We start from the raw sequence: 111323 nt of genomic DNA on the forward strand, positions 1-111323 counted from the left end.
GCCAGTCCGAAGCCGAGAGGGGAGGGGAGCAAACGGTCTTCTGATGGACTGGCGGGTCCGTTTCGATTGTCTGGAAAAACGTGCTGCTTTGCAACAATCCGGTTACTCGGCCGTGGTCGGCGTCTCGCTGCGCTTGCGGCTGGCGCGCTTGGGCGCGGTTGCGCGCTGGGCGGGCGCGACCTTGGCGACCACCGGGCCGGCGCGGCGGCGCGCCGGTGCCGCGCGCTTGGCCGTGGCGGCGCGCGGCGCGGCGGTCTTCTTGGCGGCCTTCTTCGCCGCCGGCGCCTTGCCAGACGCCTGCGACGCCCGGCCGCCGCGCAGATGGCGCAGTTCGCCATTGAGCGCGTCCACGCGCTCGATCAGCGCGCCCAGGTCCTCGCGGCTGGGAACTTCCAGGCGGCGCAGGGCGCGCTGCACGCGGTCCTCGAACACCTTCTCCAGGCGGTCCCAGGTGTCGGCGGCGCGCTCGCGGGCCTGGCCGACCCGGTTCTCCACCGCATCGCGCACTGCGTCGACCCCGCCGCCGGCCAGTTTGCGCGTGCTCTGCTCCAGGCTCAGGCCTTCCTTCACCAGGGTCTCGAACAGCTTGCCGCCCTCGGCCTGCGCACGGCCGAACGCGCCGACCCCGGCCAGCCAGACCTGCTGCGCCGATTCGCCCAGGCGCTTGGACAGCTTTTCCGCCTGCGCCTGCAGGGTGTCGTCGGCAGCGGCGGTGCTGCGCTTCTTGCGGGCGGACTTCTTCAGAGTGGCCATGACGGTGCGGTTCCTTCGGCGGGTGAGTGGCGGGGTTCGAGACTCGGGACTGTCACTAGAGTAATCACACCAGCGTGCGCGGGAAGTGCGCCGGGTGCGATGGCGCCGTCGGCCGGGGCGGCACGCGCTACGCCTCCGGCGAACGGCGGGTGCGGCGCGTGGCACGGCGGCCGGCAATGACCTGATCGACGTCGTCCAGCGCACGCCGCAGCCGCGCGGTGGTCTCGGTCATGCGCCGCGGCTGCACGTCCACGCCATCGAGGAAGGTGCGCTTGCGGTCGTTGAGGATATCGTGGCGCAGCGCGATGCCGTGCGCGGCCAGCAGCGGCTCCAGCGTCTGCGCGTTGCGGCGCAGGTCGGACAGGGTGTTGCGGTAGGCGAGCTGGCACACGCGGTGGCGCGCGGCGTAGCTGAAGAGATTGGTGAAGAACAGCTCGCCGTTGTCGGCGTTGGGCTCGAACACCAACTGGTCCACCTGCGGGTACTGCCGCGCATACTTTTCCAGCCCCACCTGCATGCGCGATTGCAACAGGGTGCGGAAGGTCTGCGACAGCACCGCCGGCAGGCCGCCGGCGAGCAGCCGCGCGCGGTCGACGTGGCCGTTGCGGCGCGGCGCGTGGGTGGCGTCGTAGGGCACCAGCGGGTTGATCCCGATCATCAGGTCGATGCCGCGCTCCAGCAGGGTGGAGGCGTGCATGGTGCGGCGCAGCGCGCCGTCCACGTAATGGCGGCCGTCGATCTGCACCGGCGGATACAGCCCCGGCAGCGCCGCGCTGGCCTGGATCGCCAGCGAGATCGGGACGTGGTCCATGCCCGGCTCGCCGAAGCGCACCGCGCCGCCGCTGTCCAGGTCCACCGCGACCACGAACAGATTGGCGTCGAGGTCGCGGAAATCGTTGCTGCGGCCGCGGCGGCTGAACACGTCCTGCAGGAAACGCTCGACCCCGGCGTTGTCGAACAGGCCGCTGGGCACCAGTCCGCCGAAGCGGGTGATCAGGTCCGACCAGCGGGTCTTGCGCGGTTCGGTGAGCAGGTCGTGCCACCAGCCGTAGGCCAGCCCCGGCAGGGTCGCCGCACGGCGCAGGTATTCGTAGACGTTGGGCCGCAGGAAGTCTTCCGGGCGGAACCGCGCATCGTCGCTGTTGCCGGTGACGAAGATCCGGCAGATCTCGGCACTGCTGATGCGGTTGGCCAGCCCGGCGGTCAGGAACGCACCGGAGCTGACGCCCACGTAGCAATCCAGGCGGGTCAGATCCAGTCCGTCCAGGGCCTCGTCCAGGGCACGCAGCGCACCGAGGCCGTACATGCCGCCGATCGGGCCGCCGCCGGCGATGGCCAGGCCGATGCGGCCGTTGGAATGGGGACGGGGCGAGGCGCTGTGGAGGGAAAGCATGCGCGGTCCGCAGGAGACAGTGGCGCGAGTGTAGCCGAGCGCCGTGACGCTTGCGGTCGTGCCGGGCTGCGACCATCATCGGCGCCCATGGCGCGCAGCACTCCCGTCCTGGAACGACTCGGCCGCCGTCTGGCATGGCACCAGGCGCTGCACGACCCCGCGCGCGAACCGCGCAACGCGCTGCGCTGGCTGCAGGAACTGCGGCGCTGGCAGTCGCAGCGGCTGGAGCACAGCTTCGAGCATTTCCTGGAGGACCCGCAGCGGCGTCCGGCGGCGATGTTCTTTCTCACCGACGTCTATGGCGACCGCGACTTCAGCCGTCGCGACGCCGACATCGTCAAGGTGTTGCCGATGATGCAGCGGCTGATGCCGGCGTCGTTGCTGGACACGGTCGCCGACGGCATCGAGCTGGGCGCGCTGACCCACGCCCTGGACCTGCGCATGGCCGAGGCGCTGCAGGCCCTGGCGCCGCGGCGCAAGCGCCTGGACGAAGCGCTGTATGCCGAGGCCTATCGGCAGACCGGCTTGCCGCGGCTGCGCCAACGCCAGATCGATCTGATCGCCCGCGTCGGCCTGGGCCTGGCCAAGGCGGTGCATACACCGGGTGTGCGCATGCTGCTGCGCTTCGCCCGCGGCCCGGCCAAGGCGGCGGGGCTGTCGGAACTGCAGGGGTTTCTGGAACGCGGCTTCGACGCGTTTTCCACCCTGGGCGATGCCGAGGGGTTCATTGGCGATATCGAGAGCACCGAACGTGCCGTGTCGCGGCGGTTGTTTGCGGGCGATCCGGATCCGTTTGCGTTGGAGTGAGTCAGCGGCCGGACCCTCACCCCAACCCCTCTCCCGATGGGAGAGGGGCTTTGCTTCTCCCTTCTCCCCTCGGGAGAAGGTGCCCCGAAGGGGCGGATGAGGGTCCGGGCGAAGCCTCGTGCAGTCGATTGCGCTAGCGCTTGATGCCGCACCCTCGCCCCAACCCCTCTCCCAGCGGGAGGGGGCTAGATCCACTTACGCCAGCTTCTCCGCCAGCACGCGACGGATCTCGCTTTCCACCGTGCCCTTCATCGCCGAGAGCAGGAAGCCCAGTTCGGCGGTGACGTGCACCTGCTTTGGCAGCAGTTCGATGCGTCCGTCCACGCCCGAGCGCGAGAACAGCAGGGAATCGCCATCCCAGTGCGATTCCAGGTCGAAGCGCTCGGACAGTTTCTTGGCGGCGGTTTCGATGGCCTTGCGGGCCTGCGCTGGGGTCTTGGTGTGGTCGTGGCGGATGTCGATGCTGGACATGCTGGCTCCTGTGCGGGCGGGTGCCCGCGTGAACGATCAGGCATTGTGCGTATGCGCGGTGCATTGTCCAGCACGCGCGCTTCTGCACGCGCAGGCAACCTGCTAGGCTGCCCGCCGTGCACGATCTGCAAGTCCATTTCAGCAACCGCCAACATCCCGACCGGCCCCTGCGCACGGGCGTGCATCGCATCGTGCGGCTGGCCTCCGGCCAGGTCAGCGTGGTCGACGACACCCAGGGCGCGTTGCTGCTGGCGCAGTTCTGCCTGGACCGGCGCGGCCTGTGGCTGCAGGTCGCCAACGGCAGTCGCGGCATCCACGTCAACGGCCGTCCGGTGCGGCGCATGGCCCTGCTGCGCGCCGGCGACGCGGTCTACGCCGACGGCGTGGAGATGGTGGTGCAGGGCAAGTGCGAGCCGCTGCAGCGCCTGCCCGAGGTCAGCGAGGCCGAGCACGACGATCCGCGCCTGGTCCTGCGCGGCGTCGGCGGTCCGCACCATGGCCGTAGTTTCACCGTGGACCGCGTACGCAGCATCGGCCGCCTGCGCGAGTGCGACATCCGCATCGACGATCCGGCCTGCGCCGAGCAGCATGCGCGCCTGGAACGGCATGGCGAGCGGGTGTTGCTGCGCGGCTTCGGCGATGCGCAGACCCAGGTCAACGGCGTCGCCGTACGCAGCTGCTGGCTGCAACCCGGCGACCAGCTGGTGTTCGATGCCCAGCACCGGTTCGTGCTGGAAGTCCCGCAGGTCGTCGGTGCCGAGCCGTTGCGCGACGACCCCGCCTTGGCCGCGTTGGCGTTGACCCCGGCGGTGGCGCCGCGTCCGGCCACCGCGCGGCGCTGGCCGTGGCTGTTGCTCAGCGCCTTGCTGCTGGCCGCCGCGCTCAGCGGCCTGCTGTGGTTCGGCGCGCGCTGAGCGCCCGCCAGCCGCGCCAGCCCAGCAGCACCGCCAGGATCGCCGCGTACAGCAGCGGTTCGCGGATGTCCGATTTCACCAGCCACCAGAAGTGCAGCACGGCGAGCACGCCGATCGCGTAGATCGCCTTGTGCAGCTTGCCCCAGTTGCGCTTGAGCCGGCGCATCCAGCCCTGGGTGGAGGTGATCGCCAGCGGCACTAGTAGCAGCCAGGCGAGGAAACCGACGGTGATGTACGGGCGTTTGACGATCTCCTCGAAGATCTGCGTCCAGTAGCCGCGCAGGTCCAGCCCCAGGTAGGCCGCCAGATGCACGGTCGCGTAGAAGAACGCGTACAGCCCGAGCATGCGCCGGAAACGCAGCAGCACCGATTGCCCGGTCAACTGCCGCAGCGGCGTGATCGCCAGGGTCAGCAGCACCAGTCGCAGCGCCCACAGCCCGGTGCGGTGCTCGACCTCGGCCACCGGATCGGCACCGAGCGCATCGCTGCCGGTCTGCCACACCTGCCAGAACTGCCAGCCCAGGTACGCCATCGGCGCCAGCGCCAGCGCATGCACCACCGCCTTGGCAGCGATCAACGAAGTGGAGGTCTTAGCCATGCAGTCTCAAATCAATGCGCACCAACGATGCCAGGGAGGACACGCAAACCCGCCGCGCGCAGCGACCGCTCCGCGAATCGCCACTCCCGAATCCCCAATCCCGGCTCAATACCATTTCTTCAGATCCATCCCCGCATACAGCGACGCCACCTGGTCGGCATAGCCGTTGAACGGGCGGGTGGGAATGCGCTCGGCGAACAGCTTGCTGGCCTTGCCGGCGATGCGGCGCTCGGTCTTCTGGCTCCAGCGCGGGTGGTCCACGGCCGGATTGACGTTGGAGAAGAACCCGTACTCGGAGGGTTGCAGCTCGTGCCAGGCGGTTTCCGGCATGCGCTCGACGAAGCGGATCTCGACGATCGACTTGATGCTCTTGAAGCCGTACTTCCACGGCACCACCAGCCGCAGCGGCGCGCCGTTCTGCTGCGGCAGCGGCTTGCCGTACAGGCCGGTGGCGAGCAGGGTCAGCGGGTGCATGGCCTCGTCGATGCGTAGGCCCTCCTTGTACGGCCAGTCGATCGAGCTGTAGCGGACGCCGGGCATCTGCTGCGGATCGGCCAGGGTGGTGAAGGCGACGTACTTGGCCTTGGAGGTCGGGGCGAAGCGCTTGAGCACGTCGCCCAGCGGCACGCCCAGCCACGGGATCACCATCGACCAGCCTTCCACGCAGCGCAGCCGGTAGATCCGCTCCTCGGGCGTATGGCCCTTGAGCAGGTCGTCCAGGGACAGCGTGCCGGGCTTCTCGCATTCGCCGGAGACCTTCACCGACCACGGCGAGGTGCGCAGGGTCTTGGCCGCCTTGGACGGATCGGTCTTGTCGGTGCCGAACTCGTAGAAGTTGTTGTAGCTGGTCACGTCCTCGTAGCGGGTCAGCTCCTCGTTGGTGCGGAACCCGCTGCGTGCCTGCTCCGGCGTCACCACGGTCTTCGGCGGGGCCGGCGGCTCGGCGTCGGCGCAGCCGACCAGGCCGGACAGCGGGGTCAGCGCCAGGGCCTGCAGCAGGCGCCGCCGGTCGCGGTAGACCGCCTCGTCGGTGATCTCGCGGCTGGGGACGGTGAGGGCATCGCGCAACGACATGGCGGACTCCTGGAGCGAAGGGGGCGAGCAGTGGCGGGGACTTCACCACAGACTACGCATGCGCAGGGCGAATGGATGCAAATGCAACCTAAATTGCCCGGGCCGCAAGCTGTTGCGCTGCGGCATACTAGGGGTCCTGTCCGATAGGTGCCCCATGACGCGCGCGTTCAATTTCAGTGCCGGCCCCGCTGCCTTGCCGGAATCGGTCCTGCGCCAGGCGCAGGCGGAGATGTTGGAGTGGAACGGCGTGGGCGCCTCGATCGTGGAGCTGAGCCACCGCGGCGCCGAGTTCATGGAAGTGGCGGCGCAGGCCGACGCCGACCTGCGCCGGCTGATCGGCATTCCCGACGACTACGCCGTGCTGTTCCTGGCCGGTGGCGCCACCACCCAGCAGGCGCTGCTGGCGCTGAACTTCGCCGCGCCCGGGCAGACCGTGGACTACGTGGTGACCGGGCACTGGGGCAAGACCGCGATCAAGCAGGTCGGGCCGTACGTCGACGTGCACGTGGCCGCCAGCAGCGAGGCCGACGGCTTCCGCGACATCCCGCCGCGCGCCGCCTGGCAGTTGCGCGACGATGCCGCCTACGTGCACATCACCGCCAACGAGACCATCCACGGCGTGGAGTTCCGCGACACGCCCGACGTCGGCGACGTGCCGCTGTTCGCCGACTTCAGCTCCAGCATCGCCTCCGAGCCGATCGATGTGTCCAGGTACGCGCTGATCTATGCCGGCGCGCAGAAGAACCTCGGCCCGGTCGGCGTCACGGTGGTGATCATCCGCCGCGACTTGCTCGAACGCGCCGGCCAACCGCGCGCGGACATCTTCGACTACCGCTCGCACGTGGCGCGCGATTCCATGCTCAACACCCCGCCGACCTGGAACTGGTACCTGGCCGGGCTGGTGTTCAAGTGGATGCTGGCCGAGGGCGGCGTGGAGGCGTTCGCCGCGCGCAACCAGGCCAAGTCGGCGCTGGTGTACGCGGCGATCGACGCCTCCGGTGGCTTCTACCGCAACGACGTCGCGGCGGCGGTACGCTCGCGGATGAACATCCCGTTCTTCCTGCCGGACGAGACGCTGACCACGCGTTTCGTCGCCGAGTCCAAGGCGGCCGGCCTGCTGGCGCTGAAGGGCCACAAGGCGGTCGGCGGCATCCGCGCGTCGCTGTACAACGCCATGCCCCTGGCCGGCGCGCAGGCGCTGGTCGCGTTCATGCACGACTTCCAGCAGCGCCACGGCTGAGTCGCCGATTTTTGTAGGAGCGGCTTCAGCCGCGACCGGATCGCGCCGGCGATCCGGACCACCGAGGAACCCCCGATCCATGGCCGCAAAGCCGAAGAAATCCCCCGCCGCCGACCCTAAATCGTCCAAGCCGGCCAAACCCGCCGCCACGCCGGCCCTGGCCGATGTGCGCGCCAAGATCGACGAGATCGACCGCACCATCCAGGCGTTGATCGCTGAGCGCGCGCAGTTCGCGCACCAGGTCGGCAAGGCCAAGGGCAAGCTCGCCGCGGCGGTGGACTACTACCGGCCCGAGCGCGAGGCGCAGGTACTGCGCATGGTGGTGGACCGCAACCAGGGCCCGCTCAGCGACGAAGTGCTGGTGCACGTGTTCCGCGAAATCATGTCCGCGTGCCTGGCGCAGCAGGAGCCGCTGAAGATCGGCTACCTGGGGCCGGAGGGCACCTTCAGCCAGCAGGCGGTGCTCAAGCACTTCGGCCGCTCGGCGGTGGGCCTGCCGATGGCCACCATCGAGGAAGTGTTCCAGGAAGTGGAAAGTGGCAACGCCGACTTCGGCGTGGTGCCGGTGGAGAACTCCGGGCAGGGCACGATCCAGGTCACCCTGGACATGTTTCTCACGTCCAACCTGAAGATCTGCGGCGAGACCGAGTTGCGCGTGCACCAGTTCCTGCTCTCGCGCAGCGGGCGGCTGGACGCGATCGAGCGGATCTACGCGCATCCGCAGTCGTTCGCGCAGACCGCCGGCTGGCTGCGCGCGAACCTGCCCAAGGTGGAGAAGATTCCGGTCTCCAGCAACGCCGAGGGCGCGCGCCGTGCGCGCAATGCCGACGATGCGGCGGCGATCGGCGGGGAGAGCGCGGCGCATGTGTATGCGCTGAAGAAGGTGATCATGAAGTCGATCGAGGACGACGCGGACAATACGACGCGCTTCCTGGTGATCGGGCGGCAGATCTTCCCGCCGTCGGGGCACGATCGCACGTCGGTGCTGGTGTTCATCCACGACAAGCCGGGTGCGTTGTTCGATGTGCTGAGTCCGTTCGCGCGGCATGGGATCAGCATGAATCGGATCGAGTCGCGGCCGTCGCATCAGGCGAAGTGGGAGTACGGGTTCTTCATCGATCTGGCGGGGCATGTGGAGGATGAGGCGATGAAGTTGGCGTTGGCGGAGTTGAAGGCGCATTCGGCGCAGATCAAGGTGTTGGGGTCGTATCCGGTGGCGGTGCCTTGAGGTGGTTGCGCGGTTGTTTCGGCTCTGACCGTGGCGGGGCGCTTTGGCCACGAGGAGATGTGCATCTGTTGTAGGAGCGGCTTCAGCCGCGACGGGACGTTCCTCGGGAATGAATCCCTTCAATAGCAACAGCTTCGACGGCAATAGCAAAAGCAACGGCTTTCGCGCTTTGCGCGAGTCACTTTTCTTTGCTTGTGCAAAGAAAAGTAACCAAAAGAAACACACCCCCGGGCGGGCTGCCCCGCGCTGCGCGCGGGGTCCGCGGACACGACGGGAATTTTCGGAAGGCACATCCATGTGCCTGCCGAAAACGACGCGCATCCTGCGCGCCGCCCCTCGCGGGGTTTTACCCGCCGTGTCCGCCAGCCCTCACGGGGGATTGAGAGCAACAGCGAAAGCAAGAACAACGGCAACAGCAGGAACAACAGCAACAGCAACAGCAACAGCAACGGCAACGGCAACGGCGGTGGCTGACTTGGTGTAAGCGTCGTGGCAGCAGCGCAAGCGCGCTGTAGCGGCGCCGATGTCGCCGGGTGGTAGTGGATCTTCGGGTGGTTGGACTTTCAGGAACGATGATGAGCAACGAGCAAGGCTGGATCGCAACGCGCGGCACTGCGCTGCAGGGCACGCTGACGGTGCCGGGGGACAAGTCGGTGTCGCACCGGGCGGTGATGTTCGCGGCGTTGGCCGATGGCACGTCGCGGATCGAGGGGTTTCTCGAGGGCGAGGACACGCGTTCGACGGCGGCGATCTTCGCGCGGCTCGGGGTGCGGATCGAGACGCCGTCGCCGTCGCAGCGTGTCGTGCATGGCGTGGGCGTGGATGGGTTGCAGGCGCCGCAGGGCGAGCTGGATTGCGGTAACGCCGGCACCGGCATGCGTCTGCTCGCCGGGCTGCTCGCGGCGCAGCCGTTCGACAGCGTGCTGGTCGGCGACGCGTCGCTGTCCAAGCGGCCGATGCGGCGGGTGACCGAGCCGCTGGCGCTGATGGGCGCGCGCATCGACACCGAGGCCAATGGCGTGCCGCCGCTGCGCATCCATGGCGGCCAGCCGCTGCGCGGCATCGACTTCGTCTCGCCGGTGGCCAGTGCCCAGGTCAAGTCGGCGGTGCTGCTGGCCGGTCTGTATGCCGACGGTGTCACCACGGTGCAGGAGCCGCATCCCACCCGCGACTACACCGAGCGCATGCTGTCCGCGTTTGGCGTGGAGATCGAGTTCGCGCCCGGCCAGGCGCGTCTGCGCGGCGGCCAGCGTCTGCGCGCTACCGATATCGCGGTGCCGGCGGACTTCTCCTCGGCGGCGTTCTTCATCGTCGCTGCCAGCATCATTCCCGGCTCGGACATCACCTTGAAGGCGGTCGGGCTCAATCCGCGCCGCACCGGTCTGCTGGCTGCGCTGCGCTTGATGGGTGCGGACATCGTCGAGCACAACCACAGCGAGCACGGCGGCGAGCCGGTCGCCGACCTGCGGGTGCGCTACGCGCCGCTGCGCGGCGCGACGATTCCCGAGAGCGTGGTGCCGGACATGATCGACGAGTTCCCGGCGCTGTTCGTCGCTGCCGCCGCGGCCGAAGGGCAGACCGTGGTCAGTGGCGCGGCGGAGCTGCGGGTCAAGGAGTCGGACCGCCTGGCGGCGATGGCCACCGGGCTGCGCAGCCTCGGCATCGTCGTCGATGAGACCCCGGACGGCGCCACCATCCACGGCGGCACGCTGGGTGCCGGGACCATCGAGAGCCACGGCGACCATCGCATCGCCATGGCCTTCGCCATCGCCGGACAGTTGGCGCAGGGCGAGGTGCGGATCCAGGACGTGGCGAACGTGGCGACGTCGTTTCCGGGTTTCGACACGCTGGCACGCGGCGCCGGCTTCGCGTTGCGCACCGCCTGACCGCCTGCGCAGCACCGGCCGCGTGCAAGCGCGGCCGGAGGAAGCGGCAAGTCTGGTTTCGGAACGTCAGTGCGTCGGCTGCGGACGCGGCGGGTCGTTGGCGGGTGTCGACGGTGTCGACTGGGTAGCACGGGAGCCGCTGCCGTCGTCGTCGCGGTCCACCGCCAGCCACCAGCCGGCCACCGCCAGAGCCAGTGCGATCACGATCGTCCAGGCCCACGGCGACCCGCGATCGGCCCGCGCATGCGTTTCCCCGCGCGCAGACGACGGGCGGGCGGGGCGCTTCCACGCGTCCAGCGGCTGTGTCGACTTGTACGGGGTGGGCATGGCGGCAACTCCGGTGCCGTGGGACGGGTCCAGTGTCACCCAGGACCCGCCTCAGGGGTGTCACCCCCATGTGAACGCCGCCCGCGCGTCCGGGCGGCGGTTCAGTTATGGACCAGGCTTGAAGTCGAACGGAATCTCGATGCTGGCTGGCACCGCACGGCCGTTCTGCTGCGCCGGGCGGAACTTCCAGCGGCGCACGGTTTCCATCGCCGCGCGGTCCAGATCGCGCGAGCCGCTGCGGCGGAGCAGGGCCACGCCGGCGGGCGCACCGCTGGCATCGACCTCGACCCGCACCACCACCGTGCCGGCATCGCCACGGCGCAGCGCCGCCGGCGGATAGCGCGGCGGCGGGGTCTGCCCTTCCAGCGGCACCGGGCGGTTGCCCGGTGCCAGCGCGGTGGCCGTGTTGCCGGCGGCATCGCCGCCTGCGGCCGGCGCCGGCGCTTCCGTGGTCGGCGGCGGCGCCGGTGCGGTTTCCACCAGCTTCGGCGCGTCGCCGGCGGGCGCGGGCTTGGCCTGCGGCATGCTGCTGGCGGCGCTGCCGGCGGGCAGCGGCTCGGGCAGCGGCTTCACCTGTTCGGTCTCCTGCTGCACCTGCGCCGGCTGCGGCTTGTAGAAATCGTTGTCCTTGCGTCCGACCAGCCACACCACCAGGAACAGCAGCAGGCCGGCGGCGAAGGCGATGCCGACGATCGCGAGCAGGCGCCGCGGCAGATGCAGCACGATGCCGGACTTGGAGGACGAGGGCGACGTGGACATGGGACTCACCGTAGGGAACCGTTCGATTCTGGCATAGCCGCAGTGAATCGCGCGCCGCGGCGGGCGCGAGTCGGCAAAACCGCGACGGACAGGCGATAATCCCGGGTTCGTTCCCCTGGCACCCCGCGCCCATGCTCGATCCCGCTCTGCTTCGCCAACAGCCCGCCGACCTCGCCGAGCGCCTGCGCACCAGCCGCGGCTATGCGCTGGACGTGGCCGCCCTGGAGGCCCTGGAGGCCGACCGCAAGCGCATCCAGGTGCGGACCCAGGAACTGCAGAGCCTGCGCAACAGCCGTTCCAAGGCGATCGGCCAGGCCAAGGCCAAGGGCGAGGACGCGAGTGCGCTGATGGCCGAAGTGGCCGGCTTCGGCGACGAGCTGAAGGCCTCCGAGCAGCGCCTGGACGAGATCCGCGCGCAGCTGGAGACCCTGGCGCTGGAGATTCCCAACCTGCCGCAGGCCGACGTGCCCGCCGGCAAGGACGAGGCCGACAACGTCGAACTGCAGCGCTGGGGCAGCCCGCGCAGCTTCGATTTCGAGGTCAAGGACCACGTCGAACTCGGCGCGCGCCACGGCTGGCTGGACGGCGAGTCGGCGGCCAAGCTGTCGGGCGCGCGCTTCACCGTGCTGCGCGGGCCGATCGCGCGTCTGCACCGCGCCCTGGCGCAGTTCATGCTGGACCTGCACACCGGCCCGCATGCCTACCAGGAAACCAACGTGCCGGTGATCGTCAACGCCGACAGCCTGTACGGCACCGGCCAGTTGCCGAAGTTCGAGGAAGACATGTTCGCCACCGCGCTGGGCGAACAGAAGCGCTACCTGATCTCCACCTCGGAAATCTCGCTGACCAACCTGGTGCGCGACGAGATCGTCGAGGCCGAGCGCCTGCCGTTGCGCATGACCGCGCACTCGCTGTGCTTCCGTTCCGAGGCCGGCAGCGGCGGCCGCGACACCCGCGGCATGATCCGCCAGCACCAGTTCGAGAAGGTGGAACTGGTCAGCGTGTGCCGCCCGGAAGACAGTGCCGCCGAACACGAGCGCATGACCCGTTGCGCCGAAGTGGTGCTGGAGACGCTCGGCCTGCCGTACCGCAAGATGCTGCTGTGCACTGGCGACATGGGCTTCTCCGCCAGCAAGACCTATGACCTGGAAGTCTGGCTGCCGTCGCAGCAGGCCTATCGCGAGATCTCCTCCTGCTCCAACTGCGGCGATTTCCAGGCGCGGCGCATGCAGGCGCGCTGGCGCAACCCGGCCACCGGCAAGCCCGAACTGCTGCACACGCTCAACGGCTCCGGCACCGCGGTCGGCCGCGCCATGATCGCGGTGATGGAGAACTACCAGAACGCCGACGGCTCGATCACCGTGCCCGACGCGCTGCGCCCGTACATGGGCGGGGCCGAGCGGATCGGCTGATCGCCGCCCAGCCCGGGGCATCCGCCCCGGGCGCACCTCGCGTCGCCGTTGCTGCGGCGACGCCCTCCTGCCGTCCCTGCGCTCAGGCAAATTGTCCTGATGCGGGCAATGCCCCGCCTTGAGCCACAAGTGGGGCTTCGGCCCGGACGCGGCAGGGCGTTCGCATGCGTGCCCACTGCAGCACGCGCTGCAGCGGCGTTCCGCGTGCGCCGAACTCCCGTCCCCGTCACTTCGCGCTAGCCCGGCCGGGGTTACCCTGCGCGCGTCTACATCCGTGCCTGAGCCACCGCGCGAGCGCGACCGGCGTCCCTGCAGCGCAAATCGTTGTAGGAGTAGAATGAACCGGATCCGATTGTCCCCATCGTTCTAAATATCGAAAGAACATGCACGACCTCAACGATCTGTACTACTTCGCCATGGTGGTCGACCACGGCGGGTTCGCCGCCGCCGAGCGCGCCCTGGGCATCCCCAAGTCGCGCCTGAGCCGCCGCATCAGCCAGCTGGAGAGCGACCTGGGCGTGCGCCTGCTGCAGCGCTCCACCCGCCGTTTCGCCGTCACCGACCTGGGCATGAGCGTGCACCGCCACGCCCAGACCATGCTGGCCGAGGCACAGGCCGCGCGCGAAGTGGTCGACCGGCTCAGCGCCGAGCCGCGCGGACTGGTGCGGGTGAGCGTGCCGGTGTCGCTGGCGCAGATGCAGCTGCCCAAGCTGCTGCCGATGTTCCTCGACCAGTACCCCAAGGTGCGGCTGCAACTGAACATCAGCAACCGCCGCGTCGACATCATCAACGAAGGCTACGACGTCGCCTTGCGCGTGCGTTCGCGCCTGGACGACGACGGCAGCCTGGTGATGCGCAGCTTCGGCCAGGTGCAGGAACTGCTGGTCGCCAGCCCCAAGTACCTGGACCGCGCCGGCCGCCCCAAGGACCCCGAGGAACTGACTTCGCACGTCACCCTCAGCATCAGCGAGGACGAAGCCCGGCAGCGCTGGGAACTGCACGGCCCGGCCGGCGAAGTGCGTCGCGTCGACCTGCAGCCGCGCGTGGCCGGCTTCGACTTCCCGCTGCTGCAGTCCATGGTCAAGGACGGCTTCGGCATCACTCTGCTGCCCGAGACCGTCTGCGCCGAAGCCGTGCGCAACGGCGAACTGGAAGTGGTGCTGCCGGAATGGTCGCTGCCCCAGGGCATCTGCCACGCCGTGTTCGCCTCGCGCCGCGGCCTGCTGCCGGCGGTGCGCGTGTTCATCGACTTCCTCGCCGAACACCTGCCGCGCCAGATCGAGGCCTCGCGCCTGGACTGCGGTGGCAACTGCCCCGAACGCACCAAGGCCCGCCACTCGACGTTGGGTGCGATGGCGGTCGAGGCGGGTTGATCCAGACGCCGGCCGCGCACGTCGGCCGAGCAAAACCGCCGCGGGCGTGCGAAAATGCACGCCCGTGCCGGTGGTCCTGGGTTCGGGGTGCATGTGGTGCCATCAGCGGCACCGGCCGCGTCGAGCGGGACAGGCACTGCAGCGTCGCGCTTCCGCGGCGTTGTGCTTCAAGCGGCTGCGACGCTCTTCCGCAGCACCGCCGCGTTCGCAAACGGAGAGATGGCCGAGCGGTTTAAGGCACCGGTCTTGAAAACCGGCGAAGGGTCAAACCTTCCGTGGGTTCGAATCCCACTCTCTCCGCCAATTTTTTGAAATAACCATTGATTTTCAAGGAATTTATAGATTTTTTTGCCAACTTGGCGACGAAAATCTAATTCGCATGAGTGGTTGTTCGGCGCGCAGGTCGCAGCATTAAGTCTGCGTCAGGTTTTTCTTTTTTTAAGCTTGCAACGGCATTCTAAAAAGGGGGAGCATGAACAAGCAAGGCGATTATGGCCTCGGCAAAGACATTAATGGCTATCTTAATCATTACGTCCTTGTTGCTGATGGCAAAGCAGCGGCGCTCACCGCGGGTTCGCTAGTGCTTGTGGGCTTAGCCCTAAGTTCCGAAGCGAGCAAAGCTGAACCTGTTTTGCGGCTTATAGGAACGGTGCTTGCCGGGCTTTCTGCAGTGTTGGCGGGAACTGTGCTATATCCGCGTACTCCGCACTCGGGAAATGGACATATTTTCTGGGCAGATATCCGCTCATTCGATTCAGTAGAATCGTATTGGAAGTCACTTCGCCAACTTGACGATGACGCAATTGGGCGTGAGTACGCAAGACAAAACTACTTCGTTAGCGAAGTTCTACTGAAGAAGAATGCAATCGTTAGACGGGCAATAGTCGTGTTTGGGCTTGCATGCTTGTCTATGTCCATTGCTTTCGGGGTTCGATGATGGTTGCTCCATTTGGTCGATTTATTGCTGCCGCATATCGAACTGAAATTCAGAACAAGGTTCCCCAGCTATTGCGTCGCTTAGACGCGGTGGCTGATGGGCGTGTCGCACCTGCAGTCGATGACATTGTTATTGGTTCCGGGCGGAAGGTCACGGCTTGCGTGATCTTCTTTGATATGCGGAACTTCACGCAACTTACTTCATCGGATGATGTTAATGCTCTGAAAAGAACACTGTTCCTGCTGAATTGTGTAATACCCGCAATGATGCGCGTTCTTTATCGCTATGGCGCTTACGTTGAAAAGAACACTGGCGATGGCTTGATGGCCGTTCTCGGAGTCGATACAAACGCGCAAGTTACGGCGAAGAATGCATTGGATGCTGCTGTTGAAATGTTCTACGTCTTACATTACCTGGTCAATCCAATACTCGTTGCGCAGGGAATTCAGCCCATCGATGCTCGTATTGGCATGGATATGGGACCACTGCTCTTGGCAAGAATTGGGCTTCCAACCGGAAGTTCGGCTCACGAGCGTAGTTCATTGACTGCTGTTGGGCCTGCTGCGAATCGTGCTTGTAAGCTTCAAGGGTTCGCTGGTACGAATGAAATTTGGTGCGGTGATGCGATTCAAAGGGCTGCATCCATGGATAGGCTACATCTGTTAGCCGATGTAACTCCTGGCAATTGGAATTGGCATTACACCGGAAGCAATGCACTTTATCGCTGCTGGAGGTACGATGGGGTCGCTGAGGATCCGTTCGCAACTATACTTGGTAGCGCGTTACTCAGGTAAAAGGCTCGATCGAATCCGAGCAAATGAGATCAGTTGCTCAGGCGTTCGCGATTGCTGCTGCCCCGGCGGCTTTAAATGAGTTGGTCAGAAGCAAGCAACTACACAATCTTAGGTTGAAACTGCACGCAACCCGGTGCTACCGTCCGGCCGAGCTTCCAGAAGGGTCACCCGGTTTGGCGAGCAAAGCGTCTTTAGGACAGTGGCGGACACGGATGCTGGCCGGGATCGGTGGCATTGCCGCGATCGTGGTGGGGTGGGGCATCGGCTTGTTCGAGGCCAAGGAGGTGCCGGTGCCGCCCGCGCTGCAGGCCGGGAAGGACGTCGCCGCAGGCGAATGGTCGCTGCGCTTCGATCACGTAGAGAGCAGCGACCGGTTACCGGATGGCGAGTTGGTGTCGCGCGACGGTCGCAAGGCGATCATGCTGTATCTGCAGGCGACCAATCGCACCACGCAGACCAGCGGATCGCTGGTGCAGGCAGTGGCGTTGAAGGCACCGCCGCGCGGGGCCGATGCGCGGCCGACGGCCTATCTGTTGCGCGATCGCGCGGCGACCATCGAGTTGCAACCTGGCCTGCCGGAACAGGTCGCCCTGGTTTGGACGTATCCGGCGACGGAGCAGACGGCTGCGCGCCTGCGCTTCGACATCACTGCCAGGACTTTCAAGGCCTTCGACAATCTCTACGCGCAGCCGCTGTGGACCGATCCGCATCCGGTCGGGGTCGTGGAACTGCCGCTTGGCGCAGCGCGTGCCGGCGCACAAGCGGGTGAACCGTGAAGCGGCTGGCTGCCATCGCGATCCTGCTGCTCGGCTTCGTGCTGCTTGCCGGGATGCGCTTGACGATGCCGCGCTACGAGCGCATTACTGGCCCGATCGCAGTGTCCGGTGCCCCGGGCAATTGGGTGCAGGCCGACAATCTGGCCGTGAATGCCGGCACGCCGCAGCTCGCGCACACGATCCGTTTCAAGGCAGCGGGCGCGCTGCAGCAGCGCGACAGCGGCGGCGTGTGGCTGGTGGTGCCGGTGCGGTCGAAGGTCGCGCGCGCGACCGCGCGCGTGTACGGCCGGGTCTGGGCAACGCCCGATGGGCGTCGTTATCGCGCCAGCGCCCGCGCGGAGATGGGCGATGCGGTGTTGTCGTCGATCAAGACGCTGCAACCTGGGCTGGAGCGCAAGGACGTGCTGGTGTTCGAACTGCCGACCGCGCTCGCCAGGGCGGGCGGCACGCTGGTGCTGTCGGAAGACCGTGATCCGCAGCTGACGGCCGAGGCGCAGGTGCGCTATCCGCCGCTCCCGCCCGCGGCGGCGGTCACCGATGTGCTCGATCTGGATGCGCTGCATGCACGCCTCTGACCGCGACGTGCCCGCGGCCGTTTCCGAGCGGCGCATGCGCTGGCTCGCGCTGGCGGCATTGGTGGTGCTGGTGCCGTGCACGATGGCCGCGACCGGCTGGCGCGACGTGCGGGAACTGTTGCATGCGCGCGAATGGCGGCCGGTGGATGTGGCGACGGCGCAGACCGTGGACTACGACGGCGCCGCCGTTCGCCTCGCGTCGGTCGACGTGCTGCCGTTCGAGGCGGGGCTGCCCGCCGATCGTACGTTCGTGCGCACGCGCCTGGCGCTGGTGCCGGGCGCCGCCGGTGCGCAGTGGAGCGATTGCACGCTCAAACTGATCGACAGCACTGGCCGATCCTGGTCCGCGATCAACACCGTGCCGGACCTGTTGCAGCGTGCCCTGGCCAAGCCGGGCGAGTCGCCCGGCGTGGCCTGCGATGGACTGGCCGTGTCCGCGGCCAAGCCGGGCGTGCCGTTGGCGATCGACGGCTACTACCTGGTGCCGCGTGCGGTGGCTGCGCAGCTGCACCTCACCGTGAGCACGCGCGGCGGTCGCCCGCACTATCTGCGTTTCGCGCGGGGGCAAGGCCATGACTGAGTTGGCGCTGCGCGGCGGGCCGCTGGGACTGATCGGCGACACGCTGCGGCTGTGGTTGCGCTACTTGCCGCAATTGCTCGCCGTGGCGCTGGCCGGCGTGTTGCTCAACGAACTGCTGCTGCAGGCCGCGGTGTGGATCGGCTACCAGAACCGGCTCGCCGGCTTGCTGTCGCTGACCCTGGTGGTGCTGGTCAAGCTGGTGATCTTCGTGCTGCTGTTCGAAACGCTGCGCCCGGCCTTGCCGGGGATCGCCAGTGCGGCGCTGGCCGACCAGACCGACGCGACGACAGCACAGGACGAGGGCAGGGCGCGCTGGCGTCGCCTGTCGGCGATCGTGTCGCAGGCGCTGGTGCCGTTCTTCGCCTATTACGCCGCCTGGGGGTTTCTCGGCGAGACCATCCGCGCCTACGGACGCGAGGGCTTGGGACAGTTCAATCCGTTCGACCCGACCTACCGCGGGTCGCTGTTCGAGGTGTCCGGCGGCTGGTGGCTGGCGGCGTCGGTGGCGTTGCTGTGGCTGATCCGGCGCGGCGCGAAAAAACAGAAGCAGCGCAGCGCGCATCCGGCGTGGAACGTGCTGATCGTGCTGTGCGAGGCCGGCTGGACCTTCGTCGGCATGTACGTGCTCACCGAATGGAAGGGCGGCGTGTTCCGCTGGCTGGCGCATCTGCGCATCGCCGATCTCGGCCAGCAACTGTGGCAGGGCATCAGCCATCCGATCGGCGTCGCGCATGCCGCGTTGCCGGGCGCGGTGGAACAGGCGCCGCCAGGTGTGGCTGACACGCTGGTGGTGATCTTCTTCTCGGCCTTGTTGCCGGTGGTCTGGCTGGCCTTGGCCGCGCTGATCTACCGCTACGACGTGCACAACGCCGAATGGAATGCGCCCGGCAAGTGGTCTAGCAAGGTCGACGGCACGCTGGGGCTGTGGCGGAAGCTGCCAACGTGGTTGCGCGACTTCATCGGCCATTTCTGGGCGGGCACCGTTTCGCGCTATCGCGCTGCGGCCAACAGCGTGCAGTTGGCCGGCGCCACCGGGCTAGCGGCCCTGGTCACCTTGATCGTGCTGTATCGCGCCCTGGACTGGGCCTCGGCCTGGGCCTGGATGGGACTGACCCGGTTGATCGGCCCGCACCCGCAGGTGGTGTGGCAGACGATCGCCAATCAGCTGTCGGTGGTGCTGGGCACGCCCAGCGATCCGGGCGATGGCATCCTGCCGCAGACGCTGAAGATCTGCCTGCTCGCGGCGACGCTCGAGCGCGCCTTCCGTGCGGGGCGGAGCTGGCGGGCGTTGAAGTAGTTCGGAGCATCGCGTCGTTACGTGACGACGCAGCCCTGGCGGATGCCCTGGCATCGGCGCGACGCGGCGATGGTGGGACAGTAGGTGCACCCAGGCGGTCAATGCACGGTCGGGCCGGTGCATCACGCTGGCGGACGCGCTTGGCGCGCGTCACCCTCTCCCTGTGCGGCGTGAAACAGTATCGAAACGCAGCGGTCAGTGCAGTGCTCGCATGCCCCTGACGACTGGAGACAGTCGTGGCAGCGCGCGTAGGACGATGACATCCATGCTGCCAGGCTCTGCACGGGTAAGACGCGCTGCACCAGCGCCAACAAAAGCGCCGCGATGGCGAACCATCGCGGCGCTGCAGAACAGGGAAGAAATCAGAGTGGCGTGCCCCTGATTTCCCCGTCGGGAGATACTGACTCAGCCGGCAGGCGGTGCCTTGGTGTCGCCCGCCTTGATGTCGCCCGGCTGGCACTCGCCCAGGCGCTTGCCGTCCATCTTCATGTGCGTCTTCATCGACATGCCGCCCGGCAGGCCGGTGATCTCGGAATGCGATTCGGAGGCCATCTCGGTGGCGCTGAAGGTGCCGGTGCTGGTGCCGGCGACCTTGATGTCGCCCATCGTGCAATGCATCTTCGCGTCGATCTTTCCGTCCTTCATGCTGAAGGAGTCGTACACGCAGTTCTTCTGCATCGGCGAGGCGCTGCCGAAGAGGCTGGTGGGATCGTTGATCTGCTCGGCGGTGAGGCAGACCTTGGCGGTGCTCGGCGGCACCTTCGGCATCTGCGGCATGTTGCCGGAGCCGCCGCTGGTCTCGCTGCTCACTTGCTCGACCCGCATCTCCCATTGGCCGGGCTGCAGCTTGGCCGCCTGCACCTTGGCCACGTCGGCGACCGAGGCGTTGGACATCGCGACGTTGTCGCCGTTCTTGTCGCCACCCTTGCTGCAGGCGGCGAGCAGCACACACACAGCAACCGTTGCCGGCATGGTCAGACGCATGAACTTCTCCCTAAGTTATGTGAGGTGCGCGGAGCATAGCCGGGGGCCTAATTAAGATGACGTCGACGCCGGGCACTGCCGTTGGCGCGTGCCTGATCACGCAGGAGGCATCGGAGAGGCTGGATCCGACCGCTGCAGGCAGGCGCGTCGGCGGCAGAAGAAGGGGGGAAACCCTGCGCAATTGCACACCACCACCGCGCTTGCATGTGGGGTGTGGCCGCGCGATCCCAGTGACCATCACTGCGTATGTTGCCCAGACGCCTCCGTGCACGGGCCATTCCGTTCGGCTCTGCTAGCGTCGGCGCCGCCGCGCGTGACCCCCACGCCATCCGCTCCAGGTCCGATTTTCGATGCCCAGCCTCGCCGAACGCCCCGTCATCCTCGAACGCAAACGCACGTTGAAGATGGCCCGCTCCGCCCACGCCTATGTCCGCGGCAACACGCTCAAGTTCTACGAATGGCTGGCGGCGTCGCCGGCGGCGCGGCGCGTGCCGATGGGGCCGGCGATCTGGATCTGCGGCGACTGCCATCTCGGCAACCTGGGCCCGGTCGCCGACGGCGAGGGGCACGTCGAGATCCAGATCCGCGACCTCGACCAGGGCGTGATCGGCAATCCCGCGCACGATCTGATCCGCCTGGGCCTGTCGCTGGCCACCGCGGCACGCGGCTCGGACCTGCCCGGCGTCACCACGGCGCGGATGATGGAGGCGATGATCGACGGCTATGGCGCCGCCATCGAGGATCCGACCCGCGATCACCCCGGTGCCGAACCCGAGACCGTGCGCAGCATCCGCCGCGAGGCCTTCGGCCGGCGCTGGCGGCATCTGGCCAAGGAGCGTCTGCAGGCGGTGGAGCCGCGCATTCCGCTGGGCGAGAAGTTCTGGGCATTGGCGCCGGAAGAGCGCGAGGCGCTGGAGCGGCTGTTCGCCGATCCGGCGGTCGCGCAGATGGTGCTGTCGCTGAAGGGAAAGCCCAAGGACCGCGAGGTGCGCCTGGTCGATGCGGCGTACTGGATGAAGGGCTGCAGTTCGCTCGGCCTGCTGCGCTACGCGGCGATCGTCGGCCTGAAGACCGGCAAGGGCCACTGGTCCTATGCGCTGGTCGATCTGAAGGAGGCGATCGCACCGATCGCGCCGGCAGCGCCCGATGCGCGGATGCCGGAGGACAACGCCGAACGCGTGACCGCCGCGGCGCGAGCGCTGTCGCCGTACCTGGGCAGCAGAATGTTGCCGGTACATCTGCTGGGCCGCTCGCTGTTCATTCGCGAACTCTCGCCGCGCGACCTGAAACTGGAAGTCGACCAGTTCAATCACGTCGAGGCGGTGCGCTCGGCGCGCTACCTCGCCTTCGTCGTCGGCAAGGCGCATGCGCGGCAGATGAAGCCCAGGACGCGGGCCGCGTGGCTGCAACAGTTGGATGCCGACCGGCGCAAGGCCATCGACACGCCGTCGTGGCTGTGGGAAAGCGTGGTCGCGCTCGCCGGGCATCACGAAGCCGGTTATCTGGAGCACTGCCGCCGCTATGCACTGGCCGCCTGACGGCAACTCCGTGGCGCGCGATCCGTTTCAGTCGCGCGCGCGATCCAGGTCCAGCGCCATGTCCCAACGGTCCAGCCCTGGGCCGTAGCCGTTCACGACCACGCGTTCGACCGTGAAGCCGAAGCGTGCGTAGAACGCCTGGGTGTGCTGGCTGGTGTCCAGTTCGATCCGCGTCACGCCGGCACTGCGCGGCAGGCGTCGATCCGCGCCTCCGTCAGTGCGCGGCCCAGGCCATGGCGATGCAGGCGGCGGTCGACCATGCCCCAGCCGAAGCTGGCGACGCGGCCGTCGGCACGCAGCGCGTGGCCGCCGCAGGCCACGACCGCGCCGGCGCGGGCGATGACCAAGTAGTGCCAGGCGCCGGTGTCGCGCTGCAGGAAGCCGTCGAAACCGGCGCGTTCGCTGCGATCGAAGAACTGCGGGACGTTGCTGTCGAACAGCGCCAGGCAGGCGGCGTGGTCCTGCATGACGTAGGGGCGGATCGTGTTCACCCGGGCAGTGTGCCGCAGGCGGCCAAGCATGTCGTGGCTGCGCCGCGTGCGGGAGGTCGCATCGGCCATTTCCGACGCGAGTGTCGGAAAATTTCGCCGGGCCTGTCCGGGATCCGCAGCGGGGTGGTGTCCGGAAGCGGGAAGGGGGAGGGTCAGATAATTCTGACGTGAGATCAGGATTGTCCTGATAACGCTTTTCCCGCCGCACCAGCATACTGGCCTCGGCCTGACGCAGGGACCGTCGCGCGCCTTACGGGGAGAGCGCTGGCAGGTCACTCGACCCTGCGTGCCGAGCCTTGAGTAAGCTCGGCAGGGTTTTGATGACGACACGATGACGTTTCGCGAAGTGCAGATGAGCACTCCGTGAAGCGTCGTCGTTTGTCTACGAATTCGTATTGCCCTGAATAATTCACGCAGATAGTCTGGATGGTGCGGTATCCGCTGCGTTGGGGTTATACGAGATGGCCATCAGGGTTTTTCTGGTCGATGATCACGCTCTTGTCCGTACGGGCATGAAGCTGATCCTGTCGAATCAAACGGATATCGAGATCGTCGGCGAGGCCGACAGCGGCGAAAACGCGCTTCCGCAGATCCGGCAGTTGAAGCCGGACATCGTCCTGTGCGATCTGCACATGCCCGGCGTCAGCGGGCTGGAAGTCACCGAGCGCATCGTCAAGGGCGATCACGGCACCAAGGTCATCATCGTTTCGGTGCTGGAAGACGGCCCGCTGCCCAAGCGCCTGCTGGAAGCCGGTGCGTCCGGCTATGTCGGCAAGGCCGGCGACGCGCAGGAGCTGCTGCGCGCGGTCCGCGACGTGGCGATGGGCAAGCGCTACCTCGGCGCCAACATCGCGCAGAACCTGGCGCTGGCCAATCTGGAAGGCGGCGGTTCGCCATTCGACGCGCTGTCGCCGCGCGAACTGGAAGTGGCCCTGCTGCTGACCCGCGGCCTGCGCCAGGAAGACATCGCCAAGCGTCTGAGCCTCAGCGCCAAGACCGTCAACACGCACAAGGCGCGCCTGTTCGAGAAGGTCGGCATCCAGGACAACATCGCCCTGGCGCGCCTGGCCACGCAATACGGCTTGCTGGATCCGACGCATCCGCTGTAGTCGGCGGTGCCTGTCGAGCTGACACGAGAGCGGCCTTCGGGCCGCTTTTGCGTTGTGCTTGCGCCAACGCACGGACTGTTCGCAGAGGATCGATTGCGAACGCGCGTCCGCGGGTATCCCGACGCAGCGGCATTGGCGCGTGCCGCCATATGAGTGGCTGGGCGCCGCCGCGGCATCACTTGGTGAAAGTGGTGGACTAGGGACTGCGTGCTCTGCGCGATGCATCACTAGCGACTGCAGCGAGCGCACAACGACGCGGACGTGCATGTGGTGGCGTGCCTTCAAGACACTTCTGTCGCCGCCTTGCGCGCAGCACGTACTCCACGCATCGCGTCTTTTCGTAGGAGCGGCTTCAGCCGCGACCGGCGCATCGGGAAAGCCCCGTCGCGGCTGAAGCCGCTCCTACGAGGTGATGGTGTATCTCGTTGAGCCACGGCAAAGCGAGTTTTGCCGTGGCTTTGGAGGGGAAACCCCTGCCGCTGCGCCGAACGGGACGCGCGAAAGACAGTGCGGGTGTAGACGATCGTCTTGAGCCGTAGCGATGAATGCGCTTGATGGGCGCCCACAAAAAAAGCGGCCCGAAGGCCGCTTCTTTCATGCTGCAACGGCAGGGGCGGGATCAGCCGCGATCCTTGTGCTCGTCGCTGTCCGCCTTGTCCGCGGCATGCGGCGCAGGCGCTGCGGACGGTGCCGCGGCAGCAGCACGTTCCTTCCGCGCCGCCTCGTCCACAGCCGCGATCTCCGCCTGCGCCGGCGTCGCCGGAGCAGCGACGGACGTTGTGCTGTCGTCGCGTGCCGGCGTGACCGATGCGGCCTCGGTCGACGCTTTGGCCACTGCCTCACCACTGTGCGGAACCGCCGCCGGTGCCTCGGCGAAGGCGTCGAGCAGGGTGGTCTGCACCGGTGCGTAGGCCGGCTTGGCCGGGGCAGCGTCTTCCGCACGCGGTTCCGCGGGAGCGGTGGGCGTGGCGGCCGGCGCTGCGCTCGGCGCGACGGTGGTTGCCGCCGGCGTGGTCACGCCCGCCGGATCCTCGACGGTGGCCGTGGCATCCGCCGCGTCCGGCTCGGCGACCGGCGCGGTGGCGGTCGGCTGCTCGACGGCGGTGGTGACCGCCTGCGGCTGCGGCGCGACGGCCGGCGTTGCGGGTTCGGCCGGTGCCGCGGCGCGCTCGATGGCGACAGTTTCCTGCGCGACCGGCTTGGTCTCGGCGACTGCGGCCGCTACCGGTGCGGCAGCGACCACGGTGTCGGCGTGGGCCACGGCGGCGTCGCTGACGCCCTGGGCTGCAGCGGCCAGCGCGGTCGGCGCAGGCGATGCGGTCGCGGCCTCGGCAGGGGCGGCCGGCTGCATCGGTGCGGTGGCCGGCGCAGGCACGGGGTCGGCGGCGATCGGCGCGGGGGCCTGGGCAGCGTCGTCGGCCGGTGCCGGTGCACCGACAGCAGCCGGACGCTCGCGACGCGGCTCGCGCTTCTCCTGCGGCTCGCGCTTTTCCTGCACGGGCGGCTGCGACTTGGCCGGAGCGGCATCGGTGGTGCCGTCGTCGTCGAAGTCGAACTCCGGCTGGCTGCGGCTCGGCGCGGGCGCGCTTTCGCCGTCGCTGTCGCCGGCATCCAGGTCGGCATCGTCCAGGCCGGCGGCATCGCCGGCAGCACCGGCTTCGCCATTGCCACGGCGACGGCGGCGGCCACCGCGACGGCCACGACGGCGGCGGCCACCGGCATCGCCGGTACCGTCCTCGCCCTCGGCGCCTTCGCCGGCGGGCACGGCCTGCGCGGTTTCGGCGGCGCTTTCGCGTTCATCGATGCTCGCTGCTGCCGCGGTCTGCGCCGGCTGTACCGGTGCGGCGGCTGCAGCGTCGACGGCTGCTGCCGGTTCCTGCGACGCGGCGATCGCGCCACCGGCGACCGCGGCGGCGGCCAGGGTGGTGGCGTCCTGCACCGGGGTCACCGGTGCGGTGGCGGCGGGCGCGGCCTGCTGCCTGGCGACGGCCTCCTCGGCGCGCGGCTGACGCGGCGGCTTGTCGCCCTGCACGGCGGCCTGTGCCGGATCCTGCTGCGGCTTCGGCTGGCGCGGCGGGTTCTGCGGCTGCTGCTGCTTCGGCGGCTTGGGCTGTTGCGGCTGCTGCTGCGGCTTGGGCTGCTGCGTGGCCTGTTCGTTGCGCGGCGCCTTGGGCTGCTGGTTCTGCTGCCCGCCCGGCGCGGCGGCGCCGTTGCCGGCGCGGCGCTCGTCGCGGCGCGCGTTGCCGCCGCCGTTGTTGCCGTTGCCACGCGCGGCATTGCCGCCCTGGCCGCCGTTGCGGTTGCCGTCGCGGCGCGCATTGCGGTCGCTGCGATCGCCACGGTCGTTGCGGTTGCGGTTGCCGTCCTGCGGGCGCTGGCGCTGTGCCGGCTCGGCGGCGGCCGGGGCCGGGGCCGGGCTCTCGCCGGCGCCGAAGATGCGCTTCAGCCAGCCGACCACGCCGGTGGCCGGCGGTGCGACCGGGGCCGGCGCAACCACTGGCGCCGGTGCCGGCGCGGCCACCGGTTCTTCGACCACTTCGCGCACCGGGGCCGGCTGCGAGTGCTTCACATTGGTCACCGCAGGCGCCGGGATGTTCAACTGCGCCTTGGTCAGCGCGTGCACCGGCAGCTTGCGCGGTGTGCCGCGTTGGTAGCTGGGCTTGGTGCTTTCCTCGCCCAGCTCGTTCTCGCGCAGGCGGGTCACTTCGTAGTGCGGGGTGTGCAGCTGCTCATCGGCGACGATCACGATCGGCGCGTCGTGGCGCTTCTCGATCTCGCTGAGCGCACGGCGCTTCTCGTTGAGCAGGTAGTTGGCGATCTCCACCGGGGCCTGGACCAGCACCTGCCCGGTGTTCTCCTTCATCGCGTGCTCTTCGGCGACGCGAATGATCGACAGCGACAGCGACTCGACGCTGCGCATGCGGCCGTGGCCGTCGCAGCGCGGGCAGACGATCTGGCTGGATTCGCCCAGCGAAGGACGCAGGCGCTGGCGGCTCATCTCCAGCAGGCCGAAGCGCGAGATGCGGCCGATCTGCACCCGCGCGCGGTCGTACTTGAGCGCGTTCTGCAGGCGGTTCTCGACCTCGCGCTGGTGCTTGTTGGAGGCCATGTCGATGAAGTCGATGACCACCAGGCCGCCGAGGTCGCGCAGGCGCAGCTGGCGCGCGACCTCTTCGGCCGCCTCCAGGTTGGTCTGGAACGCGGTGTCCTCGATGTCGCTGCCCTTGGTGGCGCGCGAGGAGTTGACGTCCACCGCGGTCAGCGCCTCGGTCTGGTCGACCACGATCGAGCCGCCGGACGGCAGGCGCACGCTGCGCTCGTAGGCGGCCTCGATCTGCGACTCGATCTGGAAGCGGTTGAACAGCGGGATGTCGTCGGTGTAGTGCTTGAGCTTGCGCAGGCTCTGCGGCATCACCTGCTGCATGAACTCCTGGGCGTCGCCGTACATCTCGGCGGTGTCGACCAGGATCTCGCCGATGTCGGCGCGCAGGTAGTCGCGCAGGGCGCGGATGATCAGCCGCGACTCCTGGTAGATCAGGAACGGCGCCGGCTTGGCCAGGGCGGCCTCGGCGATCGACTTCCACACCTGCAGCAGGTAGTCCAGGTCCCACTGCAGCTCTTCGGCATCGCGGCCGACGCCGGCGGTGCGGATGATCACGCCCATGTCGTCGGGGATGTTCAGCTTGTCCAGCGCTTCCTTCAGCGCGGCACGGTCCTCGCCCTCGATCCGGCGCGAGACGCCGCCGGCGCTGGGCGAGTTCGGCATCAGCACCATGTAGCGGCCGGCCAGGGAGATGAACGTGGTCAGGGCCGCGCCCTTGTTGCCGCGCTCTTCCTTGTCCACCTGGACCACGACTTCCTGGCCCTCGCGCAGCAGTTCGCGGATCGTCGCCTTGTTGTGGTCGACGCCGGCCTGGAAGTAATCGCGGGAGATTTCCTTCAGCGGCAGGAAGCCGTGGCGCTCGCCGCCGTATTCGACGAAGGCCGCTTCCAGCGAGGGTTCGAGCCGGGTGATGCGGCCCTTGTAGATGTTGGACTTCTTCTGTTCCTTGGACGGCTGCTCGATGTCGATGTCGTACAGGGTCTGGCCGTCCACGATGGCCACACGCAGTTCTTCTGCCTGCGTGGCGTTGATCAGCATTCGCTTCATTGTTGCGTTCCTCGCGCTGCTACCGCGCGGAACGCCATGGGGTTTCGCTTCTGGTCACGCTTCGTCGCCCATCGCGCAGGCGCGGGGTGGGCGTCTTGGGTTTCCAGCGCTACGACACCACGGCGAGCCGCGGGAGCGCTTCTTGCTTTTAGGTGGTTCAGGACCGGCGGCGACTCCAGCCAGGCTGGGCGCCGCACGGGGCATGTTCAGCGCGGACGCTTGCGGCATCCGGCGATGGCCGGGCAGGCCGGTGAGCCGCTAACATGGCCGCCCCGGGGGCGGTGGTCGCGCACTGTGCCGGAATCGTCGTAAGCCGGGCTTCTGGCCCTCAACTAACTTCCAACGAAATCAAACCCTTATCTCGCCCCCCGAGTGTAACAGAATAAACTGCCTGATGACTTCCCCCCCGATCCCTCCAAAGCCGCGCGATGTCGCGACCAGCGCGGTGCGCATTCTCAAGGTCCCGGAAGACAGGGCCGGACAGCGCGTAGACAATTTCCTGCTCGGCCAGCTCAAGGGCGCGCCGCGCAGCCTGATCTACAAGCTGATGCGCAGCGGCCAGGTGCGGGTCAACGGCGGCCGCACCAAGGCCGAGCGCAAGCTCGAGGCCGGCGACGAGGTGCGCATCCCGCCGGTGCGGCTGAGCGAGGAGGGCGAGAAGAGCGCGCCGCCGGATGCGTTCATGGCCCGGCTGGAGGCGGCGATCGTCTACGAGGACGCGCGGCTGCTGGCGCTGAACAAACCCTCGGGCGTCGCCAGCCATGGCGGCAGCGGGATCAGTTTCGGCGCCATCGAGACGCTGCGTGCGCTGCGTCCCAATCAGTCGCTGGAACTGGTGCACCGGCTCGACCGCGACACCTCAGGGCTGCTGATCGTGGCCAAGAAGCGCTCGGCGCTGACCGAGTTGCAGGCGCTGATGCGCGAGGACGACCGGGTCCAGGGCCGTGGCATCAGCAAGCGCTACCTGACCCTGCTGGTCGGGCGCATGCCCGATGGCACCATGAGCGTGGACGCGCCGCTGCACATCGGCCTGCGCCAGGGCGGCGAGCGCCACGTGCAAGTGAACGCGGCGGGCAAGCCGTCGCTGAGCCACTTCCGGGTGCTGGAGCGGCGCGGCGGACATTCCTATTGCGAGGTGCGGATCGAGACCGGCCGCACCCACCAGATCCGCGTGCATGCCCAGCACCTGGGGCATCCGGTCGCCGGCGACGACAAGTACGGCGATCCGGCGGTCAACAAGCGCCTGCGCGAGCAGATCGGACTCAAGCGCCTGTTCCTGCATGCCGCCTCGCTGGAGTTCAGCCTGGACGACGGCAAGACGCCTTATCTATTGAATGCCCCGCTGGCCGACGAATTGGCCGACGCGCTGAACCGCCTCGGCTGAGGCGAGGCTCCTGAACCCGGGAGCGGCATCGCGGCCGCCCCCGGATCGTGCTCAGCTTTCGTGGTGGTCGTGGTCGTGATGCCCGTCGTGGTGGGCGGGGGCCTGCCGTTGCTGTGCCGGATGCGACTCGACCGGCCGCGGCTCGGGCATGCGCGGCGGCGGGGAGAAGCGGGCCACGCGCTGCTCCTTGCGTTGTTCCTGACGCTGCTCCTGGCGCGGTTCCGGCATCGGCGCACGCATCGCCTCGCGCTCGGGCGCCGGCGCATGCCAGGCCTGCGCGCGCGGTGCTTCGCTCGGCATCGCCTGGCGCGGCGGCTGCGTGCGTGCCATCTCGCGGGCGAAGCCGGACGGCTGCATGCCGGGGTCGCCGCGCCGCGGCGGTTCGGCAAAGCGCGCTTCCGGCATGCCGCCGCGATTGGCGATGGCCTCGCGCGGCGCCTGGCTGGGCGTCAGCGCCTGCGGCACCGGGCTGCCATGGAACTGCGGGATCGGCATCGCCGGAGCCGCGCGCGGCGCGTTCGGCTGGGCCATCGCCACGGTGCGTTGCGGAGCCGCGGCATGCTGGACGAAGTCGGGCAGCAGGCGCGGATCGCGCGCGGCCGCCATGGCCGCCGGCGTGCCTGGGGCCGGCAGGCGTTGCACCGGCGGCGGCATCGCCGCGACCGGACGGCCGGCCTGCAGCATCTGGTTGGTGAAGTGCGGCATGGTCTGCGGCATCGCCGGCGGCTGCGCGCGGGCCGGCCCGAACGCGGCTGCCGGGGTGCGCGCCGCCATCGCCGCGGCGGCCATCGCGGCCCCCGGCGCACGCGCGGCAGCGAAGGCCTGCTGCCCACCCGGACCGCCCATCGGCGCGACCGGCGGCGGCGCACCGCGGTAGTCGTTGTGCACGTAGCTGCGGTTGTCGTAATGGTTGTTGATGATGGTGGTGCGCGGCGCGTACACGCTGTTGCGGTAGACCACGTAGTTCGGCGCCGACGGCGGCGCGTTCCAGTTCACCCCCCAATTGTTCCAGCCCCAGCTGTGCCACGGCGGCGCCGGTTCCAGCCAGCCGAACACGCTGTGGTGGTGGTGTTCGAGCGCGTCGCCGACCAGCACGCCGACGCCGAAGGAGATGATGCCGGCGGTGACCAGGTCGCCGGTGTCGTAGTAGGGGCGCGGCGGGCGATAGCGGTACTCGCGGTAGACGTTGACCGGTGCGCCGTAGACCACGTCGGGGTCGTAGCGCGGCACGTAGACCACGTCCGGCTGCGCCGGTTCGATGACGATGGTGCGGGTCGGCGGCGGCACCGCGTCGGCATAGGCCGGCGCCGGCTCCACCACGGTGCGCTGCACCACCTGCACACGCTGCTGCGGGGTGCTGCGCAGGTGGCCCTGCGCCTGCGCGCGCTGGCGCATCACCTGCACCGCGTCCAGCACCTGGTTGGGATCGTGGGCGTAGGCGTCGCCGAGCGCGCGGGTCCAGTCGCCGTTGCCGGCCAGCTGGTCGACCACGTCGGGGAAGGCGGTCAGTGCCTTGACGCTGGGGTCCCAGGGCTGCGCCGCGGCCGCCTGCAGGCGGTCGGTGGCGGACAGGGTACGGTTGTTGCGCAGCCAGTCCTGCGCGGACACCACCTGGTCCGGGTACACCGAGGCGGCCAGGGTCTGCGCCAGCAGCTTGTCCGGGAACAGCGCGATCGGCGCGACCAGTTGATAGAGCTGGTCGGCGGTCGGCGCCACGTAGGGGGCAGGTGCGGGCGCCGCGGCCGGGGCGGGCGCATCGGCCTGGGCCGCGGGGGCGGGCGCGTCCTGTCGCTGGCAGGCGCCCAGCGCCACCACGCTCAGTGCGGTGAACAGGGCCAGCCTGGCCGGGGGCAGGGGACGGAGATCCATGCGACACCTCATCGAGCGGGGCGAAGGTGGCCGCAGCATGCGCCGCCTTGGGTGTCTGCGACCTTTCTGCGCGGCGTGCTCGTGCAGGCCAGCGAGCGCGCGTTCAGCCGGCGTCGGCCGCTGCCATCAGACCGGTGCGGACAGGCGGAACAGCACCAGGCTGAGCGCCAGCGCGGCCATGCCTGCGACCAGGCCGTACACCGTCTCATGCCCCTGCGCGTAGCGCTTGGCCGCCGGCAGCAGTTCGTCCAGGGCCAGGAACACCATCACCCCGGCGATCAGCCCGAACACCGCGCCGAACACCGCATCGGACAAAAAGCGCGCCAGCGCGACGTAGCCGATCAGCGCACCGATCGGCTCTGCCAGGCCGGACAGCAGGCTGGCGGCGAAGGCATAGGACTTGCGCCCGGTGGCGTAATGCACCGGCACCGCGATGGCGATGCCCTCGGGGATGTTGTGCACGGCGATGGCGAAGGCCAGCGGCATGCCGACCACCGGGCTCTCCAGCGTCGCGAAGAAGGTGGCCAGGCCCTCCGGGAAGTTGTGCGCAGTGATCGCCACCGCGGTGAGCAGGCCGACGCGCTTGACGTAGGCGCGGTTGTCGTCACGGAACAGCGGATCGCGGCTGTTGAGGCTTTCGTGCGGATTGGGCACCAATCGGTCGATGGCCACGATCAGCACCATGCCGGCCAGGAACGCCAGGGTGGCATAAGCCTGGCCCAGCCGCGGATCGAAGGCGTCGCTGAAGGCGGCGATCGACTTGCCGAGGATCTCGGTCAGCGACACATACACCATCGCGCCGGCGGAGAACGCCAGGCCGAAGGCGAGCAGGCGCGGATTGGGTCCCTTGCTGAACAACACCAGCACGCTGCCCAGGCCGGTGGCCAGGCCGGCGCCGAGGGTCACGGCGAGCGCGACCAGGACATTGTGCAGCGGGATCTCCAGCATGCGCCGGCGGCTCCGAGGAAGAGGCGTCGATCAAACCCGGCGCGGTGCGGGTGTCGCGTGAAGGCGCGCGATGCGCGCCCGTGGCTCAGCCGGCCTTGTGCGCCTGCGCGTCCAGCGCGAAGCAACGGTCCGGGCGCGGCTGCGGCGGATTGAAGTTGACCGGCACCTGGATGGTCCACGGCACCGCCTGGCCGTTGCGGGTGGCGGGATTGAAGGTCCAGCCGCGCACGGCCTCCTGCGCCGAGGCGTCGAGCTTGGCCTGGCCGCTGCCGGTGACCACGTCCACTTCGGTGGGCCTGCCCTGCACGCCGACCACCACCTTCAGCACCACGGTGCCGCCGATGCCGGCGCAGGCCACGTCGATCGGGTAGTCCGGCGGCGGCGTCTTCACCGCGGCGACCTCGGTCGGGGGCTGGGTCACGGTGTGTTGCTGGGATTGCTGGGATTGGCCGCAGGCGCTGAGCAGCACGGCGCTCAGGCAGGCCAGGGGGAGCAGACGGCGGGCGGCAGCGGTCATGTGGGTCATTCCGGAAGAGCGGAGGCCTTGGCGGCGCAGATGAAGTCGTTCTCGCTGAGACCACCGACGTCGTGGGTGGAATAGCGCACCACCACGCGGTCGTAGTGCACGCCCAGGTCGGGGTGGTGGTCCTCGCGGTGCGCGATCCAGGCCAGTGCGTTGACGAAGGCCAGGGTGCGGTAATAGTCGGGGAAGCGGAAGGTGCGGCTGATCGCGTTGCCGTTCTCGACCACTTCCCAGCCGGGCACCTGCGGCAGCAGTTCGGCCAGGCGCGCCTGGGTCAGTCTGTATTCGCTGCCCTTGCAGGGCGAGCAATGGGCCTGGGCGAGCGGGATCAGGTCGTTCATGGAAGGTCTCTGCGGTGGAACGGACAGGGCCGGTCAAGATACCGCCCGCGATGAGCGCAGGGCGTGGAAGGGTCTAGAATACCCGCATGATCCAGATCTCAGACAACGCACAGGCCCATTTCCGCAAGTTGCTCGAACGCGAGGCCGTGCCCGGCATGGGCGTGCGCCTGAGCGCGATCGATGCCGGCACCCCGCGCGCCGATGCGCGGCTGGAGTTCGCCGAGCCGGCGGACCTGGCCGGCGACGAATGGGCGATCGACTGCGACGGCTTCACCCTGTACGTGGCGGCCGACAGCGTCGGGTGGCTCGACGGCGCCGAAATCGACTACGTCACCCAGGGCACCGGCCAGCAGCTCACCATCAAGGCGCCGAAGATCAAGGGCGAAGCCCCGGGCGAGGCGGCCTCGCTGGTGGAGCGGGTGCGCTGGGTGGTGGAGAACGAGGTCAATCCGCAGCTGGCCCAGCACGGCGGCCGCGTGGCGGTGCAGGAAGTGTCCGCCGACGGCGTGGTGCTGCTGCGCTTCGGCGGCGGCTGCCACGGCTGCGGCATGGCCGACGTGACCTTGAAACAGGGCATCGAGAAGACGCTGATGGGCCGCGTGCCGGGGGTGACCGCGGTGCGCGACGCCACCGACCACGACAGCGGCAGCGCTCCCTACATCCCGCGCGATTCGGCCGCCTGACGTTCCGCTGCCGGTGACGCGCGCCGCCGACATCCTCGATGTGTTGTTGGCGCGCACGCCGCGCAAGCTGCTGCGCGATCGCCGCACCGGCCTGCCGTATGCATGGGCGCACTGGATCGCGGCGCAGCCTGCGCTGCCGCGGCCGTTCGCGGCCCCCGAACTGATCGCGGCGATGCCGCCGGCACAGCCGCCGGCGACCCTGCGCCTGCCGGCCTTGCCGCTGTGGCAGGCGTTCCGCCGCCTGTGGTGGCAGCACTGGGATCCGGCGCCGTACGACCAGCGCTGGTGGCGGCGCATCGCCGTGCTGCTCAGCCTGCTGCTGCATCTGCTGTTCGCGGTTTTCCTGCTGTGGGTGGCGTTCGTGCGCTGGCTGCCGCCGCGCGCCGATGCCGATGCCGCCGGACGCGTGCAGGTGGAATTCGTCGGCCGCGGCACCCCTGCCGAGAGCGGTGGCGGTGCGCCGGCCGAAGCGGCCGCGTCCACGGAGGCGACGTCGCTGACGCCACCGCGTGCCCAGCGCGCCTTGTCGCGTGCGCGCCCGACGCCGCCGGCCGCTGCAGCGCCCGCGCCTGCACCGGCCGCGGAGCCGGCTCCGACCCCGCCGGTGCCCGCGCCGACCACGGCCAGTGCGCCGCCACCGCCGCCGGCGGAGCAGCCGCTGCAGGTGACCGAAACGCCGACGCCCACGCGCGACTTCGTGCTGCCGCCGCCACCGAGCGTGCGTGTCCCGGTGCCGACACCGCGCGCGGTGGTGCCGCCCGACGTGCAGGTGCCGGTGCGCGAGGTCGAAGTGGTCACCGACGTGCCGACCGTGGCGCAACTGCGGCCGCGCGACATCGCGGTGCCGCGCCCAGTCGCACCGCAGGTACAGGTGCGCGAACGCGAGGTGCCGGCACCGCTGCCGCAGGTGGAGGTTCCCGCACCACAGCTGCGCACGCCGACGCCCACGCCGGTGTTGCGCAGTGCGGACGTGCCGCAGGTGCGTCAGATCGAAGTGCCGACGCCGAGCACCGCCACCGCGAGCGCACCCACGCCGGCACCGGCGGCTGCCCCGGCCGCAAGCCCAGACACGACGCCGACGAGCGTGCCGACTCCACAGCCGGCACCGGCCGCCGCCGCCGGCGCTGCGGCCAACGCGGCCGCCAAGCCGACCGCGCCCGCGGCCGGCACTGCGCCGCCCGGCAGCCAGGCCGTGAGTCCGGGCAGCGGTCCGGCGCCGATCGCACGTGATGGCGGCTGGGCCACGCCGCAGCGCGGCGACGACTGGGGCGCGGCCGCACGCAACCGCCCCGGCGATGCCGGTGCCGGCGCCAGCAAGGGCGGCGGCCTGTTCAATGCCGACGGCAGCGTGCGCCTGGCCGATGGCCGCGGCAACGACCAGGCGCCGGCGCGCAGCGCGCCCGGCTCCGAGACCGACACCTGGACGCGCGAGCGCATCGAAAAGGCCGGGGAATGGCTCAAGCGGCCGCCGTACGACTACACGCCGACCTCGTTCGACAAGTACTGGCTGCCGAACGCGACGCTGCTGGAAGAGTGGGTGCGGCGCGGCATCAAGTCGGTGAAGATCCCGATCCCGGGCACCACCAGCAGCATCTCCTGCGTGGTCTCGATCCTGCAGGTGGGCGGCGGCTGCAGCATCACCGACCCCAATCTCAACGAGCAGCCGGCTGGCGCGCGGCCGCCGCCGAACGTGCCATTCAAGCGCGAGCTGCAGGAAGACAACGGCAGTCGCTGAGTGGCGGTGTACCCGCCCGCTCCGACATGCGGGCGTCGCACATCACCAGCTGCGGCACACGTGGACCGGGCGTGGTTTGGTCCGAGTGGGCGGCTTCAGCCTGCACGGCGTTGCCTGCGAGGGCTCATCGCGACTGAAAGGCAGCACCAAACAACCCGTGGCGCACGAGGTGCTGTTTCGTAGGAGCGGCTTCAGCAGCGAAGGGCATTACCGGTAACGCCCATCGCGGCCGAACCCGCTCCTACGTGTGTGCCTTGCGTCGTTGGATAGGGTCGGAGCGATACCGGATTGCGCACCACGCGAAAGTGGCGGCGAGGTGGTCACGCGTCGACGGCGGCGCATCCGGAGCAAGCGCTGTGCGCAGTCCCGTCGGCGCTGCTCAGCGCAGCGTGGTGCAGGCGACCGCGCGCGTCATGCGGCGTGCGAGGTCCCCTGCGCGTCGTCCGCTCAATTCACGCCGTGCAAATCGCGCAACTGGCTGCTGCGCGAGCCGAAGTAGGCCGCCAGGTCGGCGATGTCCTGGTCGCTCAGCTGCGCCGCCTGCGGGCTCATCAGCGGATGCGTGCGGGTGCCGCCGCGGTAGGCCTGCAGCGCGTGCGCGAGGTAGTCGCCGTACTGGCCGCCGAGCTTGGGATAGGTCGGGTCGATCGGCGCGTTGCCGTCGGCACCGTGGCAGTCGATGCAGCTCTGCCCGGTGGCCTTGCCCTTGGCGTGAGCCAGCTTGTCGCCGGCGTCGATGCGTCCGCCGGGCAGGCCGGCGGAGGAGCCGGAACCGTGCTCGCCGCTGGCGTGGCCGGGGTCGCCGGCGGATTTGCTGGTGGATTCCACCTGCGATTGCGAACAGGCCCCCAGGCACAGGGCGGCAAGCAGGACGAGGGCGGGACGCAAGGCGTGCGCGGCGTTCGGCATGGGAGGCCTACTTGAGGGTGGACAGGAAAGCGGCGATGTCGGCGATCTCCTGGTCGGAGAAGCTTTCCGCCTGGGCCTGCATGGTCGGATGCTTGCGCTTGCCGAGCCGGTATTCGGTCAGCGCCTGGGTCAGGTACTGCGCCGACTGCCCGCCGATCTTGGGGATGCGGTAACTGGGGTAGGCGTTCTTGTAGCCGGTGACGCCGTGGCAGCCCTGGCAGGTGTAGGTGAGCACCCGGCCGTTGGCCGCGTTGCCCTGAACAGGCGCGGGTGCCGCGGCTGCGGCGGCGGGAGCGGCGGGCGCCGGCGCGGTCTGCGCCATGGCCGGGGCGGCCCCAACAGAAACGAGTACGGCCAGAGCAAAACAAGCGGCTAGCGGCTGCGTGCGCATGGTTTCGTGGTCCGGAGGACGGATTGGGGTTCCGGCGTGGGGGAACACGGAACGGCCCGAGTATAGCCTCACCTTTCGCGGCTTCGAAACTGGCGGTGGTGGGCGACCCGTGACCTTTGGGGCATTCGGCACGACGTCGATTGGTGATCTACTTATCTACAACACCATTCACGCCATCCACCAAGGACACGACGATGACGCGACCGCTCACGCGCCGCACTGCCACCTACGCTGCCGCGCTGTTGGTCACCACCACGCTGCTGCTGAGCGCCTGCAAGCCGGCCGCGGAGGCCAAGGCCAAGGCCGCCGACAGCGAGAAGGCGCCGGAGGCGGTGCCGGTGGAGGTGGCAGCGGCCAGCCGCCGTGCGGTGGCCGCCAGCTACAGCGGCACCGCGGCGCTGGAGGCGCGCGCCGAATCGCAGGTGGTGGCCAAGACCTCCGGCGTGGCCCTGGCGGTGCTGGCCGAGGAAGGCCAGCAGGTGCGCGCCGGGCAGCCGCTGGTGCGGCTGGACCCGGATCGCGCGCGGCTGGCGCTGGCGCAGAGCGAGGCGCAACTGCGCAAGCTGGAGAACAACTACCGCCGCTCGCAGCAGCTGGTGGGCCAGCAACTGGTCAGCGCCGCCGACGTCGACCAGATCAAGTACGACCTGGCCAACGTGCGCGCGCAACACCAGTTGGCGGCGCTGGAACTGTCCTATGCCACGGTGGTGGCGCCGATCTCCGGGGTGATCGCCTCGCGCTCGATCAAGACCGGCAACTTCGTGCAGATCAATACGCCGATCTTCCGCATCGTCGACGATTCGCGGCTGGAAGCCACGCTCAACGTGCCCGAGCGCGAACTGGCCACGCTCAAGACCGGGCAGCCGGTGACCCTGCTGGCCGACGCGCTGCCGGGCAAGCAGTTCCGCGGCCGGGTCGACCGCATCGCGCCGGTGGTGGATGCCGGCAGCGGCACCTTTCGCGTGGTCTGCGCCTTCGACGAAGGGGCGGAAGCGCTGCAGCCGGGCATGTTCGGCCGCATCCGCATCGATTACGACCAGCGCGCCGATGCGCTGGTGGTGCCGCGGCTGGCGCTGCTCGACGATGGCGAGCCGGCGGTGTTCCGCGTGGTCGCCGGCAAGGTCGCGCGGGTGCCGGTGACCCTGGGGTATGCCGAAGGGCCGTGGGTGGAGATTCGCCAGGGCCTGCAGGCCGGCGACCAGGTGGTCACCGCCGGCAAGGTCGCGCTGCGCGACGGCAGCCGCGTGCAGGTGATCGCGCCGCAGCGCGAGGTGGCCGACGCCGCCCCGGCCAGCACCGCCGGAGCGCGCTGATGCACGGCGCCGATTCTGACGCGCACGCACCGCCTGCGCCCGCCGCCGCGCACGGCGGCGGCCTGGTCGAATTCGCCACCCGCCGCCGCGTGACCATCGCGATGATCACGCTGACCATGCTGCTGTTCGGCGCGATCGCGCTGCACGGGCTCAAGGTCAACCTGCTGCCGGACCTGAGCTATCCGACCCTGACCGTGCGCACCGAGTACGCCGGCGCCGCGCCGTCGGAGATCGAGACGCTGGTGACCGAGCCGGTCGAAGAAGCGGTCGGCGTGGTCAAGAACCTGCGCAAGCTCAAGTCGGTCTCGCGCACCGGGCAGAGCGACGTGGTGCTGGAGTTCGCCTGGGGCACCAACATGGACCAGGCCAGCCTGGAGGTGCGCGACAAGATGGAGGCGCTGTCGCTGCCGCTGGAGGCCAAGGCGCCGGTGCTGCTGCGCTTCAATCCGTCCACCCAACCGATCATGCGCCTGGTGCTGTCCAGCAAGACCGCCGCGCACAGCGACGCCGAGGCGGTGCGCGCGCTGACCCAGTTGCGCCGCTATGCCGACGAGGACCTGAAGAAGAAGCTGGAGCCGGTCGCGGGTGTGGCCGCGGTCAAGGTCGGCGGCGGCCTGGAGGACGAGATCCAGGTGGATATCGACCAGCAGCGGCTGGCGCAGCTCAACATGCCGATCGACACGGTGATCGCGCGGCTCAAGGACGAGAACGTCAATCTCTCCGGCGGACGCCTGGAGCAGGGCACGCAGCGCTACCTGGTGCGCACCGTCAACCAGTTCGCCGACCTGGACGAGATCCGCAATCTGTTGCTGACCACGCAGGGCGCCGGCGGCAACGCGGCCGACGCGGCCCTGCAGCAGATGTACGCGATCGCCGCCTCCACCGGCTCGGAAGCCGCGATCGCGGCGGCCTCGGCGGCGCAGAGCGCGACGTCCAGCACGACCACCACCGTCGCCGGCGGCATGCCGATCCGGCTCAAGGACGTGGCGCAGGTGCGGCAGGGCTACAAGGAGCGCGAGGCGATCATCCGCCTGGGCGGCAAGGAGGCGGTGGAACTGGCCATCTACAAGGAAGGCGACGCCAACACCGTGGCCACCGCGGCGGCGCTGCGCAAGCGCCTGGAACAACTGCAGGCGCAGATTCCGGCCGATGCCGAGCTGACCACGCTGGAAGACCAGTCGCGCTTCATCGAGCACGCCATCGGCGACGTCAAGAAGGATGCGGTGATCGGCGGCCTGCTGGCGATCCTGATCATCTTCCTGTTCCTGCGCGACGGCTGGAGCACCTTCGTGATCGGGCTGTCGCTGCCGGTGTCGATCGTGACCACGTTCTTCTTCATGGACCGGCTCGGGCTGAGCCTCAACGTGATGTCGCTGGGCGGACTGGCGCTGGCCACCGGCCTGGTGGTGGACGACTCGATCGTGGTGCTGGAAAGCATCGCCAAGGCGCGCGAGCGCGGCCTGAGCGTGCTGGATGCGGCGATCGTCGGTACCCGCGAGGTCGGCATGGCGGTGGTCGCCTCGACCCTGACCACGATCGCGGTGTTCCTGCCGCTGGTGTTCGTGGAGGGCGTGGCCGGGCAACTGTTCCGCGATCAGGCGCTGACCGTGGCGATCGCCATCGCGATCTCGCTGGTGGTGTCGATGACCCTGATCCCGATGCTCAGCTCGCTGAAGGGCCGTGCGCCGCTGGCGTTCCCGGTGGAACCGGCGCCGCCGCACTGGCAGCCGCGGCGCGGCTGGCTGAAGCCGCTGGCCTGGAGCCGGCGCGGCGCAGGTGCGGCGGTGCGTGGGGTGTTCTTCGGCGTGGCCTGGTTGGTCGTGCGGCTGTGGCGCGGTGCGGTGGCGGTGGTCGCGCCGGTGATGCGCAAGGCCAGCGACGTGGCGATGGCGCCGTATGCGCTGGCCGAGCGCGGCTATCTGCGGCTGCTGCCGGGCGCGTTGGCGCGTCCGGGCTGGGTGCTGGGGCTGGCGGCGCTGGCCTTCGCCGCGACCCTGGCGGTAGCGCCGCTGCTGGGCGCCGACCTGATCCCGCAGTTGGCGCAGGACCGCTTCGAGATGACCGTGAAACTGCCGGCCGGCACACCGCTGCGGCAGACCGACGCGCTGGTGCGCGAACTGCAGGAAGTGCATGGCAAGGACGCGGGGGTGCAGGCGCTGTACGGCGTCAGCGGCAGCGGCACCCGGCTCGACGCCAACCCCACCGAGAGCGGCGAGAACATCGGCAAGCTGACCATCGCCATGGCCGGCGGCGGCAGCGCGCAGTTCGAGGCGCAGCAGAGCGAGCGCATGCGCGCGACGATGCGCAACCACCCGGGCGTGCAGGTCGGTTTCAGCCGGCCGGAGCTGTTCAGTTTCTCCACGCCGCTGGAGATCGAACTGCGCGGCCAGGATCTGCAGACCATCCAGCATGCGGGGCAGAAGCTGGCGGCGCTGCTGCGCGGCAACGGCCACTTCGCCGACGTAAAATCCACGGTGGAGGAGGGCTTCCCGGAGATCCAGATCCGCTTCGACCAGGAGCGCGCCGGCGCGCTGGGGCTGACCACCCGGCAGATCGCCGACGTGGTGGTGAAGAAGGTGCGCGGCGACGTCGCCACCCGCTACAGCTTCCGCGACCGCAAGATCGACGTGCTGGTGCGCGCGCAGCAGAGCGACCGCGCCAGCGTCGACAGCATCCGCCGGCTGATCGTCAATCCGGGCAGCAGCCGGCCGGTGACCCTGGACGCGGTCGCCGACGTGGTCGCCACCACCGGTCCCAGCGAGATCCACCGCGCCGACCAGATCCGCGTGGCGATCGTCTCGGCCAATCTGCGCGACATCGACCTGGGCACGGCGGTGCGCGAGGTCGGCGAGATGGTGGCGCGCGATCCGCTCGGCGCCGGCGTCGGCATGCACATCGGCGGGCAGGGCGAGGAACTGGCGCAATCGGCGCGCTCGCTGCTGTTCGCGTTCGGCCTGGCGGTGTTCCTGGTGTACCTGGTGATGGCCTCGCAGTTCGAGTCGTTGCTGCACCCGTTCGTCATCCTGTTCACCATCCCGCTGGCGCTGGTCGGCGCGGTGCTGGCGCTGCTGCTGACCGGCAAGCCGGTGTCGGTGGTGGTGTTCATCGGCCTGATCCTGCTGGTGGGCCTGGTGACCAAGAACGCGATCATCCTGATCGACAAGGTCAATCAGTTGCGCGAGGAGGGCGTGGCCAAGCGCGCGGCGCTGATCGAAGGCGCGCGCTCGCGGTTGCGGCCGATCGTGATGACCACGCTGTGCACGCTGTTCGGCTTCCTGCCGCTGGCGATCGCCAGTGGCGAGGGCGCCGAGGTGCGCGCGCCGATGGCGATCACCGTGATCGGCGGGCTGCTGGTGTCCACGCTGCTGACCCTGCTGGTGATCCCGGTGGTCTACGACCGCCTGGACCGCCGCGCCGACGCGTACTACGCCGAGCGTGGGCGCCGCGCGCGGCAACGCGAAAACGGCGAGCAGCGCCTGCAGGACGGCGAGGGCGCACCGGCATGAGCGTCGCCGAGTTCAGCATCCGTCGTCCGGTCACCACCATCATGTGCTTCGTGTCGTTGGTGGTGGTCGGGCTGATCGCCGCCTTCCGCCTGCCGCTGGAGGCCTTGCCGGACATCTCCGCGCCGTTCCTGTTCGTGCAGTTGCCGTACACCGGCTCGACCCCGGACGAGGTCGAGCGCAACCTGGTGCGGCCGACCGAGGAAGCGCTGGCGACGATGACCGGGATCAAGCGCATGCGCTCGACCGCCACCGCCGACGGCGCCAACATCTTCATCGAGTTCTCCGACTGGGATCGCGACATCGCCATCGCCGCCTCCGACGCACGCGAGCGCATCGATGCGATCCGTGCCGACCTGCCGGCCGACCTGCGGCGCTACAACGTGTTCAAGTGGTCCAGCAGCGACCAGCCGGTGCTGAAGGTGCGGCTGGCCGGTGCGGCCGACCTGACCGGCGCGTACGACATGCTCGACCGCGAGTTCAAGCGCCGCCTGGAGCGCATTCCCGGGGTGGCCAAGGTGTCGGTGTCCGGGGCGCCGCCGAACGAGGTCGAGATCGCCATCGCCCCGGACCGGCTCAGCGCGCACAACCTCAGCCTCAACCAGCTCAGCGAGCGCCTGGGCAAGCTCAACTTCTCGCTGTCGGCCGGGCAGATCGACGACAACGGCCAGCGCCTGCGGGTGCAGCCGGTCGGCGAACTGCGCGACCTGCAGGAGCTGCGCGACCTGGTCATCGACGCCAAGGGCCTGCGCCTGGGCGACATCGCCGAGGTGCGGCTGAAGCCGACCCGGATGAGCTACGGCCGTCGCCTGGACGGGCGCCCGGCAGTGGGCCTGGACGTGTTCAAGGAGCGCAGCGCCAATCTGGTCGAGGTCTCGCGCGCGGTGCTGGCCGAGGTCGAGCAGATCCGAAAGCAGCCGGCGCTGAGCGACGTGCAGATCAAGGTCATCGACAACCAGGGCAAGGCGGTGACCTCGTCGCTGGCGGAACTGGCCGAAGCCGGCGCGGTCGGCCTGCTGCTGTCGGTGACGGTGCTGTTCTTCTTCCTGCGGCATTGGCCGTCGACGCTGATGGTGACCCTGGCGATCCCGATCTGTTTCGCCATCACCCTGGGCTTCATGTACTTCGCCGGCGTCACCCTCAACATCCTGACCATGATGGGCCTGCTGCTGGCGGTGGGCATGCTGGTGGACAACGCGGTGGTGGTGGTGGAGAGCATCTACCAGGAGCGCGAGCGCATGCCGGACCAGCCGCAGCGCGCTTCCATCCTCGGCACCCGCAATGTCGCCATCGCGCTGTCGGCCGGCACCCTGTGCCACTGCATCGTGTTCCTGCCGAACCTGTTCGGCGAGACCAACAACATCAGCATCTTCATGTCGCAGATCGCCATCACCATCTCGGTGTCGCTGCTGGCGTCGTGGCTGGTGGCGGTGAGTCTGATCCCGATGCTGTCGGCGCGCATGCGCACCCCGGCGCTGGTGCATTCCCCGCACGGGCTGATCCCGCGCCTGCAGCGCCGCTACGCGCGGGTGCTGGCCTGGTCGCTGGCGCACCGTGGCTGGAGCGTGTGCGCGATCGTGCTGATCAGCGCGCTGAGCGTGATCCCGATGCTGCAGACCAAGAAGGACATGTTCGGCGGCGACGGCGGCGAGCAGGTCTTCATCGGCTACCAGTGGAAGGGCGCCTACACCCGCGAGCAGATGGCCGAGGAAGTGACCCGGCTGGAACGCTTCATCGACGCGCGCCGCGCGCAATACCACGTGACCCAGGTGTATTCCTGGTTCAGCGAGGAGGAGGGCAGCAGCACCACGCTCACCGTCGATCTGAAGCAGGTCCGCGACCTGCCGGCACTGATGGAACGCATCCGCAAGGAACTGCCGCGCTCGGCGCGGGTGGATTTCCACGTCGGCAACAGCAACGGCGGCGATGGCGGCAACGGCGGCGGGCAGACCGTGCAGGTGCAACTGGTCGGCGATTCCACCGAGGCGCTGCGCGCGCTCGCCGACGACGTGGTGCCGGTGCTGGCGCGGCGCAAGGAACTGCGCGACGTGCGCGTGGACAGCGGCGATCGCAGCGCCGAACTGGCGGTGCGGGTGGACCGCGAGCGCGCCGCCGCGTTCGGCTTCAGCGCCGAGCAGGTCGCCAGCTTCGTCGGCCTGGCGCTGCGCGGCGCGTCGCTGCGCGAGTTCCGCCATGGCGACAACGAGGTGCCGGTGTGGGTGCGCTTCGCCGGTGCCGAGCAGACCTCGCCGGAGGACCTGGACAGCTTCAACGTGCGCACCCAGGACGGGCGCAGCGTGCCGCTGCTGAGCCTGGTCGAGACGCAGCCGCGCGCGGCCGCGACCCAGATCGCCCGCACCAACCGGCAGACCACGCTGACCATCACCGCCAACCTCGGCGCCAAGGTCACCGCGCCGGAGGCCAAGCAGGCGATCGAGGACACCCTCAACGCAGTCAGCTTCCCGGTCGGCTACCGCTACAGTTTCGACGGCGCGGACGGCCAGGACGACGACCAGGCCAGCAAGCAGATGCTGTTCAACCTGCTGATCGCGCTGGTGATGATCTACGTGGTCATGGCCGCGATGTTCGAATCGCTGCTGTTCCCGGTGGCGATCATGAGCGGTGTGCTGTTCTCGGTGTTCGGCGTGTTCTGGCTGTTCTGGATCACCGGCACCAGCTTCGGGATCATGGCCTTCATCGGCATCCTGGTGCTGATGGGCGTGGTGGTGAACAACGGCATCGTGATGATCGAGCACATCAACAATCTGCGCCGGCGCGGCCTGGGCCGCACCGAGGCGCTGATCGAAGGCTCGCGCGAGCGCCTGCGGCCGATCATGATGACCATGGGCACGGCGATCCTGGCGATGGTGCCGATCTCGCTGACCACCACGCAGATGTTCGGCGACGGCCCGGCCTACTACCCGATGGCGCGTGCCATCGCCGGCGGCCTGGCGTTCTCGACCGTGGTCAGCCTGCTGTTCCTGCCGACCATCTACGCGATCCTGGACGATCTGAGTAACGGCGTGGCCAACCTGGTGCGTCGCGCGCGTGAGCGTCGCGGCGTGGCCGCGCAGATGGTGTCCTGATCCGGAGGCTTCAGACGACCTGTGGGAGGGGCTTCAGCCCCGACGCCGTACCGCTGAGGCGTCGGGACTGAAGTCCCTCCCACAAAGGCGAAATCCGCGCGGTGACAGTTGCCGCCGCCGCGCGGCGGGTAGTCAACCCGCCAGCTTGCCGAAGATGCGGAAGCCGGCCAGCCACACGCCGAGCATGCTGCCCAGGTTGGTCAGCAGGAAGGTCAGCACCACCCGCGAGACGCGGTTGCGGTACCAGCCGCGCAGGTTCTGCGCATCGTCGCGCAACGCCAGGAAATCGCCATAGGCCGGCTTGCGCATGTGCACTTCGACCAGGGCGCTGAACGCCCCGGCCGGCACGCCCGGGCGGAACGGCTTCAGCGGCGCGGCGATGGCGCCGGCGATCACGCTCAGCGGATGCCCGCCGGCCAGGATGCAGCCCAGCCCGGCCAGGCCGCCGGTGAACAGCACCCACTGCAGCAGCAGGTCGGTGCCCAGGGCGAAGCCGCCGTGCCAGTAGCCCCAGGCCACGCCGCCCAGCACCAGCGCGGTCAGGGTCAGGGTGATCCACGGCACCTTCTTCTTGGTCTGCACCTCTTCCAGCGCCTTGCGCAGCGTCGCCGGGTCGTCCTGGTCGCCCTGCAGGTGCCGCGCCAGGCCGGCCAGGTGACCCGCACCGACCACCGCCAGCACCTCGCGCACGCCTGTCGACGGCGCGCCATCCAGCGGTTCGGCGTTGCCGGTCAGCGGCAGCGCGCGCTGTTGCGCCTGTTCCTCGCGCAGGCGCGTGGCCATGTAGCGGTCTCGCTCGGCGATGATGGTGTCGTACAGCGCCGGGCTTTCGCTGGCGAAGTCGCCGAAGCTGGCTTCGAGCATATCGCCCTGCTTGAGCTTCTCGATCTCGGCCTCGCCGACCTCGTCGGAGGCGAACAGGCCGCCGAGCAGGCCGCTGGCCAGTTTCAGCTTGCCGAAGAAGCCGAGCCGGCTGGAGGCGCGCTTGAAGGTCAGGCCGACTTCGCGATCGATCAGGTACACCGGCAACTGCCGTTCGCGCGCCAGCAACACCGCGCGCTTGAGTTCGGCGCCGGGCTCGATGCCCAGTTGCTCGGCCAGGCGCCGCTGGTAGGCGGCCAGCGCCAGGTTGGCGGCGAACAGGGCCACGCGGCCCTTGCGGATCACCTGCACCAGGTCCAGCTTGGTCAGCGCGTCCGGGTCGGTCAGCGCCTGCAGGCGTTGCGGATCCAGTTCCACCGCCACCGCATCGAAACGGCCGCTGCCGATCGCCCGTTCCACCGCGGCGACGCTGGCCAGGGACACGTGCGCGGTGCCGAGCAGGGTGTAGCGGATGCCATCGCGTTCGACGATGCGGTAAGGCTGGCCGTCGAACAGCGCGTCGTCGCCGTCGGCCTGGGAAAGTTCGTTCATTCCATCACTCATCGGAGGGCGCCTCGGCAGCGCCGGGGCTCAGCGGGCATGGGGGTGTGAGGGCATCGGCCGCGATCGGCATGGGCGCCTGCGGCCGGGTCGCGCCGCGCCGCAGTCAACGGCGCTGCACTAGCAAAGACCCGGCACGGCGCTGCGGGTCAGTCGATGTAGCGCTTCAGCAGGTCGCCGTAGGCATCGATGCGGCGATCGCGCAGGAACGGCCAGATCCGCCGCACGTGCTCGCTGCGCTGCAGGTCGACGTCGCAGACCAGCACGGTCGGCTCGCCACCGGCCTCGGCGATGAACTCGCCCTGCGGACCGAGCACGTGGCTGTTGCCCCAGAACTGGATGCCCGACGCGCCCAGCGGCGACGGCTCGTGGCCGACCCGGTTGCAGCTCAGCACCGGCACGCCGTTGGCCACGGCATGGCCGCGATGGCTGAGGATCCAGGCATCGCGCTGGCGTTCCTGCTCGGCCTGTTCGTCGCTGGGGTCCCAGCCGATCGCGGTGGGATACAGCAGCAGTTCGGCGCCGGCCAGGGCCATCAGTCGCGCCGCTTCCGGGTACCACTGGTCCCAGCACACCAGCACGCCGAGGCGGCCGACCGAGGTCTGGATCGGGGTGAAGCCGAGATCGCCCGGGGTGAAGTAGAACTTCTCGTAGAAGCCCGGATCGTCGGGGATGTGCATCTTGCGGTACTTGCCCAGCAGGCTGCCGTCCTTTTCGAACACCACCGCAGTGTTGTGGTACAGCCCGGCGGCGCGACGCTCGAACAGCGAGCCGACCAAGACCACGCCATGGCGCTTGGCCAGCGCACCCAGGCGCTCGGTGCTCGGGCCGGGAATCGGCTCGGCCAGGTCGAATTCGTCCACCGACTCGTGCTGGCAGAAGTACGCGCCGTTGTGCAGTTCCTGCAGCAGCACCAGCTGCGCGCCCTGCGCGGCGGCCTCGGCCACACGCGACTCGATCGCTGCCAGGTTCGCCGCGGCGTCGCCGTGGTTGCGCTCCTGGATCAGCGCGACGGAAAGAGTGGTTCGGGTCATTGCGGAATCAAGGTTCGCGGTAAACCGGCATGGTAGCGCGGATGGCCGCGCGGCAGGTTCCGGGGAGATGAATCCCGCGCCACGCGTGGCGGCGGCGCGGGTGCTCGGTGCTGCGCCGGCGTGCGGCGCAGGCGCGACGGCTCAGTCCGCCAGCAGTCCGGCCGGCAGCTGCATGGTGATGCAGTGCAGGCTGCCGTTCTGCCAGATCAGCGCGCGGCAGGGGATCGGCACGATCTCGTGCTGCGGGAAGGCCTGCGCCATCACCGCCTGCGCCTGCGCATCGGCCGCGTCGCCGTAGGCCGGCATCAGCACCGCGCCGTTGACGATCAGGAAGTTGGCGTAGGACGCGGCCAGGCGCCGGCCCTGATCGATCACCGGCTGCGCCCACGGCAGCGGGAACAGGCGATAGGGCGCGCCGTCTGCGGTACGCAACGCGGCCAGTTCGGCGCCCATCGCCTGCAGCTCGGCGTAGTGCGAATCGCCGGCGTCGTCGCAGGCCTGGTAGACGATGGCGTCGGTCCCGGCGAAGCGGGCGAGAGTGTCGATGTGCGCGTCGGTGTCGTCGCCTTCCAGGTAGCCGTGGTCCAGCCACAGCACGCGCTGCTGCGCCAGCCAGTCGGCCAGGTCGTGGCTGAGCGATTCGCGGCTGCGCTGCGGGTGGCGCTCGTGCAGGCACTGCCAGGTGGTCAGCAAGGTGCCGGCGCCATCGCAGTCGATAGCGCCGCCTTCCAGGGCGAAGTCGATGCGGCGCACGTCGCTGTCGGCGAACAGGCCCTGCTCGGCCAGCACGCTCACCAACTGGTCGTCACGACTGGCCTGGAACTTGCCGCCCCAGCCGGTGAAGCGGAAGTCCAGCAGCTGGAAGCCGCCGCCGGCTCGCGCCAGGGTGATCGGGCCGGAATCGCGCAGCCAGGTGTCGTCGTACTCGGCCTCGACGAAGCGCACCCGCTGCATGTCCACCCGCGCCGAGCGCAAGCGCGCCTCTGCGTAGATTTGCAGGTCGGCGTCGGCCACGCAGATCAGCACCCGCTGGAAGCGCACGATCGCCGCGACCAGGGCGATGTAGGTTTCCTCGACCTCGGCCAGGCGCTCGGCCCAGTCGGTGCCGGCATGCGGCCAGGCGATCAGGATGGCGGACTGGGGTTCCCATTCCGCGGGAAGGCGAAGGCGATCAGTCATTGCGACCACTACTCAGGTTGTGCCCGGCATCGCGCCAGGGTGTGTGTCGTTCCTATCCCGCACCGGCGAGGCGCGGGAGCTTTGCGCCGCGCCGCGGCTGGGCGGCCGCGACGCGGCAGTGCTGGGGTGCTCGGCCAGGCGCAGGCGCGACCGGGCGCAGGATCGGCGTCAGCGGATCGCGGGTTTCGGGCCGATCTCGTTGGCGTCGGCCTTGTTGGCGACCACGTCCACCACCTTCTGCTTCTCGAAGTACACGGTGAAGGCCGGATAGACCCAGCGGTTGATGGTCGGCCATTGCCGCTTCTGGCCGCCGCGCGGCTCCAGCTTCTGCTGCGGTGCGCCGTAGCGCGCCTGCACCTGGGCCATGCTCAGGCCGCGGGTGGGCAGCGCCGCGGCGGGTTCTTCCTTGACCCGGTCGACCAGCAGGGTCTCGGCGTGGGCGCCGCCGGCCAGGCCCAACACGGCCAGCAGCGGCAGGACGGACAGACGATGCTTCATCACGTGTACTCCCCAGAGGACGAACGCCGATTACAGCAAACTTCGATAACAAAAAACCGCCCGAAGGCGGCTTTCGTCGACGACCGGCCACCGCTGCGCGCGGCGCGGCAGGGCAGGCCGGGTCGGATCAGCGCTGACGCGCCTTGAAACGGGGGTTGGACTTGCAGATCACGAAGACCTTACCGCGGCGGCGGACCACCTTGCAGTCGCGGTGACGGGCCTTCGCCGACTTCAGGGAGGACAGGACTTTCATGGCACACCTCGGCGTAAACTTGTGGATTCGAAGGAGGGCGGCACGGCCGAAGCCATGGCGCGGGATCAGTAAGCCGGCGATTGTAGCCTGGTTTTCTTCATGGTTTCAACTGCTTGCGCCAGCCCGGCCGGCGTCGGCGCTACAATGCGCCGCCCCCCGTCCGAGGAACCGCATGAACGAGCCCGCTCCCGTCCTGACCATCGATGGCCCTTCCGGGGCCGGCAAAGGCACCGTCAGCCGCATCGTCGCCGCCCGCCTGGGCTGGCATTACCTGGATTCGGGGGCGCTGTACCGGGCGGTCGGGGTGGCGGCCAGCTGGGCCAATCTGGACATTTCCGACGCCGCAGCGCTGATGCGCTGCACGTTCGACACCCGGGTGGAGTTCGACGAGGTCGCCGATGGCGGCCTGCGGGTGCGGATCAACGGCGCCGATGCCACCGACGAGCTGCGCCTGGAGACCACCGGTGCGGTGGCCTCGGCGATCGCCGCCATCCCCGAGGTGCGCGCGGCGCTGAAACAGCGCCAGCGCGCCTTCCGCACCCCGCCGGGGCTGGTCGCCGACGGCCGCGACATGGGCACGGTGATTTTTCCGGACGCCCCCTACAAGGTGTTCCTGACCGCCAGCGCCGAGGAGCGCGCCCAGCGCCGGCATAAGCAGTTGAAGGAAAAAGGGGTTTCGGTTATATTCGACGACCTGCTGCGCGAGATCATGGCCCGCGACGCACGCGATGCCCAACGCGCGGTGGCCCCGCTGAGGCCGGCAGACGATGCCGTCCTCCTCGATACCACCGGCATGGATATCGACCAGGTGGTGGGCCGCGTCCTGCAGTTGCTGCCGGTCTGAGCGGCACGCAGGGCAGGGCAGCAGTTTGGTGGCGTCATGCGCGCCACCGGTTCCTCGTTACACCCGCAACATCCATGTTCCATCGATAGCGTCAAAGGCTCCGCTGCGCAATTCCGCGCTGCGGTTTTTCCATTCCACACCCGGCCGCCGTTCGGGCCGACTAACAGGTGGACAGTCGCTGTTTTCCAGAAGAAAACGCCCTGTCCGTGTGTCCACTAGAGTAATTTCAAATGACCGAATCTTTTGCCGAACTGTTCGAAGCCAGCCAAGCCAACCTGGCCAAGCTGAAGCCCGGCGCCATCGTCACCGGTACCGTCGTGGAAGTCCGCGGCGACGTGGTGGTGATCAACGCCGGCCTGAAGTCCGAAGGCATCGTGCCGATCGAGCAGTTCCGTAACGACGCTGGCGAAATCGACGTCGCCGAAGGCGACCTGGTCAAGGTCGCGCTCGACTCGCTCGAGAACGGCTTCGGCGAGACCGTGCTGTCGCGCGAGAAGGCCAAGCGCGCCATGGTGTGGGACGAGCTGGAAGAAGCGTTGGAGAAGAACGAGACCATCACCGGCCGCATCAGCGGCAAGGTCAAGGGTGGTTTCACCGTGGACATCAAGGATGTCCGCGCGTTCCTGCCCGGTTCGCTGGTGGATGTGCGCCCGGTGCGCGACCCGGCCTACCTGGAAGGCAAGGAACTGGAGTTCAAGCTGATCAAGCTGGACCGCAAGCGCAACAACGTGGTGGTCTCGCGTCGTGCGGTGGTCGAAAGCGAGCACTCGGAAGAGCGCGAGCAGCTGATGGACAAGCTGCAGGAAGGCGCGATCCTGAAGGGCGTGGTCAAGAACCTGACCGACTACGGCGCGTTCGTGGACCTGGGCGGCATCGACGGCCTGCTGCACATCACCGACATGGCCTGGAAGCGCGTGCGCCATCCGTCCGAAGTGGTCAACGTCGGCGACGAGCTGGACGTGCGCGTGCTGAAGTTCGATCGCGAGCGCAACCGCGTCAGCCTCGGCCTGAAGCAGCTGGGCGAGGATCCGTGGGACAACATCGCGCGTCGTTACCCGGCCAACAGCCGTGTGTTCGGCAAGGTCTCCAACGTCACCGATTACGGCGCGTTCGTCGAGATCGAGCCGGGCGTGGAAGGCCTGGTGCACGTGTCCGAGATGGACTGGACCAACAAGAACGTCAACCCGTCCAAGGTCGTGCAGGTCGGCGACGAAGTCGAAGTGATGGTGCTGGACGTGGACGAAGAGCGTCGCCGCATCTCGCTGGGCATGAAGCAGGTCGCCGCCAATCCGTGGGAAACCTTCGCCGCCACCCACAAGAAGAACGACAAGGTGTCCGGCCAGATCAAGTCGATCACCGATTTCGGCATCTTCATCGGCCTGGACGGCGGCATCGACGGCCTGGTGCACCTGTCCGACATCAGCTGGAACACCACCGGCGAAGACATCGTGCGCAACTTCAAGAAGGGCGACACGCTGGAAGCAGTGGTGCTGGCGGTGGACCCGGAGCGCGAGCGCATCAGCCTGGGCGTCAAGCAGCTGGAGCAGGATCCGTTCGGCCAGTACATGGCTGCCAACCCGAAGGGCTCGAAGGTCGAGGGCGTGGTGCGTGAAGTGGACGCCAAGGGCGCCACCATCGACCTGGCCGACGGCATCGAAGGCTACGTCGCCGCGCGCGACATCGCCAACGAGCGCGTCGACGACGCCAGCCAGCACCTGAAGGTCGGCGACAAGATCGAAGCCAAGTTCGTGGGCATGGACCGCAAGGGCCGCACCCTGCAGCTGTCGATCAAGGCCAAGGACGATGCCGAAATGCGCGAAGTGCTGGAGGAATACCAGTCCGCGTCGGGCGGCACCACCCAGCTGGGCGCGCTGCTGCGTGCGCAGCTGAACGGCAACAAGTCCGAGTAATCCGCCACACGCAGCGTTACTGGCACGGCCCGGTGTTCCCGGGCCGTGCCAGGTTGCGACCCCACTGCACGAATCCGTAATGACCAAATCCGAACTGATCGAAATCCTGGCGCGCAAGCAGGCGCATCTGAAGTCGGACGACGTCGATCTGGCGGTGAAGTCGTTGTTGGAAATGATGGGCGGCGCCCTTTCCGGCGGCGATCGTATCGAGATCCGTGGCTTCGGCAGCTTTTCCCTGCATTACCGGCCGCCGCGCCTGGGACGCAATCCCAAGACCGGCGAGTCCGTCGCGCTTCCCGGCAAGCACGTGCCGCATTTCAAGCCCGGCAAGGAGCTGCGCGAGCGCGTGAGCGGCGTCGTCCCGGTCGAATCCGACACGCCCTGAGCCCGGCGTCCGGCGCTTGCCGGAATCCACGCCTGTTCGGCTAATCTAGTGTCTCCCGACGCTGGAGTTGCTCATGAAGATTGCACGACTGCTGATCCTGCTGGTGTTGCTGTTGGCCGGCTTGGTCATCGGGTCGCTCAATTCGCAGCCGATCCAGATCAACTTCGTGTTCTCCAGCATCGCCACCACCTCCGGCATCGCCATCATCGTCTCGCTGTTCGCCGGCGTGCTGATCGGCGCCTCGCTGGTCCTGGCGGCCCTGGTGATCCCCCTGTATGCCAAGCTGCGTCGCGCCAACAAGGCCGCGAACGCCGCTGCCCCGGCCGTCGCGCCGGTTTCCACCCATGCCCACCAGCCCTTGGACGGACGCTGATCTTCGATGGACTTTCTGACCGAGTGGTTCTGGTTCTTCCTGTTCCTGCCGCTGGCGGCATTGAGCGGCTGGGTGATCGGCCGCCGTGGCGGCCAGCGCCATGGCGATACCCAGGTCAGCCGGCTGTCCAGCACCTATTTCCGCGGCCTCAACTATCTGCTCAACGAGCAGCCGGACAAGGCGATCGAGCTGTTCCTGCACATCGCCGAACTGGACAAGGAAACCTTCGAGACCCAGGTCGCGCTGGGCCACCTGTTCCGCCGCCGCGGTGAGGTCGACCGCGCCATCCGCCTGCACCAGGGCCTGGTCCAGCGCGGCGACCTGAGCGACGCGCAGCGCGTGCAGGCCTTGCTGGCCCTGGGCGAGGACTACATGAAGTCGGGGCTGCTGGACCGCGCCGAAACCGTGTTCACCGAACTGGCGCAGATCGACCAGCGTGCGCCGCAGGCGCTCAAGCACCTGATCGGCATCTACCAGGCCGAACGCGACTGGGAAAAGGCCATCGACAACGCCACCCGCTACGAAGAGGTGACCGGCGAGCCGATGGGCAAGCTGATCGCCCAGTTCGAATGCGAACTGGCCGACCGCTATCGCGCCTCGGGCAAGAATGACTTGGCGCGGGAGGCGATCGCGCGCGCCTACCAGGCCGATGCCAAGTCGGTGCGTGCCGGCATCCTGGAAGGGCGCATCGATGTCGACGACGGCAACGACGAGGCCGCCATCCGCGCCTTCGAGCGCGCCGCGCGCCACGACCCCGACTACCTGCCGGAGATCATGCCGGCGCTGATGGAGTGCTACCGCCGCGGCGACGATCTCAGCGGCGCGCGCGCGTTTCTGTCGGAGATGACCGAGCACTACCGCGGCATCGCCCCGGTGCTGGCGCTGACCCGCCTGATGGAGTCGCAGGAAGGCATTTCCGCCGCACGTTCCTACCTCGGCCGGCAGCTCAAGGACCGGCCGTCGGTGCGCGGCGAGTCCGCGCTGATCGACCTGACCCTGGCCGAGGGCGCCGATTCCACCGCGACCCTGCAGGATCTCAAGCACATCACCGACCAGTTGCTGGTGCGCAATCCCAGCTACCGCTGCACCCGCTGCGGCTTCGGCGCGCGCACCCACCACTGGCAATGCCCCAGTTGCAAGGAGTGGGGCACGGTCAAGCCCCTGCTCAACTACGCGGTGGTGTAGTGCCCATCGCAGGAGCCGCGCTGCTCTTGGCGCTCGGGGTGTTCAGCGCGGCTGGCACCTGGCTGTCGCGCCAGTACGCACTCAAACGCAAGCTGATGGACGCGCCGGGCGAGCGGCGCAGCCACACCGTGGCCACGCCGCGCGGCGGTGGCGTGGCGATCGTGGCGGCGGTGTTGCTGGCCTGCGCCTGGGCGGCGCTGCAGTGGCCGCAGCACGGCGCCGGCATCGCCACCGTCGCGGCCGGCCTGCTGCTGGTGGCCGGCATCGGCTGGTGGGACGACCACCGGTCGCTATCGGCGGCGCTGCGCTTGCTGGTGCATGCGGTCGCCGCGACCCTGCTGGCTGCACTTGTCTACAAGGCGAGCCAACCGCTGTGGATGGTCGCGCTGGTGTGGTTGGCGACGGTTTCGCTGATCAATATCTGGAATTTCATGGACGGCATCAATGGCCTGGCCAGCAGCCAGGCAATGATCGCGGCCCTGGGATTCGCTTGCCTGCTGCCGGCTTCGTTGCGCTGGCCGTGCTGGGTGCTGCTAGTGGCCTGCGTGGGATTTTTGCCGTTCAACTACCCCCGGGCGCGCATTTTCCTCGGCGATGTCGGCAGCGGCGCGCTTGGCTACCTGATTGCCGCGCTGTTCGCCTGGTGCCTCGTCGCCGGCGAACAGGCGCCCTGGCTGCCGGCATTGCCGCTGTCGGCCTTTGCCATCGACGCAGGCTTCACGCTCGTCTCGCGCATGCTCGCCGGCGAACGCTGGTGGCAGCCGCACGCGCAACATTTTTATCAGCGTTGGGTACACACCGGCAGTAGCCATACTGTCGTCACGCTCGCCTACGGTCTGTTCAGCATTGTCGCGATTACAATTGCGCGGCTGGGCAGGCCCCTGGATACGGGCATGCAGGCCGGTCTGACGATCGCCTGGTTCTGTTCGGCAGGTGTGCTTTGGCTGGCCTTGCGCAACTGGATGCGCCGAACTCTCACGGATCACTGATGCTTTCCACGCGCGACCGAGTCACCGAACTGTTTCCCAAGGCCTCCGTGGTTGTCCACGATCTGGCCATCGTCTGGGTCTGTTGGCAGCTGCTGCACGCGGCGCGCTACACCATGCTCCCCGGCGAGCACCCGCTGCCGCTGTGGAACCTCAACACCGCCATCGTGCTGTTGGCGCAAGGTCTCGTGTTCTGGAAGGTCGGCCTGTATCGCGGCCTGTGGCGCTTTGCCAGCGTCCCGGACCTGCTCAATATCTTCAAGGCCAGCTTCTATGGCCTGGTGGCGATCGTGCTGGGGCTGGCCTACAGCCGCTTCGACGCGATTCCGCTCTCTGTGCTGATGGTGTATCCGTTCGCGCTGTCGGCGCTGCTGGGCGCGCCGCGCCTGCTGTACCGCGCCTGGAAGGATTATCAGATCGCGCATTCGGACGATACCGCGCGGCGGGTATTGATCGTCGGCGCAGGCCGTGCGGCCGAGGCGCTGGTACGCGACCTGCGCCGTTCCGGCGCCTATCATCCGGTCGGCTTCGTCGACGACGCTGGTCACCTGCACGGCGCCAAGCTGCAGGGTCTGCCGATCCTGGGCAGCATCGACGAAGCCGGTGCGATCGCCAAGGAAACCGCCGCCAAGCTGCTGGTGATCGCGATTCCGTCGCTGGACGCGGCCGGCATGCAACGGGTGGTGGCCATCTGCGAAAGCACCGGCCTGCCGTTTCGCACCGTGCCGCGCCTGCTCGACGTGCTCGAGGGCCATTACCTGCCGGGCGAACTCAAGGAGGTCGCGATCGAGGACCTGCTCGGCCGCAAGCCGGTGACCCCGGACTGGAAACTGATCAAAGGTTGGTTGTCCGGGCGCACCGTGCTGGTGACTGGCGCCGGCGGCTCGATCGGCTCGGAACTGTGCCGTCAGTGCGCGCGTCACGGCGCGCGCAAGATCGTGCTGCTGGAGATCAACGAACTGGCGCTGATCACCATCCATGCCGACCTGCACCGTACGTTTCCCGATCTGGAGATCGACTGCGTGCTCGGCGACTGCGGCGATCCGGCAGTGATCCGCCACGCCATGCAGGTAGCCGAGCCGGACGCGGTGTTCCATGCCGCCGCCTACAAGCAGGTGCCGCTGCTGGAGCGGCAGTGCCGCGAGGCGGTGCGCAACAACGTGCTGGCCACCGAGAACGTGGCACGCGCCTGTGTCGCGGCCAAGGTCTCGACCTTCGTGTTCATTTCCACCGACAAGGCGGTCAATCCGGTCAACCTGCTCGGTGCGTCCAAGCGCTATGCCGAAATGGTGTGCCAGTCGCTGGACGACCAGGCGGTGAGCACGCGCTTCGTCACCGTGCGCTTCGGCAACGTGCTGGACTCGGCCGGCAGCGTGGTGCCGCTGTTCCGCGAGCAGATCCGCCAGGGCGGTCCGGTGACGGTCACCGATCCGCAGGTGACGCGCTACTTCATGACCATTCCCGAAGCCAGCCAGCTGATCGTGCAGGCGGCGGCCTCGGCATCGCATGGCGCCATCTATACGCTGGACATGGGCGAGCCGGTGCCGATCCGCCTGCTTGCCGAGCAGATGATCCGCCTGGCGGGCAAGCAGCCCGGGCGCGACATCGCCATCGTCTACACCGGCCTGCGGCCGGGCGAGAAGCTGCACGAGACGCTGTTCTACGCCGACGAGAACTACCGGCCCACCTCGCATCCGAAGATCCTCGAGGCCGGCGTGCGCAGCTTCTCGCGCGAGGACGTGCTGCGCGGCGTGCAGCAGTTGCGCGCCGCCGTGGCCGACTACGACAGCGACACCATCGAGAAGGTGTTGCGCATGACCATGCCGGAGTTCGCGCCCTTGCGTCAGCAAGACGGTCACGACGGCTCCGCTACCATCGTTCCATTCCCCGCACGCGAGGCCAGAAGGCTCTGATGAGCAAGAGAATCCGCAAGGCAGTATTCCCGGTGGCAGGTTTGGGTACCCGCTTCCTTCCCGCTACCAAGACGGTTCCCAAGGAAATGTTGCCGATCATCGATCGGCCGCTGATCCAGTACGCCGTGGACGAGGCGATCGAAGCCGGGTGCGACACCCTGATCTTCGTCACCAACCGCTACAAGCACGCGGTCGCGGATTATTTCGACAAGGCCTACGAACTGGAGCAGAAGCTGGAGCGTGCCGGCAAGCACGAACAGCTGGAAATGATCCGTCACGTGCTGCCGGACGGCGTGCGCGCGATCTTCGTGACCCAGGCCGAAGCGCTGGGCCTGGGCCACGCCGTCCTGTGCGCCAAGTCGGTCATCGGCGACGAGCCGTTCGCGGTGTTGCTCCCGGACGACCTGATCTGGAACCGCGGCGACGGCGCGCTGAAGCAGATGGCCGATCTCAACGAGCGCAGCGGCGCCAGTGTGATCGCGGTGGAAGACGTGCCGCACGAGAACACCGCCAGCTACGGCATCGTCGCCACCGAGGCCTTCGACGGCCGCAAGGGCCGCATCGCGCAGATCGTCGAGAAGCCCAAGCCGGAAGACGCGCCGAGCGATCTGGCGGTGGTCGGGCGCTACGTGCTCAGTTCGAAGATCTTCGAACTGCTGGAAAGCACCGGCACCGGTGCCGGCGGCGAGATCCAGCTGACCGACGCCATCGCCGCGCTGCTGAAGAGCGAAGAAGTCGATGCGTATCGCTTCGAGGGCACCCGTTTCGACTGCGGGACCCACCTGGGCCTGGTCGAGGCGACCATCCGGTTTGCGCTGGAGAACAAGAAGCTGGCCAAGCCGGCGCGCGAGAAGCTGACCCAGATGCTCGCCGAGGAGTGAGCCTGGTGCCGCGCGCCGCTGCAGGCGGCGCGCTGGCCAAGAGCTTCAGGCACTGAGTCGATCCAGATAGGTCGAATCAGGTGACAAACAGAAAAAGGCAGCCGTGAGGCTGCCTTTTTCTGTTTTTGCGCTGGTCTGACAACAACGCTTGGTGCCGGACCCTCACCCCAACCCCTCTCCCGGCGGGAGAGGGGCTATAGCTGTTCCCTTTTCCCATCGGGACCATGGTGCCCTTTGGGGAAAGATGGCCCGCAGGAACGGACGAGGGTAGGGGCCCGCATGCTTACAGTGCTTCGATGATCCCCGCGGCGCCCATGCCGGTGCCGATGCACATGGTGACCATGCCGTACTTCTGCTTGTGGCGGCGCAGGCCGTGCACCAGGGTCGCGGTGCGGATCGCGCCGGTGGCGCCGAGCGGATGGCCCAGGGCGATGGCGCCGCCCAGCGGGTTGACCTTGGACGGATCCAGGCCGCTGTCGCGGATCACCGCCAGCGACTGCGCGGCGAAGGCTTCGTTGAGCTCGATCCAGTCCAGTTGGTCCTTGCTCAGGCCGGCCTGCTTGAGCGCCTTCGGAATCGCCTCGATCGGGCCGATGCCCATCACTTCCGGGCGCACGCCGGCGACCGAGAAGCTGACGAAGCGGGCCAGCGGGGTCAGCCCGTAGTCCTTGATCGCCTGCTCGGAGGCCAGCAGCACCGCACCGGCGCCGTCGCTCATCTGCGAGGAGTTGCCGGCGGTGACGCTGCCGCCGAACTGGCCGTTGCGGAACACCGGGCGCAGCTTGGCCAGGCCTTCGATCGAGCTGTCCGGACGCGGGCCTTCGTCGGTGTCGACCAGCTTCTTGCGCAGGGCGATGACGTTGCCGGCCAGGTCGGGCTGGTGCGAGAGGATCTCGTAGGGGCTGATCTCGTCGCGGAATTCGCCGGCGGCGATCGCGGCGACGGCCTTCTGGTGCGAGGCGAGGGCGAAGGCATCCTGGTCCTCGCGCGACACCTTCCATTCCTCGGCCACCTTCTCGGCGGTGATGCCCATGCCGTAGGCGATGGCGACGTGGTCGTCGGCGAACACGCTCGGCGACAGCGCGACCTTGTTGCCCATCATCGGCACCATCGACATCGATTCGGTGCCGCCGGCCAGCATCAAGTCGGCGTTGCCCAGGCGGATCTGGTCGGCGGCCAGCGCCACCGCCTGGATGCCCGAGGAGCAGAAGCGGTTGATGGTCTGCCCGGCCACCGAGTTCGGCAGGCCGGCCAGCAGCACGCCGATGCGCGCCACGTTCATGCCTTGCTCGCCCTCGGGCATCGCGCAGCCGATGATCGCGTCGTCGATGCGCGAGGTGTCGATGCCCGGCGCCTGCGCCACCACCGCGCGCAGCACGTGCGCCAGCATGTCGTCGGGACGGGTGTTGCGGAACATGCCCTTGGGCGCCTTGCCGACCGGGGTGCGGGTGGCGGCGACGATGTAGGCTTCCTGGATCTGTTTGCTCATTTGGCTTTCTCCGAAAGCCGGGATTGGGGATTCGGGATTGGGGATTCGTCAGAGCGGATCCCGGCACCCGAATATTTCCTGCCCGGCGGATGAATTTGTGGGAGGCGAGAATCGTTGGTAGTGGGGATCCGCCGTAACGAATCCCCAATCCCGACTCCCGAATCTCAGTTCCTGAGTGGCTTACCCGTCTTGAGCATGTGCCCGATGCGTGCCTGGGTCTTTTCCTGCTGGGCCAGTTCGACGAAGTGCTTGCGCTCGAGCTTGAGCAGCCATTCCTCGTCCACCAGCGCGCCGCGGTCGACCTCGCCGCCGCACAGCACGGTGGCGATGCGGGTGGCGATCTCGTAGTCGTACTCGCTGATGAAGCGGCCTTCCAGCATGTTGACCAGCAGCATCTTGAAGGTGGCGATGCCGACGTCGCCGGCGACCTGGATGCGTCGCGCCGGCAGCGGCGGGCGGTAGCCGCCCTCGGCCAGGGCGCGCGCCTCGGCCTTGGCGATGTACAGCGATTCGTAGCTGTTGAACACCACCTTGTCGGTGCCGCGCAGCAGGCCCAGTTCCTTGGCGTTGACCGCCGAGGTGGAGACCTTGGCCATGGCCACGGTCTCGAAGGTCTTCTTCAGCTCGGCGAACACGTCGCCGCCCGGACCCGCGGCCTGCGCCGCGCGCACCGCGATCTCCTTGAGGCCGCCGCCGGCCGGCAGCAGGCCCACGCCGGCCTCGACCAGGCCGATGTAGCTCTCCAGCGCGGCCACGGTCTTGGCGCTGTGCATCTGGAACTCGCAGCCGCCGCCCAGTGCCAGCCCGCGCACCGCCGCGACCACCGGCACCAGCGAATACTTGATGCGCTGGCTGGTGGCCTGGAAGTTGGCGACCATCGCCTCGAACGCATCGACCTTGCCGGCCTGCAGCAGGCCCAGCGCGCCGGCCAGGTCGGCGCCGGCGGAGAAGGGTTCCTTGTGCTGCCACAGCACCAGGCCCTTGAAGTCCTTCTCGGCGCGGCCGACCGCTTCCTGCAGGCCGTCCAGCACCTGGTCGGAGACGGTGTTCATCTTGGTCTTGAAGCTGACCACGGCGATGTCGTCGCCGTCGTGCCACATGCGCAGGCCGTCGTTCTCGAACACGGTCTCGCCCTGCGCGAACTTCTCGCCCAGCAGCGGATCGGGGAAGCGCTGGCGCTTGTACACCGGCAGCGCCGAGCGCGGCAGCTTGGCGTCGCGCGCCGGGCTGTACGAGCCCTCGGCGGCGTGCACGCCGTCGCGGCCGTCGAACACCCAGTTCGGCAGCGGCGCGCTGCTCATGCTCTTGCCGGCGGCGATGTCGTCGGCGATCCACTGCGCGACCTGCTTCCAGCCCGCCGCCTGCCAGGTCTCGAACGGACCCAGCGCCCAGCCGTAGCCCCAGCGGATCGCCAGGTCCACGTCGCGCGCGGTCTCGGCGATGTCGGCCAGGTGGTAGGCGCTGTAGTGGAACAGGTCGCGGAAGGTCGCCCACAGGAACTGCGCCTGCGGATGCTGGCTCTCGCGCAGCTTGGCGAACTTCTCGGCCGGGTTCTTGATCTTCAGGATCTCGACCACTTCCGGCGCGGCGGCGCGGTCGGCCGAGCGGTAGTCCTGCTTCTGCAGGTCCAGCACCACGATGTCCTTGCCGACCTTGCGGAAGATGCCGGCGCCGGTCTTCTGGCCCAGCGCGCCCTTGCCGATCAGCGCCTCCAGCCACTTCGGCGCCTTGAAGAAGGCATGCCAGGGATCGTTCGGCAGGGTGTCTCCCATGGTCTTGATGACGTGCGCCATGGTGTCCAGGCCGACCACGTCCGAGGTGCGGTAGGTCGCCGACTTGGGACGGCCGACCAGCGGGCCGGTGAGACCGTCGACCTCGTCGAAGCCCAGGCCGAACTGCTCGGTGTGGTGGATGGTGGACAGGATCGAGAACACGCCGATGCGGTTGCCGATGAAGTTGGGCGTGTCCTTGGCGTAGACCACGCCCTTGCCCAGGGTGGTGACCAGGAAGCTTTCCAGGCCTTCCAGCACCGCCGGCTCGGTGTGCTTGGCCGGGATCAGTTCGGCCAGGTGCATGTAGCGCGGTGGGTTGAAGAAGTGCACGCCGCAGAAACGGTGACGCAGCTGTTCCGGCAGCACGTCGGACAGGGCGTTGATGCCCAGGCCGGACGTGTTGGAGGCCAGCACCGCATGGTCGGCCACGAACGGCGCGATCTTCTTGTACAGGTCCTGTTTCCAGTCCATGCGCTCGGCGATGGCTTCGATGATCAGGTCGCAGCCGCGCAACTGCTCCAGGCCGGAGTCGTAGTTGGCCGGGGTGATGGCCTCGGCCAACGCGGTGCTGGCCAGCGGCGCCGGGCTGAGCTTGGTCAGGTTGGCGATCGCCTTGAGCACCACGCCATCGGCGGGGCCTTCCTTGGCGGGGAGGTCGAACAGCACGGTGTCGACGCCGGCGTTGGTCAGGTGCGCAGCGATCTGCGCACCCATCACGCCCGCGCCCAGGACGGCGGCACGGCGGACGAGCAGGGGATTGGACATAGCGATCAGCCTCTGTGGGTCAACGTTTGCGGGATCAGGGAACCGAATGGGCGAGGAAGCCGGCTTCGGCGAAACGGATGAGTTCGCGGGCGGCGTGGGCGCGGTGTGCGCCCTCGCTGACGCCGGCGGGACGCTTGATCAGGCCGAAATCGGCCATGGCGTAGGTCAGGGCGCCGGCCAGGAAATCCAGGCGCCAGTAAAGCTCCTGCTTGCTAAGCCCGGGCACGCAGGCGGCGATGGCCTTGCCGAACTCGCGCAGCACATGGCCGTAGTGGTCGGACAGGAACTGGCGCAGGCTGTCGTTGTTCTCGGCATAGGCGCGGGCGATCACCCGCACGAAGGCGCCGCCGCTCTGCCGCTCCTGGGCCATCGCCAGGGCCGGCTCGACGAAGGCCGCCAGTACCGGGCCGAGCTGGCCGGGATGCTGCCGTTGCGCGGTTTCCAACTGCGCCATGCGCGCGGCGGTCATTTCGTCCATGCGCCGCCGGAACACCTCGTTGACCAGGTTTTCCTTGGACCCGAAGTGGTAGTTCACCGCGGCGATGTTGACGTCGGCCTGGCTGGTGACCTGGCGCAGCGAGGTGCCGGAAAAGCCGTGCTGCGCGAACAGTTCCTCGGCCGCGCTGAGGATGCGGTCCTTGGTCGAGAAGTGCGCTTGCTTTGCCATGCGGCCGCCAGAATCAATCAAACGATTGTTTGAGTCTAGGCCCGGGCGGTGGGCGCGTCATGCTGCTTTGCAGCACGATTCAGCCTGGCCGTGCAAAGCCGGCGCCGATTGGATAGAATTGTCCATCGCAATTCTGGCTAAGCCCGCGTTTTGACGCGGGTTTTTTTCATGTTAACCTCGGGCCTTCAGTGGCCCGCCCAACGGAGAACCTCCCATGGCGCTGGAGCGCACCCTGTCCATCATCAAGCCCGACGCCGTCGCCAAGAACGTCATCGGCGAAATCTACTCGCGCTTCGAGAAGGCCGGCCTGAAGGTCGTGGCCGCCAAGTACAAGCAGCTGTCGCGCCGCGAGGCCGAGGGCTTCTACGCCGTGCACCGCGAGCGTCCGTTCTTCAACGCGCTGGTCGAGTTCATGATCTCCGGCCCGGTGATGATCCAGGCGCTGGAAGGCGAGAACGCCGTGGCCGCGCACCGCGACCTGCTGGGCGCCACCAACCCGAAGGACGCCGCGCCGGGCACCATCCGCGCCGACTTCGCCGATTCGATCGACGCCAACGCCGCGCACGGCTCGGACTCGGTCGAGAACGCCGCCAACGAAGTGGCGTATTTCTTCGCCGCCACTGAAGTGGTTTCGCGCTAAGCGAGGTCGTCGTGAACGAGGTCGTCCATCCTCCCTTGGCCATCGCCGATCCCGTGCGGACCGGCGCGGCGGCCAAGCAGAATCTGCTCGACCTCGATCGCGAGGGGCTGGAGCGCTTCTTCGCCGAGACCCTCGGCGAAGCGCGTTACCGCGCCCACCAGGTGATGAAGTGGATCCACCACCGCTACGTCACCGACTTCGACCAGATGACCGACCTCGGCAAGGCGCTGCGCGCCAAGCTGCAGCAGCATGCCGAGGTCGTCGTCCCCAATATCGTGTTCGACAAGCCTTCCGCCGACGGCACCCACAAGTGGCTGCTGGCGATGGGCGTGGACGGCAAAAACGCGATCGAGACCGTCTACATCCCCGACAAGACTCGCGGCACTCTGTGCGTGTCCTCGCAGGTCGGCTGCGGCCTCAACTGCACGTTCTGCTCCACCGCCACCCAGGGCTTCAATCGCAACCTTTCCACCGCCGAGATCATCGGCCAGGTGTGGGTGGCGGCGCGGCATCTGGGCAACGTGCCGCACCAGATGCGCCGTCTCACCAACGTGGTGATGATGGGCATGGGCGAGCCGCTGATGAATTTCGACAACGTCGTGCGCGCGATGAGCGTGATGCGCGACGACCTGGGTTACGGCCTGGCCAACAAGCGCGTGACCCTGTCCACCTCGGGCCTGGTGCCGCAGATCGACCGCCTGTCCAGCGAGAGCGACGTGTCGCTGGCGGTGTCGCTGCATGCGCCCAACGACGCGCTGCGCGAGACCCTGGTCCCGCTCAACAAGAAGTACCCGATCGCCGAACTGATGGACGCCTGTGCGCGCTACCTGCGCGCCAACAAGCGCCGCGAGTCGGTCACCTTCGAATACACCCTGATGAAGGGGATCAACGACCAGCCCGAGCATGCGCGGCAACTGGCGCGGCTGATGCGCCAGTTCGACAACGCGGTGCAGGCGTCGAACGCCGGCAAGGTCAACCTGATCCCGTTCAATCCGTTCCCGGGCACGCGCTACGAGCGCTCCGGCGAGACCGAGATCCGTGCGTTCCAGAAGATCCTGCTGGACGCGCAGGTGCTGACCATGGTGCGGCGCACGCGCGGCGATGATATCGATGCGGCCTGCGGGCAGCTCAAGGGGCAGGTCATGGACCGCACCCGCCGGCAGGCCGAGTTCAAGCGCGAATTGCAGACGCGGGCGGATCGGGATGCGGCGGCGTAGCCAAGGGCGTTCCATCGCGGTGGTGGCGATCGCAGTGTTGGCCTTGCCGGGCTGCAACTGGATTGCTGCCAAGACCGGCACCGTGCGCACCGCCGAACAGGTGCAGCCGCATTATTCCTTCCGCGACAGCCGCGCGGTGAAGTCGCGCGTGGCCTTGCAGGAACAACTGGGCCTGGCCGCCAACGGGCTTGCCTCCAACGACCTGGATGCAGCGCAGACGCACGCGCGCAAGGCGCTGGCGGTGGATGCCGACTCGGTCGACGCACTGACCGTGCTGGCGGTGGTCGCCGATCGCAAGGGCGATGCCGCGACCGCCGGTGGGTACTACCGCAAGGCCGCCGAGCTGGCGCCGAGCAACGGCGCGACCTTGAACAACTACGGCGCCTGGTTGTGCGCGAACGGCTCGCCGGCGGAGTCGCTGGCCTGGTTCGACCGCGCGCTCGCGCTCCAGGACTACGCCACGCCGGCCTCGGCGCTGGCCAACGCCGGCGGCTGTGCGCTGCAGGTCGGCCAGCGCGAGCGTGGCGAACGCGACCTGCGCAAGGCGCTGGAGCTGGATCCGGACAACGCGTACGCGCTCGAGGCGATGGCCCGCAACGAGGTCGCGCAGGGGCGCTTTTTCGAGGCGCGGGCCTTCTCCGAGCGGCGACTGGCGGCTGCGCCTGCCACCGCTTCCGTGTTACAACTTGCTATTCAGATTGAGCAAAGGCTGGGCGACAAGGCTGCCGCCGGCCGTTACCAACAGCGGTTGCGCAAGGAGTTTCCCGACGCCGCGACCACGACACCCGGGGCTAGTGCATTGTGATCAGTGATTCCAATCCGAACGCTTTCGATGGCGCCAAAGGCTGCGGGCAACAGCTCCGCGAAGCGCGCGAAGCGGCCGGCCTGAGCATCGACGACGTCGGCAGCCGACTGCGCATGCCGGTGCATGTGGTGCAGGCACTCGAGTCGGAGCAGTGGCAGCGCCTTGGCGCGCCGGTCTTTGTCCGCGGGCAGCTGCGCAGCTACGCGCGCCTGCTCGGCGTCGACCTGGAGCCCTTGCTGCAGACCGCGCAGATCGCGCCGGTGCAGCCGGTCGAGTTGATCAGCCACACGCACACGCCGCCGCTGCGGCGCATGCTCGAGAGCGCCACGCGGCGCATGGTCTACGTGGTGATCACCGCCGGATTGGCGGTGCCGGTGTGGTACGCCACCCGCAGCCATTTCGCCGACGACGGCGGTCCCAGCACCGCCTCGCTGGACGTGGTACCGGGCACGCCGGGCACGACCGCTGCCGCGACGGCGACGCCGGCCAACGGTGCTGCTGCGCCGGTGCCGGCCGCGCCGGCGGCCACGCGTCCGGCGCCCAGCGCCGCGCCGTACATCGCGTCGCTGACGCCGATGCCGCGTCCGGCGGCGGAGCCGGAGAAGAACAGCCTGAGCCTGTCGTTCCAGGGCGACAGCTGGGTGCAGATCCTCGCGCCCGACGGCACGCCGGTGGAGAAGGCACTGCTGAAGGCCGGCGAGACCCGCACGTATGCGCCGGGGCAGGTCGGACGTGTGGTGCTGGGCAATGCCTCGGCGGTCCAGGTTCAGCAATCCGGGAGTACCGTGGATCTGACTCCGTTCAGGCGCGCGAACGTGGCGCGCTTTGCGGTATCCTCTGACGGTTCCGTGGTGCCCGCCTCCGAGTGACGGCGGCGCGGTTCCTCATTTTCAACATTTCATGTCCCGTCGCAGCGGCGGGGCGAGAGTACGCATGGCGATTGACGACCTGCTCGACGAGCACGAACAAAGCGAACGCGTCCGCACTTGGCTCAGGAAGAACGGCGCCGGCCTGATCGGCGGCATCGTCCTGGGCCTTAGCGCGATCATCGGCTGGCAGTGGTGGACCAAGCAGCGGTCCAACGATCTGGCCCAGGCCAACACCCGCTACGAAGCGGTGCTCAAGAGCATCCAGGCCAATCAGCTGGACAAGGCGGCCAAGGACATGGCCGAACTGCAGCAGGGCTCGACCAACATCTACGCCGAACTGGCGGCGCTGCGCCTGGCCAAGGCGCAGGTCGATGCCGGCAAGTCCGACGCCGCGTTGACCACGCTGCGAGCGCTCAAGACCGACGGCGAAATGAAGGTGCTGGTCGACCATCGTGTGGCGCGGTTGCTGATTTCCGGCGGCAAGCCGCAGGACGCGCTGGCGCTGGTGGCCTCGGCCACCGATTCGCAGGGTCTGGAGATTCGCGGCGATGCGCTGATCGCGCAGGGCAAGCGCGACGCGGCGCGCGACGCGTACGCCAAGGCGCTGACCAGTCTGGACGTGGCCTCGCCGCAGCGGCGCGTGGTCGAAACGAAATTGATGGATGCGGGCGGCAGCGTGCCGAATGCCGCGGAGCCGATCTGATGAAGGTAGTCATGTTCAAGCGTGTCGCCACCGTGGCCCTGCTGGGTCTGGCCTTGTCGGGCTGCACCACCGTCAAGGGCTGGTTCGCCGGCAAGGATGCGGCCGCCAAGAAGGCCGCCGAGCCGGCCGAACTGGTGAAGTTCACCCCGTCCGTGAAGGTGGTGAAGCTGTGGTCCACCGACGCCGGCAAGGGTGAGCGCCTCATCGGCGTGCGCCAGCGCCCGGTGGTGGCCGACGGCAAGGTGTATGCGGCCGCGACCTCCGGAACGGTGTACGCGCTGGATCTGCAGACCGGCAAGACCATTTGGGAATACGACGCCAAGCAGGCGCGCAAGCAGCAGCTGTCGCAGGCCGAGGACCAGCCGAAGAGCCAGGTCGAGAGCGAGTCCGGCAAGAACCTGTCCAAGGACGAGCGCGCCGCCTACAAGCAGCGCTTGCGCAACGAGAAGCAGCAGGCCAAGGAGCGCAAGCGGCTCGAGAAGAAGCGTCCGCTGCCGCGCTTTGCCGGTGGCCCGGGCGTGGGCGACGGCCTGGTGGTCGTCGGTGCGCTGGACGGCGCCGTGATCGCGCTCGATGCCGCCAACGGCACCGAGAAGTGGCGCGCCAAGGTGCCCAACGAAGTGATCGCCGCGCCGGTGATCGCGCAGAACATGGTGTTCGTGCGCAGCAACGACGGCCGCACCACCGCCTTCGATGCGGCGACCGGGCAGCAGCGCTGGTTCAATGCGCAGGAACTGCCGAGCCTGACCGTGCGCGGCAACGCGCCGGTGGTGGCGGGTCCGGGCGTGCTGTTCATCGGCAACGACGACGGCACGCTGGCCGCGCTGGCGATGCAGGACGGTCGCGTGCTGTGGGAGCAGACCATCGGCGTGCCGGAAGGCCGCACCGAGCTGGAGCGCATGGCCGACGTCGACGGCGCCCCGGTGCTCGACGGCACCACGCTGTATGCGACCAGCTTCAAGAACGAGACCGTGGCGCTGGAAGGCCCGAGCGGCCGCCCGCTGTGGAACCGCGATCATGGCGGCGCCGGCGGTGTCGGCGTCAGTTCCGGCAACGTGGTGGTGGCCGACAACGCCGGCACCGTGTGGGCGCTGGACAAGGCTTCCGGATCGGCCATGTGGTCGCAGCCGGGGCTGGCGCGCCGCTCGCTGACCGGCGTGGCGATCCAGGGCGATTACGCCGTGGTCGGCGACTACAAGGGCTATCTGCACTGGCTGCGGCTCGACAACGGCGAGTTCGCCGCGCGCGAGCGGGTCGGCCGCAAGCCGCTGGTGGCGCAGCCGGTGGTCGCGGATGGGATCCTGCTGATGCAGAACACGAAAGGCGACCTGACCGCGTTCCGGTTGGGTCAATAACAAGAGAAGGATGTCGCGATGCTGCCGCTGGTCGCCCTGGTTGGACGGCCGAATGTCGGCAAGTCCACGCTGTTCAATGCGCTGACGCGCAGCCGTGACGCGCTGGTCCACGACCAGCCCGGCGTCACCCGCGACCGCCACTACGGGGTATGCCGGCTGCAGCCGGACACCCCGTTCGTGATCGTCGATACCGGCGGCATCTCCGGTGAAGAGGAAGGCTTGGCCGGCGCCACTGCCGAGCAGGCGCGCGCCGCCGCCGGCGAGGCCGACCTGATCCTGTTCGTGGTCGATGGCCGCGAGGGATCGTCTGCGCTCGACGACGAGATCCTGGCCTGGCTGCGCAAGCTGGCGCGGCCGACCCTGCTGCTGATCAACAAGATCGACGGCACCGACGAGGACCAGGTGCGCGCCGAATTCGCGCGCTACGGCCTCGGCGACGCCATCGCGGTCTCCGCCGCGCATCGCCACGGCATCGACGACCTGCTCGAAGAAGTGCTGGAGCGGCTGCCGGAAGAGGGCGCCGGCGAGACCCTGGACACCGATCCGGCGCGCATGCGCATCGCCTTCGTCGGCCGCCCGAACGTGGGCAAGTCGACCCTGGTCAATCGCCTGCTGGGCGAGGAGCGCATGATCGCCTCCGAAGTCCCCGGCACCACCCGCGACTCGATCGCGGTGGACCTGGAGCGCGACGGCCGCCTGTACCGGCTGATCGACACCGCCGGCCTGCGTCGCCGCGGCCGCGTCGAGGAGGCGGTGGAGAAGTTCAGCGCGTTCAAGACGCTGCAGGCGATCGAACAGTGTCAGGTGGCGGTGCTGATGCTCGATGCCGGCGAAGGCGTGACCGACCAGGATGCGACCGTGCTCGGCGCGATCCTCGATGCCGGCCGGGCCCTGGTGGTGGCGATCAACAAGTGGGACGGGCAGAGCGACTACCAGCGTGCGCAGGCCGAAGACCTGCTGTCGCGCAAGCTCGGCTTCGTGGCCTGGGCCGAGGCGGTGCGCATCTCGGCCAAGCACGGCTCGGGCATGCGCGAACTGTTCCAGGCGATCCATCGCGCGCACGCCTCGGCGGTGCGCGAGTTCAGCACCAGCGAGGTCAACCAGGCGCTGGAAATCGCCTACGAGAGCAATCCGCCGCCGAGCATCCGCGGCCACGTCTCCAAGCTGCGCTACGTGCATCCGGGCGGCAGCAATCCGCCGACCTTCATCGTCCACGGCACGCGCCTGAAGGTGCTGCCGGAGTCGTACAAGCGCTACCTGGAGAACTTCTTCCGCAAGCGCTTCAAGCTGGTCGGCACGCCGGTGCGTTTCATGTTCCGCGAAGGCGCCAACCCGTACGAAGGCAAGAAGAACGTGCTGACCGAGCGCCAGATCGCCAAGAAGCGGCGCCTGATGAAGCACGTCCGCGGCAAGTAGCCGCACGATGGACCCACGGCGCGCGATCACCCTCGGCATCCTTGCCGGTGGCCGCGCGCAGCGCCTGGGCGGATGCGACAAGGCCTGGCTGCAACGCGGCGGGCAGGCGCAGGTGCACTGGCTGGTGCAGGCGCTGGCGCCTCAGGTCTCCCAAGTGCTGGTCAGTGCCAACCGCAGCTTGCCGCGCTATGCCGCCATCGGCCTGCGGGCCGTGCCGGACCGTGTCGCGGCGCCGGCCGGGGCGGAACGTTCGCTGGGGCCGATCGCCGGGCTGGACGCGCTTGCTGCCGCCTGCGCCACGCCCTGGCTGCTGATCGTGCCGGTCGACATCTGCGTGTTGCCGCCTGATCTGCCTGCGGTGCTGGCCGCAGCCGCTGACGAGTGCGATGGCGCCTGGCTCGAGGATGCTGCCGGCGCGCAGCCGCTGGTCGCGCTGTACCGATTGGCCGCGCTGCGCCCGGCGCTGGAGGAGGCGCTGACAGCCGCCCGCTACGCGCCGCGCGCCTTGCAGCAGCGCCTGCGGATGCGGCCGGTGCCGCTGCCGGAAATCGTGCTGGGTAATCTGAACACGCCGCAGGACCTGGCTGCAGCGGGTATCCTGCCGCCACCATGACCGACTATCCCTCCCGGATCGCCTACACCGACGCGCTGGCGATCGTCGCCGCCGCGGCGCGTGCCCGTTCCGTCAACAGCGAGCGCCTGGCGGCGTCGCGCGCCGATGGCCGCATCCTGCTGGAACCGCTGGATGCGCCGATCGACCTGCCGCCGTTCGCCAACAGCGCGATGGACGGCTTCGCACTGCGCCATGCCGACCTGATCCCGGGCGCGCCGAGCGACTTGCGCCTGGCCGGCGAGCAGTTCGCCGGCGCCGATCGGCAGCAGGCGCTCGCGCCCGGCGAATGCCTGCGGGTCACCACCGGCGCGCCACTGCCGGCCGGGGCCGATACGGTGGTGATCAAGGAGAACGTGCACGAACACGAGGGCATGGTGCAGGTCCCCGCCGACATCGCCGTCGGCGCACACGTGCGGGCGCGCGGCGAAGACGTGCGCGCCGGCGAGCGCGTGCTCGAGGCCGGCATGCTGCTGACGCCTTCGCGCATCGGCCTGGCCGCGGCCTTGGGCGTGGACCAGCTGATGGTGGCGGCGCGGCCGACCGTGGCGGTGTTCGCCACCGGCGACGAACTGGTCGAGCCGGGCCTGCCGTTGCAGCCGGGGCAGATCTACAACAGCAATCGCGACATGCTGATGGCGCAGTTACGCCTGCTCGGCCTGGCGCCGACCGCGTGGCCGACCCTGCCGGACGATCCGCAGCGCATCCAGACCATGCTCGCCGACGCCGCCTCGGCGTTCGACGTGGTGCTGACCTGCGGCGGCGTCTCTGCCGGCGAGAAGGACTACCTGCCGCGGCTGCTGGCCGAACACGGCCGCATCCTGTTTTGGAAGGTGCGCATGCGCCCGGGCATGCCGCTGCTGTTCGGTGAGTGGGACCGCGCCCTGTTCCTGGGCCTGCCGGGCAATCCGGTGTCGGTGCTGGCGACCTTCCTGGCGATCGGTCGGCCGTTGCTGGATGCGCTGCAGCGGCGCAGCGAACCGCATCGGGCCTGGCGCGCCCGGCTGGCGGCCGGCTGGGACAAGCGGCACGACCGGCTGGAGTTTCTGCGCGGGCGCATGCGCTGCGACGCCCACGGTCAGCTCTGGGCAGAGCCGAATCCCGCGGACGGCTCGCATCGCCTGCGCGGCGCTGCCGACAGCGACGTGCTGCTGCGGCTGGAGGAGGGCGCGCGCCAGTTCCAGGCCGGCGACGTGGTCGAGGTGGTGCCGTACTGAGCCGCGCCGCGGACGGCGGACGCGCGCCCGGTTTGCGCCGATAATGCGCGCATGGGCATTCGAGAACTCACTCCTGCACAGGCGCAGGCGCGGCAGGCGCAGGGCGCGCGCCTGATCGACATCCGCGAGGAGCACGAGCGCGTCACCGGCATGGCCGAGGGCGCGCAGGGCGTGGCCCGCGCGCAGTTGCAGGCCGACCCGGCGGCCTATCTTGGCGCCGACACCGAGGTGCTGCTGATCTGCCAGAGCGGCAAGCGTTCGCACGACACCGCATTGTTCCTGGCGCAGGCCGGCTATACCCAGGTCGCTTCCGTACTGGGCGGCACCACGCGCTGGCAGCGCGAAGGCTTGCCGTTGCAGCGACCGGCGCTGTCGCCGGAGCAGGAAGACTTCTTCGATCGCTATTCGCGGCATCTGCGCCTGCCCGAAGTCGGGGTCGAGGGCCAGCGCCGGCTGCAGGCCGCGCGCGTGCTGCTGGTCGGCGCGGGTGGCCTGGGTTCGCCCGCCGGTTTCTACCTGGCCGCGGCCGGGGTCGGGCAGTTGCGCATCGCCGACGACGACGTGGTTGAGCGCAGCAATTTGCAGCGGCAGATCCTGCACGGCGACGCGCGGATCGGCCAGGCCAAGGTGGATTCGGCTGCGGCGAGCCTGGGCGCGTTGAACCCGGGCGTGCGCGTGGAGGCGGTGCGCGAGCGGGTCACCGCGGACAACGTCGAGCGGCTGCTGCAGGACGTGGACGTGGTGCTGGACGGCTCGGACAACTTTCCCGCGCGCTACCTGCTCAACGATGCCTGCGTGAAGCTGGGCAAGCCGTTGGTATACGGCGCGGTGCAGCGCTTCGAGGGCCAGGTCAGCGTATTCGACGCCGGCCGTCGGCGTGGGCAGGCGCCATGCTACCGCTGCCTGTTCCCGGAGCCGCCGCCGCCGGAGTTCGCGCCGAACTGCGCCGACGCCGGCGTCCTCGGCGTGCTGCCCGGCATCGTCGGCCTGCTGCAGGCCAACGAGGTCTTGAAGCTGCTGCTCGACATCGGCGAACCCCTGCGCGGCCGCCTGTTGCACTTCGATGCCCTGGCGATGCGCTTCCGCGAAACCCGCCTGTCCGCCGATCCGCAGTGTCCGCTGTGTGCGCCGGAGCGGCCGTTTCCTGGCTATATCGACTATGCGCGGTTCTGTGGGGCTGAGGGTTAGCTGCTACCAGGTGTGGCTGTTCGCCGCGGCACCCGTACCCTCATCCGCCCCTGCGGGGCACCTTCTCCCGTTGGGAGAAGGGAGGTGCGGTCTCGATGGCGGAAGCAGCGCCGCGCACGCTCAAGCCCCTCTCCCATCGGCAGAGGGGTTGGGGTGAGGGTGCGGCGCGCAGCGACTCGCGATGCAAGGCTGCGCTGGCTTTCGTTGTACGCCGCGGCATCCGTACCCTCATCCGCCCCTGCGGGACACCTTCTCCCGGTGGGAGAAGGGAGGCGGGGTCTCTCGATGGCGGAAGCAGCGCCGCGCACGCTCAAGCCCCTCTCCCATCGGGAGAGGGTTGGGGTGAGGGTTTGGCGCGAAGCGACTCGCGATGCAAGGCTGCGCTGGCTTTCGTTGTACGTCGCGGCGTCCGTACCCTCATCCGCCCCTTCGGGGCACCTTCTCCCGGTGGGAGAAGGGAGGAGGGGTCTCGATGGCTGAAGCAGCGTCGCGCACGCTCAAGCCCCTCTCCCTGCGGGAGAGGGGTTGGGGGGAGAGTACGGCGCGCGGCGCGCGACCGCATGCATGTCTCACGAGAAGCGCCTTGCGCGCAGCACGTAGTGCGCCGCGTCTCATGTCGCATCCCGCTCCATGGGGATGCTGCGGCCTTGTGCGTAGAATCGGCGCATGACCAGTGCAGCCGACAGCAGTGAGTTGATCAAAGTGGTGGCGCTGCTCGGCGCGGCCGTGGTGGCGGTGCCGGTGTTTCGCCGGCTCGGCCTGGGGTCGGTGCTCGGCTATCTCGCCGCCGGCCTGGCGATCGGGCCGTTCGGCCTGGGCTGGTTCTCCGATCCGCAGGCGATCCTGCACGTCGCCGAACTGGGCGTGGTCATGTTCCTGTTCGTGATCGGCCTGGAAATGCGGCCCTCGCACCTGTGGAGTCTGCGCAAGCAGATCTTCGGCCTGGGTACCGCGCAGATCATCGTCTGCGCGAGCGTGCTGACCGGGGTCGGCCTGGCCTTCGGCTTTCCTCTGCCGGTGGCCTTCATCGCGGCCTCCGGCTTCGTGCTGACCTCCACCGCGGTAGTGATGCAACTGCTCGGCGAGCGTGGCGACATCGCCTTGCCGGCGGGGCAGAAGATCGTCGCGATCCTGCTGTTCGAAGACCTGTTGATCGTGCCGCTGCTGGCAGTAGTGGCGTGGATGGCGCCGGTGCCGGCGGACGCGTCTGCGCCGTCGCGTTGGATCGGCATCGGTATCGGCGCGGCGGCGATCGTCGGCCTGCTGGCGGCCGGGCGCTGGCTGCTCAACCCGCTGTTCCGGCTGCTGGCGGCCGCCAAGGCGCGTGAGGTGATGACCGCTGCGGCCCTGCTGGTGGTCCTGGGCGCGGCGCTGCTGATGCAACTCGGTGGGCTGTCGATGGCGATGGGGGCGTTCCTGGCCGGCGTGCTGCTGTCCGAATCGACCTTCCGCCACCAGATCGAAGCCGACATCGAACCGTTCCGCGGCATCCTGCTGGGGCTGTTCTTCCTCGGTGTCGGCATGGCGCTGAACCTGGCGGTGGTGGCGGCCAACTGGACGCTGATCGTCAGTGGCGTGCTCGCCTTCATGGCCGCCAAGGCGGCTTGCATCTATCTGGTCGCGCGGCTCACCGGCAGCGGCCATGCGCAGGCGCTGGATCGCGGCGTGCTGATGGCGCAGGGCGGCGAGTTCGCCTTCGTGCTGTTCGCTGCCGCCAGCGGTGCCGGCGTCATCGACGCGCAGATCAATGCCAACCTGACCGCCATCGTGGTGCTGTCGATGGCGCTGACCCCGTTGTTCGTGCTGCTGTACCGGCGCTGGGCACCGGTGGAGGCACCGTCGATGGAGGGCGTGGATGCGGCCGACGGCCTCACCGGCAGCGTGCTGATCATCGGTTTCGGCCGCTTCGGCCAGGTTGCCAGCCAGTCACTGCTGGCGCGCGACGTGGACGTGACCATCATCGACAACGACATCGAGATGATCCAGAGCGCGGCCAAGTTCGGCTTCAAGATCTACTACGGCGACGGCACGCGCCTGGACGTGCTGCACGCCTCCGGCGCGCACAGCGCCCGCGCCATCGCCGTGTGCGTCGACAACCGCGAGGCGGCCAACCGCATCGTCGAACTGGCCAGGCACGAATTCCCGCAGGCCAAGCTGCTGGTGCGCTCCTACGACCGCGAGCACGCGCTGGAGCTGATCGCCGCCGGCGTGGATTACCACATCCGCGAGACCTTCGAATCGGCAGTGGAATTCGGCCAGGCCGCGCTGGTCGAATTGGGCATGGACGAGAGCGAAGCGCGCTCCATCGCCCGCGAGATCCGCCGCCGCGATGCCGAGCGACTGGAACTTGAGGTCGCCGCCGGCGACGTGCGTGCTGGCAGGGGCCTGATGTACGGCAACATCACCCCAGTGGTGCCCACGCCGACCCCGTTCACCCCGCCGCGGCGCGAGAGCCGCACGCTGAATCCGGAAGGCGTGCCGGTGACCGAGCCGGCGCAGGAAGCTGACGGCACATAGCCGCACCCGTCGGTGGGGAGGCGTAGGAGCGGCTTCAGCCGCGACCGTGCCTTCCCGGAACGCCTGGTCGCGGCTAATACCGCTCCTACGGCACGCGCCCAGCTTCAGCGCAAGAACGCCTGCAGTGCCTGCACGCAGCCGGGTCGTTGCCGATGTCGTTTGATGGAGCCAGCGCAGGAGCGTGACGGCACATGGCCGCACAGTTGTAGGAGCGGCTTCAGCCGCGACCGCGCCTTCCTGGGAGCGCCTGGTCGCGGCTAAAGCCGCTCCTACGAGAGGCGCACAGCCTCAGCGCAAGAACGCCTGCAGCGCCTCCACGTAGCCAGGATCGTCGCTGATGTCGTTGTGGTCGGCCTGCGCGAAGGCGACCACGGTCGGGTGCTGTGGCAGGGCCTCGAGCAGGGCGTCGGTGCTGGCCGGCGGCACCACCTGATCGCGGCCAGCGCGCAGGATCAACACGGGGCCGCGATAGGCGCGCAAGGCCCGCGCCGAGTCGTAGCGATCGCGCAGCAGCCAGCGCACCGGCGCCCACGGGTAGTGCGCCTGCGCCGCCGACACCAGGCTGTCGAACGGCGTCACCAGCGCGAGACGCGATACCGCACGGCGTGCCGCCAGTTGGCTGGCCACGCCGCTGCCCAGGCTGCGCCCCAGCACCGCGATCTGTGCCTGCGGCTGCGCATCGCGCACATGGTCGTACAGCGCCACGGCATCGCCCACCAGCGCGGTCTCGCTGGGTGTGCCGTCGCTGGCGCCGTAGCCGCGGTAGGCGAGCAGGTAGAGGCTGTGGTCGGGCAGGGCGGCCTGCAGCTGCGCGCGGGCGGAGCGCAGATCCTCGGCATTGCCGCCGAAGTACAGCAGCACCTTGTCGCGACCGGGATGGACCAGCCAGCCACGCAACTGCACGTCCGCACTGCGACGCAGCGCGAAATCGGTCTGCGCCGGTGCCACCCGCGTGCCCTGCGGGAAATACAGCAGGTCGCGCTGGCCCAGGTAGAGCAGCGCACAGACCGCCACATAGGCGGCGACGAGAATGGCGGCCGCAATCGCGGCGTAGCGCAGCATCGCTAGCCGTGCTTGCGCTGCGCCTCGGCGAAGGCGGCCAGTTGCTCAGGTGTGGCCTCGGCCTGGTGCTGCGCCTTCCAGTCGGCGAACGGCATGCCGTAGACGCGCTCGCGCGCCTGTTCCTTGCTGAGGTCTTCGCCTTCGGCGGCCGCTGCCTCGCGGTACCAGTCGGCCAGGCAGTTGCGACAGAACCCGGCCAGGATCATCAGGTCGATGTTCTGCACGTCGGGACGGTCCTGGTTGAGGTGCTGCAGCAGGCGGCGGAAGGCGGCGGCCTCGATGCGGGTGGTGTCGGTCATGGCGGAATCGGGGACAATGGACATCCCCCGACTCTACACCCGCCCGCCCCGATGACCGATTCCGCGCCCGTCTCCTCCGTCCCGGCCCGCATTCTCGACGGGCGGCGCATCGCCGAAGAGCTGCTCGACGAGCTCAAGGCGCGGGTCGACGCGCGGCTGGCTGCGGGGCAGCCGCGGCCCGGATTGGCGGTAGTGCTGGTGGGCGGCGATCCGGCCTCCGCGGTCTACGTGCGCAACAAACGCCGCGCGGCCGAGAAGGTCGGCATCGAGGCGTTCGACTACGACCTGCCCGCCGGGACCAGCGAGGCCGAGCTGCTGGCGCTGATCGACCGGCTCAATGCCGATCCCAAGATCCACGGCATCCTGGTGCAGTTGCCGCTGCCGGGCATCCCCGATGCCAGCCGGCTGATCCACCGCATCGATCCGCGCAAGGACGTGGACGGTTTCCACCCGGAGAACGTCGGCCACCTGGCGCTGCGCGAATTCGGCCTGCGCCCGTGCACGCCGCGCGGCATCGTCACCCTGCTGGCGCACACCGATCAGCCGGTGCGCGGGCGCAACGCCACCATCGTCGGCGTCAGCAACCACGTCGGCCGGCCGATGGCGCTGGAGCTGCTGATCGCCGGCTGCACGGTCAGCTGTTGCCACAAGTTCACCCCGCCGGAGGTGCTGCAGGCGCGGGTGCGCGACGCCGACATCCTGGTGGTGGCGGTGGGCCGGCCGGGGCTGATCCCGGGCGAGTGGGTCAAGCCTGGCGCGGTGGTGATCGACGTCGGCATCAACCGCCTGGACGACGGTCGCCTGGTCGGCGACGTCGGCTTCGACGCGGCGGCGCAGCGCGCCAGCTGGATCACCCCGGTGCCGGGCGGGGTGGGGCCGATGACCGTGGCCACGCTGATGCAGAACACCATCGAGGCCGCTGATGCGGCGGGAAGTCGGGATTCGGGAGTGGGGATGCGTTGAGGGCTGCGCGGGATTGGGGAGTCGGGATTCGAGATTCGTTAAAGGCAACAGCAAAAGCGCATGCACGGCCCGTCCGGGGGCGCATCGTTGTGGGTGGACCATCGAAATCGGCAGTTTGACTGCCAGGCAAACGGTCAACTGCGCAGGGTGCCGCCTTGACGAATCCCCACTCCCGACTCCCCAATCCCCGCCCCAATGCGTTAAAATGCCGCGCTTCCCCACACTCGGGTCCGCCGATGCTCCGCATCCAGGCTGAAGCTCTCACCTACGACGACGTTTCGCTCGTCCCCGCCCATTCGACTGTCCTGCCCAAGGACGTCAGCCTGGAAACCCGGCTGACCCGCGACCTGCGCCTGAAACTGCCGATCCTCTCGGCCGCGATGGACACGGTCACCGAGCACCGCCTGGCGGTGGCCATGGCCCAGCTCGGCGGCATCGGCATCATCCACAAGAACCTGACCCCGGCGCAGCAGGCGGCCGAAGTGGCCAAGGTCAAGAAGTTCGAGGCCGGTGTCATCACCGAGCCGTTCACGGTCGGTCCGGAGACCACCATCGGCGAGGTGCTCAAACTCACCCGCGCCCGCAACATCTCCGGCGTGCCGGTGGTGGACGGCAGTGAGCTGGTCGGCATCGTCACCAGCCGCGACATGCGCTTCGAGAAGAAGCTCGACGATCCGGTCCGCCACATCATGACCAAGAAGGATCGCCTGGTCACCGTGCGCGAAGGCGCCAGCGACGAGGAAGTGCTGCAGCTGCTGCACCGCCATCGCATCGAGAAGATCCTGGTGGTCAACGACGGCTTCGAGCTGCGCGGCCTGATCACGGTCAAGGACATCCAGAAGAAGACCGACAACCCCAACGCTGCCAAGGACGCCGCCACCCGGCTGCTGGTCGGCGCCGCGGTGGGCGTCGGTGGCGATACCGAACAGCGTATCGAATTGCTGGCCGAGGCCGGCGTGGACGTGGTCATCGTCGACACCGCGCACGGCCATTCGCAGGGCGTGATCGAGCGCGTAGCCTGGGTCAAGAAGACCTACCCGCGGCTGCAGGTGATCGGCGGCAACATCGTCACCGGCGACGCCGCGCTGGCGCTGATGGACGCCGGTGCCGATGCGGTCAAGGTCGGCGTGGGCCCGGGCTCGATCTGCACCACGCGCGTGGTCGCCGGTGTCGGCGTGCCCCAGATCACCGCGATCGACATGGTCGCCGAGGCGCTGCAGGACCGCATCCCGCTGATCGCCGACGGCGGCATCCGCTACTCCGGCGACATCGGCAAGGCGCTGGTCGCCGGCGCCTCCACGGTGATGGTCGGCGGCCTGTTCGCCGGCACCGAGGAAGCCCCGGGCGAGGTCGAACTGTTCCAGGGCCGCAGCTACAAGAGCTACCGCGGCATGGGCAGCCTGGGCGCGATGGAGAAGGGCAGCAAGGACCGTTACTTCCAGGACGCCTCCGACGCCGACAAGCTGGTGCCGGAAGGCATCGAAGGCCGCGTGCCGTACCGCGGCCCGCTCAGCGGCATCATCCACCAGCTGATCGGCGGCCTGCGCGCGACCATGGGTTACGTGGGCTGCGCCACCATCGAGGACATGCGCACCAAGCCGAAGTTCGTCACCATCACCGGTGCCGGCCAGCGCGAGAGCCACGTCCACGACGTGCAGATCACCAAGGAACCGCCGAACTACCGCATGGGCTGATGCCCATGCGCGGGAGTGGGGAGTCGGGATTGGGGATTCGTCGCCCGCCGCGTCTCCAGCGGCCGTGCGCAGCGCGGCCACCCGCTCTTGCGAATCCCAACTCCCGAATCCCCGATCCCGGCCCCAGATGACCAACATCCACAGCGACAAGATCCTCATCCTCGATTTCGGTGCGCAGTACACGCAGTTGATCGCGCGGCGCATCCGCGAACTGGGCGTGTATTGCGAGATCTGGGCGTGGGACCACGATCCGGACGAGATCGCCGGCTTCGGCGCCAAGGGCATCATCCTCTCCGGCGGCCCGGAATCGACCACGCTGCCGGGCGCGCCGGCCGCGCCGCAGGAAGTGTTCGACAGCGGCCTGCCGATCTTCGGCATCTGTTACGGCATGCAGACCCTGGCCGCGCAGCTCGGCGGCGCCACCGAAGCGGCGGACCAGCGCGAGTTCGGCCATGCCGAGGTCGAGGTGGTCGCTGCCGATGCGCTGTTCTCCGGGCTGACCGACCACGCAGGCGCGTCGCGCTTGAACGTGTGGATGAGCCACGGCGACCACGTGTCGCAGGTGCCGCCGGGCTTCACCATCACCGCCGTCACCGACCGCATCCCGGTCGCGGCCATGGCCAACGAGGCCAAGCGCTGGTACGGCGTGCAGTTCCATCCGGAAGTCACCCACACCCTGCAGGGCCAGACCCTGCTGCGCCGCTTCGTGGTCGACGTGTGCGGCTGCGCCACGCTGTGGACCGCGGCCAACATCATCGACGACCAGATCGCCCGCGTGCGCGCCCAGGTCGGCGACGACGAAGTGATCCTCGGCCTGTCCGGCGGCGTCGATTCGTCGGTGGTCGCCGCGCTGCTGCACAAGGCGATCGGCGACAAGCTGACCTGCGTGTTCGTCGACACCGGCCTGCTGCGCTGGCAGGAAGGCGACCAGGTGATGGCCATGTTCGCCGAGCACATGGGCGTCAAGGTGATCCGGGTCAACGCCGCCGACCGCTACTTCCAGGCGCTGGAAGGCGTCAGCGATCCGGAAGCCAAGCGCAAGATCATCGGCAACCTGTTCGTGGAGATCTTCGACGAAGAGTCGAACAAGCTCAGCAACGCCAAGTGGCTGGCGCAGGGCACCATCTACCCGGACGTGATCGAGTCGGCCGGCAGCAAGACCGGCAAGGCCCACGTCATCAAGAGCCACCACAACGTCGGCGGCCTGCCCGAGCACATGAAGCTGGGCCTGGTCGAGCCGCTGCGCGAACTGTTCAAGGACGAAGTGCGGCGCCTGGGCGTCGAACTCGGCCTGCCGCGCAGCATGGTCTACCGCCATCCGTTCCCCGGCCCCGGCCTGGGCGTGCGCATCCTCGGCGAAGTGAAGCGCGAATACGCCGAACTGCTGGCCAAGGCCGATGCGATCTTCATCGACGAACTGCGCAAGGCCGACCTGTACGACAAGACCAGCCAGGCCTTCGCGGTGTTCCTGCCGATCAAGTCGGTCGGCGTGGTCGGCGACGCCCGCGCCTACGAATGGGTGATCGCGCTGCGCGCGGTGGAGACCATCGACTTCATGACCGCGCACTGGGCGCACCTACCGTACGACTTCCTCGGCACGGTGAGCAACCGCATCATCAACGAACTGCGCGGGGTCTCGCGGGTGGTGTACGACATTTCCGGGAAGCCGCCGGCGACGATCGAGTGGGAGTGAAATCAGGTCCTTCGAGGACTATCGCCAGCTATCGAAAAATCGCTTCAACCTGTTGATCTGGAAGGAAAAATGTCGCGACTTCTATCGGTGGCTATCGCTGACTAGCACGACAGGTTGGCGGTAGCGCTGGCGGTACGAACCGGAGGTCGGATCAAGACCCTCCCGTTTACTATTGAGGCCGAAACGGTCTTTGACGGTAAAAACCTCTTGAGGAAAGCTTATTTCATGCGGCTTTCCGAGCATCAGCGGGTCTCCAAGTCCCTGACGGTAAAAGCCGTCACGAACAGGAGTGAAAACCTCGATGCTGACCGACACTGCACTGCGCAATCTCAAGCCTAAGTCCAAGATCTATAAGGCTTTTGATCGAGATGGAATGTACGTGACGGTATCGCCTACCGGTACCGTCACCTTCCGCTACGACTACCGTCTTCATGGGCGCCGGGAGACGCTCACGATCGGGCGCTACGGGCCTGCCGGCCTCTCGTTGGCGATGGCCCGCGAAAAGCTCATCGATGCCAAGAAGACCATCGCCCAGGGCAAGTCACCCGCGATGGAAAAGCAGCGCGAGAAGCGCCGGCTGACCGCCGTGAAGTGTTTCGGCGACGTCGCGGTGAAGTGGCTGGAAGAAGCACGGATGGCCGACAGCACGCGCGCTATGCGCAAGCATGTCGTCAACCGGGACATCCTGCCGGTCTTCCAGAAGCGTCTGCTCAATGAAATCACCCCGGACGACCTGCGTGCGCTGTGCCAGAAGGTGAAGGCCCGCGGTGCTCCTGCCACGGCGGTGCACATCCGCGACATCGTGAAGCAGGTCTATGCCTTCGCGATCCTGCACGGAGAGAAGGTGGACAACCCGGCCGAGGGTGTGGCTGCCTCGTCGATCGCTACCTTCGTTGCCAAGGATCGTGCCCTGTCGCCGCTGGAGATCCGGTTGATGGCGCGGCAGATGGAGTCGGTGGCGACCTATCCGACGATCCGGCTCGCGTTGCGCATGATCCTGCTCACGCTAGTGCGCAAGAGCGAACTGATCGAGGCGACCTGGGATGAGGTGGATTTCGAGAACGCGACCTGGACGATCCCGAAGCAGCGGATGAAGGGACGCAATCCGCACGTCGTGTACCTGTCGCGTCAGGCGCTAGACATCTTCGTGGCGCTACACACCTGCGCGGCCGGGTCGCGTTTCGTGCTGCCCTCTCGCTATGACGCCGACCGCTGCATGTCGCATGCGACCTTGAACCGGGTCACGCAGATCGTGGCCCAGCGCGCCAAGGAAGCGGGGTTGCCGCTAGAACCATTCACCGTCCACGATCTACGCCGCACCGGCTCGACGCTGCTCAACGAGGTGGGCTTCAACCGGGACTGGATCGAGAAGTGCCTGGCGCACGAGGACGGACGCTCGTCCCGCGGCGTCTACAACAAGGCGGAGTACGCCGAGCAACGCCGGCACATGCTGCAGGAGTGGGCCAACATGGTCGATGCGTGGATCGAGGGCGGAACCTACGCGCCGAAGCTGCTGCCCGAGAACATGGCTGTGCCGATGCTGAGCGCAGTGGCATGATTATTCATTGGTTGTCACTTGACAACTTTGGTTGTCGCCACCACACTGGAGGCCGCTGATGGTTCGCCCCTCCCATCCGAAGAAGGAAGTCGAGGAGGCCCTTCGGCATGCTGAAGGGCAGGGCTGGCGCGTCGAGGTCGGCGGAAGCCATGCGTGGGGGCGGATCTATTGCCCCTACAACGACCAGGAATGCCGCTGCGGCGAGTTCTGCATCACCAGCGTGTGGAGCACGCCGAAGAGCGCTGGTAACCACGCGCGCGCCTTGCGGCGCGTCGTGGACAACTGCACCACGCACCGCCGCCAGCAGGATGCTGGCGAGGGCGCCCAGGAGTAGAGCGATGGAATACACCTTCACCCTAAAGTACAAACTGGCCGACGAGGACCGCGACACCGATGCGCTGGTCGAGCGCCTGGGCGAGGCCGGCTGCGATGATGCGCTGGTCGGCATCGGGCAGCCGGGGCGCCTGGCGCTGGAGTTCACACGCCAGGCGGTCGATGCCGGGGAAGCTGTGCGCAGCGCATTAGCTGACGTACGCGCGGCGGTGCCTTCAGCACGCCTGATCGAGGTGGCGCCGGACTTGGTGGGGTTGACCGATGTGGCCGAGATCGTGGGCGTGTCGCGGCAGAACATGCGCAAGCTGATGCTCGCGCATCCTGGAAGCTTCCCGGCCCCGGTGCATGAGGGCAGCACGTCCATCTGGCATCTGGCCGACGTGCTGGCCTGGCTGCAGGCTCGGGGAGTTTATGCGCTGGCGGAGGATGTGCTGGACGTGGCGCGTGTGGCCATGCAGGCAAACGTGGCGAAGGAGCGTCTGCGACTGCCGAAGGCTGCGGCCAAGGAACTGGAGACCTTGGTCGGATGAATCGTCCCGCGCACGGCTAGATCTTTTCCGAACCCGCCCGGACAGGGCGGGTTTTCCGTTGGTGGACGTCGGGTTTGACGATGCCGGTGCGAGGTGCCTGCTTGCGTTGTTCGATCCACGCTTCCACTTCGGCCAGATCCCATACGACGCACCGGGGCGTCAAGTTGAAGCGGCGCGGGAACTCGCCGCGGCGCTCCATTTCGTAGATCGTCGTTTCTGCCAGCGGGACCATCTGGTGCAGTTCATGGCGTCTGATGGTGCGGCGGAAGGGAAGGGGGCTGCGCTGGGGAAACTGCGGCAGCGCCTCGCAGGCGTGCGTGCCTGTGATGGGCAGGGGCTGGGCTGTGTTGCTGTCCTCAGCCGCTGCCTGTGATCGTTGTTCCACCTAGACCTCCATCGGATTGTTGCAGGGAGGTATGGTGGTTGTCGGAGGCTCTCGGCACAACCAGTTGGGGCGTAGAGATACGTTGTTTCATGGATGGCGGTGAGCGCTGAGTGTCTGCTGAAAATGCCGGATCGCGCTGTCATGCTTCGAATCGAAACCCGCTGCGCGAATCGCGCTTGGCGAGCTTCCTTAGCGCCCTCGCTGCGCGTCGGCTGACGCCTTCGGCCCGGCCCTGCCGTCTAAAACTCTGGCAAATTTTCTAGATTGTCCCGTTGGGTGCTATTCCTGTCTGTCGTCAAATATTCTTCATCAATGACATGAATATGCGCGCCAACACTCCAGGTTCCCGGAGATTTCTCTATCCTGGTCTGAAAGGTTGCGTTGCCTCGACGAATAATATCTGCCACGAATGCGCGAGGGACAATGCGGATTTGTCCGAGAAAGGGCTTTCCATCTCGCTTGGTTTCCTCCCGCACATGCAGAAAATCAATATGCTTCCGCTCTTTGTTGTATCGAACCGCTGTTACACAGAAGTCAGCCATCTTCTCCTCCTCCTTATGAAAGGTTAAATCCGACGGTGAGATTACATGATGTTTCGCGCATCCTGCGAAGCTTGCTGGTCGGTAGATTCCCTAGTCTTAACTGGATGTCCCGGGCCGTCTGGAAGATGGTCCATCGCGCTATGGTGCTGCACTTAAAGTTTCCGCTGCGGGCCTCGCCCCTTACGGGCTTCAATCGCTTCCTGCTTCGCCACGCTCGGCTGACGCCCCCGGCCGGGCCGTGCGTGTGTGCTTCGCTTGCCGGTCCTGGCTTCGTTTGGGGCCGGGGTGGGCGGAGTTGCCGTTCCCTCGAGGGTACCACGGCGTTCTCGCCGTCAAGGGCTGCGCGCGCCTGGCCGGCACGCTGGCGGCCTATGGCCGTCTGCGACCCCTGACAGCTTGCGCTGCGCCGTGATGGCGGCGGTGCCGGGCAATTCCGCCCGAGCAACCGGAGATCGCCATGAACGAGAAATCGCACGTTTCGCTGGAACAACACGTCTGCCTGGTCTGTGGCAGCGCGTTCGAGACCGGCTCCCTCCTGCTGGACAAGCGCCTGCGCGCCAGCATGAAGCGCCACACGAGGACGGGCTGGGGGCTGTGTCCCGAGCACCGGAAGTTCGCCGACGATGGCTTCGTCGCGTTGATCGAGTGTGATCCTGAGCGCAGCGCGTTGGCGACCAATGCAGAGCGCTTGAAGCCGGAGCATGCGTACCGGACGGGCCACGTGGCGCATCTGCGGCGAGAGGTATTCGCGAAGCTGTTCGATGTGCCCTTGGAGTCCTGCCAGGACTGCGTGTTCGTCGAGGTCGGACTGATCGATCAGCTGGAGTCGCTGCTGAAGCGCTAGGCCACCTGATCGCAGTCATGGGCGCTGCCTGCCGTGAGGCGGGCGGCGCCTTTTTGTTTGCATTCGGTATTGCGCCGCTGCTTCTCATTGCGGTCGCCGCATCTTCGGCCCGGCGAGGTTCGCCGGGCCTGCGCGCTCCGCTTGCGGATCCTGGCTTCGTTTGGGGGAGGGGTGCGGAGTTGCCGATCCCTTCACCGTACCACGGCGTTCTCGCCGTCAAGGGCTGCGCGTGCCTGTGGGCACGCTTGCGGCCTGTGGCCGTCTGAGACCCCTGACAGCTGCGCTGCGCCGCGATGGCGGCGGTGCCGGGCAATTCCGCCCGAGCAACCGGAGCTGATCATGACCATGTCGAACCTGTCCATTCCCGATGTCGATGCGTCGCTGCACGTGCGCGACGGCCGGGGGCGCTACCGTCCTGCGTCCGTTGACCAGATCTTGGCGGCTGCGCGGCGCGTGGCCGACCTGAAGGTGCAGCGGGGTGCGGAGTTCACTTCGCCGGTTTCGGCGAAGAAGTACCTCTGCGCGAAGTTGGCGGGACTGGAGCACGAGGTGTTCGCCGTTCTGTTCCTGGACAACCAGCATCGGCTGATCGAGTACGTGGAGATGTTTCGGGGGACCATCAATACTTCGGAGGTACATCCGCGCGAGGTGCTGAAGGAGGCACTGCGCTTGAACGCAGCCGCCGTGATTCTGGCGCACAACCATCCCAGCGGGGATCCGACGCCGAGCGAAACGGACAGGCAGCTCACCGAGCGCCTGCGCAGCGCCCTGGGCCTGGTGGACGTGCGGACCCTGGATCACTTCATCATCGCTGGGTCGCGCGCGGTGTCGATGGCGATGCGAGGTTGGAGGTGAACTTCGGGGGCTTCGGCCCCCTTTTTTTTGCACCGCGTGCTGCGAATACCTTTGGCGCGGGAGCAGCAAACTCATGCGCTGGAGCTCAGAACGATCTCGTCACCAATGGGTACCCGAAGGGCGAAATAAATTTCGGTGAGCCGCCGTCACATCGTTGACTTACCTTTGATGGCAGAGCTCGTTCTGTGGCTACCCAGGGCGTGGCTCCGTAGATCAACGGGATTTCGTGACTTTGCGGGATGGAGGAGCTGAATCGCAATTCGTATCGGCATGACGAATAGCGTAATCAAGAAGATCCATCACCTGAAGGGGACGTTCTTGACGGCCTTGAGCATAGAAACCGACCAGGTAAAAGCACGCGGCCAGTATCAGGGGCATCCATAGGTAAATATTGCTGTCATTCTTCAGTAGCGTTGATGCCGCCATCGAAGAGGCAGTCAGTGCGGGAAACAGGCCAAGCTTTCGCAAGTCGCCGATAATTAAGCCGATGCGGGTATCGAATTTTACCCAGGTATGCTTGTACTGCATCTGTCCGTATTCCAGTGTGGCTTTGTCGTATTTCAGAAGCTTCATCAAAAAGCTTCTGTCCGCCAGCATGTCAATTTTTAGGCGTGCCAGGTGCGCGGCAAGGCGCTTCTTGCGATGGCGCCAGAAAAGGGTGCCTACGCTCAGGATGGCAATGAGCATGTAGGCGAGTCCAAAAAGAACCATTGCCAAATACGCCAATTGAAGAGAAAAAGAATGTATTGGTGATGGCCAAGTTCGTTGTATCCCGGCTGCAATCAGCACGCATATTACGGATACTATGTATCCGTAGATCGTCAGCATTTCCGATCGAGAAAGCCATGCTGGTGGTCGAAATTCGCCATTCTCTCTTTGGATCAGCGTCATTTCTTCTAACAGCGAGAAAAGCGAATTAAGGGAGTCGGGCTTGAGCATCAGGGAATTTCGCTATTTGGCTGCATTTCGGTCGGGGGTTTGAGAGTGCGTGGCGAATCTGAGGTGCAGGCGATGATACTGTTCAGGCGTTCGCGGGAGAACCTGCCAATTGTTCCCGTGTTCGGCATGGTTAGATTCCTGCACCCCAGTGCCCAGCAGTATCGGGAAGTGCCTTGGCGTGGCACCGGAGTTTTCCTAGTCTGAGCAGCCAACGTGGCTCTGGCCCAGCCATTCTTTTTGCTGATGCTTTTGACGGTGAGCGCGAGTAGAACGCCTTCAAACTTTCCCCAGTTGCTCCCGAAGCAATTGCAGACCATACGAAACGGCATGTAGCTTGGCAATATCGGCAGTTTTGTGTGAGTCGTAATTTACGATTGTCCGCTTAACCAACACCTTTAACAGGGGCTGTCCTTCCGGGTGATGCTCGATTCGATAAAACCCAGCCCAGCCGCCTTTGGGCATTCGCTCCGCATCGCCATACACCAAATACTCACCCTCGCACATAGGGTTCTGGATGTCCGGTTCAGTGCTGTCGCTCATGGCGCCGCTCCTCGTATGAAGCAGATGTTTGCCTGCTGCCTTGCCTTGGAAGCTTACTCCCCTACCGAACAATCATGCGCTAGAGCGTGTTGATGGGCGTCCCCGGCCCTCTGGGAGATGGCCGGTCGCGCTGTCGTGCTGCGCATCGAGCCCCGCTGCGCGGGTCTCGCCCCTGACGGGCTTCCATCATTCCCTCGCTCCGCTCGGCTGACGCCTCCGGCCCGGCTTCCAGCTTCGGGCCTGCGCGCTTCGCTTGCCGTGCGGTTCGGCGCAGCGGGGTGGTCACCGCCGTGTCCAGCCGTCTTCCCTGACTTCATCACCTTGTCCGCGACTGTAGCCCGCGTCCTTGCGCCGTCAAGGCGCGCAGGGCCGTGTCCTCGGCTGCGCCTGCGGGCCGCGCCACCCCTGCGCTTTTCTCCTTGACGGCTTCCGTCCGCGCGCTCCTGACCGTCGCGGGCGATGAACTCAGGAAAGACGGTGGCAACAGGGCCAACCGGGTTCCTCGTGCCAACCGCACAGAACAGCCGGAAGGCTGGGCTCCGAATCTAGGAATCCGGTGTGCGGTGTTTCTTCAACAGCCTTTTCGTCAGGAGAAAGACCATGCAACTCGCATCCCGTTTCGCTTCCCATTCCCCGTCGCTGCGCAGCGACTCCCCTCTGTCCGATGACCAGATTCGCAGGGTGGCGCCGTCCATCTTCGCGGAGGCCCCGCACGAAAGCCGTTCCGAGCGGTACAGCTACATCCCCACCGCCGCCGTGCTGACCGAGCTGCGCAAGGAAGGCTTCCAACCCTTCGCGGTGACGCAGACCCGCGTGCGCGACGAGGGCAAGCGCGAGCACACCAAGCACATGATCCGCTTGCGCCACGCCAGCCAAATCAATGGCGCGGAGGCCAACGAAATCATCCTGCTGAACTCGCACGACGGCACCAGCAGCTACCAGATGCTGGCCGGCATGTTCCGGTTCGTCTGCCACAACGGATTGGTGTGCGGGGACACGGTGGCGGACGTGCGCGTGCCGCACAAGGGCGACGTGGCCGGGTCCGTGATCGAAGGCGCTTTCGAGGTGTTGCGCGGCTTTGAGCGGGTGAAGGAATCCCGGGACCTGATGCGTAGCGTCACGCTGGACGAGGGCGAGGCCGAGGTGTTCGCACGCGCCGCGCTGGCCCTCAAGTACGAGGACCCGAACAAGCCCGCGCCCGTGACCGAATCGCAGGTGCTGATGCCGCGCCGATTCGATGACCGCCGGCCCGACCTGTGGACCACGTTCAACCGGGTGCAGGAAAACATCACCAAGGGCGGATTGGCCGGGCGTAGCGCCAACGGGCGCCGCCAGCAGACCCGGCCCGTGCAGGGCATTGATTCCGACGTGCGGTTGAACCGTGCGCTCTGGCTGCTGGCCGATGGCCTACGTCAACTGAAAGCCTGACCTGTTTCCCCTTGCCTGGAGGGGAACAGTCCCCTCCATCCCCCCGTTTTTTCACTGGATTGGAGATACACCATGAACGCCATTACCCACAACGAAATCCACGCCGTCGATGCCGTCGCCGTTCCGCTGGAAGTCGCCGACCCGACCAAGAACCTGATCCTGGTCCCGCTGTCGCGGCTTGTGCTGCGTCCCAAGGGCCGCAATGTGCGCAAGACACCGCGCATGTCCATCCCCGAACTGGCGGCCAACATCCAGCGGGTGGGACTGCTGCAAAACCTGATCGTGATCGCCTCCGCCGATGGGGAGCATTACGAGGTGGTCGCCGGTGGCCGCAGGCTGGCCGCGTTGAAGCTGCTGGCGAAGAAGCGCCGTCTCAGCAAGGAATGGGAAGTGCCTTGCCTGCTGGTGGCCGACGGCACGGCCCGCACGGCCAGCCTCGCCGAGAACGTGCAGCGCGAGGCCATGCACCCCGCCGACCAGTTTGAGGCTTTTGCCGCGCTGGTGGCAGAGGGGCGGCCCATCGAAGACATTGCGGCCGACTTCTCGGTCACCCCGCTGGTGGTCCAGCGCCGGTTGAAGCTGGCGAACGTCTCGCCGCGCCTGATGGCCGACTACCGTGCGGACGCCGTGAGCCTGGACCAGCTGATGGCGCTTGCCATCACAGATGACCACGCCGCGCAGGAAGCCGCCTTCTACGATGCCCCGACCTGGCAGCGCCAGCCGGCTACGCTGCGCGAACGCCTCACCGAACGAGAAATCGACGCCTACCGGAATCCGCTGGCCCGCTTCGTGGGGCTGGCAGTCTACGAGGCCGCAGGCGGCGGTGTGCGCCGTGATCTATTCGCGGAAGCGGACACGGGCGTGTACCTCAGTGACGCCGCGCTGCTGCAACGGTTGGCCCACGAGAAGTTGGCGGGCATCGCCGCCGAGGTGAAGGCGGAGGGCTGGGCCTGGGTGGAAGCCGTGCCGACCGCGACCTATGCAGACCTGCACGCCTTCCAACGCGCACCGCGAGAGCACCGCACCCCGACCAAGCGCGAAGCCCAGCGCATCGAGAAGCTGCAAGACAGGGTGTTGGAAATCGACGAGGCCATCGAGGCCGCGATGGATACCGACGATGAAGAAGCGGCGGAATCCTTGCAGGAAGAAAGCGATCACCTGCGCCGCCAACTGCAGGTGCTGGAAGACGGCTTGCTGTGCTACGCCGCGAACGTGCTTGCTGTGGCGGGCGCCGTCGTCACCATCGACCGCAACGGGGAGGCGGTCGTCCATCGCGGGCTGATGCGCGAAGCCGAGGCCAAGGCGTTGCGCACGCTGGAACGGCTGCGGCAAGGCTTTGCCGATGGCGATGCGAGCAACGACGACGACGGCGAGGAAGGCGAGTGCGCGCCCCAACTCGCCCCCATGTCCGACCGGCTGGCGCAGCGCCTGAGCGCGCACCGCACGGCGGCACTGCAGGTCGAGGTGGCCCGGCATCCGCATGTGGCCCTGGCCGCCCTGGTGCATGGCATGGTGCAGTCCATCTTGCAGGACGGTCACTTCCGCCGCGATCTTCCGGTGGGCGTGTCCGCCACCGCGCAAGACCGGCTGGAGCGCGTGGCCTCCGACTTGCCCGAGTCGCCAGCGGCCGAGGCGCTGCGCGAGCTGCAGTGCGGCTGGGCCGCGAAGCTGCCCGAGGACAGCGCCGAACTGTTCGCCGCGTTGCTGGCGATGGAGCAGGACGACCTGGTCAAGTTGCTGGCGGTATGCGTGGGGGCCACCGTGGACGTGGTGACGTTGCGCGCCGCGCCTCGGCAGCCCGGCGCGGTGCTGGCGCAGGCGGTGGGCCTGGACATGGCGAAGTGGTGGCGGCCCACGGCGGAAGGCTACTTCCGACATGTTTCCAAGGCCGCCATCCTGCATTCAGTGACCGAGTTTGCGCCGGAACACGTCACCCGGTTGGCGAAGCTGAAAAAGGCTGACGTTGCCAGCGAAGCCGAGCGGCTGGCCGAGGGCACGGGCTGGATGCCGGCGATCTTCCGTTCCGAAGACCTGCCGCAGAACCAGGAGGAAATGCAGCCAGAGGACCCGGCACAAGACGTTCCCGAAGACACCGGGGACGGCGAGATCGAAACGACTACCCAAGCGATGGCCGCTTGATCCGCAATCGAACCAGCGCCCCGGCCCCGGCCGGGGCGTTTCGTTGAAGGAGCAACCCCATGTCTCGCAACATCACCCGCCGCCCGCGCATGGCGGCGATCTACCCACCGGGTACCGTGCGCGCCCGCCGCTGGCATGGCGCCGGCGACGTGCGCAGTTACCACCCACCCTCGGGCTGGTCGGCCCGGGTGGACCTGACCGATACGCACCCCATCACTGGCCGCGTCCTGCCGCGCGCACAGTGGTGGGTCATCGAAGTGAAGGAATAGCAGTAATCGGCGCCGCGCCCAGCCCGTTCCGGCCTGGGCGCGGGGAAAAAACCGGGCGCGGCAGTGGCCGCGCCCGGTTTTGAATGCAGCTTTCGAGCAGCCTGTGCGGCTGCGAATCTTCTGGCCGAGGCCGTGCCGCCGGTGGCGTCAGGCCTCGGCTTCAACCACGCATGCCTTCGCGCCTGCGGCGCTGCGCTTGCCTTCAATGCGCGGCGCCTGGCAATGCCAGCCGCGCGATGCGTGACTGCCATGTCATGCAGCCCCATGGCATGGAGTGTGAGGCGGATGCTGCGCGAGGGCGTGCTGCGCGACCAGAACCGCTCGTGCTTGCGGACATCGACGGCGGCGGCTCCATGCCAAAACGCAATGAAGGACGGCTCATGAACCTGTCCCGCTGCCGGCCGGCTTCGCTGGTCTTCTTCCTGTAGCTGCCATGCGTTGCGCCGCTGTACGCGGCGGGCGCATGCTCGTTGCCGGCCTTGCCGTTGGGATGGCCTCGCGGCTGTTGGAGGCTCAGCATGCCGGTGCAGCCGTCGTTTGGAGGCATCGAGTTGGCCATGCCACCTTTCGGGGAGGGCCGGCACCAGTACGTCCTTGTTTGTCGTGAATCCTGGCGAGGGCACGGCTGCGCCTTGGGCTTCATGCCCGCAACCTTCCAGCGAAAACAATTTCCCCGCCGCTGCGCGGCTTCCTCGCGCGGCAAATTCTTTTTGCTTCCAGGCTCTCCACTGCGTTGCGACCGCTGCGCGGTGCGGTCAGCCCATCCCCCGCCGGGCGGATCACAACAAGGACGCACTGGCGCGACCTTGGGTCACCCCGAAAGGAGAAATCACCATGGCAAACATCGGCACCTTCACCACCCAGAACGACGGCTACACCGGCACGCTGCGCACCCTCACGCTCAACGCGAAGGCCCGGCTGGTCCCCAACGACAAGGCCGACAACGAGAAGGCCCCTGACTTCCGCCTCCAGGTCTCCGGACACCACATTGGCGCGGCATGGAAGAAGACCAGCGAAGCCGGCCGGGACTACCTGTCCGTGACCCTGGACGATCCTTCTTTCCCGGCGCCGATCTACGCCCGCCTGGTCGAAAGCGAGGACGGCAAGCACGAGCTGTTCTGGTCGCGCAGCAAGCTCCAGGCGTCCTGACGGCCGCCACCGAGCCCCGCCCGTCGGCGGGGCCCGATTGCCCCGGTCGCGAGACCGGGGCAAGGCGCAGAGCCGAAGAGCCGCAGAAGCGGAGAAGCGGAGAAGCGGAGAAGCGGAGAAGCGCATCCCCACGGAGGCACAAACCCGTAAATCCGCATCTGCGCAATAGCTCTTTCGATGCCATCCGCAAAAGCGCAATCGTGCTTGCGCACGCATGCACGGAGCCGCTTCCGTGGAGATCTACGAAAGCACGCATGCGCGCCTTTGCTGTGCGCCAATGGCGCCCGCACACGCATTACTTCGCTCGCCGGTCTCAGCGCAGACGGCGCGCGTCTGAGTGGGGTTTCAGTCCCGAGTCGCAGCGATTCGGACCGAAACGGACATGCGTCCACGCCTCTCCCTCCAGAGACTGCCCACACCCGACCTGCTTTCGCTGTCGGGGCTATGAATCGATGGAGAACACCATGATGCGACCCACTCCCGTGCGGCCCTCGGCCGCGCCCGGCGCTGCGCCGCAGGCTGCTACCGCTGTCGCCGCGCACCCTCCGCGCTACCTCACCAACGACGAAGCCGCGACACACCTGCGGCTGTCTCCACGCACCCTCGAAAAGCTGCGCGTGATCGGCGGCGGCCCCAAATTTCGGAAGTTCGGCCGGCGCGTGATGTACGCGGTGACCGACCTCGATGCCTGGGCGGATGCGCGCAGCTTCGAGGCCACGTCCGATCCCGAGTACGCCGAGCACCACTCGGCGGACAGCCGTGCGCGGTGACCGGCGCCGCACGGCGGGCTGCCGCGCCGTGCGAGCCGGAATCGCGGGAGCGGGAACAGCTGGACCTGTTCCGTGCCTTGCCTGGCGATATGGCGCCGCGCGACAGCCAGGACCTGATGGCCTATCCGTTCTTCAGCTTGGCGAAGTCGCGGCGCACGGCTCCGATCGACTTCCAGACTGGGACCGTGAAGATCCGCGTGGAGGGCACGCACGAGCACGGCATCGCCACGATCTGGGATGCGGACATCCTGATCTGGGCGGCCTCGCAGATCGTGCAGGCGCGCGATGCCGGCCTGCGGCCGTCGCGCCTGATGCAGGCCACACCCTACGAGATCCTGCGCTTCATCGGCCGCGGCACGTCGCTGCGCGACTACCAGCGGCTCAAGGCGGCGCTGGACCGGCTGCAGTCCACCACGGTGGCCACGTCGATCCGCGAGACGACCGGGCGCAGGCTGCACCGCTTCTCATGGATCAACGAATGGAAGGAACTGGCCGACGCCCGCGGCGCGCCGCTGGGCATCGAACTGATCCTGCCGGACTGGTTCTTCTCCGGGGTGATGGATTCGGCGCTGGTGCTGACCATCGACCCGGGGTACTTCCGGCTGACCGGCGGCATCGAGCGCTGGCTGTACCGCCTGGTGCGCAAGCACGGCGGGCGGCAGCCCGGGGGCTGGCAGTTCGACTTCCAGCACCTGTATCGCAAATCGGGCAGCGTGGCGCGCTACTACGACTTCGCGGCGGACTTGCGCGCATTGGTCGCCCGGCAGGCGTTGCCGGGGTATCGGCTGTGCATCCTGCCTGCCGATGGCACGCAGTCGCCCTTGCTGTCGTTCCGGCCCGTGCTGCCGACGGCACGGGGATAACCGCGGTAATTCCTGTGGATGGCCTCGTGCTATCAGGCAACAAGGGTGTCGTGCTATCGGGCAACGAATCCTCGTGCTATCAGGCAAAAAAATCGACTGGAAAGCCAGTGTCGGTGCGGCTTTCGAGTCCCCGTAACGTACCTAACCTTGTTTCTAACATTGGTGGTAGAAGCGCCGCGATTCGGTGGATAAGCACCAAACGGCACGCGCAGGTCTACGCGATCGGGAGGGCCGCGCCATGATTTTCGCGTTGCTCAACCAGAAAGGTGGCGTCGGCAAAACTACACTCGCGACTCACATCGCTGGCGAACTGGCGATGCGCGGCGGGCACGTCATCCTGCTCGACGCCGACCCGCAGGGATCGGCGCTGGACTGGACACAGCGCCGCGCCCAGCAGGGGCTGCCAAGGCTGTTCAGCGCCGTGGGCCTGGCGCGCGAGACGCTGCACCAGGAAGCACCGGAGCTGGCGCGTCGCGCCGACCACGTCGTGATCGACGGGCCGCCACGCATCGCCGCGCTGGCGCGCTCGGCACTGCTGGCGGCCGACCGCGCCTTGATCCCCGTGCAGCCCAGCCCGTATGACCTGTGGGCCAGCGCCGAGATGGTGGCGTTGATCCGCGAGGCGCAGGTGTTCCGGCCTGCGCTGCGCGCGGCGTTCGCGGTGAACCGGCGCGTGAGCACCACCGTCATCGGCCGGGAGGCGCGCAACGCGCTCGCGGAGCAGCCACTGCCTGCGCTGCGCGCCGAGGTGCGCCAGCGCATCGTCTTCGCCGACAGCGCGGCCGCCGGCCGGCTCGTCCGCGAGACGGCGCCTGACAGTGCCGCTGCGCACGAAATCACCGCACTGGTGGACGAACTGCTGCGGTGGACGGCATGACCGAGAAGCCCACACCTCGCGCCAAGCGCGTTGTCATCGGCGCGCGTCCGCCCGCGAATCCGCATGCCGAGGCATGGATTCGCCAAGGCGACGCCGATGCGCTCGCCAAGGGCGACCTCTACACCGCGCGCCTGACGCTCGACATCACGCCCACCATGCGGGCGCGCATCAAGGTCTCCGCGTTCACACGGGGCGTGACCGTGGCGGAGCTGCTGCGCGGCCTGCTGGAGCGCGAATTCCCCGAGAACTCCACGGAGACGCAACCATGAACGCATCCGATTCAAAAAAAGCCTCCGCGGCTGCTGCTGCACGCCATGCGATGCTGCCGGCCGCGCCGCGCTCGCGACGGCGCCCTTGCGCCATGCTCGCAACACTGTCGGCCGCAGGCCTCGCTGCGCTCGCCTGGGCCTCGTTTGCGCATCCCGATCCGCGGCTCATCTACAACCCGTCCGACAGCGTGCCGGTTGGCTGGTACCGCGTCGATCCAGTGTCTTCGGCTGCATCCCGGTCGCCGGAACGGATGCGGGTGGGGAGCACTGTGCTGGTCCGCCTGCCGGCACGAGTAGCCGCGCTCGCGTCGCAGCGCGGTTACCTTCCCGCGCACATCCCGCTGCTCAAGCGGGTCGGTGCCGTCGCGCCGCAGCATGTCTGCATCGTGGGTGGACATGTCTTGGTCGATGGCCTGGCGGTGGCGAGTACCTTGCCGGCCGACCGCATGGGCAGGCCGCTGTTGTCCTGGCCCGAGTGCCGCCGGCTCGAACGGGGTGAACTGTTCCTGCTCAGCGTCACCAGTCCGGCGTCCTACGACAGTCGCTACTTCGGCCCGGTCAGCGCATCCGCCGTGGTCGGCGTTGCGCGTCCGATCTGGCCGGAGACACGCCCATGATGGCTACCGATTCGCTGCACGTTGCCGCGCATCTCACCGTGCCATCGGGCATGTCGTCGCACTGGTCGCCGCCGTGTCGTCGCGCGTGCAGCGCGGGGGCATCCGCGCCGCGCTCCGCGCAACGTCCGGCGCAGCCGTCCACCGTGCAGGGTGCTTGCCCCGAACGCGCCCGGCCTGCGGTCCCCAGCGCGTCCGTCGTCGCGCTCGCCGGCCCGCTGTTCGCACGCAACACAGCGCCGCCGGGTCGCCGGTGCCTGAAGCCGCAGCACAAGGCAAAGGCGGAAGGCAAGACAAAAGGACGCGGCACCGGGCCGCGTCGAAAGCCAGTCTGCACGTGGGGTTGGCGCGGCACGCGGCGGCTTCGCCCCCGTGCCGCGTGGGGTGCTGGAGCTTCGCCGCTGCAGGGATGTCCGCGTGCTTCTCGCGCTCTGGCGCGCTGCAGCTCACCCGGGGGGCAGTGATGACCCGAGGCCACGACGACGACTTCAGGGTGCGCGCCAGCGCCCCGAAAAACCGAGGCAAGGGGCAGAGCCAACGCTTCATCTCCAAGGTGCTGAAACAGGCTGGCAAGGTCAGCGGCGGCAAGCCTGCGATGCGACGTCCCACCACTGGCCGCAGCGGCCCGCGAGCCGGCCAGCGGCCCGGCTCGCGCCTCGGTCGTGGTCATACGGCGGCACGCTTCGCGGGCGCGAACCTGACGCCCATGTCGCGGCGCGTGACCATCAAGACCTTGCTGGTCAACCAGCGCCAGGCCAGCCCTCGGTCGCTCGCCAAGCATCTGCGCTACATCGAGCGTGATGGCGTGGGCCGTGATGGCGAGCCCGGGCAGGCCTACGGACCGCAGACAGACACTGCGGACCTGGACGCCTTCAAGCAGCGCTGCGCTGACGATCGGCACCATTTCCGCTTCATCCTCTCGCCCGAGGATGCGGCGGAACTGGAAGACCTGCGCACCTATACGCGGCACCTCATGGACCGCATGGAGGCGGACCTGGGCACGGGGCTCGATTGGGTCGCGGTCAACCACTGGAACACCGACAACCCTCACACGCACATCGTCGTGCGGGGCCGGGACGACACCGGCAAGGACTTGGTGATCGCCAGCGACTACATCGCCCATGGCTTTCGTCACCGGGCCGCCGAGCTGGCGACGGAATGGCTCGGACCGCGCACCGAACTGGAGATCCAACAGACCCTGGGGCGCGAAGTGGAGCAGGAACGCTGGACCAGTCTGGACCGCACCCTGCAGCGCGAGTCGGGGGAGGGTGGCCAGGTGCAGATCGAACGCTTCAACCGACCGGATCTGCAGCGCCAACGCCTGTTGCTGATCGGCCGGCTGCAGCGACTGCAGCGGCTGGGGCTGGCAGACGAGGTGCAGCCCGGAACATGGACCATCCATGCCGACGTGGAGAAGACCTTGCGCACCCTGGGCGAGCGGGGCGACATCATCCGCACCATGCAGCGGGCCATGTCTGGCGCTTCGCGTGAGCTGGCGATATTCGAGCCGGGCGTAGATGGCCGCGCCGTCGTCGGTCGCGTCGCCGCGAAAGGACTCGCCGACGAGCTGCACGACCGCGGCTATCTGGTGGTCGATGGCGCCGATGGCAAGGCGCACTACGTCACGTTGAACCGGCGCGATGAACTGGTCAACTACCCGTTGGGTGCGGTGGTGGAAGTGCGAGGTACCACGGAGGTGCGCACGGCTGACCGGAACATCGCCGCGCTGGCCACCGATGGCTTGTATCGCGCAGACCATCACCTCGCGATCGAGCAGGGCCGCGCCACGCCGGGCCGCGATCCGAGGGAGGTTGTCGCAGCGCATGTGCGCCGTCTGGAAGCACTGCGCCGGGCCGGCATCGTGGAGCGCCTGGCAGAAGGGCTTTGGAAGGTGCCGGACGACCTGGCCGAGCGTGGCCGCCAGCACGATGCGCAGAGGCTGGGTGGCGTCGCCGTGGAGCTGAAATCGCACCTGCCCATCGAGCGCCAGATCCGCGTCATCGGAGCGACCTGGCTGGACCAGCAATTGATCGGTGGTGGCGCGGGAGTAGGGGACCTGGGCTTTGGTGCGGACGCCAAGCTGGCCATGCGGCAGCGCGCCGACTTCCTGCTGGAAGAGGGGCTGGCGGAGCAGCGTGGGCAACGCATCCTCCCGGCCCGCAATCTACTGGGCACGCTGCGCGGCCGGGAGCTCGCGCAAGCCGCCAAGGACATCGCGGCAGACACCGGCCTGGAACACCGGCCGGTGCCTGACGGGCAGCGCGTGGCAGGCGTCTACCGGCGTTCCATCATGCTCGCCAGTGGACGCTACGCGATGCTGGACGATGGCATCGGCTTCAGCCTGGTTCCATGGCGGCCCGTCATCGAGCCGCGGCTGGGGATGCAGCTTTCCGCGACGGTAAGAGGCGGGGCTGTGACGTGGGATGTCGGGCGGCAGCGCGGGCCATCGATTGGGTGAAGAGCTGGCGTCTGAAGCGCTGCGCCTCTACAGCCCATCGACGCGGTTATGCGTTCGGTTTCTGCGCGGGTCCAGGCGGTTCGGCCTCCATTGGCCCGGGCAGGAACTTGAACGTGACGGGCACGCCGAGTTGCGTGCTCAAGGAGGATTGCCGAGCTTCGTACGCTGCATGTTCTTCGGCGGGAGCCAGCACATAGAGAGTGATCGCCGCATGTACTTCGTCCACGCCCGTGCCCTGCAAGCCGGGTAGCTGTTCGTGCAGGCGGGCATGATTCGCAGCCAGGATGGCGCTGATCTCATCCAACGTCTTGCCGGAGACCCGCGTGAATTCCACCGGGATGGCTCCGTGTGCAGTGCGCAACTCCCGCGTGGCGGGTAGCGGTCCCTGTTTGAGGCGCAGAACGAGCTTGAATCCATCCCGGCTGTCGTCCCAATACGAGGTGTCGAGGCAATCCGCGTAGCGCGCCTTGAAAGCCTCGATCTCGGGCCGCACAAGCACCTGCCTGAGTTCCAGGCGGCGAGCAGCCTCTGCTTCATCGACCCCGTTGTCCCTCGCATAGCTCCTGTACACCGGCTGCATGAGATCCGGGGGCAAGTCAGCTTGTGCCTTGGCGATACCCGCCAGTGAAGTAGTGCATGTAGTGACGAAAAGCCAAGTGGCCAGTCGTGTGCTCGTCCTTGTCATGAGCCATGGCGCTGGAGTGGGGAAATTTATTTTTCTTGCAGCTAGAAGTGGTGTCAACGGGTATCAATCTGGCGGCTTTGCGTGTCTGGTGACCGGCAGGCCATCAACAAGGATCGGGCAAGCTGCGGTGCCTTTTATCCACCCTATAAAGTGAGATGCGTAGAAACACATTCCACCCCGAAGTAGGGAAGCGGCGCGACGACCTTCCCTCTACGATCGGCCCCCGTCTCAGGGGGATGCTCTGCAGTAGGGGGACTGTCTTTGGCCGCTGCAGCGGGCAGGCACTGGCCCTATTTTTCCGGAGGTTCTTTCCGATGACGGCGAGCACGCGGCACTGATGTCGCCTCGAAAAGCATCGGATTGCAAGGACCACGCTGACGAAAACGTTTGCGCCTGAAATTTTCAGAACGGTAGCAGCAATCAAGCGATTCCTGGGGCCGCCCGGCGACTGACCAGATCGCGAAGTTGAACGGCAGCCAAGTGCCTGCGGGATAGCGCTATCAAAACTCGATGCGCCGCACATTCGCGCGGTAGGGATACATGAACGATAGATCGTCAACAGCGGGAGGCCATATGCAATGAGGTAGCCGATGAGGGAATAAGCAGGAGACAAGACCCGATGGATTGGAGTTCAACAAGGAAAAACAATATGGAACTACGCCATCTTCGGTGCTTCCAAGTGGTAGCCGAAGAACTTCACTTTTCGCGTGCGGCTGAGCGCCTGCACATTGAGCAATCACCGCTCTCCCGCACCATCAAGGAGCTGGAGGCGGATCTGGGAACACCATTGTTTGTGCGGACTACCCGCAGCACGCGGCTGACGCGTGCCGGCATGCTCTTCAAGGAGCGCGTGCCACGGATCTTCGCTGCGCTCCATCAGGCCTGCGATGGCGCCAAGGCCGCGGCCAGCGGGTTCAATGGCCAGCTGCGCATCGCGCTGTCGGACGGCATCACGCCTTCTGGGCTCCCGACGCTGTTGGCCCGGTGCCGTGAAGAGGAGCCGGAGACCGACATCAAACTGTACGAGGTCACGCTGTCCGAGCAGATTGCTGGGCTGCGAGACGACTTGTACGACATCGGGTTCGCGCAGTCTGACGACGTTGGCGATGGCCTCCTGGCCGAGGCCGTCTGGGCCGAGGAACTGGCAGTGGCTGTGCCATCGCGGCATCCGCTTCTGGCGCACAAGCATCTGGCTCTCGAAGAGGTGATTCGCTACCCACTCGTGCTGTGCGACCCCAAGGCATACGAAGGCCAGGCAATGCAGGTGGAGCGCATCCTTCAGCGAACGGGTGTGGAGCCGTTGGTAGCGGAGCGCGTCGCCTCGATCGACCTGATGATCGCCTTGGTGTCTGCGGGATTGGCGCTGGGGTTGGCTGGAGCGTCCTACATCGCGCCCAGCCGCGCTGGGGTGGTGATGCGTCCGTTGGTGGCTCCGGCCCCCTTGCTCACCACCTATCTGTTGCGCCCCGACAAAGTGCCGTCAGAAGCGGTGGCCCGGTTCATCGCTCGCGCCCAGGCTGTCGGCTCCATGGATGGTCTTGGTGCATGCTGCCCAAGCGTCAGATCCCAGGCTGCGGTTTAGTGGAATCAGCACCAGCGCTCCGCCGCTGAGCGCATCTGCGCGCTGGCTCTGGAGGCTGCGTCAGCCAGGCGCCGCGCTGCTCAAATGCACGGCGCCTGGCATCGTCTTCCCCATATTCGTTCACGGAGAACTGCTTGCGTCGGGTGCCTCCAGTGGCCAGCGCACACTCCGCCACCCAGTAGTCGCGGCAGACCTGCGCACCACTGCGCAGTCTCCAATTGAGCTGAGTGCGATAGACCCGCTTGTCTGGCGAAGGTTGACGCTTGCTTTCACCAGCCTGCGTCTTCTCACGCTTAGGCATGGCGGGTTCGACAACGGCGCTTGGGGCCGGGCCAGGCGGCACGGCATCTGGATGATGCACGAACCAGCCGTCGAGCAACTTGAGCAGTTCCAGCCGTGCTTCTATTGCCTTTTGGCGGGCCTTCTCTTCGCCGTACTTGCCTACCGCGAAGGTGCGCCTGCGCGTCTTGCCATCCGGCAGAGACACTATCGCGCACCACCGTGCAAAGCCATTTTTTTCCTCGCGGCGCGACACGCCCGGTACACCGGAAGTGTTGTTGCTGCGGAGGATCGTTCCGAACTCGCTCCGGCTCATCGCGGGAATCGTCTTCAGGACCTCGTCGCGATAGGCGATCGCCGCAGCTTTCGCTTTCTCCGGGTCGCCATAGGTGGCAACGCGGAACTCCTGGTGGAAACGCTCGCCTCGGCGGGCGATCATCACCGACCACCTCAGGAGCCTTCCGCTCTCGTACCTGGGGGTCAGCCCGTAGATCTTTTCGGGTCTCTCTGGTCCTGAGGAACCCGGCACTCCTGCACAAGTGGGCGTAGCGATTGGACGTGTATGCATTGCGTCCAGCATGCAATCAGGCTGCGATGGCGGCTTTGGTTGGCTTGAATTCGGGAAGCCATGATGCCCCCACCCATTCTCCGGTGCGCACCAGGCTCATGGTCTGCAGTGTCTTGCCCGGGCCACCGAAAGCGCACTGCACTGCCCAGGTCTGACCGTCGAATCCAGGCACCAGGAAGCAAGCCATCTCCGGCAATGCGAGTAACGCGTCATCGCCATCTTCTGCCAGCAGTGCCACGACATCCCGCGAGGTAGCCGTTGCCACGTCGAGTCCTTTGGGCCAATCACCTTTCCACGGCGCGGCTGGCCGGGACAAGGGAGTATGAAAGGTCAGGGCGTGCAGACCCCACAGCTGCTCATGGTCGGGTAGGGTGGGGTCCATGCACTGCAACATCAGATCCAGCCCCAGGCAATCCACGCTGACGGGATACGGGTCGGCATCACGGCCGCGACGAAGATCTCTGACTGGCGGCTGCAACGACATCAACGCTTTGTGCAGCGGCTCCTGGCGACTGTAGCGGCCAAGATTGCGCAGCAGCATGTCGGGCAGAGGATCGAATCGGATGGGCATACAGCAACTCCCGTAAAGATCAGGCCGATCAGCGATTCGAGCGCAGAAACGCCAGGTACTTTGGATCCTCATCCGAAAACAATTCATCGCCTTCCTGCATATGGGCTTGCGCCAGCATCTGCCTGGCTTGCGTCGTCTCCCCCAGTTCGAGGGCCGACTGGCCCACCCGTAGCAACAGGTAAGGGTTCCCCTGACCACCTGGTCCACTCATGGCGTCAAGAAACGAGATGCGCGCCATCCTGAAATCGGAGAGGTTGAAATACGCCTCGCCCAGCGAGCCGTTCAACCAAGTCCACGCCTCCCACTCATGCTGTGGTGCGGGCAACAGGTCGAGCGCCTGCTGCAGCGGCTCGATGGCAGCCGAAGGCCTGTCGCTCTCCAATGCGTCGTTGGCTTTTTCCGACAGCGCAGTCACCTTCTCGTAGATCTCGTCGGGCAACTCGGGGCCGGCATCGTCCTCAACATCATCGCTCGCCATCATTTACTCGCTTTTTTGACTTGGTCCAGTGCGAACTTCAAGTATTTCGGATCTTCACTGGCATAACCTCTTCTGCCACCCATCTCATATGCCTTGATAAGATTTTTCGCTGCCAACTCGTGCCTGCCGGATTCGTAATATATCTTTCCAAGCAGAAGGTAAGGTTTGGGGTCGCCCGGAAGAGGGTCGCATTTGAAAAGTTCTTTCACCCAGTTTTCCGCAGCAGAAAAATTCTTCCTCTCTATGTAATAGCCTACGATTGTCTTTATTACACTTTCGGAAGAATCCCAGGAGTGCTTTGGATCCGGAAAAGCGTCCCAGCTCGCTAGCAACTGCGATTCAGCCAAAGCATAGTCTCCCGCAGCTTTGGCGTCCCTGTATACCTTCCCATTTTGGACCAGCTTTTCCAATACTTCGGGAGGAAGGGCTTGAACGTCCATGAAAACTCCTCTATTTCAAAGGGTTTAAATAATTTTCAGGCAGCTTGGCGCCAGCAGACCTGTTTAAACTGTAGTGATCCAAAACATAATTCTTGGAGTCGGTCATAAACGCTCTAACCTCGGGCGATCTTGCGCCGTAATATCGACCTTCTTTATTCCAATATGTAACTGCATCTTTTGTATGCGCCATATCAGCCTCGTCTATATTATACCACTTTTGGTTAGATGCCTTAAACTGCTTCTCGCCCGTGAGAGGGTCCGTCCGTATTTGCCCGTCTTTTTCCATCCTCGCAATGACGTCACGGCCGGTTTTTGATGTCTTACCCGGTGTCTTGCCCAAGAACAACTCACGCAGGCTGCGGGCTTTGATCTTTACTCCGTTCGCCTTCCGGGTTGAAAATTCTTTGACCGACTTACCCTTCTTCGTGAGGACTCTGTATTCCTCCACAGGCACTTCTGCCGCCTCGGCCGCCTTGGAAGCTTCACCCGGCTTGGCGACAGTCCCGAGTTCGTCTTCCATCTTTGCACCGACCCCGGTGCCTTCAGCCGCTTTCCCACCCGCTGCCACGTCCTCGCCAGCCTTGCCGCCAGCGCTCAGTGCATCCGCTGCCTTGGAAGCTTCACCCGGCTTAGCGACAGTCCCGAGTTCGTCACCCATCTTGGCGCCGACCCCGGCCCCCTCAGCCGCTTTCCCACCGGCAGCCAAGCCCTCGCCAGCTTTGCTCCCTGCACTGACTGCATCCGCCGCCTTCACACCAGCGCTTGCGGCTTCTACTGCTTTCGCACCCTGTGCCAGCTTGGCCACATCCCCGACGACCAGCACCAGGCTTCCTATCTCCAAGCCGGCCCTCGTTACCGCCTCGACGTAGTTGCCTTTTTCCCAGGCATCCGTCACCGGCTTGGTCAATTCATGGCCCGCGGCCTTGGCGGCCTGCTTGAGCGTTTCCAGGCAGACATTGCCCAGTCGGATCTGCTCCGCGAGTATCTGCGCGTCCAGATTGCTATGAAGGGCGCCTGCGATGTTGCCCTTCTTGCCGACAGTGTAGAGAAGCTGCCCCAGCCCAAGGCCGATGTCCTTGACGAAGCCGAGAGCACCCCGCGCCACCTGTCCACCATAGTGACCCGCCGTGGACCATCCGCCCTCGTTCTTCATGTCGATCGAGGCGATGGCCTCGTCCGCTGATTTACTCCAATCGCCAAATCGGATGTATTCATCCAATTGGTCCGGATTCATGAAGCTCAGCTTCTCTTTGAGTTGCTGCAGCCTTTCCAGCTCCGGTGAGGTCTTCGGTGGGTCATTGCAGGGCAGTTTGCCGTTCTTCACCTCTCCCGCTGGCGCACTTTGCTCTGTGATGAGTTTGCCGACGGTGTTGGGCCCACCTGGCCCGACGTTCATCTGTACTATCGTGTCGTGGCGCGCACAGATCAGTCCGTTCACCTTCACGCTCGTGTTGTCGCCGATCAGCCGTACGTGCCCAGGCTGCTGTGACGTCTGCGACACGACGCCCATACCCGCGTTTGCATCTGTGCCGCGGACCCAGTCGGTCAACCGATACACCGGCATCCCACGCGCGTACACGTTCGGGGAATACTTCAATTTGTTCGACAGGCTCCTGAAGCTGTCGAACGGGACGGCGGTGCCGCCGACCTTGCATACATCCGGTGTCGTGCAGACCGCGATCCACTTCGCGGTGGCTTCGGCGATGTGCTTTCTAGCCATGACCCACCTCCGTCGAAGCCCGCTGGCGGTGGATATGGACAGGATGTTCGGCGCCACGCTGCGCAGGCCCGGCGGGAATGCCCGCCAACATGACCTTGCGTAGCCCCCATTCCTTCGGCACTGCACGGCGCCACACCATTTGCAGCGATAGCCTGTCGAGATTGATGGTCACCGTGTCCAGCCGTAGCGGAAGGGGTTGTGTCAGCCCGTCCTCGTCCGTGAGCAAGCTCAGGATGTCGATACCCGGAAGCTGGGTGTCGATACGGCCGGTGGGGTCGCAGCCGATCAACGTGACGGGTTCATCCCCTTTCAGCCAGCCGTTCGCGATCAGGTCAGGCTGCGCGGATTGGTAGAACGCGAAATCGAAATCAGGCGGCAGGTACGGGAAGTGCTCCGCACGCCATGCGTCGTCGTAGGTTCCGGCATAGCGGGCACGCTGCGGGTTCCACCGGGGCACCGGGCCGAAGCAAACTGGCGCGAGCCGCTCCCGGATGTCGCGCAACGGCTTTTGCACATCCTCGATCTGCGGGGCCAGGTAGAACTGGGCGCGGTCCAAATCGGCGTCGCCCACATATCCCCGCCCCACCGGATTGGGCTGGTAGGTGTCGAAGGCCTGGGCATCGTGGATGTCGTCGGTGGCCGGCCCGCGGTAGCGGGCACGGCGCACCGCGCCGCCGTACGCCATCCCGGCGTGCAGGGGCACGGCGGTCGTTGGTTCGGGCTTCGTCAGGTGCCAGCCGCGCAGCGGTGTCCAGTGCCACGCACGCAGGCCCGTGACCTGCGCGGTCTTGGTGAGGGGGCCGACACGCACTCCGATGGGCCAGTGCGTCGCGGGCTTGCCGTCCAGGGGCCGGGCGTGGCCGAGCACATGCACGTCCGTGCGCTGCTTGCCGACGACGAGGTGGGTTTCTTCCAGGAACGGCGTGCTCTCGGGCGCGCCGACGTAGCGGTCCACGCACTGGATGGGGATTTGCTCATCCATGGCCAGCACGGGCTGCCCGTGCGCGAGGGTGAAACTGCCCGCGACGATGACGACATCGAAGAAGCGACCTTTGGTGGTCGCTTTCTCGATGACCATGTGCGGGAACGGGCTGTGGTTTTCGACGTCCATGCCAGTCCAGGGCGAATCAGTTCAGGTGGATGTCTTCGCCCTGGATCACCACGTTGTCGCCATCGGCCGTGATCTGGATGAGCTTGCCGTTGACGCTGACCGTGCCGTCGTCCTTCATCTCCAGCACGGATTTGCCCACCTTGAGGGTGATGCTGGTTTCGTCCATGACCAGGCTGGAGCCGCCTTTTGCTCCAGCGCCACCGGAGGGTGCGGTGATGTTCTTGGAGACCGCGCCGGCCGCAGCCCCACCGCCGCCGCCTACGGTGAGCGCGTATTTCTTGCCCGCCGTGTGGGTGTGCTCCATGCCGATGGTGTCGCTGCGGTTCATGCCCACGTTGGTCATCATCGTGATGCCCACGTTGAGGTTGTAGGCCACGCCGACGTTGGCCATCTTGAAAACGCCCGTGGTCTGGATGCAGCCCACGCCGATGGTCTCGGTCTTCAGCAGGCCGACCGTAGTGGTCCAGTTTTTCGAGATGGAATCGGTCTCGTTGCGGCCGACTGTCTTGCTGCGGTTCTTGCCGATACGGATGTCTTCATTGATGCCGACCGTTTCATCCCGGTTGTCGCCGATAGAGATCGTCTCGTTGTGGTCCACCCGCTCCTTGCGGTTGGAGTGGATGGTGATGGTCTCGTCGCCATCGACCTCCTCGGTGCGCCAGCCATGCACCGTGATCTTCTCGTTGCGATCGACCGTCTCGGTCCGGTCCCGGTGGATGGTGTTCGTCTCGTCCCGGTCGATCGTCTTTCGCCGGTCCTGGCCCACCCAGTGGTCCTCATCGTTCTCCACCTCGATGAGCTGGTCCTTCTGCGCGTGCAGCCACACCTGCTCCGCGCCCTTCTTGTCCTCGAAGCGGATCGCGTTCGCGTCGCCCGCGCCGTTCTTCATCCCGTCGCCGAACGCCCCGCCCTTGCTCGACTTCGTCTTGATGCCCGACTGCGTGGCATTGCCCGGCAAGGCCCAGGGCGGCATGTTCGCGGCGTTGTAGACGCTGCCTACGACCAGCGGGTAGTCCGGATCTCCGTTGAGGAAGTCCACCACCACTTCGTGCCCGATGCGCGGGATCGAGATCGCCCCGAACCCCGAGCCCGCCCAGCTCGTCGCCACCCGCATCCAGCAACTGGAGTTCTCGTCCATCGCCCCCAGCCGGTCCCAGTGGAACTGCACCTTGATGCGGCCGTATTCGTCCGTCCAGATTTCTTCTCCGGCCGGGCCGACCACGACGGCCGTCTGCGGACCCGTCGTGCGCGGCTTTTGCGTCTTGCGCGCAGGGGTGTACGGCAGGCTCGTGGGCTGGGCCGTGAGGCTGAATTTCTGGAACGACCCCTGCTCCTCGTTGTGCTTGAGCGATTCCCCAGGCTTGGCGCTGTTGAACGATGAGCTGCGCGGGTTCTCGTGCAGGTGGTAGGTGACGCCCGTGATGAGGTACTGCCGGTTCTGGTCGCCGCGCGGGTAGTTCTCCAGCGTGAAGGTGTAGCCCGTCGCGAGGCTCCGGTGGCGGGATTCGCCTCGGACGGTGCTGTGGCCGGTCAGCCCTTCCTGCAGGCGCACGCGGGCGTATTGCTCACCATCGCCATGCTGCACGTAGCCGCCCGGCCATTCGTAGATCTCGTAGGCATCGTGCGCATGGCCCGGCGGCTGCTGGCGCATGTTGGAGAGGTCCGACCTCGGCTTCTTGAAGTCGTAGTCGTCGTTGTAGTACCGGCCGGGCTTGATCTCCTCGCCCAGCGTCCAGGCGTGGATGTTCTCGCGGTCCGCGACGGCCGACTTCTCGGGCGGGTAGAACGGGATCACGGCCGCGCCCGGCAGCGGCTCGTGGCCGGCCACGATGTCGTCGGCGATCACCAGGGTGTGCTGGCCGCTCGCGTGCTGGAAGTAGTAGTACGCGCCCTCATGCTCCAAGAGGCGCGAGACGAAGTCGAAGTCGCTCTCGCCGTACTGCACGCAGTAGTCCCAGGCGCGGTAGGCGCGCGTGAGCTTGAGCTGCATGGGGTAACCGTAGCGGCCCAGCACCTCCTGCACGATCTGCGGCACGGTCTTGAACTGGAAGATGCGGAAGTCCTGCCGCCGCGTGGCCACCCAGAGCCACGGCTGCAGGCGCAGGTGGTACGAGTACAGGCGATGGTCCTGCCCCTGCATGCCGAAGCGCGTGACCAGGCCGTCCAGGTAGCGCTTGCCGCCGCCTTCTGTCTCGATCTCGACGGTTGCGGACTTGCCCAAAAGCGCTTTGGGGTCGATGTCGCGCTCCTCGGAGAGTAGATCGATCTCGAAGGAATACAGCGACGAAAGTGTTTCCTCGCCCCGCAATTGTCGAAATTGCAGGGCCTCTCCCAGGGCCGTTTTAATGGTGACGCGGCGAGTCATTTGTTGAGGCATCGGCGTAATGCCATGCCACCTTGTGCCAGAACGGGCGCGATCTTAGTGCGAGCATGGCTGAGTCGAACATGCCGCCGCCGATTTGTTTTGTTTCAGATCGTTAATCGTTATGCATCGCATGAAATTCGATGCGATGTCGAGAGATCGTGCAGCCCCGTTGTTGAGTGTTGCAATCAACATAGGAGGGGCCACACATGCGGTTTAGCTTGAGGCAGATGGAGTTGTTCCGGGCGGTCATGCAGGCCGGATCAGTGAAAGGGGCCGCGAAGTTCCTGTCGATGTCCCAGCCTGCTGTAAGCCGAGGAATTGCCCATACGGAGCAACGTCTTGGATACCCTCTGTTCGATCGCGTTGGTGGCCGCTTGTGCCCTACGGAGGAGGCCAAGGCTCTGATCGACGAAGTTGAGGCGTGCTACTTGCATGCGCTTCAGGTCAACGATCTGGCAACAAACCTTCGCAATGGATCTGCAGGCTCTCTGAACATTTGCTCCAGTTCTTGCCTTTCTCGCGGACTGGCCGCGAAAGCCGTTGCACGCTTTCTTGCCCGCCACCCCAAAGTGCAAGTGCAACTACGGGTGTGCACACTCGCTGACATGCCCCGCGTCCTCCTGAGTAATCAGGCGGACCTGGCGATCGCCGTGCTCCCCTTGCAGCATGTCAACTTGGAAGTCGAGCAGTTGACTACAGGGCGTATCGTTTGCGTAATGCCGATTGATCACCCTCTCGCTTCGCATGAGCACATCAGCCTGGGGGATCTCACCAATGTCCCTGTCATAGCTCCACACCCCAGCAATCCTGGCGGGCATCTGATCGAAGCCGCACTCGAAAAACGGGGGCTATCACTGAACGTATGCACCCATATCTGGCAGATGGATGTCGGGTACTCGCTTGCCGCAGCCGGTGTCGGGGTGGCATTGCTGGATGAATTCACGATTCAGGCACAGGGGAACCACCATCTGCGCGCGGTGCCGATTACTGAGGACATATGTTTGACCCCTTCGGTCGTGCGCTCTTCGCTCGGAGTAGCAAGGCCTTACGTCGCACCGTTTATCAGTGCGCTCAAGGAGCAGGCTGTAGAAGATCGGAAGGCAGGACTGGTGCCCACGCGCCAACAGACAAAGTCGGCTTTATAGCGACCATAACTGTTTACTCAAATGCATAGGCGATCGCGGCCCGATTGCGAAGGATGCATCCCCCATGGCGAATTAAGCAATCGTCACATTCCAGCAGCCGGCATAGCATTTCGACCACCAACTGCTTTTGCGCATTCTCCGCCTTGCTGGAGCCCGCTTCTCAATGGTTGCCGGGCGCGCAACCGCGGCGCGTTGACCCTCGCACCTGCCAGTTGAGCGCATTGGAACAACCTGATCGCATCTCGTGCTGGCGCGCTGGAGAAGCGATCGACCTCGGGAGGAAACTATGAAAAGGACCATCATCGCATCGCTCATCGCCGTTCCGCTCCTGGCCGCAGCCTTCCCCGACAAGCCGATCCGCCTGGTCGTGCCGATGCCGGCAGGAAGCACTTCCGATGTTGTGGCGAGAACGTTGGCCGAGTCCATGGGCAATCGGCTCAAGCAGCCTGTCGTCGTGGACAACCAGCCCGGCGGCAACGCCGTGGTCGGCACATTGGCCGTGGTCCGGGCCGCGCCTGACGGCCACACCTTGCTCTTGGTTGGGGTCACCAACGGAGCAAGCAATCTGGCATTGATGAAGGCGCTGCCATACGACCCGCGTAAAGACTTCGCGCCGATTTCCCTGATCGCGGAACTACCGTTCCTGCTGGTCTCCAGCAAGTCGCTGCCGGTTCGGAATGTGCAGGAACTGGTCGCCTACGGCAAAGCGCACCCCGGCAAGCTCTCGTACGGATATGGGTCGGGAAGCAGCCAATTGAAAGCTGCGCGGTTCGTATCGCTGGCGGGCTTCACCGCGACGGCGGTGGGATACAAGGGCAACAACTTGGCCGTGACAGACCTGATGGGCGGGACAAACGACTTCGTGATCGCTGATGTTCTCAATAGCCTACAAGCGGCAAGAGCAGGGCGTGTGACTGCGTTGGGTGTTACGACGGCGCGCCGGACATCGCTGGCGCCGGACATTCCAACCATCGCCGAGCAGGGTATCAAGGACTACGACCTTTCCAGCTGGATTGGGCTGGCGGCGCCCGCACACACCCCGCCCGAAGTCGTGAGGCAACTGAACGCCACGTTGCGCGAGGTGCTGGATGATCCTGCCGTTCAGAAGCGCTTTGCTACCGCAGGCCTCACCGCGTTCCCGTCGTCACCGGAAGAGTTCGACCGCTTTCTGGGTGACGAGATCTCGAAGTGGGGTGCGGTTGCGCGGGCTGCGGGCATCAGTCCGCAGTGAGGTAGGCGGACGGCCCAGCTCCACTGGCTCGTCAGCAGATGGAGAGTTTGTGCAACGAGGCCAATCCCGTGTGCAGTGCTCTCGATGCCAATGAGCTGATCGCTGCACTCTGACCCCACCAGATGGGCGGGCCCGGTCTGCATACCCCCACCTGGTATGCAGCGCGGATTCTATTCTTCATCAATTGCATGCCCGCGAGGGCAGGGGCGGACTCGCGCCCCGAGAGACAGGGTGCCCGATGCGCGGCACCCTGGAGGAGAGACACGACCATGCATTCCCATTCCAACGTACATGACGCGCTGGGCGCGGCCTTAGCGCCGCTTGCCAAGCCCGGCAGCTTCAAGGACCCGGTGATGCGCGGGCATGTGCTGCATGTGGCGCAAGCGCTGGCGGCGGTGCGCTGCGCATTGGACGGTAGCGCGCATGCGGTCGCCATCGCGCGCTTACGAGCATTGGGCGTCACCGCGGCGCAGCTTGCCAGGGTTGCGGATCGGTTGCCCCGCGGTCCGCTGCACGGCCTGGTGACGAACAAGGTCCGTGCCTCGGCAACTTGGGCGGGCGGCATGCTGGAGTACGGCTGGCATGGATTGGCCCCCACATCCCAAGTGGCGTGGGGGCTGGGCTTCGACTCCGCGAATTTCAGCGAGGCCGCGGAAAACCCCACCTTGCACTGGATCGCGAGTGGAACCGTGCCGCTGTACCTGACTCAGTCGTGGCAGGTTCTGGGCGGGGTGATCGATGCCGCATTGTTGCGTGGGTTGGGCGATCTGGCGCGCTGCGTGTGCGATCAACCCGATGTGCGTTGCGCCGTCTTTGCCGGCAGCTATCGGGATGTCGTCCACCAGTTGGAGTGCATAGCCGAGACCTTGCTTGCTATAGACCTGCGGATGCAGGAATGCGCCTGGATGCTGGCACAGCTGTCAGAGCGACTGGATCCGCTGGCTGGCCGTGTGTTGTCCGCGCTGGACGCGCGGTACAGCGGCGCGGGAGGCCTGCCGGTGGAGTACATCTACGCGGAGTTCGACCAGGTCCAGCAGCACAACCTGAAGTCGTGGTGCGCCGCGCAGCTTCGGCTGCTTCAGGTGCGGCTGCTGGATGACGCCGGCGGGCTGACGGCCGAGGGCAGTGCTGCGGTAGTGGACGCAAGGCGCCTGCTGTTGAGCGGTACGTCGAGTCTAGCGATTCGCGACGAGGCCTGCGCTGCCTGACGGCGCGGTCCATTCGCTGGGAAAAGCATGCGGTAACGCGTTGCGTTGGCGCGGAACCGTTGCGCGCACTTTCGAATTGACTTCTGTCTCAAACTGAAAATCCGCCATTCTTGGAGCGCACGAACCGGTGTGCACATCGAGACAGTGAGACGTTACGATGTGCGCGCTTCGCTTGTCCCTATGTGGGCTGCGGAGCGTTGCACCAACAGGAAGTCTCTGGCGCTGCCGCGCCAGCACCAATTTGTGGAGAACACTTGATGCACAAGACACCCGTTGCAATCCCCTTGCTTGCGATGCTGCTGGCCGGCTGCGGACCGTCGCAACCCGCCGAGACGGTCGATTCGCTGGTGGCCAATCCTGAGCGCTTGAAGGAACTGCGTCGCCAGTGCCGCGAGGAGCGAGAGAAGGTCTCGGACGCGCTATGCGAGAAGGCGGCGCAGGCCTTCAACCGCCGCTTCCTCGGAGATAGGCCGGAACAGAAGTCGCCATAGCGCCAGGGTCTGTGGCGCGCGGAGCACGGTGCTTCGCACTCGAATCCCACTACGCCGCAGCGCTCCCGGGCCTGCGGCTTTTTCATGGCCTTCGCCGTGGCTGGAAGTTTGATCTTTTGCGCATGAATCCTC

At 67.2% G+C, this 111323-nt stretch carries 103 protein-coding genes and 1 tRNA gene; 64 read left to right on the plus strand and 40 right to left on the minus strand.

What is annotated here, in order from left to right; translation table 11 throughout:
* Nucleotides 1-102: 102 nt before the first annotated feature.
* Together AC1PMG_RS09325 and AC1PMG_RS09330 are read right to left on the minus strand one after the other, a co-directional pair.
* Nucleotides 103-753, minus strand: a complete 651-nt coding sequence (locus AC1PMG_RS09325) for a phasin family protein (RefSeq protein ID WP_481111402.1) — start codon at nucleotides 751-753, stop codon at nucleotides 103-105.
* Between the two features lie 127 nt (nucleotides 754-880).
* Nucleotides 881-2146 (minus strand): patatin-like phospholipase family protein, encoded by a 1266-nt coding sequence (locus AC1PMG_RS09330; protein WP_342071954.1) that lies wholly within the window; start codon nucleotides 2144-2146, stop codon nucleotides 881-883.
* An 87-nt stretch (nucleotides 2147-2233) separates the two neighbouring features.
* Here AC1PMG_RS09330 and AC1PMG_RS09335 point away from each other — a divergent pair, with 87 nt between their 5' ends.
* Complete coding sequence (locus tag AC1PMG_RS09335) at nucleotides 2234-2953, plus strand: DUF8198 family protein (RefSeq protein ID WP_481111403.1); 720 nt, start codon at nucleotides 2234-2236, stop codon at nucleotides 2951-2953.
* Between the two features lie 195 nt (nucleotides 2954-3148).
* Here AC1PMG_RS09335 and AC1PMG_RS09340 read toward each other — a convergent pair whose 3' ends face one another.
* Nucleotides 3149-3424: a polyhydroxyalkanoic acid system family protein gene (locus AC1PMG_RS09340; RefSeq protein WP_342071952.1), complete on the minus strand. Its 276-nt coding sequence runs from the start codon at nucleotides 3422-3424 to the stop codon at nucleotides 3149-3151.
* A 116-nt stretch (nucleotides 3425-3540) separates the two neighbouring features.
* Between AC1PMG_RS09340 and AC1PMG_RS09345 the strand changes: the two genes are divergently transcribed.
* Nucleotides 3541-4338 (plus strand): FHA domain-containing protein, encoded by a 798-nt coding sequence (locus AC1PMG_RS09345; protein ID WP_481111404.1) that lies wholly within the window; start codon nucleotides 3541-3543, stop codon nucleotides 4336-4338.
* On the opposite strand, the gene msrQ is transcribed toward AC1PMG_RS09345, so the two are convergent.
* Together msrQ and msrP are read right to left on the minus strand one after the other, a co-directional pair.
* Nucleotides 4307-4936 (minus strand): protein-methionine-sulfoxide reductase heme-binding subunit MsrQ, encoded by a 630-nt coding sequence (gene msrQ / locus AC1PMG_RS09350; protein WP_481111405.1) that lies wholly within the window; start codon nucleotides 4934-4936, stop codon nucleotides 4307-4309. The two genes, AC1PMG_RS09345 and msrQ, sit on opposite strands and share 32 nt — an antisense overlap.
* A 105-nt stretch (nucleotides 4937-5041) precedes the next feature.
* On the minus strand, nucleotides 5042-6010 hold the full coding sequence (msrP, locus tag AC1PMG_RS09355) for a protein-methionine-sulfoxide reductase catalytic subunit MsrP (protein ID WP_481111406.1): 969 nt from the start codon (nucleotides 6008-6010) through the stop codon (nucleotides 5042-5044).
* A 154-nt stretch (nucleotides 6011-6164) separates the two neighbouring features.
* Between msrP and serC the strand changes: the two genes are divergently transcribed.
* The 3 genes from serC to aroA all read left to right on the plus strand — a co-directional run bounded on the left by serC (nucleotide 6165) and on the right by aroA (nucleotide 10364).
* Nucleotides 6165-7250 carry a 3-phosphoserine/phosphohydroxythreonine transaminase gene (gene serC / locus AC1PMG_RS09360; RefSeq protein WP_342071949.1) on the plus strand — a complete coding sequence of 362 codons (1086 nt, stop codon included), beginning with the start codon at nucleotides 6165-6167 and terminating at the stop codon, nucleotides 7248-7250.
* Between the two features lie 79 nt (nucleotides 7251-7329).
* Nucleotides 7330-8478, plus strand: a complete 1149-nt coding sequence (gene pheA, locus AC1PMG_RS09365; protein ID WP_481111407.1) for a prephenate dehydratase — start codon at nucleotides 7330-7332, stop codon at nucleotides 8476-8478.
* A gap of 572 nt (nucleotides 8479-9050) precedes the next feature.
* Nucleotides 9051-10364 (plus strand): 3-phosphoshikimate 1-carboxyvinyltransferase, encoded by a 1314-nt coding sequence (gene aroA, locus AC1PMG_RS09370; protein WP_481111408.1) that lies wholly within the window; start codon nucleotides 9051-9053, stop codon nucleotides 10362-10364.
* 66 nt (nucleotides 10365-10430) lie between these two features.
* Here aroA and AC1PMG_RS09375 read toward each other — a convergent pair whose 3' ends face one another.
* Nucleotides 10431-10691, minus strand: coding sequence for a hypothetical protein (locus tag AC1PMG_RS09375; RefSeq protein WP_481111409.1), 261 nt, complete (start codon nucleotides 10689-10691; stop codon nucleotides 10431-10433).
* Between the two features lie 105 nt (nucleotides 10692-10796).
* Complete coding sequence (locus AC1PMG_RS09380) at nucleotides 10797-11450, minus strand: energy transducer TonB (protein WP_342071946.1); 654 nt, start codon at nucleotides 11448-11450, stop codon at nucleotides 10797-10799.
* A gap of 131 nt (nucleotides 11451-11581) precedes the next feature.
* Between AC1PMG_RS09380 and serS the strand changes: the two genes are divergently transcribed.
* From serS to AC1PMG_RS09425, 9 genes are all read left to right on the plus strand, one after another.
* On the plus strand, nucleotides 11582-12862 hold the full coding sequence (serS, locus tag AC1PMG_RS09385) for a serine--tRNA ligase (RefSeq protein ID WP_481111410.1): 1281 nt from the start codon (nucleotides 11582-11584) through the stop codon (nucleotides 12860-12862).
* Between the two features lie 383 nt (nucleotides 12863-13245).
* Nucleotides 13246-14235: a LysR family transcriptional regulator gene (locus AC1PMG_RS09390; RefSeq protein WP_010342573.1), complete on the plus strand. Its 990-nt coding sequence runs from the start codon at nucleotides 13246-13248 to the stop codon at nucleotides 14233-14235.
* A gap of 213 nt (nucleotides 14236-14448) precedes the next feature.
* A tRNA-Ser gene (locus tag AC1PMG_RS09395) sits at nucleotides 14449-14538 on the plus strand.
* Between the two features lie 169 nt (nucleotides 14539-14707).
* Nucleotides 14708-15172: a Pycsar system effector family protein gene (locus AC1PMG_RS09400; RefSeq protein ID WP_481111411.1), complete on the plus strand. Its 465-nt coding sequence runs from the start codon at nucleotides 14708-14710 to the stop codon at nucleotides 15170-15172.
* The gene (locus AC1PMG_RS09405; RefSeq protein WP_481111412.1) at nucleotides 15136-15966 is read left to right on the plus strand and encodes an adenylate/guanylate cyclase domain-containing protein; all 831 of its coding nucleotides are present in this window, start codon (nucleotides 15136-15138) and stop codon (nucleotides 15964-15966) included. The genes AC1PMG_RS09400 and AC1PMG_RS09405 overlap by 37 nt, the downstream gene beginning before the upstream one ends.
* 212 nt (nucleotides 15967-16178) lie before the next feature.
* Entirely contained in the window at nucleotides 16179-16742 is a 564-nt protein-coding gene (locus AC1PMG_RS09410; protein ID WP_481111413.1) for a hypothetical protein, read from the plus strand.
* A complete protein-coding gene (locus AC1PMG_RS09415) occupies nucleotides 16739-17317 on the plus strand; it encodes a hypothetical protein (protein ID WP_481111414.1) in 579 nt (192 codons plus the stop codon). The genes AC1PMG_RS09410 and AC1PMG_RS09415 overlap by 4 nt, the downstream gene beginning before the upstream one ends.
* Nucleotides 17304-17897: a hypothetical protein gene (locus tag AC1PMG_RS09420; RefSeq protein WP_481111415.1), complete on the plus strand. Its 594-nt coding sequence runs from the start codon at nucleotides 17304-17306 to the stop codon at nucleotides 17895-17897. The genes AC1PMG_RS09415 and AC1PMG_RS09420 overlap by 14 nt, the downstream gene beginning before the upstream one ends.
* Nucleotides 17890-19194 (plus strand): hypothetical protein, encoded by a 1305-nt coding sequence (locus AC1PMG_RS09425; protein WP_481111416.1) that lies wholly within the window; start codon nucleotides 17890-17892, stop codon nucleotides 19192-19194. The genes AC1PMG_RS09420 and AC1PMG_RS09425 overlap by 8 nt, the downstream gene beginning before the upstream one ends.
* A gap of 405 nt (nucleotides 19195-19599) precedes the next feature.
* On the opposite strand, the gene AC1PMG_RS09430 is transcribed toward AC1PMG_RS09425, so the two are convergent.
* Entirely contained in the window at nucleotides 19600-20178 is a 579-nt protein-coding gene (locus tag AC1PMG_RS09430) for a DUF3617 domain-containing protein (RefSeq protein ID WP_342071939.1), read from the minus strand.
* A 404-nt stretch (nucleotides 20179-20582) separates the two neighbouring features.
* Here AC1PMG_RS09430 and AC1PMG_RS09435 point away from each other — a divergent pair, with 404 nt between their 5' ends.
* A complete protein-coding gene (locus tag AC1PMG_RS09435) occupies nucleotides 20583-21716 on the plus strand; it encodes a DUF2252 family protein (protein WP_481111417.1) in 1134 nt (377 codons plus the stop codon).
* Between the two features lie 27 nt (nucleotides 21717-21743).
* Here the strand turns inward: AC1PMG_RS09435 and AC1PMG_RS09440 are convergent, their stop codons facing one another.
* Nucleotides 21744-21893, minus strand: coding sequence for a hypothetical protein (locus AC1PMG_RS09440; RefSeq protein WP_481111418.1), 150 nt, complete (start codon nucleotides 21891-21893; stop codon nucleotides 21744-21746).
* A complete protein-coding gene (locus tag AC1PMG_RS09445; RefSeq protein ID WP_481111419.1) occupies nucleotides 21890-22276 on the minus strand; it encodes a hypothetical protein in 387 nt (128 codons plus the stop codon). The genes AC1PMG_RS09440 and AC1PMG_RS09445 overlap by 4 nt, the downstream gene beginning before the upstream one ends.
* A 392-nt stretch (nucleotides 22277-22668) precedes the next feature.
* Here AC1PMG_RS09445 and AC1PMG_RS09450 point away from each other — a divergent pair, with 392 nt between their 5' ends.
* Nucleotides 22669-23316 carry a response regulator gene (locus AC1PMG_RS09450; RefSeq protein ID WP_026143418.1) on the plus strand — a complete coding sequence of 216 codons (648 nt, stop codon included), beginning with the start codon at nucleotides 22669-22671 and terminating at the stop codon, nucleotides 23314-23316.
* A 619-nt stretch (nucleotides 23317-23935) separates the two neighbouring features.
* Here the strand turns inward: AC1PMG_RS09450 and AC1PMG_RS09455 are convergent.
* Complete coding sequence (locus AC1PMG_RS09455) at nucleotides 23936-27466, minus strand: Rne/Rng family ribonuclease (protein ID WP_481111420.1); 3531 nt, start codon at nucleotides 27464-27466, stop codon at nucleotides 23936-23938.
* 394 nt (nucleotides 27467-27860) lie between these two features.
* Here AC1PMG_RS09455 and AC1PMG_RS09460 point away from each other — a divergent pair, with 394 nt between their 5' ends.
* On the plus strand, nucleotides 27861-28850 hold the full coding sequence (locus tag AC1PMG_RS09460; protein ID WP_481111421.1) for an RluA family pseudouridine synthase: 990 nt from the start codon (nucleotides 27861-27863) through the stop codon (nucleotides 28848-28850).
* Nucleotides 28851-28901: 51 nt separating this feature from the next.
* Here the strand turns inward: AC1PMG_RS09460 and AC1PMG_RS09465 are convergent, their stop codons facing one another.
* The 4 genes from AC1PMG_RS09465 to AC1PMG_RS09480 form a co-directional block, all read right to left on the minus strand.
* Nucleotides 28902-30719, minus strand: a complete 1818-nt coding sequence (locus tag AC1PMG_RS09465) for a DUF3300 domain-containing protein (RefSeq protein WP_481111422.1) — start codon at nucleotides 30717-30719, stop codon at nucleotides 28902-28904.
* Nucleotides 30720-30845: 126 nt separating this feature from the next.
* The gene (gene zupT, locus AC1PMG_RS09470; protein WP_481111423.1) at nucleotides 30846-31667 is read right to left on the minus strand and encodes a zinc transporter ZupT; all 822 of its coding nucleotides are present in this window, start codon (nucleotides 31665-31667) and stop codon (nucleotides 30846-30848) included.
* Between the two features lie 85 nt (nucleotides 31668-31752).
* A complete protein-coding gene (locus AC1PMG_RS09475; protein ID WP_481111424.1) occupies nucleotides 31753-32184 on the minus strand; it encodes an energy transducer TonB in 432 nt (143 codons plus the stop codon).
* A gap of 5 nt (nucleotides 32185-32189) precedes the next feature.
* A complete protein-coding gene (locus AC1PMG_RS09480) occupies nucleotides 32190-32531 on the minus strand; it encodes a 4a-hydroxytetrahydrobiopterin dehydratase (RefSeq protein ID WP_017910810.1) in 342 nt (113 codons plus the stop codon).
* An 86-nt stretch (nucleotides 32532-32617) separates the two neighbouring features.
* Here AC1PMG_RS09480 and AC1PMG_RS09485 point away from each other — a divergent pair, with 86 nt between their 5' ends.
* Together AC1PMG_RS09485 and AC1PMG_RS09490 are read left to right on the plus strand one after the other, a co-directional pair.
* Nucleotides 32618-33214 carry an NfuA family Fe-S biogenesis protein gene (locus AC1PMG_RS09485; RefSeq protein ID WP_481111425.1) on the plus strand — a complete coding sequence of 199 codons (597 nt, stop codon included), beginning with the start codon at nucleotides 32618-32620 and terminating at the stop codon, nucleotides 33212-33214.
* A 13-nt stretch (nucleotides 33215-33227) separates the two neighbouring features.
* On the plus strand, nucleotides 33228-34949 hold the full coding sequence (locus tag AC1PMG_RS09490; protein ID WP_481111426.1) for a transmembrane repetitive protein: 1722 nt from the start codon (nucleotides 33228-33230) through the stop codon (nucleotides 34947-34949).
* A 447-nt stretch (nucleotides 34950-35396) separates the two neighbouring features.
* Here the strand turns inward: AC1PMG_RS09490 and AC1PMG_RS09495 are convergent, their stop codons facing one another.
* Both AC1PMG_RS09495 and AC1PMG_RS09500 read right to left on the minus strand, forming a co-directional pair.
* The gene (locus AC1PMG_RS09495; RefSeq protein WP_017911097.1) at nucleotides 35397-35858 is read right to left on the minus strand and encodes a c-type cytochrome; all 462 of its coding nucleotides are present in this window, start codon (nucleotides 35856-35858) and stop codon (nucleotides 35397-35399) included.
* Between the two features lie 7 nt (nucleotides 35859-35865).
* Complete coding sequence (locus AC1PMG_RS09500; RefSeq protein ID WP_026143839.1) at nucleotides 35866-36249, minus strand: c-type cytochrome; 384 nt, start codon at nucleotides 36247-36249, stop codon at nucleotides 35866-35868.
* A gap of 194 nt (nucleotides 36250-36443) precedes the next feature.
* Between AC1PMG_RS09500 and AC1PMG_RS09505 the strand changes: the two genes are divergently transcribed.
* From AC1PMG_RS09505 to AC1PMG_RS09515, 3 genes are read left to right on the plus strand one after another with little or no spacing between them, the layout of a single operon-like run.
* Nucleotides 36444-37562 carry an efflux RND transporter periplasmic adaptor subunit gene (locus tag AC1PMG_RS09505; RefSeq protein WP_481111427.1) on the plus strand — a complete coding sequence of 373 codons (1119 nt, stop codon included), beginning with the start codon at nucleotides 36444-36446 and terminating at the stop codon, nucleotides 37560-37562.
* Nucleotides 37562-41068 (plus strand): efflux RND transporter permease subunit, encoded by a 3507-nt coding sequence (locus AC1PMG_RS09510; protein WP_267085216.1) that lies wholly within the window; start codon nucleotides 37562-37564, stop codon nucleotides 41066-41068. The genes AC1PMG_RS09505 and AC1PMG_RS09510 overlap by 1 nt, the downstream gene beginning before the upstream one ends.
* Nucleotides 41065-44151, plus strand: coding sequence for an efflux RND transporter permease subunit (locus tag AC1PMG_RS09515; RefSeq protein WP_481111428.1), 3087 nt, complete (start codon nucleotides 41065-41067; stop codon nucleotides 44149-44151). The genes AC1PMG_RS09510 and AC1PMG_RS09515 overlap by 4 nt, the downstream gene beginning before the upstream one ends.
* Nucleotides 44152-44283: 132 nt before the next feature.
* Here the strand turns inward: AC1PMG_RS09515 and AC1PMG_RS09520 are convergent, their stop codons facing one another.
* The 5 genes from AC1PMG_RS09520 to ykgO form a co-directional block, all read right to left on the minus strand.
* Entirely contained in the window at nucleotides 44284-45576 is a 1293-nt protein-coding gene (locus AC1PMG_RS09520; protein WP_481111429.1) for a TraB/GumN family protein, read from the minus strand.
* Between the two features lie 146 nt (nucleotides 45577-45722).
* Nucleotides 45723-46607 carry a carbon-nitrogen hydrolase gene (locus AC1PMG_RS09525; RefSeq protein WP_152236251.1) on the minus strand — a complete coding sequence of 295 codons (885 nt, stop codon included), beginning with the start codon at nucleotides 46605-46607 and terminating at the stop codon, nucleotides 45723-45725.
* A 141-nt stretch (nucleotides 46608-46748) separates the two neighbouring features.
* Complete coding sequence (locus AC1PMG_RS09530) at nucleotides 46749-47786, minus strand: agmatine deiminase family protein (RefSeq protein ID WP_284467289.1); 1038 nt, start codon at nucleotides 47784-47786, stop codon at nucleotides 46749-46751.
* Nucleotides 47787-47954: 168 nt separating this feature from the next.
* The gene (locus AC1PMG_RS09535; RefSeq protein WP_017913727.1) at nucleotides 47955-48284 is read right to left on the minus strand and encodes a hypothetical protein; all 330 of its coding nucleotides are present in this window, start codon (nucleotides 48282-48284) and stop codon (nucleotides 47955-47957) included.
* A gap of 127 nt (nucleotides 48285-48411) precedes the next feature.
* Nucleotides 48412-48537: a type B 50S ribosomal protein L36 gene (ykgO, locus tag AC1PMG_RS09540; RefSeq protein ID WP_010342887.1), complete on the minus strand. Its 126-nt coding sequence runs from the start codon at nucleotides 48535-48537 to the stop codon at nucleotides 48412-48414.
* Nucleotides 48538-48709: 172 nt separating this feature from the next.
* On the opposite strand from ykgO, the gene cmk reads away from it, so the two are divergent.
* From cmk to galU, 8 genes are all read left to right on the plus strand, one after another.
* A complete protein-coding gene (gene cmk, locus AC1PMG_RS09545; protein ID WP_481111430.1) occupies nucleotides 48710-49381 on the plus strand; it encodes a (d)CMP kinase in 672 nt (223 codons plus the stop codon).
* 230 nt (nucleotides 49382-49611) lie between these two features.
* Nucleotides 49612-51291 carry a 30S ribosomal protein S1 gene (rpsA, locus tag AC1PMG_RS09550; RefSeq protein ID WP_010342889.1) on the plus strand — a complete coding sequence of 560 codons (1680 nt, stop codon included), beginning with the start codon at nucleotides 49612-49614 and terminating at the stop codon, nucleotides 51289-51291.
* Between the two features lie 79 nt (nucleotides 51292-51370).
* Nucleotides 51371-51676: an integration host factor subunit beta gene (locus AC1PMG_RS09555; RefSeq protein ID WP_010342890.1), complete on the plus strand. Its 306-nt coding sequence runs from the start codon at nucleotides 51371-51373 to the stop codon at nucleotides 51674-51676.
* Between the two features lie 73 nt (nucleotides 51677-51749).
* Complete coding sequence (locus AC1PMG_RS09560) at nucleotides 51750-52049, plus strand: LapA family protein (RefSeq protein ID WP_481111431.1); 300 nt, start codon at nucleotides 51750-51752, stop codon at nucleotides 52047-52049.
* Between the two features lie 6 nt (nucleotides 52050-52055).
* Nucleotides 52056-53234 carry a lipopolysaccharide assembly protein LapB gene (lapB, locus tag AC1PMG_RS09565; protein ID WP_017916917.1) on the plus strand — a complete coding sequence of 393 codons (1179 nt, stop codon included), beginning with the start codon at nucleotides 52056-52058 and terminating at the stop codon, nucleotides 53232-53234.
* Complete coding sequence (locus AC1PMG_RS09570) at nucleotides 53234-54223, plus strand: MraY family glycosyltransferase (RefSeq protein ID WP_481111432.1); 990 nt, start codon at nucleotides 53234-53236, stop codon at nucleotides 54221-54223. The genes lapB and AC1PMG_RS09570 overlap by 1 nt, the downstream gene beginning before the upstream one ends.
* A complete protein-coding gene (locus tag AC1PMG_RS09575) occupies nucleotides 54223-56133 on the plus strand; it encodes a polysaccharide biosynthesis protein (RefSeq protein WP_481111433.1) in 1911 nt (636 codons plus the stop codon). Before AC1PMG_RS09570 ends, AC1PMG_RS09575 begins: the two co-directional genes overlap by 1 nt.
* Entirely contained in the window at nucleotides 56133-57014 is an 882-nt protein-coding gene (galU, locus tag AC1PMG_RS09580) for a UTP--glucose-1-phosphate uridylyltransferase GalU (protein ID WP_029562082.1), read from the plus strand. The genes AC1PMG_RS09575 and galU overlap by 1 nt, the downstream gene beginning before the upstream one ends.
* A 283-nt stretch (nucleotides 57015-57297) precedes the next feature.
* Here the strand turns inward: galU and AC1PMG_RS09585 are convergent, their stop codons facing one another.
* The 3 genes from AC1PMG_RS09585 to AC1PMG_RS09595 all read right to left on the minus strand — a co-directional run bounded on the left by AC1PMG_RS09585 (nucleotide 57298) and on the right by AC1PMG_RS09595 (nucleotide 61707).
* Nucleotides 57298-58503, minus strand: a complete 1206-nt coding sequence (locus tag AC1PMG_RS09585) for an acetyl-CoA C-acyltransferase (RefSeq protein ID WP_481111434.1) — start codon at nucleotides 58501-58503, stop codon at nucleotides 57298-57300.
* A 164-nt stretch (nucleotides 58504-58667) separates the two neighbouring features.
* Entirely contained in the window at nucleotides 58668-61040 is a 2373-nt protein-coding gene (locus AC1PMG_RS09590) for a 3-hydroxyacyl-CoA dehydrogenase/enoyl-CoA hydratase family protein (protein WP_481111435.1), read from the minus strand.
* A 34-nt stretch (nucleotides 61041-61074) separates the two neighbouring features.
* Entirely contained in the window at nucleotides 61075-61707 is a 633-nt protein-coding gene (locus tag AC1PMG_RS09595) for a TetR/AcrR family transcriptional regulator (protein ID WP_017910707.1), read from the minus strand.
* A 214-nt stretch (nucleotides 61708-61921) separates the two neighbouring features.
* Here AC1PMG_RS09595 and ndk point away from each other — a divergent pair, with 214 nt between their 5' ends.
* From ndk to AC1PMG_RS09650, 11 genes are all read left to right on the plus strand, one after another.
* The gene (ndk, locus tag AC1PMG_RS09600) at nucleotides 61922-62347 is read left to right on the plus strand and encodes a nucleoside-diphosphate kinase (RefSeq protein WP_002812972.1); all 426 of its coding nucleotides are present in this window, start codon (nucleotides 61922-61924) and stop codon (nucleotides 62345-62347) included.
* Nucleotides 62348-62358: 11 nt separating this feature from the next.
* Nucleotides 62359-63564, plus strand: coding sequence for a dual-specificity RNA methyltransferase RlmN (gene rlmN, locus AC1PMG_RS09605; RefSeq protein ID WP_087963570.1), 1206 nt, complete (start codon nucleotides 62359-62361; stop codon nucleotides 63562-63564).
* Nucleotides 63565-63577: 13 nt separating this feature from the next.
* Nucleotides 63578-64369, plus strand: a complete 792-nt coding sequence (gene pilW / locus AC1PMG_RS09610; RefSeq protein ID WP_026143845.1) for a type IV pilus biogenesis/stability protein PilW — start codon at nucleotides 63578-63580, stop codon at nucleotides 64367-64369.
* Nucleotides 64366-65238: a helix-turn-helix domain-containing protein gene (locus tag AC1PMG_RS09615; RefSeq protein WP_481111436.1), complete on the plus strand. Its 873-nt coding sequence runs from the start codon at nucleotides 64366-64368 to the stop codon at nucleotides 65236-65238. The genes pilW and AC1PMG_RS09615 overlap by 4 nt, the downstream gene beginning before the upstream one ends.
* A gap of 64 nt (nucleotides 65239-65302) precedes the next feature.
* Nucleotides 65303-65941, plus strand: a complete 639-nt coding sequence (locus tag AC1PMG_RS09620; RefSeq protein ID WP_481111437.1) for a YfgM family protein — start codon at nucleotides 65303-65305, stop codon at nucleotides 65939-65941.
* A complete protein-coding gene (gene bamB / locus AC1PMG_RS09625; RefSeq protein ID WP_342071922.1) occupies nucleotides 65941-67296 on the plus strand; it encodes an outer membrane protein assembly factor BamB in 1356 nt (451 codons plus the stop codon). Before AC1PMG_RS09620 ends, bamB begins: the two co-directional genes overlap by 1 nt.
* An 18-nt stretch (nucleotides 67297-67314) precedes the next feature.
* Nucleotides 67315-68712, plus strand: a complete 1398-nt coding sequence (gene der, locus AC1PMG_RS09630) for a ribosome biogenesis GTPase Der (RefSeq protein WP_481111438.1) — start codon at nucleotides 67315-67317, stop codon at nucleotides 68710-68712.
* A 7-nt stretch (nucleotides 68713-68719) separates the two neighbouring features.
* Nucleotides 68720-69325, plus strand: a complete 606-nt coding sequence (mobA, locus tag AC1PMG_RS09635; RefSeq protein WP_481111439.1) for a molybdenum cofactor guanylyltransferase — start codon at nucleotides 68720-68722, stop codon at nucleotides 69323-69325.
* Nucleotides 69322-70539 carry a molybdopterin molybdotransferase MoeA gene (locus AC1PMG_RS09640; RefSeq protein WP_481111440.1) on the plus strand — a complete coding sequence of 406 codons (1218 nt, stop codon included), beginning with the start codon at nucleotides 69322-69324 and terminating at the stop codon, nucleotides 70537-70539. The genes mobA and AC1PMG_RS09640 overlap by 4 nt, the downstream gene beginning before the upstream one ends.
* 51 nt (nucleotides 70540-70590) lie before the next feature.
* On the plus strand, nucleotides 70591-71727 hold the full coding sequence (gene moeB, locus AC1PMG_RS09645) for a molybdopterin-synthase adenylyltransferase MoeB (RefSeq protein WP_481111441.1): 1137 nt from the start codon (nucleotides 70591-70593) through the stop codon (nucleotides 71725-71727).
* A gap of 666 nt (nucleotides 71728-72393) precedes the next feature.
* A complete protein-coding gene (locus tag AC1PMG_RS09650; RefSeq protein WP_481111442.1) occupies nucleotides 72394-74244 on the plus strand; it encodes a monovalent cation:proton antiporter-2 (CPA2) family protein in 1851 nt (616 codons plus the stop codon).
* Between the two features lie 288 nt (nucleotides 74245-74532).
* On the opposite strand, the gene AC1PMG_RS09655 is transcribed toward AC1PMG_RS09650, so the two are convergent.
* Complete coding sequence (locus tag AC1PMG_RS09655; RefSeq protein WP_481111443.1) at nucleotides 74533-75306, minus strand: alpha/beta hydrolase; 774 nt, start codon at nucleotides 75304-75306, stop codon at nucleotides 74533-74535.
* A 2-nt stretch (nucleotides 75307-75308) separates the two neighbouring features.
* Nucleotides 75309-75605, minus strand: coding sequence for a DUF1244 domain-containing protein (locus AC1PMG_RS09660; RefSeq protein ID WP_017913743.1), 297 nt, complete (start codon nucleotides 75603-75605; stop codon nucleotides 75309-75311).
* Between the two features lie 51 nt (nucleotides 75606-75656).
* On the opposite strand from AC1PMG_RS09660, the gene folD reads away from it, so the two are divergent.
* From folD to AC1PMG_RS09690, 6 genes are all read left to right on the plus strand, one after another.
* Nucleotides 75657-76568, plus strand: coding sequence for a bifunctional methylenetetrahydrofolate dehydrogenase/methenyltetrahydrofolate cyclohydrolase FolD (gene folD / locus AC1PMG_RS09665; RefSeq protein WP_481111444.1), 912 nt, complete (start codon nucleotides 75657-75659; stop codon nucleotides 76566-76568).
* A 236-nt stretch (nucleotides 76569-76804) separates the two neighbouring features.
* Nucleotides 76805-78262 carry an IMP dehydrogenase gene (guaB, locus tag AC1PMG_RS09670; protein WP_043092092.1) on the plus strand — a complete coding sequence of 486 codons (1458 nt, stop codon included), beginning with the start codon at nucleotides 76805-76807 and terminating at the stop codon, nucleotides 78260-78262.
* Nucleotides 78263-78389: 127 nt separating this feature from the next.
* The gene (guaA, locus tag AC1PMG_RS09675) at nucleotides 78390-79955 is read left to right on the plus strand and encodes a glutamine-hydrolyzing GMP synthase (RefSeq protein ID WP_481111445.1); all 1566 of its coding nucleotides are present in this window, start codon (nucleotides 78390-78392) and stop codon (nucleotides 79953-79955) included.
* Between the two features lie 301 nt (nucleotides 79956-80256).
* Nucleotides 80257-81513, plus strand: a complete 1257-nt coding sequence (locus AC1PMG_RS09680; RefSeq protein WP_481111446.1) for a tyrosine-type recombinase/integrase — start codon at nucleotides 80257-80259, stop codon at nucleotides 81511-81513.
* Between the two features lie 58 nt (nucleotides 81514-81571).
* The gene (locus AC1PMG_RS09685) at nucleotides 81572-81847 is read left to right on the plus strand and encodes a hypothetical protein (RefSeq protein WP_481111447.1); all 276 of its coding nucleotides are present in this window, start codon (nucleotides 81572-81574) and stop codon (nucleotides 81845-81847) included.
* A gap of 4 nt (nucleotides 81848-81851) precedes the next feature.
* Nucleotides 81852-82376 carry a helix-turn-helix transcriptional regulator gene (locus tag AC1PMG_RS09690; protein ID WP_481111448.1) on the plus strand — a complete coding sequence of 175 codons (525 nt, stop codon included), beginning with the start codon at nucleotides 81852-81854 and terminating at the stop codon, nucleotides 82374-82376.
* 16 nt (nucleotides 82377-82392) lie between these two features.
* Here AC1PMG_RS09690 and AC1PMG_RS09695 read toward each other — a convergent pair whose 3' ends face one another.
* Nucleotides 82393-82761: a helix-turn-helix transcriptional regulator gene (locus AC1PMG_RS09695; protein ID WP_481111449.1), complete on the minus strand. Its 369-nt coding sequence runs from the start codon at nucleotides 82759-82761 to the stop codon at nucleotides 82393-82395.
* 239 nt (nucleotides 82762-83000) lie between these two features.
* A complete protein-coding gene (locus AC1PMG_RS09700) occupies nucleotides 83001-83303 on the minus strand; it encodes a hypothetical protein (RefSeq protein ID WP_481111450.1) in 303 nt (100 codons plus the stop codon).
* A gap of 457 nt (nucleotides 83304-83760) precedes the next feature.
* Here AC1PMG_RS09700 and AC1PMG_RS09705 point away from each other — a divergent pair, with 457 nt between their 5' ends.
* Entirely contained in the window at nucleotides 83761-84147 is a 387-nt protein-coding gene (locus tag AC1PMG_RS09705) for an ATPase (RefSeq protein WP_481111451.1), read from the plus strand.
* Between the two features lie 345 nt (nucleotides 84148-84492).
* Complete coding sequence (gene radC, locus AC1PMG_RS09710; protein ID WP_481111646.1) at nucleotides 84493-85002, plus strand: RadC family protein; 510 nt, start codon at nucleotides 84493-84495, stop codon at nucleotides 85000-85002.
* A 213-nt stretch (nucleotides 85003-85215) separates the two neighbouring features.
* Here the strand turns inward: radC and AC1PMG_RS09715 are convergent, their stop codons facing one another.
* The gene (locus tag AC1PMG_RS09715) at nucleotides 85216-85941 is read right to left on the minus strand and encodes a hypothetical protein (RefSeq protein ID WP_481111452.1); all 726 of its coding nucleotides are present in this window, start codon (nucleotides 85939-85941) and stop codon (nucleotides 85216-85218) included.
* Nucleotides 85942-86217: 276 nt separating this feature from the next.
* Nucleotides 86218-86481 carry a hypothetical protein gene (locus tag AC1PMG_RS09720; RefSeq protein ID WP_481111453.1) on the minus strand — a complete coding sequence of 88 codons (264 nt, stop codon included), beginning with the start codon at nucleotides 86479-86481 and terminating at the stop codon, nucleotides 86218-86220.
* 600 nt (nucleotides 86482-87081) lie between these two features.
* On the opposite strand from AC1PMG_RS09720, the gene AC1PMG_RS09725 reads away from it, so the two are divergent.
* The 3 genes from AC1PMG_RS09725 to AC1PMG_RS09735 all read left to right on the plus strand — a co-directional run bounded on the left by AC1PMG_RS09725 (nucleotide 87082) and on the right by AC1PMG_RS09735 (nucleotide 90317).
* Nucleotides 87082-87909, plus strand: a complete 828-nt coding sequence (locus tag AC1PMG_RS09725; protein WP_481111454.1) for a DUF932 domain-containing protein — start codon at nucleotides 87082-87084, stop codon at nucleotides 87907-87909.
* A 72-nt stretch (nucleotides 87910-87981) separates the two neighbouring features.
* Nucleotides 87982-90048, plus strand: coding sequence for a ParB/RepB/Spo0J family partition protein (locus tag AC1PMG_RS09730; RefSeq protein WP_481111455.1), 2067 nt, complete (start codon nucleotides 87982-87984; stop codon nucleotides 90046-90048).
* Between the two features lie 59 nt (nucleotides 90049-90107).
* On the plus strand, nucleotides 90108-90317 hold the full coding sequence (locus AC1PMG_RS09735) for a hypothetical protein (protein ID WP_481111456.1): 210 nt from the start codon (nucleotides 90108-90110) through the stop codon (nucleotides 90315-90317).
* Between the two features lie 202 nt (nucleotides 90318-90519).
* Here the strand turns inward: AC1PMG_RS09735 and AC1PMG_RS09740 are convergent, their stop codons facing one another.
* Nucleotides 90520-90876: a hypothetical protein gene (locus AC1PMG_RS09740; protein WP_481111457.1), complete on the minus strand. Its 357-nt coding sequence runs from the start codon at nucleotides 90874-90876 to the stop codon at nucleotides 90520-90522.
* A 275-nt stretch (nucleotides 90877-91151) separates the two neighbouring features.
* Here AC1PMG_RS09740 and AC1PMG_RS09745 point away from each other — a divergent pair, with 275 nt between their 5' ends.
* The 7 genes from AC1PMG_RS09745 (at nucleotide 91152) to AC1PMG_RS09775 (ending at nucleotide 97317) form a co-directional block, all read left to right on the plus strand.
* Nucleotides 91152-91466: a DUF736 domain-containing protein gene (locus AC1PMG_RS09745; protein WP_481111458.1), complete on the plus strand. Its 315-nt coding sequence runs from the start codon at nucleotides 91152-91154 to the stop codon at nucleotides 91464-91466.
* Nucleotides 91467-91918: 452 nt separating this feature from the next.
* On the plus strand, nucleotides 91919-92236 hold the full coding sequence (locus AC1PMG_RS09750) for a helix-turn-helix domain-containing protein (protein WP_481111459.1): 318 nt from the start codon (nucleotides 91919-91921) through the stop codon (nucleotides 92234-92236).
* A gap of 89 nt (nucleotides 92237-92325) precedes the next feature.
* Nucleotides 92326-93099 carry a replication initiator protein A gene (locus tag AC1PMG_RS09755; protein ID WP_481111460.1) on the plus strand — a complete coding sequence of 258 codons (774 nt, stop codon included), beginning with the start codon at nucleotides 92326-92328 and terminating at the stop codon, nucleotides 93097-93099.
* A 238-nt stretch (nucleotides 93100-93337) separates the two neighbouring features.
* Nucleotides 93338-93976 carry a ParA family partition ATPase gene (parA, locus tag AC1PMG_RS09760; protein ID WP_481111461.1) on the plus strand — a complete coding sequence of 213 codons (639 nt, stop codon included), beginning with the start codon at nucleotides 93338-93340 and terminating at the stop codon, nucleotides 93974-93976.
* On the plus strand, nucleotides 93973-94245 hold the full coding sequence (locus AC1PMG_RS09765) for a chromosome partitioning protein ParB (RefSeq protein WP_481111462.1): 273 nt from the start codon (nucleotides 93973-93975) through the stop codon (nucleotides 94243-94245). Before parA ends, AC1PMG_RS09765 begins: the two co-directional genes overlap by 4 nt.
* On the plus strand, nucleotides 94242-94862 hold the full coding sequence (locus AC1PMG_RS09770; protein WP_481111463.1) for a S26 family signal peptidase: 621 nt from the start codon (nucleotides 94242-94244) through the stop codon (nucleotides 94860-94862). The genes AC1PMG_RS09765 and AC1PMG_RS09770 overlap by 4 nt, the downstream gene beginning before the upstream one ends.
* Before the next feature lie 460 nt (nucleotides 94863-95322).
* On the plus strand, nucleotides 95323-97317 hold the full coding sequence (locus AC1PMG_RS09775; RefSeq protein ID WP_481111464.1) for a DUF3363 domain-containing protein: 1995 nt from the start codon (nucleotides 95323-95325) through the stop codon (nucleotides 97315-97317).
* 46 nt (nucleotides 97318-97363) lie between these two features.
* Here AC1PMG_RS09775 and AC1PMG_RS09780 read toward each other — a convergent pair whose 3' ends face one another.
* Nucleotides 97364-97897, minus strand: a complete 534-nt coding sequence (locus AC1PMG_RS09780; protein WP_481111465.1) for a hypothetical protein — start codon at nucleotides 97895-97897, stop codon at nucleotides 97364-97366.
* Nucleotides 97898-98651: 754 nt separating this feature from the next.
* On the opposite strand from AC1PMG_RS09780, the gene AC1PMG_RS09785 reads away from it, so the two are divergent.
* Nucleotides 98652-99584 (plus strand): LysR substrate-binding domain-containing protein, encoded by a 933-nt coding sequence (locus AC1PMG_RS09785; RefSeq protein ID WP_481111466.1) that lies wholly within the window; start codon nucleotides 98652-98654, stop codon nucleotides 99582-99584.
* Here the strand turns inward: AC1PMG_RS09785 and AC1PMG_RS09790 are convergent.
* The 7 genes from AC1PMG_RS09790 to AC1PMG_RS09820 form a co-directional block, all read right to left on the minus strand.
* The gene (locus AC1PMG_RS09790; RefSeq protein ID WP_481111467.1) at nucleotides 99562-100302 is read right to left on the minus strand and encodes an AP2/ERF family transcription factor; all 741 of its coding nucleotides are present in this window, start codon (nucleotides 100300-100302) and stop codon (nucleotides 99562-99564) included. The genes AC1PMG_RS09785 and AC1PMG_RS09790 overlap by 23 nt on opposite strands.
* A 145-nt stretch (nucleotides 100303-100447) precedes the next feature.
* Nucleotides 100448-101002, minus strand: coding sequence for a hypothetical protein (locus tag AC1PMG_RS09795; protein WP_481111468.1), 555 nt, complete (start codon nucleotides 101000-101002; stop codon nucleotides 100448-100450).
* Between the two features lie 28 nt (nucleotides 101003-101030).
* Nucleotides 101031-101483 (minus strand): tetratricopeptide repeat protein, encoded by a 453-nt coding sequence (locus tag AC1PMG_RS09800; RefSeq protein WP_481111469.1) that lies wholly within the window; start codon nucleotides 101481-101483, stop codon nucleotides 101031-101033.
* Nucleotides 101480-101920: a tetratricopeptide repeat protein gene (locus tag AC1PMG_RS09805; protein ID WP_481111470.1), complete on the minus strand. Its 441-nt coding sequence runs from the start codon at nucleotides 101918-101920 to the stop codon at nucleotides 101480-101482. Before AC1PMG_RS09805 ends, AC1PMG_RS09800 begins: the two co-directional genes overlap by 4 nt.
* A gap of 10 nt (nucleotides 101921-101930) precedes the next feature.
* Nucleotides 101931-103640: a PAAR-like domain-containing protein gene (locus tag AC1PMG_RS09810; RefSeq protein ID WP_481111471.1), complete on the minus strand. Its 1710-nt coding sequence runs from the start codon at nucleotides 103638-103640 to the stop codon at nucleotides 101931-101933.
* A complete protein-coding gene (locus AC1PMG_RS09815; protein ID WP_481111472.1) occupies nucleotides 103633-104751 on the minus strand; it encodes a DUF2169 family type VI secretion system accessory protein in 1119 nt (372 codons plus the stop codon). Before AC1PMG_RS09815 ends, AC1PMG_RS09810 begins: the two co-directional genes overlap by 8 nt.
* A 16-nt stretch (nucleotides 104752-104767) precedes the next feature.
* On the minus strand, nucleotides 104768-107116 hold the full coding sequence (locus tag AC1PMG_RS09820) for a type VI secretion system Vgr family protein (protein WP_481111473.1): 2349 nt from the start codon (nucleotides 107114-107116) through the stop codon (nucleotides 104768-104770).
* 206 nt (nucleotides 107117-107322) lie between these two features.
* On the opposite strand from AC1PMG_RS09820, the gene AC1PMG_RS09825 reads away from it, so the two are divergent.
* The 4 genes from AC1PMG_RS09825 (at nucleotide 107323) to AC1PMG_RS09840 (ending at nucleotide 111191) form a co-directional block, all read left to right on the plus strand.
* Complete coding sequence (locus tag AC1PMG_RS09825; RefSeq protein WP_481111474.1) at nucleotides 107323-108261, plus strand: LysR family transcriptional regulator; 939 nt, start codon at nucleotides 107323-107325, stop codon at nucleotides 108259-108261.
* Nucleotides 108262-108547: 286 nt separating this feature from the next.
* A complete protein-coding gene (locus AC1PMG_RS09830) occupies nucleotides 108548-109492 on the plus strand; it encodes a Bug family tripartite tricarboxylate transporter substrate binding protein (RefSeq protein WP_481111475.1) in 945 nt (314 codons plus the stop codon).
* Between the two features lie 269 nt (nucleotides 109493-109761).
* The gene (locus AC1PMG_RS09835; protein WP_481111476.1) at nucleotides 109762-110700 is read left to right on the plus strand and encodes a hypothetical protein; all 939 of its coding nucleotides are present in this window, start codon (nucleotides 109762-109764) and stop codon (nucleotides 110698-110700) included.
* Between the two features lie 257 nt (nucleotides 110701-110957).
* On the plus strand, nucleotides 110958-111191 hold the full coding sequence (locus AC1PMG_RS09840; protein ID WP_481111477.1) for an EexN family lipoprotein: 234 nt from the start codon (nucleotides 110958-110960) through the stop codon (nucleotides 111189-111191).
* Nucleotides 111192-111323: the final 132 nt, after the last annotated feature.

Source organism: Xanthomonas sp. NCPPB 2250 (assembly GCF_056725265.1).

Excerpts from the sequence above, each read along its gene's own strand:
- der (WP_481111438.1), top strand. The coding sequence starts at position 67,315 with ATGCTGCCGCTGGTCGCCCTGGTTGGACGGCCGAATGTCGGCAAGTCC.
- AC1PMG_RS09815 (WP_481111472.1), bottom strand. The coding sequence starts at position 104,751 with ATGGACGTCGAAAACCACAGCCCGTTCCCGCACATGGTCATCGAGAAA.
- AC1PMG_RS09485 (WP_481111425.1), top strand. The coding sequence starts at position 32,618 with ATGATCCAGATCTCAGACAACGCACAGGCCCATTTCCGCAAGTTGCTC.
- AC1PMG_RS09620 (WP_481111437.1), top strand. The coding sequence starts at position 65,303 with ATGGCGATTGACGACCTGCTCGACGAGCACGAACAAAGCGAACGCGTC.
- AC1PMG_RS09340 (WP_342071952.1), bottom strand. The coding sequence starts at position 3,424 with ATGTCCAGCATCGACATCCGCCACGACCACACCAAGACCCCAGCGCAG.
- AC1PMG_RS09595 (WP_017910707.1), bottom strand. The coding sequence starts at position 61,707 with ATGGCAAAGCAAGCGCACTTCTCGACCAAGGACCGCATCCTCAGCGCG.
- AC1PMG_RS09510 (WP_267085216.1), top strand. The coding sequence starts at position 37,562 with ATGCACGGCGCCGATTCTGACGCGCACGCACCGCCTGCGCCCGCCGCC.
- guaB (WP_043092092.1), top strand. The coding sequence starts at position 76,805 with ATGCTCCGCATCCAGGCTGAAGCTCTCACCTACGACGACGTTTCGCTC.
- AC1PMG_RS09410 (WP_481111413.1), top strand. The coding sequence starts at position 16,179 with ATGCTGGCCGGGATCGGTGGCATTGCCGCGATCGTGGTGGGGTGGGGC.
- serS (WP_481111410.1), top strand. The coding sequence starts at position 11,582 with ATGCTCGATCCCGCTCTGCTTCGCCAACAGCCCGCCGACCTCGCCGAG.
- AC1PMG_RS09835 (WP_481111476.1), top strand. The coding sequence starts at position 109,762 with ATGCATTCCCATTCCAACGTACATGACGCGCTGGGCGCGGCCTTAGCG.
- AC1PMG_RS09770 (WP_481111463.1), top strand. The coding sequence starts at position 94,242 with ATGAACGCATCCGATTCAAAAAAAGCCTCCGCGGCTGCTGCTGCACGC.
- AC1PMG_RS09745 (WP_481111458.1), top strand. The coding sequence starts at position 91,152 with ATGGCAAACATCGGCACCTTCACCACCCAGAACGACGGCTACACCGGC.
- AC1PMG_RS09690 (WP_481111448.1), top strand. The coding sequence starts at position 81,852 with ATGGAATACACCTTCACCCTAAAGTACAAACTGGCCGACGAGGACCGC.
- AC1PMG_RS09590 (WP_481111435.1), bottom strand. The coding sequence starts at position 61,040 with ATGTCCAATCCCCTGCTCGTCCGCCGTGCCGCCGTCCTGGGCGCGGGC.
- AC1PMG_RS09660 (WP_017913743.1), bottom strand. The coding sequence starts at position 75,605 with ATGACCGACACCACCCGCATCGAGGCCGCCGCCTTCCGCCGCCTGCTG.
- AC1PMG_RS09450 (WP_026143418.1), top strand. The coding sequence starts at position 22,669 with ATGGCCATCAGGGTTTTTCTGGTCGATGATCACGCTCTTGTCCGTACG.
- moeB (WP_481111441.1), top strand. The coding sequence starts at position 70,591 with ATGGGCATTCGAGAACTCACTCCTGCACAGGCGCAGGCGCGGCAGGCG.
- radC (WP_481111646.1), top strand. The coding sequence starts at position 84,493 with ATGTCGAACCTGTCCATTCCCGATGTCGATGCGTCGCTGCACGTGCGC.
- AC1PMG_RS09640 (WP_481111440.1), top strand. The coding sequence starts at position 69,322 with ATGACCGACTATCCCTCCCGGATCGCCTACACCGACGCGCTGGCGATC.
- AC1PMG_RS09500 (WP_026143839.1), bottom strand. The coding sequence starts at position 36,249 with ATGCGCACGCAGCCGCTAGCCGCTTGTTTTGCTCTGGCCGTACTCGTT.
- AC1PMG_RS09820 (WP_481111473.1), bottom strand. The coding sequence starts at position 107,116 with ATGACTCGCCGCGTCACCATTAAAACGGCCCTGGGAGAGGCCCTGCAA.
- AC1PMG_RS09520 (WP_481111429.1), bottom strand. The coding sequence starts at position 45,576 with ATGAGTGATGGAATGAACGAACTTTCCCAGGCCGACGGCGACGACGCG.
- AC1PMG_RS09530 (WP_284467289.1), bottom strand. The coding sequence starts at position 47,786 with ATGACTGATCGCCTTCGCCTTCCCGCGGAATGGGAACCCCAGTCCGCC.
- pheA (WP_481111407.1), top strand. The coding sequence starts at position 7,330 with ATGGCCGCAAAGCCGAAGAAATCCCCCGCCGCCGACCCTAAATCGTCC.
- AC1PMG_RS09730 (WP_481111455.1), top strand. The coding sequence starts at position 87,982 with ATGAACGCCATTACCCACAACGAAATCCACGCCGTCGATGCCGTCGCC.
- AC1PMG_RS09555 (WP_010342890.1), top strand. The coding sequence starts at position 51,371 with ATGACCAAATCCGAACTGATCGAAATCCTGGCGCGCAAGCAGGCGCAT.
- serC (WP_342071949.1), top strand. The coding sequence starts at position 6,165 with ATGACGCGCGCGTTCAATTTCAGTGCCGGCCCCGCTGCCTTGCCGGAA.
- AC1PMG_RS09725 (WP_481111454.1), top strand. The coding sequence starts at position 87,082 with ATGCAACTCGCATCCCGTTTCGCTTCCCATTCCCCGTCGCTGCGCAGC.
- AC1PMG_RS09755 (WP_481111460.1), top strand. The coding sequence starts at position 92,326 with ATGGCGCCGCGCGACAGCCAGGACCTGATGGCCTATCCGTTCTTCAGC.
- AC1PMG_RS09780 (WP_481111465.1), bottom strand. The coding sequence starts at position 97,897 with ATGCAGCCGGTGTACAGGAGCTATGCGAGGGACAACGGGGTCGATGAA.
- AC1PMG_RS09535 (WP_017913727.1), bottom strand. The coding sequence starts at position 48,284 with ATGAAGCATCGTCTGTCCGTCCTGCCGCTGCTGGCCGTGTTGGGCCTG.
- cmk (WP_481111430.1), top strand. The coding sequence starts at position 48,710 with ATGAACGAGCCCGCTCCCGTCCTGACCATCGATGGCCCTTCCGGGGCC.
- AC1PMG_RS09830 (WP_481111475.1), top strand. The coding sequence starts at position 108,548 with ATGAAAAGGACCATCATCGCATCGCTCATCGCCGTTCCGCTCCTGGCC.
- msrQ (WP_481111405.1), bottom strand. The coding sequence starts at position 4,936 with ATGGCTAAGACCTCCACTTCGTTGATCGCTGCCAAGGCGGTGGTGCAT.
- AC1PMG_RS09735 (WP_481111456.1), top strand. The coding sequence starts at position 90,108 with ATGTCTCGCAACATCACCCGCCGCCCGCGCATGGCGGCGATCTACCCA.
- ndk (WP_002812972.1), top strand. The coding sequence starts at position 61,922 with ATGGCGCTGGAGCGCACCCTGTCCATCATCAAGCCCGACGCCGTCGCC.
- AC1PMG_RS09680 (WP_481111446.1), top strand. The coding sequence starts at position 80,257 with ATGCTGACCGACACTGCACTGCGCAATCTCAAGCCTAAGTCCAAGATC.
- AC1PMG_RS09795 (WP_481111468.1), bottom strand. The coding sequence starts at position 101,002 with ATGCCCATCCGATTCGATCCTCTGCCCGACATGCTGCTGCGCAATCTT.
- AC1PMG_RS09655 (WP_481111443.1), bottom strand. The coding sequence starts at position 75,306 with ATGCTGCGCTACGCCGCGATTGCGGCCGCCATTCTCGTCGCCGCCTAT.
- AC1PMG_RS09455 (WP_481111420.1), bottom strand. The coding sequence starts at position 27,466 with ATGAAGCGAATGCTGATCAACGCCACGCAGGCAGAAGAACTGCGTGTG.
- AC1PMG_RS09715 (WP_481111452.1), bottom strand. The coding sequence starts at position 85,941 with ATGCTCAAGCCCGACTCCCTTAATTCGCTTTTCTCGCTGTTAGAAGAA.
- AC1PMG_RS09380 (WP_342071946.1), bottom strand. The coding sequence starts at position 11,450 with ATGTCCACGTCGCCCTCGTCCTCCAAGTCCGGCATCGTGCTGCATCTG.
- AC1PMG_RS09525 (WP_152236251.1), bottom strand. The coding sequence starts at position 46,607 with ATGACCCGAACCACTCTTTCCGTCGCGCTGATCCAGGAGCGCAACCAC.
- AC1PMG_RS09515 (WP_481111428.1), top strand. The coding sequence starts at position 41,065 with ATGAGCGTCGCCGAGTTCAGCATCCGTCGTCCGGTCACCACCATCATG.
- AC1PMG_RS09460 (WP_481111421.1), top strand. The coding sequence starts at position 27,861 with ATGACTTCCCCCCCGATCCCTCCAAAGCCGCGCGATGTCGCGACCAGC.
- AC1PMG_RS09330 (WP_342071954.1), bottom strand. The coding sequence starts at position 2,146 with ATGCTTTCCCTCCACAGCGCCTCGCCCCGTCCCCATTCCAACGGCCGC.
- AC1PMG_RS09390 (WP_010342573.1), top strand. The coding sequence starts at position 13,246 with ATGCACGACCTCAACGATCTGTACTACTTCGCCATGGTGGTCGACCAC.
- AC1PMG_RS09560 (WP_481111431.1), top strand. The coding sequence starts at position 51,750 with ATGAAGATTGCACGACTGCTGATCCTGCTGGTGTTGCTGTTGGCCGGC.
- AC1PMG_RS09495 (WP_017911097.1), bottom strand. The coding sequence starts at position 35,858 with ATGCCGAACGCCGCGCACGCCTTGCGTCCCGCCCTCGTCCTGCTTGCC.
- AC1PMG_RS09800 (WP_481111469.1), bottom strand. The coding sequence starts at position 101,483 with ATGATGGCGAGCGATGATGTTGAGGACGATGCCGGCCCCGAGTTGCCC.
- mobA (WP_481111439.1), top strand. The coding sequence starts at position 68,720 with ATGGACCCACGGCGCGCGATCACCCTCGGCATCCTTGCCGGTGGCCGC.
- zupT (WP_481111423.1), bottom strand. The coding sequence starts at position 31,667 with ATGCTGGAGATCCCGCTGCACAATGTCCTGGTCGCGCTCGCCGTGACC.
- msrP (WP_481111406.1), bottom strand. The coding sequence starts at position 6,010 with ATGTCGTTGCGCGATGCCCTCACCGTCCCCAGCCGCGAGATCACCGAC.
- ykgO (WP_010342887.1), bottom strand. The coding sequence starts at position 48,537 with ATGAAAGTCCTGTCCTCCCTGAAGTCGGCGAAGGCCCGTCACCGCGAC.
- lapB (WP_017916917.1), top strand. The coding sequence starts at position 52,056 with ATGGACTTTCTGACCGAGTGGTTCTGGTTCTTCCTGTTCCTGCCGCTG.
- AC1PMG_RS09435 (WP_481111417.1), top strand. The coding sequence starts at position 20,583 with ATGGCCCGCTCCGCCCACGCCTATGTCCGCGGCAACACGCTCAAGTTC.
- galU (WP_029562082.1), top strand. The coding sequence starts at position 56,133 with ATGAGCAAGAGAATCCGCAAGGCAGTATTCCCGGTGGCAGGTTTGGGT.
- AC1PMG_RS09720 (WP_481111453.1), bottom strand. The coding sequence starts at position 86,481 with ATGAGCGACAGCACTGAACCGGACATCCAGAACCCTATGTGCGAGGGT.
- AC1PMG_RS09775 (WP_481111464.1), top strand. The coding sequence starts at position 95,323 with ATGACCCGAGGCCACGACGACGACTTCAGGGTGCGCGCCAGCGCCCCG.
- folD (WP_481111444.1), top strand. The coding sequence starts at position 75,657 with ATGACCGATTCCGCGCCCGTCTCCTCCGTCCCGGCCCGCATTCTCGAC.
- rpsA (WP_010342889.1), top strand. The coding sequence starts at position 49,612 with ATGACCGAATCTTTTGCCGAACTGTTCGAAGCCAGCCAAGCCAACCTG.
- AC1PMG_RS09765 (WP_481111462.1), top strand. The coding sequence starts at position 93,973 with ATGACCGAGAAGCCCACACCTCGCGCCAAGCGCGTTGTCATCGGCGCG.
- AC1PMG_RS09430 (WP_342071939.1), bottom strand. The coding sequence starts at position 20,178 with ATGCGTCTGACCATGCCGGCAACGGTTGCTGTGTGTGTGCTGCTCGCC.
- AC1PMG_RS09650 (WP_481111442.1), top strand. The coding sequence starts at position 72,394 with ATGACCAGTGCAGCCGACAGCAGTGAGTTGATCAAAGTGGTGGCGCTG.
- AC1PMG_RS09420 (WP_481111415.1), top strand. The coding sequence starts at position 17,304 with ATGCACGCCTCTGACCGCGACGTGCCCGCGGCCGTTTCCGAGCGGCGC.
- parA (WP_481111461.1), top strand. The coding sequence starts at position 93,338 with ATGATTTTCGCGTTGCTCAACCAGAAAGGTGGCGTCGGCAAAACTACA.
- AC1PMG_RS09840 (WP_481111477.1), top strand. The coding sequence starts at position 110,958 with ATGCACAAGACACCCGTTGCAATCCCCTTGCTTGCGATGCTGCTGGCC.
- AC1PMG_RS09465 (WP_481111422.1), bottom strand. The coding sequence starts at position 30,719 with ATGGATCTCCGTCCCCTGCCCCCGGCCAGGCTGGCCCTGTTCACCGCA.
- AC1PMG_RS09785 (WP_481111466.1), top strand. The coding sequence starts at position 98,652 with ATGGAACTACGCCATCTTCGGTGCTTCCAAGTGGTAGCCGAAGAACTT.
- AC1PMG_RS09445 (WP_481111419.1), bottom strand. The coding sequence starts at position 22,276 with ATGGCCGATGCGACCTCCCGCACGCGGCGCAGCCACGACATGCTTGGC.
- AC1PMG_RS09475 (WP_481111424.1), bottom strand. The coding sequence starts at position 32,184 with ATGACCGCTGCCGCCCGCCGTCTGCTCCCCCTGGCCTGCCTGAGCGCC.
- AC1PMG_RS09790 (WP_481111467.1), bottom strand. The coding sequence starts at position 100,302 with ATGATCGCCCGCCGAGGCGAGCGTTTCCACCAGGAGTTCCGCGTTGCC.
- AC1PMG_RS09825 (WP_481111474.1), top strand. The coding sequence starts at position 107,323 with ATGCGGTTTAGCTTGAGGCAGATGGAGTTGTTCCGGGCGGTCATGCAG.
- AC1PMG_RS09375 (WP_481111409.1), bottom strand. The coding sequence starts at position 10,691 with ATGCCCACCCCGTACAAGTCGACACAGCCGCTGGACGCGTGGAAGCGC.
- AC1PMG_RS09810 (WP_481111471.1), bottom strand. The coding sequence starts at position 103,640 with ATGGCTAGAAAGCACATCGCCGAAGCCACCGCGAAGTGGATCGCGGTC.
- AC1PMG_RS09700 (WP_481111450.1), bottom strand. The coding sequence starts at position 83,303 with ATGGCTGACTTCTGTGTAACAGCGGTTCGATACAACAAAGAGCGGAAG.
- AC1PMG_RS09740 (WP_481111457.1), bottom strand. The coding sequence starts at position 90,876 with ATGGCCAACTCGATGCCTCCAAACGACGGCTGCACCGGCATGCTGAGC.
- AC1PMG_RS09425 (WP_481111416.1), top strand. The coding sequence starts at position 17,890 with ATGACTGAGTTGGCGCTGCGCGGCGGGCCGCTGGGACTGATCGGCGAC.
- AC1PMG_RS09685 (WP_481111447.1), top strand. The coding sequence starts at position 81,572 with ATGGTTCGCCCCTCCCATCCGAAGAAGGAAGTCGAGGAGGCCCTTCGG.
- AC1PMG_RS09480 (WP_017910810.1), bottom strand. The coding sequence starts at position 32,531 with ATGAACGACCTGATCCCGCTCGCCCAGGCCCATTGCTCGCCCTGCAAG.
- aroA (WP_481111408.1), top strand. The coding sequence starts at position 9,051 with ATGATGAGCAACGAGCAAGGCTGGATCGCAACGCGCGGCACTGCGCTG.
- bamB (WP_342071922.1), top strand. The coding sequence starts at position 65,941 with ATGAAGGTAGTCATGTTCAAGCGTGTCGCCACCGTGGCCCTGCTGGGT.
- AC1PMG_RS09505 (WP_481111427.1), top strand. The coding sequence starts at position 36,444 with ATGACGCGACCGCTCACGCGCCGCACTGCCACCTACGCTGCCGCGCTG.
- AC1PMG_RS09705 (WP_481111451.1), top strand. The coding sequence starts at position 83,761 with ATGAACGAGAAATCGCACGTTTCGCTGGAACAACACGTCTGCCTGGTC.
- AC1PMG_RS09335 (WP_481111403.1), top strand. The coding sequence starts at position 2,234 with ATGGCGCGCAGCACTCCCGTCCTGGAACGACTCGGCCGCCGTCTGGCA.
- AC1PMG_RS09325 (WP_481111402.1), bottom strand. The coding sequence starts at position 753 with ATGGCCACTCTGAAGAAGTCCGCCCGCAAGAAGCGCAGCACCGCCGCT.
- AC1PMG_RS09400 (WP_481111411.1), top strand. The coding sequence starts at position 14,708 with ATGAACAAGCAAGGCGATTATGGCCTCGGCAAAGACATTAATGGCTAT.
- AC1PMG_RS09805 (WP_481111470.1), bottom strand. The coding sequence starts at position 101,920 with ATGGACGTTCAAGCCCTTCCTCCCGAAGTATTGGAAAAGCTGGTCCAA.
- AC1PMG_RS09575 (WP_481111433.1), top strand. The coding sequence starts at position 54,223 with ATGCTTTCCACGCGCGACCGAGTCACCGAACTGTTTCCCAAGGCCTCC.
- AC1PMG_RS09585 (WP_481111434.1), bottom strand. The coding sequence starts at position 58,503 with ATGAGCAAACAGATCCAGGAAGCCTACATCGTCGCCGCCACCCGCACC.
- guaA (WP_481111445.1), top strand. The coding sequence starts at position 78,390 with ATGACCAACATCCACAGCGACAAGATCCTCATCCTCGATTTCGGTGCG.
- AC1PMG_RS09405 (WP_481111412.1), top strand. The coding sequence starts at position 15,136 with ATGCTTGTCTATGTCCATTGCTTTCGGGGTTCGATGATGGTTGCTCCA.
- AC1PMG_RS09750 (WP_481111459.1), top strand. The coding sequence starts at position 91,919 with ATGGAGAACACCATGATGCGACCCACTCCCGTGCGGCCCTCGGCCGCG.